This window comes from Mycobacterium sp. NPDC049093 (assembly GCF_040704635.1).
In the GTDB taxonomy this organism is placed as follows: domain Bacteria; phylum Actinomycetota; class Actinomycetes; order Mycobacteriales; family Mycobacteriaceae; genus Mycobacterium.
The window spans coordinates 57672-169845 of record NZ_JBEZJS010000006.1 but is presented as its reverse complement, the minus strand read 5'-3'; the positions used below and the strand labels follow the sequence as shown (position 1 = coordinate 169845).

Below are 112174 nucleotides of genomic sequence, written 5' to 3'. Positions count from 1 at the left end.
GCGGCACCCCTCGTTCCCGGCAGCGGATCAGATCGATCGTGGCCAGGTCGATCAGGGTGCCGTCCACCCGGTGCAGGTGCTGCAGATGCCTGGGGAAGTTGTGCAGCGACAGCGCGCCGGGATGGGCGCGGCCGAAGGAGTAGAAGAGGTCGGACATCGGGGTTTCGGCCAGCCGGGCACGCACATTGAGCACCGACAGCTCGGGTAGCTCGTGCCGGGCGGTGACGTGGTCGTCGGCCAGTGCGCGGAACGTGAACTCGTCGGGGATCAACGGGTGCATCCGGTACACCGCCACGAATTCCTCGGTCAACGAGTACGGCACCCCGTGATGGGTGGTGGGCGAGCCGGGGATGCCGTGCAGCAGGGGACTGCTGCTCACGCGTCCGAAGCTTCGCCTGAACCGGGGGCCGAGCTTCTCGCCCAGCAGCCCGAACCAGTTGACCCGCATGGCTGTCACCGTTGTCGGGTGCGCGATGATGGCCGGGGTCCAGTCCACGGTGTGGATCTTCGCCATCAGGGCGGAATTGACCAGCCGCGCCTTGTCGTAGAGCTGTTGGCCGGTGAGGTACGGGTACTTCTGCGCCAGGTGGTCGCAGATGGCGTTGTGCTCGCGCATGAACAGCGAGTGCAGTAGTGCCAGGCCCACCCAGAAGTTCCCCGCGGTGCCGGTGAGGTCGGCGGTGGCCTCGACCTCGGCGGGCGGCAGGCCGGACTCGTCGATGCGCAGCTTGCCGCCGTCGGGTGCACGCAGGGCGCTGGCGAATGCCGGTGTGGTCCCGTAGATCTGGGACGCGTCCCACCAGTGCGACTCCTGGGTGACGAAAGTGGGCGGGCCGGCCGGCCCGGGCTGAGGGTCCGGCGGTGTGCGCTCGACGCGCATCGGTCGCTGGGGCCACGGATCGTCGTCGAGCAGCGGCACCACCCAGGGTTGGGTGGCGACCGAGCCGTGGGCGAACCAGTCGTGCACCTCGAACTGAATCCACGCGGCGGCCAGCAGGTTCAATGTGGTCGCGGGCTGAAAGCTGTCGCGGGTCAGCAGGCTGCGGCTGATCAACCGTGGATTGGGGTCGAGCAGTCGCTGGTCGGATTCCGGATAAGAGTGTTCCGGCGGGACGTTACGGCCGAACCGGCAACCCACGGACCCCATGCCCGGGACTTTGAGATCGTTGTAGGACCCGTCGCGGGTGCGCGCGCCCAGATAGTTGCCGGCCCCGGCAGGACCGCCCGGCGGTATCGGGCCCGGTTCAGCGGCATACAGATTCGACGTTCGCAGCTGATGGCGCAGTCCGATCAGGACGGCCAGCCCGATCGCCTTGGGCAGTCGGGCCCAACCCACCGTCTGATCGATGTACTGGGCGACGCGGGCCGCGAAGGTGGCCGTCAGCGATCGCGACCGGGACCAGACTGCGGCGACGAACGCCGGCGTCTGTCTCGCCGTGGTCACCATTCGTTGTTTCCCTCCGGCCGAAATATCGAGCCTGTCGGCCTCGATTGTTGTTCACGGAAGCAGAAATGACATGAGTAGTCGGCTACTCGAACCGGCACCGACGCTTCGCCGAGTATCGAGTAGTCGAATACGCGTGTGCGCGTGGCTCGGCTGAGCGACGATCAATCGACGCAGGAAAACCTGGGGTGGTTGATTATGCCGAGGAGTGCGGTGAGTTCAACGGGGGAAGACTGGGCGGATCGGGTGCTCAGTGCGCTGGGGGATCTGGACGACGCCGGCACTACCGCAGACATGGCACTGCTGACCGAGACGGTCGCCGCCAAGTTCGCATCGAGGTTCGACGAGCGCGACCGACAGTACGAGAAGGACAAACCCTACTGGCACAACCGCGTTCACGATGCCGTCACCGGACTGCGCCGACGGAAGCTGATCGCCCCGAAGGCGCCGAAGAGCACGACGGTGCAACTGACCGACACCGGCCGTGCCGCTGTTGCGGACGCCCGCGAACGGGCCGGGTCCGCAACCGGGCCGGCGGTGCGGGCCGTGGCTCCCACGGATCTACCGCCACCCCAGGTCGGAACTCCGGAACCACCCAAACGCGACCCGGTTCTGGCCGGCGTCGTGACCGCGCCACTGCGCACAGCGATGGCCCAGGCGGACGGCACCACGGCCATACCGATCATGGTCGAGCTCAACCTCACCTTCCAGCCGTCGGTGGCCGACGCGATCGAGCGGGTGAGACGGCTGTGGGAGATGGTCGGCGGGGCGGGAACTCCGGTGCCGCTGGCCGATCAGTTCATGGCAGGCGACCTCACGTCGGACCAGATCAAATCGCTCGTGTCCGCCGACGCCGTCCCACAGACCTGGGCCGGGCGGGCGATCTACCGGATCTGGCCGGACTTCGAGGTGCACACCCAGATCGACGCCTCCTCGACCACCATCAAGGCCGTCGCCGCGCAGCGGTCGTTCGACAGCTTCGGGGAGGGGATCGTCTGGGCCGTGGTCGATTCCGGGATCGACGAGACGCACGCGCACTTCGCGGAGTACCAGAACCTGCGTCATCCGTCGGTGGTCGATCTGCACCACGACTTCACCGGCGGCGACGCTCCGCTGACCGACACCGATGGGCACGGCACGCACGTGGCCGGGATCATCGCCGGAGGCCTGGTGGGTCGCAAGCCCGCTGATGTCGTGGTGGTCGAGAAACGGCTCAATGACCCTGAGCATGGCGGCGATCCGATCACCGCACCGCGCACGGTCTCGGATCCGGACCGCTTGGCGGGTATGGCGCCCAAGGCCAAGTTGGTGAGCCTCAAGGTGCTGGGCCCCGGTGACCAGACCTCTCGGGTGAGCCGGGTCATGCAGGCGCTGGCCTATGTCAGGAAGCTCAACGCCGGAAGTGAGCGGGTACCGCGGATACACGGCGTGAACCTCAGCCTCGGATACGAGTTCGACGCCGAGTGGTATGCCTGCGGGCAGAGCCCGATGTGTATCGAGGTCGACAAGACCGTGCGCTCGGGCGTGGTGGTGGTCGTGGCCGCGGGCAATTCCGGCTATGTGTCGCTGAATACGGCATTCAGCAAGGATTCGGTGAAGTTCACCGCGGACATGACGATCAACGATCCCGGCAACACCGAAAGCGCCATCACCGTCGGTTCCACACACCGAAGTTCGCCGCACACCTTCGGTGTCTCGTACTTCTCCTCACGTGGCCCCACCGGGGACGGGCGGCGCAAGCCAGACCTGGTCGCACCGGGTGAGCGCATCACCTCGGCCGCGGCCGGGGAGCGCCGGGAGGCCGTGACCAACCAGATCGACGTCAAGCCCGGCGTGCCGGTGTACGTCGAGGAAAGCGGCACCAGCATGGCCGCACCGCATGTGTCCGGAGCGATCGCGGCGTTCCTGTCGGTGCAGCGCGAGTTCGTCAGTGAACCCGAGGCCGTGAAACGCATCTTCGTCGAATCAGCGACCTCACTGAACCGCGACCCCGCCTTCCAGGGCAGCGGCATGGTCGATCTCATGCGTGCACTGCAATCCGTCTGACCTGAAGGGGACTGAAATGACCAACGATGTGGCAGAACGGATCTGGCGGCTGGTGTTCGACGCCGAGGGTGATCCCGATCCAGCGGTGCTGGCCGATCTCAAGGGCCGGATCGGTGCTGCGGGGCTGACCGATCTGATCATCTTCTCCCACGGCTGGAACAACGACGAAGCGGCTGCCAAGTCGTTGTACGAGCGGTGGTTCGGGCTATTGGCCCCGCAACTCGACCCGGCGCGTGCGGTCGGGTTCGTCGGGTTGCGGTGGCCGTCGCAACTCTGGCGTGACGAACCGATCCCGGATTTCTCCGGGGCGACGGCACACGACGGCGGGGGCGCCGCCGCGCTGGGAGACGAGGTGGCGGTGGTGCCCGCCGGGCCGGCGACCATCGAACCGGCGCAGCTCGACGAGCTCAAGGACCTGTTTCCCGACGGCAAGGAACAATTGGACGCCATCGCAGGCCTGTTGGCGGCGCCGCCGAGCAGCGATCGGCTGCCGGAACTGCTCGATGCGCTGCGCGCGTTCAGCGCCGCCACCCAGACCGGCTTCAACGACGGCGAGGTTGCCGCCCCGGACGCCGGGCCGGGGATGCTCGACGAACACCAGGACCCGGAGCAGCTGTTCACCACCTTTGCCGACGAATTATCCAATGCCGGTATGCAATTCGATGACGATGGGGGTGGGGGAGCGGCCGGCCTCGGTGACATCGCGGGGCGGCTGTGGCACGGCGCCAAGGAGGCGCTACGGCAGTTGAGCTACTGGAAGATGAAGAACCGTGCCGGCGTGGTGGGCCGGCGCGGACTGGGCCCCGTCGTCGATGCGTTGCACGCGGAGTTCCCCGATCTGCGGATTCACCTGGTCGGGCACAGTTTCGGGGCCCGGGTGGTGTCCTACGCCATCGCGGGGATGAGCGAGGTGCAACCCTCACCCGTCAAGGCGGTGACGCTGCTGCAGGGCGCGTACTCCCGGTTCACCTTCACCGAGCGGTTGCCGTTCCGGAAGGGTTCCGGTGAGTTGGTCGGCATGCTCAACCGCATCGACGGCCCGCTGACCGTCTGCTTCTCCAGCCATGACCGGGCGCTCGGCACGTTCTATCCGCTGGCCTCGGCAGCGGCGGGCGAGGACGCGGCCGGGGCCGAGGATCCATTGTTCCGGTGGCGGGCCATGGGATCGCACGGGGCGTACCAGTCGCAGACCCAGAGCCTGGGCACCGTGAATGCGACCTACCCGTTCCAGCCCGGCCAGATTCTGAATCTGAATTCGTCGGAGGTGGTGGCCAAGGACGACGGCCCATCGGGCGCGCACAGCGACATCTTCCACGAGGAATTGACCTGGGTTGCCGTCGCCGCCGGGAAATTGAACCCGGCTTGATTGATTGTGTGTCCGAGGGGGGACTTGAACCCCCACGCCCGTTAATAGGGCACTAGCACCTCAAGCTAGCGCGTCTGCCATTCCGCCACTCGGACTCGACCGACCACTCGGGGTCGGGCGCCTAAGGTTATCGGATCGAGTGCCCTAGACCCAAACCGGCGTCTCGGTGGTACGAATGTGACTGTGACTGTCCCCGCTTCCAGCGCGGACGAGGTAGTCGATCTCGTCAGTGCGCTCATCCGATTCGACACCTCCAACACCGGTGACCCGGCCACCACCAAGCCCGAAGCGGACTGTGCGGAATGGGTGGCCGACCGCCTCCGTGAGGTCGGCTACACGACCGAATACGTCGAGGCCGGGGCCCCCGGCCGCGGCAATGTCTTTGCCCGGCTGCCTGGTGCCGACCGGTCCCGCGGCGCCCTGATGATCCACGGGCACCTCGACGTCGTGCCGGCCGAGCCCGCCGACTGGAGCGTGCACCCGTTCTCGGGTGCCGTGAAGGACGGCTATGTCTGGGGCCGCGGCGCGGTGGACATGAAGGACATGGTTGGGATGACCATTGCGGTGGCCCGGCATTTCAAACGGTCCGGCATCGTCCCGCCCCGCGACCTGGTGTTCGCGTTCGTCTCCGACGAGGAACACGGCGGCACCTACGGCGCCAATTGGCTGGTGGACAACCGGCCCGACCTGTTCGACGGCGTGACCGAGGCCATCGGCGAGGTGGGCGGCTTCTCCCTGACCGTGCCCCGCAAGGACGGCGGGGAGCGCCGGCTCTACCTGATCGAGACCGCCGAAAAGGGACTGGCCTGGATGCGGCTGACCGCCCGCGGCCGCGCCGGTCACGGCTCGATGGTGCACGACGACAATGCCGTGACGGCCATCGCCGGCGCGGTGGACCGGTTGGGTCGCCACCAGTTCCCGCTGGTGCTCAACCCGGCGGTGGAGGAATTCCTCACCGCGGTGGCCGAGGAGACGGGCTACGACTTCGACGTGAACTCGCCGGATCTGGAAGGGACCATCGCAAAGCTCGGCGGGGTGGCCCGGATCGTGTCGGCCACCCTGCGCGACACGGCGAACCCGACCATGCTCAAGGCGGGCTACAAGGCCAACGTCATTCCCGCATCGGCGGAGGCCGTGATCGACTGCCGGGTCCTGCCGGGCCGCAAGGAGGCCTTCGAGCGCGAGGTCGACGAGTTGATCGGCCCCGACGTCACGCGCAGCTGGGAGCGGGATCTGCCGTCGTACGAGACCACGTTCGACGGTGATCTGGTGGACGCGATGAACGCAGCGATCCTGGCGATGGATCCCGAGGCCCGCACCGTGCCCTACATGATGTCGGGTGGGACGGACGCGAAGTCGTTCCAGCGGTTGGGGATTCGCTGCTTCGGCTTCGCCCCGCTGCGGCTGCCGCCGGACCTGGACTTCGCGGCGCTGTTCCACGGCGTCGACGAGCGGGTGCCGGTGGACGCGCTGCAGTTCGGCGCGGGCGTTCTGGAACACTTTTTGCGGAACTGCTGACCGCACTACGACACGAGCTACGACGAGAGGGAACCATGACCGCATCTCCGTACGACAACCTGCCGAAGCTGCCGACGTTCACCCTGACCTCCGAATCGGTCACCGACGGTCAGCCGCTGGCCAACGACCAGGTCAGCGGGATCATGGGAGCCGGCGGTGAAGACGTTTCGCCGCAGCTGAGCTGGTCGGGCTTCCCGGCGGAGACCAAGAGCTTCGCCGTCACGGTGTACGACCCCGACGCGCCGACCGCCTCGGGCTTCTGGCATTGGGCGGTGGCCGATCTGCCCGCCACGGTGACCGAGCTGCCGGCAGGCGCCGGCGACGGGGGCGACCTGCCCGGAGGCGCCGTCACGCTCACCAACGACGCGAGCCTCAAGCGCTACCTCGGTGCGGCACCGCCCGCCGGTCACGGCCCGCACCGCTACTACATCGCGGTCCATGCGCTGCCGGTGGAATCGTTGGAGCTGCCCGAGGGCGCCACCCCGGCCTATCTGGGCTTCAACCTCTTCGGTCAGGCGATCGCCCGCGCCGTCATCCACGGCACCTATGAACAGCACTGAGCAGAAGTAGCAATTCTGCGGGCGCGGTGGGGTCAGCGTGCAGCTGATCCCACCGCGTCGCTCAGCGACGCGAACCCGCCGGCGTGCAACCGGTCGGCGACGCCGTCGTGAATCTGCTTGGCCCACAATCCGCCGCCGTAGATGAACCCCGTATAGCCCTGGAGAAGCGTCGCCCCGGACGTGATCCGCTCCCAGGCGTCGTCGGCGGTTTCGATGCCGCCGACGCTGATCAGCACGAGCTTGTCACCCACCCGACGGTACAACTGGCGCAGCACCTGCAGGGACCGGTGCGCCACGGGGCGTCCCGAGATCCCGCCGGTGCCGAGATCCGCGACGCCGGGCGTGGCGAGCCCGTCCCGCGAGATGGTGGTGTTGGTGGCAACAATGCCTGCCAAGCCGAGTTCGACTGCCAGGTCGGCGATTTCGTCGATGTCGGCATCGGAGAGGTCCGGGGCGATCTTGACCAGTACGGGCTTGTGCGTCTCGGCCTTGACCGCGGCCAGGATCGGCCGTAGCGATTCCACGGCCTGCAGATCCCGCAGTCCGGGGGTGTTGGGGGAGCTGACGTTGACGACGATGTAGGCGGCGAGTGCGCTCACCAGTCGGGTGCTCTCGGCGTAGTCGGCCACCGCGTCCTCGGGGGGCGTCACCTTGGTCTTGCCGATGTTCACCCCGATCGGCACATCGGGGGTGTGCTGGGCCAGCCGGATGGCCAGGGCGCCGGCGCCCTCGTTGTTGAAGCCCATCCGGTTGAGCAGCGCATGGTCGTCGGGCAGCCGGAACAGCCGCGGCTCGGGATTACCCGGCTGCGGTTGCGCCGTGACGGTGCCGACCTCCGCGTAGCCGAAGCCGAGCGCGCCCCAGGTCTCCAACCCGCGGCCGTCCTTGTCGAACCCGGCGGCCAGCCCCATCGGACCCGGGAACCGCACTCCGAACACCGTGCTGGCCAGTGCTGGATCGGTGGGCGCCAGCCGTCGCTCCAGCGCCCGACGCAGGAAGGCGGGACCGGTGACGGTGCGCAGCAGGGTGAACACCCACAGGTGGATCCGTTCCGGGGGCACCAGGAACAGCGCCCGCCGCAGGGCCGCGTAGATCACAGCGACGGCGCCTGGGGTGTGCCCGGCATGGATGACGCGGATTTCTTGCGGCGCAACAGCACCCGTCGGCTCCCATCTGTGTAGGCCCGCACCCGGGTCAGTTCCCAGCCGCGGTACTCCGCCTCGATCGACAAGCGGATCGAGGCGCTGATCCTCGTGACATCCGGCGGTAGCCGCAGCGGAATCCAGTCGTACTCCTCGGAATGGTCCTCGGCGACGACCTTGTCCCATCCCGGGGGCATGCGGCCCTGCTGGATGGTGGTCATCGGCGACCCGACGCGCTACCGATCACCTGAACCCCCGCTCCCGACCCCGACACCACGTAGAGGGTGTCGGTCTTGTCGTCGTAGGCCAGGGAGTTCGGTTGCTGCACGGTTCGATAACGCACCTTTTCCACCGGTATGCCGGTGGAAAGATCGTAACCAATCACGTTATTGGTCGCGGTTTGCGACACCCAGGCCAGCTTGTCGGACCCGACCAGGCCGTAGGGCGCGGCGGGCACCGGGTAACGCTGCCGCATGATCAGGGGATCTGCGCCGAACACCAGTAGCTCGTCGCCGCGGGTGTCGGCGACGAGGACCCGCCCGCGCGCGTCGGCGGCCAAGGTGGTGGCGCCTTCGCCGGCCCGCAGCGCCTGTGCGGCCTTGGTCCCGCCGGGATTGACGGCCGTCACCGAGGTCTGGCCGCGGTCGAGAACCACGGCCGTGTTTCCTTGTGTGACAAGCGAATCGACCCGCGCGAAGATCTTGAGCTGGGCAGCCACGGTGTGGTCGCTGCCCAATGTGTAGACCGCTCCGTCGGCGCTGCCCAGCACCGGATTGCCGTCGGCGCGCAGCGCGATCGCCGTGAAGTCGACGCCCTGCGCGCCGTCCACGTCGATTTTGCTGGGCTTGGCGTCGGCCAGGCCGACCCGGAAGTATCCACCGCGGGTGGATGCCAGGACATCACCCTTGCCGTCGACGCTGAGCGCGGTGGCCGCGGGCATCAGCGTCACCTCGCGCGTTGGGCGGCCGGCGGCCAGCAGGCTCAGCGTCGACTGACCTTCGGACGCCGGGGCCAGAACGGCCAGGGTGCCGGTTGCTGGGTCGAATACCGCACTCACAGCATGCCCGCGTAATTGTCGGATCTGACCGTCCGGCGTGGCGGTGACAGGAGGCGAAACCGCAGCCTGAGCGGGCTCGATGGTGGGCGGCGGGGTGTCGGCGGGGTTGGACGTGCAGCCCGCGGTGAGCAGCAGGGCCAGCGCAACGAGGCCGGCGCGAACTGGCTGACCTGCAAGGATTGGGCGCAACGGAGGGCTCTCGGTCGGAATCGGATGGTCGGTGACGTGCAGGAATCCAGTCTAGGCATGGCGCTGGATCTGAAATGGTCGCGTCTGCAACCATCGCGGCATAAGTAGAGGTATGGTTCGACCATGACCCTCGCGGCAGACCGGGAACTGGGCACTCGAGAGTTTGCTATGGAGGATATTTCCACTGGTGTACACGCCAGTGGGTTTGGCCAAGTTGGCGATGGCCGGAGTTTTTCTTTCCACATCGAACGTCAGCAACTCGTGATCGAGGTCTACCGTCCGCGGCTGTCCGGACCGGTTCCGGTCGAGGACGATGTGGTGGCCATGGCCACCCGCAAACTGACCGACATCGACCTGTCTGATGAACGCAGCCTCTCGGCAACGGTCCGGGACGCGGTAGCCGACGCGCAACGGGTTTCGCGCGCCACTCGCTGACGCATCGCACTGCCCGCGTCACGGTACGGTCGTCGTCGTGACTGACGTCGGTGCCATGTCCTGGCTGCAAGTGGTTGTGTTGTCGATTGTCCAGGGGCTCACCGAGTTTCTGCCGGTCTCGTCCTCGGGACACCTCGCGATCACCTCCCGGGTGTTCTTCGACGACGACGCGGGCGCGTCGTTCACGGCGGTCACCCAGCTGGGCACCGAGCTGGCGGTGCTGGTGTACTTCGCCAGGGATATCGGCCGGATCATCAAGGCCTGGTTCGCGGGGCTGTTCAATGCGGCACACCGGTCCTCCGACTACTGGCTGGGCTGGTGGGTGATCATCGGCAGCATTCCGATCGGAGTGTTCGGCCTGCTGTTCAAGGACGAAATCCGTACCGGCGCACGGAATCTGTGGTTGGTGGCCTCGGCGCTGATCGTGTTCTCGGCAGTGATCGCCGCGGCCGAGTACTACGGCAGGCAGGTTCGCCGCGTCGAGCAGCTGACCTGGCGCGACAGCATCATCGTCGGCCTGGCCCAGTGCCTGGCCCTGGTACCGGGGGTCTCCCGCTCGGGCGCGACCATCAGCGCCGGGCTCTTCCTCGGCATGGAGCGCGAGCTGGCGGCCCGGTTCGGCTTCCTGCTCGCGATCCCCGCGGTGTTCGCCTCCGGCATCTTCTCGCTGCCCGACGCCTTCCACCCGGCCGGAGACGGAATGAGCGCCAGCGGCGCCCAACTGCTGGTGGCCACCGTGATCGCCTTCGTCGTCGGCTTTGCGGCCATCGCCTGGTTCCTGAAATTCCTGGTGTCGCACAGCATGTACTGGTTCGTCGGCTACCGGGTGGTGCTGGGCGCGGTGGTGCTGGCCCTGCTGGGTACCGGGGTGGTCGCAGCGCAGTGATCCCGACCGTGCAAGCTGAACTGTGACCGACGAGCGCTGGCGCAAGGAGCCGATATGACCGTGATCCTGCTGAGGCACGGCCGCTCGACCTCGAACACCGCACACACGCTGGCGGGCCGGAGCGAGGGCGTCGACCTCGACGAGCGCGGTACCGACCAGGCCGCCGGCCTCGTCGCGCGCATCGGGGAGCTGCCGGTGACCGCGATCGTGCACTCTCCGCTGCTGCGTTGTGTGCGCACCGTGGCGCCGCTGGCCGAGGCGCTGTCCTTGCAGCCGATCGTCGACGAACGGCTGACCGAGGTGGACTACGGCAGCTGGACCGGGCGCGCCATCGGTGAACTGGTGAAGGATCCCCTGTGGTCGGTGGTCCAGCAGCAGCCCAGCGCGGCGGTGTTCCCCGAGGGCGAGGGGCTGGCTCAGGTTCAGGCCCGGGCGGTCGCCGCGGTGCGCGAACGCGACCGCGCGCTGGCCGAGGAGCACGGCGCCGACGTGCTGTGGCTGGCCTGTACGCACGGCGACGTGATCAAGGCGGTGCTAGCCGACGCGTTGGGGGTGCACCTGGACGGATTCCAGCGCATCACTGCCGATCCGGCATCGATGAGCGTGATCCGCTACACCGAACTGCGCCCGTTCGTCATGCACATCAACCACACCGGGACCCAATTGAGCGCCGGGCTGGCCGCCAAACCCGCCACCGACGCCGTGGTGGGTGGGTCCACCAACTGACCAGCGGTACCGATACCGGTATTTTGGAAGGTGCCATGTCCCGCGCAATTCACGTCTTCCGCACACCCGACCGTTTCGTGGCCGGGACCGTCGGCCAACCCGGTAACCGAACTTTCTACCTGCAGGCTGTCCATGACAAGCGGGTGATCTCGGTGATCTTGGAGAAGCAGCAGGTCGCGGTGCTGGCCGAGCGTATCGCGGCATTGTTGACCGAGATCAACCGCCGCTTCGGCACACCGATCCCGCCCGACACCGGTGAAGTCAGTGATCTACTGCCGCTGGTCACTCCGGTCGACGCCGAGTTCCGGGTCGGGACGATGGGGCTGGGTTGGGACTCGGAAGCGCAGACCGTGGTGGTCGAGCTGCTGGCGGTCTCTGAAGGCGAGTTCGATGCCTCGGTGGTCCTCGACGATGCCGAGGACGGTCCCGACGCGGTGCGGGTGTTCCTCAGCCCGGAGTCGGCCCGGGAGTTCGCCACCCGATCCAATCGGGTGATCTCGGCCGGACGCCCGCCCTGCCCGCTGTGCGATGAGCCACTGGATCCCGACGGCCACATCTGCGTGCGTACCAACGGCTATCGGCGCGGTGAGGTGGCCGGGTCCGAAGATGACGCAGATTCCTAGCCCCGATCCCGACCCCGACGATGACGCGGTCCTGGCCGACGGTGAGTTGACGGTGATCGGCCGCATCCGGTCGGCCAGCAACGCCACCTTCCTGTGCGAGGCCAACCTGGGTGCGCGGCAGGTGCACTGCGTGTACAAGCCGATCCGCGGTGAGGCGCCGCTGTGGGATTTCCCCGATGGCACCTTGGCGGGCCGTGAGCTGGGCGCCTACCTGGTATCGGCCGCATTAGGTTGGGATGTCGTGCCCCGCACCATTATTCGTGACGGACCGGCCGGTCCGGGCATGCTGCAGCTGTGGGTGGACCAGCCGGGAGATCAGGTGGGCGACGAGCCCGATTCCGGCCCGGACCTGGTGGACCTGTTGCCGGCCGGGCACCTGCCGCCGGGCTTCCTGCCCATCCTGCAGGCCTACGACTACGCCGGCGACGAGGTGACGCTGGTGCACGCCGACGATCCGCGACTGTTCCGGATGGCCGTGTTCGACGTGCTGATCAACAACGCCGACCGTAAGGGCGGGCATATCCTGGCCGGTCTCGACGGCGCGGTCTACGGCGTGGACCACGGGGTGAGCCTGCACGTCGAGGACAAGCTGCGGACCGTGCTGTGGGGCTGGGCCGGCAAGCCCGTCGACGACGAAACTCTGGCCGACGTCACCGCGCTGCGTGACGGGTTCGGTGACCTGGCAGAGCAGCTGTGCGCACACATCACGGACGCCGAGATCGCCGCGTTGCGGTCCAGAATCGTTGGGCTACTGGGCAATCCGTTGATGCCGACGCCGGACCGGCATCGGCCGATCCCGTGGCCCGCGTTCTGACCAGGTCACTGCGGTAGCGGTTTACGCCACTGCGGCAGGCTCAGTTCGATCCGTTCCGCCGGCGACTCCGACCAGCTGGCCGCCAGCCCGTGACTGGCAGCCAACTCCACGATGCGCTTGCCGACGATGACATCGGTCTGGGCCAGCGCCTCGTCCTGTGCCGCCTCGTCTCCGTTCGCTGCGGCGCTGCGGATCGCGTCGGGCAGCGTCGGGTGCGGGTTGAACGAGCCGAATCCCAGGTACAGCGTCGCGTCGGGGTAGCCGAGATCGAATGCGTCCTGCTGGTGGAAGTAGACGTAGCCGACCTCGCGGACGCCATCGGGCGGAAGCGGTGTGGCTTCGGCGGCGATGTCGTTGGACGCGCAGGTTGCGCAGCAGGTGAAGCACATGCGGGCCACGATCGATTCGGATTCCAGCTGGTCGAAGATGCGTTGCAGCCGCCCATAGTCGCCGGTATCGGGCCAGCGGGCCTGCTCGGTGAGCCGGTCCGCCCACATTGTGCGCACCAGGGTGGTCACCTCGTCGCGATGCTCGTCGAGACCCTCGCTGCGCTCGAACGCCCACTCGGTGATGTCGGCGAGTGTCCAGAAGCCCGCCACCAGATATGGCGTGACGTAGGCGATCAGGTCGCGTCGGAGGGTTTCGGGCAAGCTCATGATTCCGAATCTAAGGCCACCCGGGCCGCGTCTTGCGCACCAAATCCTCGCGCGGTTGCCCGCGTTCTAGCGGGCGCGCCCGAACCCTTCGAACGGATTCCAGGACTGACTGCCGCGCACGACGTGCAGGTAGTAGGCGTAGTTCGCGGTGGACATCGCCAATGCCCCGACACCGATGCTGATGGCCCGGCCGATCGAGTCGCTGACGTCGAGCACAATCAGCACCGCCGCCACTGCGATGGTCAACCCCAGCAGCGCCAATCCCTTGCGCCACATGCCTTTGACGAAGAAGTAGATCGGCCCGAACAGGAACGCCAGGATGTTCGACGTGAGCCGCAGCTTGGCCATGAAGCTGAGGTTGCGGTACGCGGCCTTGGATTCGGGGCTTGAACTCGGCAGGCCGTAGGTGTTGAAGAAGTCGAACTTCCAACGCCACGAGTCGGACAAGTTGTCGACGGGGGTCTGCTCGGTCATGGCCTGACCCTAATGGCACAACAGGCCCCGCCAGCACATCAACTGGGCGTGCCACCGATACTGGTCGGATGCACTCGACCGATGCCGACCTGGCTGCCGCAGTGGCCAAGGAGGCCGGTGAGTTGTTGCTGGCCGTGCGTGAAGAGATCGGTTTCTACGACCCGTACTACCTCGGCGACGAGGGGGACCGGCGCTCCAATGCCCTGATCCTGGACCGGCTGGCCCGGGCCCGTCCCGGCGATTCCGTGCTCAGCGAGGAGGCGGTCGACGACCTGTCCCGCGTCGACGCCGACCGGGTCTGGATCGTCGACCCCGTCGACGGCACGCACGAGTTCTCCCTGCCCGGCCGCGAGGACTGGGCGGTGCACATCGCGCTGTGGCAGCGCTCCGTCGGCGTCGACGGAGGCCTGTCGGACGCTGTGGTGGCCCTGCCCGCCCGCGGTGAGGTGTACCGCAGTGACACCATCAGCCCGCCCCGCCCGCGCCGTGACGGTCCGCTGTTGATCACCGCGAGCTCGAACCGGCCCCCGGCGGTGCTGTGGCGGATGCGCGAACAACTCGACTTCCGGATGGTGCGCATCGGCTCGGCGGGAGCGAAGGCCATGGCGGTCGTACGCGGTGACGTCGACGCCTACATTCACGCCGGCGGCCAGTGGGAGTGGGATTCGGCCGCTCCCGCGGGCGTGGTGCTGGCCGCGGGCCTGCATGCCTCGCGCCTCGACGGCTCGGAGCTGCGCTACAACCGCGCCGACCCGTACCTGCCGGATTTCGTGATGTGCCGCAAAGAGCTGGCACCGATCCTGTTGGAGGCGATCGGGATGGCCCGATGAGAAATGCGCACGGCGATTCGGGAATGGAATGGGCCGCGGCGTTGTCTGACTTGCTGAACTGTGCGGGACCGACCGGCGGGAGGCCGTCCTGAGCGAGCACCTTAGAGTCGAGGCCATGCGATCGTGGTCGGCACCGTCAATTCCGGTGCTGGAGGGGCGTGGTCCGCAGCTGCGGCTGTACGACAGCGCCGACCGTCAGGTACGTCCGGTGACCCCCGGGCCGACGGCCACCATGTACGTCTGCGGCATCACTCCCTATGACGCCACCCACCTGGGCCATGCCGCGACCTACCTGACGTTCGATCTGGTGCACCGGCTGTGGCTGGATGCCGGGCACACCGTGCACTACGTGCAGAACGTCACCGATGTCGACGATCCGCTGTTCGAGCGGGCCGAACGCGACGGCATCGACTGGCGCGACCTCGGCGACCGCGAGACCCAGTTGTTCCGCGAGGACATGGCGGCCCTGCGGGTGCTGCCCCCGCACGACTATGTGGCCGCCACCGAGACGATCACCGAGGTGGTCGAATTGGTGGAGAAGATGCTGGCCTCCGGTGCGGCGTACGTCGTCGACGACGCTGAGTACCCCGACGTGTACTACCGAGCGGACGCCACCGCGCAGTTCGGCTACGAGTCGGGCTACGACCGCGAGACCATGCTGCGGCTGTTCGGCGAGCGGGGCGGCGATCCCGACCGCTCGGGCAAGAGCGACGAACTCGACGCCCTGTTGTGGCGCGCCGAACGGCCCGGTGAGCCCAGCTGGCCGTCACCGTTCGGGGCAGGCCGGCCGGGCTGGCACGTGGAGTGCTCGGCGATCGCGCTTACCCGCATCGGCTCCGGGCTGGACATCCAGGGTGGCGGCAGCGACCTGATCTTCCCGCACCACGAGTTCTCCGCCGCCCACGCCGAATCCGTGACGGGGGAGCGGAGATTCGCCCGCCACTACGTGCACGCCGGCATGATCGGCTGGGACGGGCACAAGATGAGCAAGAGTCGCGGCAACCTGGTGCTGGTGTCCCGGCTGCGCGCGCAGGGAGTGGACCCGTCGGCCATCCGGCTCGGGCTGTTCGCCGGGCACTACCGTAGTGACCGGTTCTGGAGCGACGCCGTGCTCGACGAGGCCAACGCCCGCCTGAAGCAGTGGCGCACGGCCACGGCCCTGCCCGCCGGTCCGGATGCCACCGACGTGGTGGCCCGGTTACGCCGGTATCTCGCCGACGATCTGGATACCCCGAAAGCGCTTGCCGCACTGGATGGTTGGTGTACCGATGCGCTGGCCTACGGCGGACACGACACCGCTGCGCCACGACAGGTCGCCGCCACCGTGGATGCGCTGCTCGGCGTCGAACTCTAGGCCTCGTCGGGCGCGCCCCGGTGGGGTACGTTGCGGCAATGGGTTCTGTGAACGGGAAAGTCGTCTTCATCACCGGCGGAGCACGCGGTATCGGCGCCGAGGTGGCCCGCCGACTGCGGCGCCGGGGCGCCAAGTTGGTGCTCACCGACCTCGATGAGGCGCCATTGAGCGCACTGGCCGCCGAACTCGGCGAGGAGCACGTGCTGACCGCGCTGGCCGATGTGCGTGACCTGGCCGCCATGCAGAAGGCCGCCGACGCTGCCGTCGAGCGGTTCGGCGGCATCGACATCGTGATGGCCAACGCCGGTATCGCCAGCTTCGGCTCGGTGATGCAGGTCGATCCCGAGGCGTTCAAGCGGGTCATCGACATCAACGTCGTCGGCGTGTTCAACACCGTGCGGGCCACGCTGCCGTCCGTGGTCAAGCGCCGCGGGTATGTGCTGGTGGTGTCCTCGCTCGCGGCCTTCACCTCGGCTCCCGGTCTGGCCGCTTACCACGCTTCCAAGGCCGGCGCCGAGTACTTCGCCAACACGTTGCGCCTCGAGGTGGCCCACCTCGGTGTCGACGTCGGCTCGGCGCACATGAGCTGGATCGACACCCCGCTGGTGCAGGACGCCAAGTCGGACCTGTCGGCGTTCCGGGAGATGCTCTCCAAGCTGCCGCCGCCCCTGAACCGGACGACGACCGTCGACGCCTGCGGCGCCGCCTTCGTCAAAGGCATCGAGGGCCGCAAGAAGCGGATCTACAGTCCGGAATGGGTCGGGGCGTTCCGATGGATCCGGCCGTTCGTCACCACGCCACTGGCCGAGCGCGACATCCGCAAGTTCACCCCGACGCTGCTGCCGAAACTCGATGCCGAGGCCGCCGCACTCGGCCGCTCGACCAGCGCCCGTATCGAGGCCCTGGAAGACAAGTAACACCGGCCGCTCGGCGGGTCAGCGCCCCCGGCGCCGCAGGTAGCGCTCGAACTCGGCCGCCAGCGCGTCGCCGTCGATCTTGCCGAGCGCCTCGTTCATGTCGACCTCGGCGTCGCCGCGCTGCTCCAGGGAGGCGACGTATTCGGCGATCTCCTCGTCCTCGGCGGTCATCTCGGTGACAGCCTGCTCCCACTCTTCGGCGGCAGCGGGCAGATCGGCCAACGGCACCTCGACGTCCAGCACGTCCTCGACCCGGCGCAGCAGCGCCACCGTGGCCTTGGGGCTGGGCGGCTGCGACACGTAGTGCGGAACCGCGGCCCAGAAGGTCACGGCCGGGATGCCGGCCTGCACGCAGGCGTCCTGGAACACCCCGGCGATCCCGGTCGGACCTTCGTAACGGGTCTCTTCCAGGCCGAAGAATTTCGCCGACTCGGCCGAATACGCCGAGCCTGACACCGGCACCGGCCTGGTGTGCGGGGTGTCGGCCAGCAGCGCACCCAAGATCACCACGGTCTGCACATTGAGTTTGTCGGCGATGGCCAGCAACTCGGCGCAGAAGGTGCGCCAGCGCATGTTGGGCTCGACGCCGTGCATCAACACCACGTCGCGGTTGCTGCCGGGCGGACGGCAGTGCGAGATTCGCATCGACGGCCAGACCAGTTCCCGGGTGACGCCGTCGACCTGGCGGATCACCGGACGGTTCACCTGATAGTCGTAGTACGACTCGTCGTCGATCTCGACGATCGGTTGGGCTTCCCAGATCGCATCCAGGTGGTCCAGCGCGTCACTGGCCGCGTCGCCGGCGTCATTCCAGCCCTCGAAAGCCGCCACGACGGTGGCGTCCTTCAATTCGGGCAAGTTCATACGCCGGCCGGCGTTCGGATACGACGGTGTCACACCTTCAGCCTAAGCCTTGGATGGTGCCGATGAGCCCGTTGTCCGCGCGGGTCGCGGCGGCACCGAACCGCCGTATTCGATAGACCGACTATCCTGTTTGTGTGGCTGTCGCTGACAAGTCTGCCCACGACGCGAGTCTGCTCGACACCTTGTCGCAGCGCGTGGTGGTGGGCGTCGGCGCAGTCGAGACCAAATACGTTCGGCTGCAATCTGGTCAAGGCGCGCGTCGCCAAGCGGGTCGGGTCGATCGCAGCGACGAGTTGGGCGTCCAGACGTCGATCAGGTGACGACGTAGACTCTTCTGGTCGAGAGGCGTTGCAACGGCTATCTGGGGGGATCAGGTCTCCCTCGGTATCCGCCACGCTCGGCAGAGTCAAGGACGCCTTCCGTTATGGAAGGAGTGCACTGTGAACGCCCCCGAGCCGAACAAGCTTGAGCCCAATATCCGCCCTGACTGCACCGAGGCACTGACGGACACCCTGCGTCGGCGGATCATGGTGATCGACGGCGCGATGGGCACGGCGATCCAGCGCGACCGGCCGGACGAAGCCGGCTACCGGGGCGAGCGGTTCAAGGACTGGCCCAGCGATCTCCAGGGCAACAACGACCTGCTCAACCTGACGCAGCCGCAGATCATCGAGGCGATCCACCGGGAGTACCTGGAGGCGGGCGCCGACATCCTGGAGACCAACACGTTCAACGCGAACGCGGTCTCGCTCTCCGACTACGACATGGCGGACCTGAGCTACGAGCTGAACTACGCCGGCGCTGCCCTGGCCCGGGCGGCCTGCGACGAGTTCAGCACCCCGGACAAGCCGCGCTACGTGGCCGGGGCGCTGGGCCCGACGACGCGGACCGCGTCGATCTCGCCGGACGTCAACGATCCCGGAGCCCGCAACGTCTCCTACGACCAGCTGGCTGCCGCGTATCTCGAAGCCGCCAACGGGCTGATCGACGGCGGCGCGGACCTCATCATCATCGAGACGATCTTCGACACGCTGAACGCCAAGGCCGCGGTGTTCGCCCTCGAGACGCTGTTCGAGGACCGCGGACGCCGCTGGCCCGTGATCATCTCGGGCACCATCACCGATGCGTCCGGGCGCACACTGTCCGGCCAGGTGACCGAGGCGTTCTGGAACTCGATCCGGCACGCCAACCCGATCGCGGTGGGGCTGAACTGCGCCCTCGGCGCGCCGGAGATGAGGCCCTACATCGCCGAGATGTCGCGGATCGCGGACACCTTCGTCTCCTGCTACCCCAACGCCGGCCTTCCCAACGCGTTCGCCGAGTACGACGAGTCGCCGGAGAGTCAGGCCTCCTACATCGCCGAGTTCGCCGAGGCCGGCCTGATCAACCTGGCCGGTGGTTGCTGCGGAACGACGCCGGCACATATCGCCAAGATCGCCAAGGTCGTCGACGGCAAGCCGCCGCGTGAGGTGCCGGAGATCGAGGTCGCTACCCGGCTCTCGGGCCTGGAGCCGCTCAACATCACCAAGGACTCCCTGTTCGTCAACATCGGTGAGCGCACCAACATCACGGGCTCCGCCCGGTTCCGCAACCTGATCAAGGCCGAGGACTACGACACCGCGTTGTCGGTCGCTTTGCAGCAGGTCGAGGTCGGCGCGCAGGTCATCGACATCAACATGGACGAGGGCATGATCGACGGCGTCGCCGCGATGGACCGGTTCACCAAGCTGATCGCGGCCGAGCCCGACATCAGCCGCGTTCCGGTGATGATCGACTCCTCCAAGTGGGAGGTCATCGAAACCGGCCTGAAGAACGTGCAGGGCAAGCCGATCGTCAACTCGATCTCCATGAAGGAGGGCGAGGAGAAGTTCATCCGCGAGGCGCGGTTGTGCCGCAAGTACGGCGCCGCCGTCGTGGTGATGGCCTTCGACGAGCAGGGGCAGGCCGACAATTTGGAGCGCCGCAAGGAGATCTGCGGGCGCGCCTACCGGATCCTGACCGAAGAGGTCGGCTTCCCGGCCGAGGACATCATCTTCGACCCGAACTGCTTCGCGCTGGCGACCGGTATCGAGGAGCACGCGACCTACGGGATCGACTTCATCCAGGCCTGCGCCTGGATCAAGGAGAACCTTCCCGGGGTGCACATCTCCGGCGGTATCTCGAACGTGTCGTTCTCGTTCCGGGGCAACAACCCCGTCCGCGAGGCGATCCACGCGGTGTTCCTGTTCCACGCCATCAGGGCAGGCCTGGACATGGGCATCGTCAACGCCGGTGCGCTGGTGCCGTACGACTCGATCGATCCCGAGCTACGCGACCGGATCGAGGACGTCGTCCTGAACCGTCGCGAGGATGCGGCCGAGCGGCTCCTGGAGATCGCCGAACGGTTCAACAAGTCGGAGAAATCCGAGGATCCGGCCGCAGCCGAGTGGCGCGGCCTCCCGGTCCGGGAGCGGATCACCCACGCCCTCGTCAAGGGCATCGACGCCCACGTCGACGCCGACACCGAGGAATTGCGGGCCGAGATCGCCGCCGCCGGCGGCCGCCCGATCGAGGTGATCGAGGGCCCGCTGATGGACGGCATGAACGTCGTCGGCGACCTCTTCGGTGCGGGCAAGATGTTCCTGCCCCAGGTGGTGAAGTCGGCCCGGGTGATGAAGAAGGCGGTCGCGTACCTGCTGCCCTACATCGAGGCGGAGAAGGCGCAGAACGGGACGGCCGACTCCAAGGACACCAACGGCACCATCGTGATGGCGACGGTGAAGGGCGACGTCCACGACATCGGCAAGAACATCGTCGGGGTCGTGCTGCAGTGCAACAACTTCGAGGTGATCGATCTCGGTGTGATGGTGCCTGCCCAGAAGATCCTGGACGCGGCGAACGAACACAACGCCGACATCATCGGGCTGTCCGGCCTGATCACCCCGTCCCTGGACGAGATGGTCAACTTCGCCGTCGAGATGGAACGCCAGGGCCTGGAGATCCCGCTGCTGATCGGTGGGGCGACGACCTCGCGCGCCCACACGGCCGTGAAGATATCGCCCCGTCGCAAGGGGCCGGTGGTCTGGGTCAAGGACGCCTCCCGCTCGGTGCCGGTCGCCGCCGCGTTGCTCGACGACAAGCAGCGCCCGGCACTGCTGGAGTCCACCGAGGCCGACTATGCGTCTCTGCGTGAACGGCACGCCCAGAAGAACGAGCGGCCGATGCTGACGCTGGAGAAGGCCCGCGCGAACCGCACGCCGATCGAGTGGGACGGGTACACCCCGCCGGTGCCGGCTCAGGGTGTGGGAGTCCGCGATTTTCACGATTACGACCTGGCCGAGCTGCGGGAGTACATCGACTGGCAGCCGTTCTTCAACGCCTGGGAGATGAAGGGCCGCTTCCCCGACATCCTCAACAACCCGGCGTCGGGCGAGGCCGCCCGCAAGCTGTACGACGACGCCCAGGAGATGCTCGACACCCTGATCAAGGAGAAGTGGCTGCGCGCCAACGGGGTGATCGGGTTCTTCCCGGCGAACGCGGTCGGCGACGACATCGAGGTCTACACCGATGAGACCCGTACCGACGTGCTGACCACGTTGCACAACCTGCGCCAGCAGGGCGAGCACCGCGACGGCATCCCGAACCGGTCGCTGGGTGACTTCATCGCACCGAAGTCCACGGGTCTGGCCGACTACGTCGGGGCCTTCGCGGTCACCGCGGGGCTCGGCAGCCAGGAAAAGATCATGGAGTTCAAGGCCGCCCTCGACGACTACAGCGCGATCCTGCTGGAGTCGCTGGCCGATCGGTTGGCCGAGGCGTTCGCCGAGCGGATGCACCAGCGGGTCCGTGAGGAGTTCTGGGGGTACCAGCCCGACGAGCACCTGGACAACGAGGCGCTCATCGGCGAGAAGTACGTGGGGATCCGCCCGGCCCCCGGCTACCCGGCCTGCCCGGAGCACACCGAGAAGGTCACGCTCTGGAAGTTGATGAACGTCAAGGAGCGCACCGGTATCGAGCTGACGGAGTCGATGGCGATGTGGCCCGGTGCTGCCGTCAGCGGCTGGTACTACTCACACCCGCAGTCGCAGTACTTCGTGGTCGGCCGGATGGCTCAGGATCAGGTCGCCGACTACGCGAAGCGCAAAGGTTGGACCCTCCAGGAAGCCGAGCGTTGGCTCAGCTCCAACCTCGCCTACAACCCGGAGGACTGAGCGAGCCGAAGCTGCTTGAGCCGGAACGGTTCTCGTTCCGGCTCAAGCGCGAGGCGGCTAGGTGAACAGGCTCCGGTTGCGGGCCGCCCACTGCGCGATCGATTCGGCCGGTGTGCCGGTCAACAGCTCGACGTTGTCGTTGGCGGACTGAGGCTCCAGTTCGCCGTCGAAGAGGTCGAGGTACCAATGCGCACCGTCGCCCATGACGGGGCGCAGCAGCGCTTCGGCCTCGGCGCGGTTACATTGCTGCGCGTCGACCGGCAAGCCGATGCCCGCACCTATCTGGCGGGCAATGTCGGCGCGTGACAACGCGACCGGGCCGGTGAGTTCGTACATCGCGCTCAGATGCGCGTCCTGCAGCCCGACCAGCAGGTGCGCCGCCACCCGGGCGATGTCGTCCATCGACACCGGCGATTCGACGTGATCGGGGGCAATGTCGCGGACAGTGCCGGTCTTGATCTGCGGAGCCCACATCGCGAAGTTCTCGCAGAACTCGCCGGGCCCCAGCTGGGTGTGCGCCAGCCCTGAGCCGGTGATGGCCTCGGCGTGCTCCGTCCAATGTGCACCGCCGGACAGCGCCACGATGTACTGCACACCCGCTTGCACCAGCATCTCGAGCGTGGGTCCGACGGTGGCGGGGAACGGCGCCAGATACACCCGCTCGACGCCCTCCAACGCGGCCGGCAGCGTCTCCGGCTTTCCCAGGTATCCGGTGATTGCTGTCACAGATTCCGGCAGTGCCGCCTTCGCCGGGTTTGTGGTCAAAGCGCGGATGCCCCCGGCGCCCAACGTGATCAGCTGATCCACGACGCGCCTGCCGATGTTTCCTGTGGCTCCCGTCACCAATACCGTCATGCTCCCACGCTATCGACGCTGTCCGACAATGCGAGAATGGCTGCCATGCGTGCGGTGCTCTGGGATATGGACGGCACGCTCGTCGACTCCGAAAAGCTGTGGGACATCGCCATGCACGCGCTGTACGCGCGCAACGGCGGCGTTCTGACCGACGAGGTCCGGGAATCCACCGTCGGCGGCTCGGCCGAGACTGTCATGCGCATCGTCTACGACGATCTCGGCCTTGACCCCGATCCTGCCGCGATGGCCGAATCGGCGGACTGGCTGCATGACTACACCGGTGAGCTGTTCGAACAGGGATTGCCGTGGCGGCCCGGGGCCAAGGAGATGCTCGACGGTCTGACCGCCGCCGGGGTCCCGATGGCGCTGGTGACCAACACGCGTCGCGGGCTCACCGAGCGGGCCCTGAAAAGTATTGGCAGCCACTACTTCACGGTGAGCGTCTGCGGTGACGAAGTGGACCGGGCCAAGCCGGCGCCGGATCCCTACCTGCGGGCGGCGCACCTGCTCGGGGTGCCTGTGGAGCACTGTCTGGCCGTGGAGGACTCGGTCACCGGAACGGCGTCGGCCGAAGCCGCCGGTTGCCCGGTGTTGGTGATACCAAACGATGTCGCGGTGCCGGCGGGAACGCGGCGCAGGCACGCCGAGACGCTCGGCGCGCTCGATGTCTCGGACCTGCGGACGATCCATGCCGAGCTGGCGGCGGACACGGACGCACGCAGCGCCTGACCCGCGTCCAATTCAGCTGCCGGATATGGCCCTAGCTGCCGGTCCGCTGTGCCAAGGTGATTGTGATCGGTCACGCAATGGTGCGGAGGGGACACGGTATGGCACACGGTCCGGCAGGTGACGGCACTCCCGCGGTCCACGACGACGACTATTACTCATCCGGACGCAGCGCGGTGCGCATCGCCTCGGTCGCTGCCCTGGGTGGGTTGTTGTTCGGCTACGACAGCGCGGTCATCAACGGTGCGGTCGACGCCATCCAGAAGCACTTCGACATCGACAACAAGATCCTGGGATTCGCAGTCGCCTCTGCGCTGCTCGGTGCGGCTGTAGGTGCGCTCACCGCGGGCCGGATAGCCGACCGGATCGGCCGGATCGCGGTGATGAAGATCGCCGCGGTGCTCTTCTTCATCAGCGCGATCGGCACCGGGCTGGCGCCCAGCGTGTGGGTGGTGGTGTTGTTCCGTGTCGTCGGCGGTATCGGAGTCGGGATCGCCTCGGTGATTGCCCCGGCCTACATCGCCGAGACCTCGCCACCGCGGATCCGCGGCCGGTTGGGATCGCTGCAGCAGCTCGCGATCGTGTGCGGCATCTTCCTGGCCCTGAGTATCGACGCGCTGCTGGCCCACATCGCCGGGGAAGCCGGCAAGGAACTCTGGCTCAACCTGGAGGCCTGGCGGTGGATGTTCCTGTTGATGACGGTTCCCGCTGTCGTGTACGGCCTGCTGACCTTCACCATTCCCGAATCACCGCGGTATCTGGTTGCCACACACCGGATTCCCGAGGCGCGCAAGGTGCTGTCGCGGCTGCTGGGGGAGAAGAACCTGGAGATCACCCTGGGCCGGATCCAGGACACCCTTCAGCAGGAGAAGCCGGCGGCATGGCGCGACCTGCGTAAGCCGGCAGGCGGTGTCTACGGCATCGTGTGGGTGGGCCTGGGGCTGTCGGTGTTCCAGCAGTTCGTCGGCATCAACGTGATCTTCTACTACTCGAATGTGTTGTGGCAGGCCGTCGGATTCGACGAGAGCTCGTCGTTCATCATCACGGTGATCACCTCGGTGACCAACATCGTCACCACGCTGATCGCGATCGCATTGATCGACAAGATCGGCCGCAAGCCGCTGCTGTTGATCGGTTCGGTGGGGATGGCGGTGACACTGGGCACGATGGCGGTCATCTTCGGGACTGCCCAGACACATGAGGTGCTCAACAAGTCGACCGGTCTGATGGAGCTGCAACCGTATCTCGGCGGCATCACCGGGCCGATCGCCCTGGTCGCGGCGAACCTGTTCGTGGTGGCCTTCGGCATGTCCTGGGGCCCGGTGGTGTGGGTGCTGCTCGGCGAGATGTTCCCCAACCGTATCCGGGCGGCCGCGCTCGGCCTGGCCGCCGCCGGGCAGTGGGCAGCGAACTGGCTGATCACTGTGTCGTTCCCGGAACTGCGCAACGTCCTTGGCGTGGCGTACGGCTTCTATGCCATCTGTGCGGTGTTGTCGTTCGTGTTCGTGTGGCGCTGGGTCGAGGAGACCAAGGGCAAGAACCTCGAAGACATGCACGCCAATGCGTTGAGCGCCTAGCGGTCAACCGGCGGGTCCCGGTCCGGCGGCAGCAGAGGTGGCTCGAAATCGTCGGCATACGGCGACCAGCCCACGCTGCGGGCGATCTCGACAGCTGCCTCGACCAGCTTCTCGGGCGAGCAACCCTGGTGGGCCAGATGGACCTCGCAGTGCCCGACGACCACCCAGACGCTGGACAAGTGTGGTTGCACCAGAGCGAACTCGGCGGGATCGGCGCGGTGTGCCGCGTAGGCTCCCTGGGCGGGATCCGCGCCGTAGCGCAGTTCCTCGACCTCGGCGGCGAAGTCCGGCACGGGATGCATCGACAGCGTCAGGGTTGCGGGCGAGGTCGGGTCAGAGCCCCAGGAAGCCGACAGGCAATCGAGCGGCGGGATGGGGTTGGCGCGGCGATTGTTCTGGACCAGGTCCGCAACGGGCAGGTGTTTGGCCAGGATCGTGCGGATTGCCGAGACCCGGGCGGTGTAGGTCGGCAGCGCGTCGCCGACAGATTCGCTCACCCTTCTATGGAACCCCACAAATGGACCCCCTCCGAGCATGAAACAATTCATGCCTGTGAAGACCTTCGAGGCCCTGTTTGCCGAACTCAGCGACAAAGCGCGCACCAGACCTGCCGGTAGCGGCACGGTCGCTGCCCTTGACGCCGGCATCCATGGGCTCGGCAAGAAGATCCTGGAAGAGGCCGGCGAGGTGTGGCTGGCCGCCGAGCACGAGAGCGACGAGTCGCTCGCCGAAGAGGTCAGCCAGTTGCTGTACTGGACCCAGGTGCTGTTGCTCTCCCGGGGCCTGACCCTCGACGACGTCTACCGGAAGTTGTGAGCCGTGGCCGATCAGATGTTGCGCGTCGCGGTGCCCAACAAGGGCTCACTCAGCGAGGCAGCCGGCGAGATCCTCGCCGAGGCCGGATACCGTCGCCGGCGCGACCCCAAGGACCTGACCGTCGTCGACCCGGTCAACAACGTCGAGTTCTTCTTTCTTCGTCCCAAGGACATCGCGATCTACGTGGGTTCGGGTCAGCTCGATCTGGGCATCACCGGACGTGACCTGGCTGCCGACTCCGATGCCCCGGTGCGTGAGCGACTGTCGCTCGGCTTCGGCAACTCCACCTTCCGTTACGCCGGACCCGCCGGCCGGGAGTGGAGCTCGAAGGACCTGGCGGGCAAGCGGATCGCCACCTCATTTCCGAATCTGGTTCGCAAGGACCTTGCCGCGCAGGGCATCGAGGCCTCGGTCATCCGGTTGGACGGTGCCGTGGAGATCTCGATCCAGCTGGGGGTCGCCGACGTGATCGCCGACGTGGTGGGTTCGGGCCGCACCCTGGGCCTGCACGATCTGGTGGCCTTCGGTGCGCCGCTGTGCGAGTCGGAGGCCGTCCTGATCGAACGTGACGGGGCCGACGGTGACGACAATGCCTCGGCGCGCGATCAGCTGACGGCACGCGTGCAGGGCGTGGTGTTCGGCCAGCAGTACCTGATGTTGGATTACGACTGCCCGCGTGCGGTTTTGGAACAGGCCACCGCGGTGACGCCGGGGCTGGAGTCACCGACCATCGCGCCGCTGGCGGATCCGGATTGGGTGGCCGTGCGGGCTCTGGTGCCGCGCCGCGACGTCAACGCGATCATGGATGAGATCGCCGCGATCGGTGCCAAAGCGATACTCGCATCGGATATTCGGTTCTGCCGCTTCTGATCGGCACGCACCGCCGTCTCTGATCGGCGGGTGCCGCGACGTCTTGCGTGTTAGCGTCCGGGGGACAATTCCAGGCCTCGGAGGTTGCCGTGACGCATTTTCTGGTTCTGTTGTTGGCTCTGCTCATCGGCGTGGTGGCCGGATTGCGGGCGTTCACCGCACCGGCCGCGGTGGCCTGGGCCGCTGCACTGAGCTGGATCAACCTCGACGGCACCTGGGCCCAGTGGTTGGCGCACCCGGTCACGGTCACCGTGTTGACCGTTCTCGCTGTGGTGGAGTTGGTTACCGACCAGCTTCCGCGCACGCCGAGTCGTAAGACGCCGGTGCAGTTCGTCGCTCGCCTGCTCACCGGCGCCTTCGCCGGTGCGGTGATCGGTACGGCGTGGGGGTACACCTTCGGTGGTCTGGGCGCGGGTCTCGTCGGCGCGGTGCTGGGAACCTTGGGCGGATACGAGGCACGCAGCCGCCTGGTCGCCCGCAACGATGGGCATGATCTGCCGGTCGCTCTCGTCGAGGATGCGGTCGCCGTGCTCGGCGGTTTCGCGATCGCCGCCCTGACCGCGATCGTCTAGCGCGTGGCGCCCGCGCGGAGTTTCGACGCGATCGTCATCGGCGCGGGTCAGGCCGGGCCGCCGCTGGCGGGCCGGCTGACCGCCGCGGGCCAGACCGTCGCGGTGATCGAACGCAAGCTGGTCGGCGGTACGTGTGTCAACTACGGCTGCATCCCCACCAAGACCCTCGTGGCCAGCGCGCACGCCGCCCACCTGGCACGTCGCGGAGCTGATTTCGGCATCGGCACAGGCGAAGTCGCCGTCGACATGGGCAAGGTCAAGGCCCGCAAGGATGCGATCATGCTGTCCGACCGGCACGGGGTCGAGGACTGGCTGCAGGGCATGGACGGTGCGGAGCTGATCCGCGGACATGCCCGTTTCGTGGACCCGCACACCGTCGACGTCGACGGTGAACTGCTGCGGGCCGAGCGGATCTTCCTCAATGTCGGTGGCCGCGCGGTGGTCCCGGATTTTCCCGGCTTGGACGGCATCGACTACCTGACCAATGTCGGCATCCTGGACCTGGACGTTCTGCCCGAGCACCTCGTGATCGTGGGCGGCAGTTACATCGCTCTGGAATTCGCGCAGATGTACCGGCGGTTCGGTGCGCGGGTGACGGTGATCGAGAAGGGGCCGCGGCTCACCTCCCGTGAGGACGAGGACGTGTCGGCCACGATCGCCGAGGTCCTGCGGGCCGAGGGCATCGGTGTGGTGCTGAACGCCACCGACATCCGGTTCAGCAAGCAGGACGGTGGTTTTGCGGTGATCCCGCGCGACGGCGCCGATCCGATCGTCGGGACACACCTGCTGCTCGCGGTGGGGCGCACACCCAACACCGACGACCTCGGGTTGGAGCACGCCGGCGTGGAGCTCGACGGTCGCGGCTACGTCGTGGTCGATGATCAGCTGCGCACTACGGCCGGGCACATCTGGGCAATGGGGGACTGCAACGGCAAGGGCGCGTTCACCCACACGTCCTACAACGACTTCGAGATCGTCGCCGCCAATCTGCTCGATGACGACCCGCGGCGGGTGAGCGATCGCATCACCACCTACGCGCTCTACATCGATCCACCGCTGGGCCGGGCCGGCATGACCGTCGACCAGGTGCGGCAATCGGGCCGAAAAGCGTTGGTGGGCAAGCGCCCGATGACCCGGGTCGGCCGCGCAGTGGAGAAGGGTGAAACCCAGGGCTTCATGAAGGTGGTGGTGGATGCCGACACCGAAGAGATTCTGGGGGCAGCCATCTTCGGGGTCGGCGGTGACGAGGTGGTGCATTCCATTCTCGACGTCATGACCGCGAAACTGCCCTACACCGCGATATCGCGGACCATGCACATCCATCCCACCGTCAGCGAATTGGTTCCTACGATGCTGCAGGAGCTGAAGCCGCTGGACTGAACGTGCGGCCGATGTTGAGCTGGCGCGTCACCAGCGCGACCCGCTGCCCGAGGTGGTGGCAGGTGCGCACATCGGAGGGATGCACCTGGTCGGGGTTGGCGTCCACGTTGGTCTGAGCGCCGGCGCCCAGGAAGAAGCCGAGCCGGTTGAGATCGTCCTCGCTGCTGAACGAGTGGTTCCAGCCGGTGCTCAAACCCAGGTTGACCCAATGCATGTGGTGTTGGGCGGCGAAGACCACCAATGAACTGAGTGTGTTGAGCTTGTCGCCGCTCTTGCCTCCGGAGTTCGTGAAGCCGGCGGCCACCTTGTCTCGCCAAGTGCCGTCCATGCACCGCCGGCCGGTTTTCTCGGCGAATGTCTGAAATCCTGCCGAGACGTTGCCCATGTAGGTGGGGCAGCCGAAGATCATGGCGTCGATGTTGTCCAGCAGGTCCCAATGCTCGTCGGACATGGTGTCGACGTGGATGACGGTGACGTCGGCGCCGCCGTCACGAGCGCCCGCCGCGACAGCATCGGCCAGGGTTGACGTGTGGCCGAATCCGGAGTGGTAGACCACGGCGATCGTGGGTGCGGCAATGTCAGTTCCATTGTGTGGCATGTTGTTTCCTTCTATCGGGTCCACTAGGTGCCGAGCTTCTTGGCGACGTCCTGATAGCGCCGGGCCCAGTCGGGCAATGGCTGTCCGCCGAGATGCGCCTCGAGCCGGTCCAGATAGGCGTGAGTGCCCGGGTGGAAGCCCTGGCCGTCCGAGACCGTCAGGCCGCGGTGGCTGAACCGCAGCAGGGTGCCGTCGCCGTCGGGGGTCAGTTCGTAGCGCACGACACCGGGCTCGGGAGCAGACAACACGGACTGGCTCCATTCGTGCTCGAAAATCCTTGGCGGGTCCCACACCCGGATCCGTCCGGTCATCTTCTTCTGCTGCGGCGGGATCGGAGGCGAATGGGGGATCATCTCGATCGTGCCGCCTTCACGGGCGTCGATCGTCGTTTCGCCCATCCATTGATTGCGCTGTTCGGGATCGGTGATGGCGGCCCACACCGCGTCGACGGGATAGGGGAGGCGCCGCTCGAAACTCAGTGCGGCCTGATCGCCGTCGACGGTGAGCTTTCCTTCACGGCTGGTCATTTCGTCTCCTTGTGGGTCGCTTTGAGATGACGCTCCAGGGCATCGAGATGATCGGACCAGTAGCGGCGATACCGCTCGATCCACTCGTCGATCTGCACCAGCCCGTCGGGACGCAGCGCGTAGATGCGGCGCTGCGCGTCGGGCCGTACCTCGACCAGGCCGACCTCCCGCAGCACTCGAAGGTGCCGTGACACGGTGGGTTGGGTCAGCTCCGGGAGGGTGGCCACCAGCTCGCCCGCGGTGCGTTCACCCTCGACGAGAGCGTCGAGCAATGCGCGTCGGCTGGGTTCGGCCACTGCCTCGAACACGTCCATGCGCCGAGTATTGCACTACATCTATATAGATACAAGAGAATACAAGCCCCGCAATCTCAGCGACGCCTCCTCGAGTCGGCCCACCGAGACCTGCGCGCAACCCGCTACAGCAGGGTCGCGTAGATTCTTTGAGGATCAATCCGAGCATCTAACGCAGCATTCAACGAAGGCCATCATGTCCGAGGATCAGAACGCAGACGTTCCACCGAATCACCTCTCGATCGACCCGCGGAGCGCCTTCTACGACGAACAGGTGCTCCTCCGCGACGTGGGTATTCGGTTCAACGGCGTCGAGAGAACCAATGTTCACGAATACGACGTGGCCGAGGGTTGGGTGCGTGTTGAAGTGCCTACCGCGAAGGATCGCCGCGGAAATCCTATGGTCGTCAAGCTCAGTGGCACGGTTGAACCTTACTTCCGCTGAGCCCAAATAGCGGACGCCCTTGGGCTTCGGGCACCTGAAGCAAGCCTTGCGGCCATGCCTCGCCGGACTAGAGTGGGCAGGGTCGGGGTGCTCTCTTGAGGCGATGGCCGGAGGTGCGACATGAACCGATTGAAGAAACTCGGAATTATTGCCGCCGGACTAGGTGCGGTGGCGGTGCCGATCGGCACCGTCGCCGGGGCCGGGTCGGCTTCGGCCGATCCGGGGCTGTGCGTGAACGGTCCCTACGGCTACGCGCAGGCCTGCGTCGACGTCCCCGGCTGGTACAACGGCTGGTATGACGGTCCGCGGTGGCGCGGCGGCTGGCACGGCGACGACCAGGGCGAGGACGATTAGCCGCAGGATCGGGCAGCGGCCCGTAGCATCCGCAGTTGCCCGATCTCGGCGGCGTTCTTCGTCAGCTCGACGTTCAACCACAGCACCATGTCGGCCAGTGACCGGCCGGAGTCCGGCCCCCACGGAAACGTCGCGGGGACAAGGAGATCCGTGTCGGTCAGCGAATCCAGCAGGCCGCTCCAGCGGGCACTGAGCACCCTGATCCGCTGCACCGCGGCCTCAGGGCCGGGCCAGTTGATCTCGGTACGCGGCGTTGGGGACCTGCCGTCGACGTGGTCCAGGGCGGTCGACCACCAGAAGATCATGTGCCAGGTGAGCCAGCCGATGGTCGGAACCGGAATCGGATCGGGCTCGGTATCCGCCCAGTCCGGCCACCATCGACCCGCTGAGTCCTGGTGCACTGTCCACACCAGCGGACCGGGCTCCCACAGGTGATCCTCGTCGGACAGGCCGGAGAGGTGCAGGTCGGCCAGCGCCCAGGCCAGGTCGAACTGACGGCGCAGCTCGGTGATCACGGTGCCCGCATCACCAGCAGTGTCTGCGCCGAGGTTCCGATGAACCCTTTGCGGTCAAAGATTTCCGCCGTCGTCGCACCGACACCGTCCGGTCCGATGGAACCGCGGGCCCGCACCGCGAAGTCCGAGCCTTCTGGGAGCCGGTGCAGATGCACCGCGGTGTCGGTGTTCATGAAGATGAACTTCTCCGGATCCAACGCTGCGCCAATACCGTTGGCGGAATCCACCACGAGCGCCAGGCGCTGCAAGGCCGTCGTCTCCTCGTCGTCGACCACGGGTGTCAACGGACTCATCCATGCCACGGCGGCCTCGCCCTCGGCGGTGCGCTGCCGCCGCCAGGACACACTTTCCAGATAGCCCGGTGCCCCTTCCCAGTTGTGCGCGACGTCGGCGGCCTCGCCTTCCACCAACGGGGCAAAGCGGTCGGTGGCCACGTCACTGGTGTCGCTGGGAGCCAGCAGCCACGCCGTCACCCGCGCCACCGCGCGCCACGTGCCGTCGGGACGGGCCGCCTCCATCTCCGAGGCGACCATCGAGATCCGTGACCCGGGCCGGTCCACCCAGGCCCGGACCCGCACCGGCGCAACGGGAATGGCGCCGAGGATGTCCAGGGTCAACCGTCCCACCCGCAGGCCCGAGCCCGCGGTCAGCTCCTCGATCACCTTGGTCAGCAGTGCCAGCGGCGGTGAGCCGTGCTGAATGGCCGGATCCCAGTTGCTCCGCGTGTCAGCGGTGGATTCGAACAGCTGGTACTCACCATCGGTACCGAGCCGATGGTAGTGACACCCGATCATGCAGCTCCTGATTCTGGCCACCCGGGATACGGCGGCGGGGTGCCGCCGAACGCCGGACACAAACTCTGATGCGCACACCACGAGCACAACCGCGACGGGTTGGGCCGGAAGTCACCCGTGGCCCCGGCCACCTGGATGGCCTTCCAGATCGCCATCAGCGTGCGCTCGAACCGCAACAGCTCGTCGTGCGCGGGGGAGTAGTCGAGCACCTGGCCGTCGGCCAGATACAGCAGCCGCAGCCGCGACGGCATCACTCCACGCGAACGCAGCAGCGCCACGGCATAGAACTTCATCTGGAACATCGCCTTGAACTCGGCCTGCGCCCGCGCCTCCGGCGGGGCCTTGCCGGTCTTGTAGTCGACGACGCGCAACTCGCCGGAGGGGGCGACATCGATCCGGTCGACGAATCCGCGCAACAGGGTGCCGTCGGCCAGTTCGACCTCGAGCCGGTGCTCGCAGCACTGCGGATCGAACCGCGTCGGATCTTCCAGGCGGTAGTACCCCGACAACAGAGCCCTGGCCTCTGCGAGCAACGTGTCCGGATACTCGGTGTCGGCCAGCTCGGGCTCGGCAGCGACGACCTGCTCCCACGCCGGCTCGACCAGCGTCAGCGCGGTGTCATGCACCCGCTCGGCCGCGGGCAGCCCATAGAGCTGCTCCAACGCGGCGTGCACCAGCGACCCGCGCAGCTGCGCCGTGGACCGCGGCTCGGGGAGCCGGTCGATGGCGCGGAACCGGTAGAGCAGCGGGCACTGCTTGAAATCGCCGGCGCGCGACGGTGACAGCGCCGGGCGGCGCGGCGTCGGGGCCGGTTCTTCACTCACACCGGTAAGCCTAGGACCGGGCTCCGACAAATTTGCACAACCCCGGGCACCCGGCCCGGTGCGGGTACTGGCAGGCTGGACGTCCGTGGCAGGGAAGAGACCGACCGGACCGTTTGCCGTTGGCGACCGGGTGCAACTCACCGACGCCAAGGGCCGGCGCTACACGATGGTGCTCAATCCCGGCGGTGAGTTCCACACCCATCGCGGCATCATCGCCTTCGACAACGTGATCGGGCTGCCGGAAGGCAGCGTGGTCAAATCCACCAACGGCGACCAGTTCCTGGTGCTGCGACCGCTGCTGGTCGACTACGTGATGTCGATGCCGCGCGGTGCGCAGGTGATCTATCCGAAGGACGCCGCGCAGATCGTCCACGAGGGTGACATCTTCCCGGGCGCCCGGGTGTTGGAGGCCGGTGCCGGATCCGGCGCGCTGACCTGCTCGCTGCTGCGGGCCGTCGGCCCCGAGGGCCGGGTGACGTCGTACGAGATCCGTGACGATCACGCGCCGACCGCCGAGAAGAATGTCATCACGTTCTTCGGTGAGCGCCCGGAGAACTGGGACCTGGTGATCGCCGACCTCGCCGACTACGACGGCCCGGAGCAAGACCGCGTGGTGCTGGACATGCTGGCGCCCTGGGAGGTGCTGCCCGCCGTCTCCAAGGCGCTGGTCGCCGGTGGCGTGCTGATGATCTACGTCGCCACCGTCACCCAGCTGTCGCGGGTCGTGGAGGCGCTGCGTGAACAGCAGTGCTGGACCGAACCGCGGGCCTGGGAGAGCATGCAGCGCGGCTGGCACGTGGTGGGTCTGGCGGTGCGCCCGGAACACAACATGCGCGGCCACACCGCGTTTCTGGTCAGTGCGCGCAAATTGGCGCCGGGCGCGGTGGCGCCGGTCCCGCTGCGCAAGAAGCGTCAACTCGCTGTCCAGGCCGCCGTCGACGCCGCCCTCGAATCTGAGTCGGGCGCCTGACGGCGTATCGGTCGTCGTCGTTTTTTGCATAGCGGTTGCTTCGTGGCCGCAATCACTGCCCTCAGGTCGAAAACGGCGCGCCTGGCGATCCGCGCGCTGACGGTCGATCCCAGCGCTGACGGGTCAGTCTTCGCTGTGGTGCAGGCCCCGCCGGGTGGAGAGCAGCTCGAGTTCGGGGCGGCCGGCCACCATCCGCTCGGCGGCATCGAGCACGTCGACCACGTGGTGACGGTCGGCGGCGACGAGAGCGACGCCGATGCCGGCGCGGCGGTGCAGATCCTGGGTTCCGGTTTCGGCCGCCGACACCGCGAGCTTGCGCTGAAGCTCGGCGATCACCGGTCGGATGACCGAGCGCTTCTGTTTGAGCGAATGCACGTCACCGAGCAACAGGTCGAACTCCAGCCAACCGATCCACATGAGTCAGCGGGGCGGTGTCGGGGCGGGCGGTGTGGATGCCTCGGCACCCGCACCCATGACCAGCAACATGTCGGCGGTGTGTCTGGTCAATTGCCAGCCGTCGCCGTGCGGGGTGAATTCCATCGGGAAGCTGAAGGTGCGGTCCGAATGCTCGCCGCCCGCGGTGGCCTTGACGGTTGCCACCACGTTCTTCGGCTCGGTCGGCGAGAAGGCCAGGTCGGTGGCCTCGAAGGTCAGCGGCATGAAGCCGTTGTCGGCCAATGCACGGCCGAACTTGTCCAGCGCCGCGGCGTCCTCGGCGGTGCCCTGTTCCACCAGGACCACCTTGTCGGCTCCGGGGACGTTGACGTCGGCCAACCGGTCCAGCACCCCGGTCAGCGCCTCGGGGGCAGGCAGCGGTGCCGAGGGCGGTGCCGCCGGCATGGTCGTCGACACCGCGCTGGTGGTCGGGTGTGATCTCTTGGCCGGGTGCTCGCCACTACTACACCCGCAGAGCCCAAGTGCCGCCACGATCGTGGCGGCACTCAGGACTGCGATACGGCTGTGGTTCAACTACCTACTCAGCCGACAGAGGACAGCAGGTTCAGGGCCGACCCCTTGGAGATCTGCCAACCGGTCGGGCTCGGGCCCGCCACGAACTGGATGTTCTGGGTGGCGGTGCCGCCGGTCGCCGAGGTGGCGGTGACGTCGGCGTAGGCCACGCCGCCCTGGTCATCGATGTTGGCGATGTCGAAGGTCAGCGGGAACTTTCCTTCAGCGGCGGCCTTGCTGTACGCGCGGTCGGCGGCGATGCTCTCGATCCGGCCGATGCCGCCCTGGATGTAGGGGGCCTTGCCGCTGAACGAGCCGCCGCTGGCGAGCGCCTGCAGGGTCTGCACCAGTGGCGACGCCAGGTCCGGTGCCGGGGTGGCCGGCAGGGGCGCGTCGAACACCACCGGCTGGATGGCCGGGGCGGCCGACATGCCGCTGGATGCAATAGAAGTCACACCCGCCGCTGCTCCGCCCACCACGGCGGCGGCAGCAGCTGCGGTGATAAAGCCGGTAACGAGGGTTTTCAAGGCCACGATTGTCCTTTCGATCGGACCAACTGAACTAAGAGGCTAACAGTGGTGCTGGTGTGTCTCGTTCCTAGAGCGCACACAATGGCTGAATCGCCGGTAGCGTTGAAGTTGTTACTGCACCAACTTACGGTGCGGGAGGGAGCGCAATATGAGTGAGTCAGAGCGTTCGGACGGCCATGCCGAGAGTTTCTCGGCCGGCCACCCGCAACCCATGTCCAGCGATGATGCCGCCGAGCTCGAATCGCTGCGCCGTGAGGCTGCGGTTCTGCGTGAGCAATTGGAGAATGCGGTAGGGCCCCAGAGTGGGCTGCGAAGTGCCCGTGACGTCCACCAGCTTGAAGCCCGGATCGACTCGCTCGCATCGCGCAACGCCAAGCTGATGGACACCCTCAAGGAAGCCCGCCAGCAGTTGCTCGCCCTCCGCGAGGAGGTGGACCGGCTGGGCCAGCCGCCCAGTGGCTACGGCGTGCTGCTCGGCACCCACGAGGACGACACCGTCGACGTGTTCACCTCCGGCCGCAAGATGCGACTCACCTGCTCTCCGAACATCGAGACCTCCTCGCTCAAGCAGGGCCAGACGGTCCGGCTCAACGAGGCGCTCACCGTGGTCGAGGCGGGCAACTTCGAGTCTGTCGGCGAGATCAGCACGTTGCGCGAGATCCTGGCCGACGGACACCGAGCCCTGGTGGTCGGGCATGCCGACGAGGAACGCATCGTCTGGTTGGCCGAGCCTCTGATCGCCGCCGAGGACCTGCCAGAAGATTCCGACGGCGCTCTCGACGACGGCCGGCCCCGCAAACTGCGTCCCGGCGATTCGCTGCTGGTCGACACCAAGGCCGGGTACGCCTTCGAGCGGATTCCCAAGGCCGAGGTCGAGGACCTGGTGCTCGAAGAGGTGCCCGACGTCAGCTACAACGACATCGGTGGTCTGGGTCGGCAGATCGAGCAGATCCGCGACGCCGTGGAGCTGCCCTTCCTGCACAAGGAGCTCTACCGGGAGTACTCGCTGCGGCCGCCGAAAGGTGTGCTGCTCTACGGTCCGCCCGGGTGCGGCAAGACGCTCATCGCCAAGGCGGTGGCGAACTCGCTGGCCAAGAAGATGGCCGAGGTTCGTGGCGACGACGCCCGCGAGGCGAAGAGCTACTTCCTCAACATCAAGGGCCCCGAGCTGCTGAACAAGTTCGTCGGTGAGACCGAACGTCACATCCGGCTGATCTTCCAGCGTGCCCGTGAGAAGGCGTCCGAAGGCACCCCGGTGATCGTGTTCTTCGACGAGATGGACTCGATCTTCCGTACCCGCGGCACCGGCGTCAGTTCAGATGTCGAGACAACGGTTGTGCCGCAGCTGCTTTCGGAGATCGACGGCGTGGAGGGGCTGGAGAACGTCATCGTCATCGGCGCCTCCAACCGCGAGGACATGATCGATCCGGCGATCCTGCGGCCCGGCCGCCTGGACGTCAAGATCAAGATCGAGCGGCCCGACGCCGAGTCGGCGCAGGACATCTTCTCGAAGTACCTGACCGAGGCGCTTCCGGTGCACGCCGACGATCTCGCCGAGTTCGGTGGCGACCGGTCGCTGACGATCAAGACGATGATCGAGAAGGTCGTGGACCGGATGTACGCCGAGATCGACGACAACCGGTTCCTGGAGGTCACCTACGCCAACGGTGACAAGGAAGTCATGTACTTCAAGGACTTCAACTCCGGCGCCATGATCCAGAACGTCGTCGACCGGGCGAAGAAGAACGCCATCAAGAGTGTGCTGGAGACCGGTCAGCCCGGTCTGCGCATCCAGCACCTGTTGGATTCGATCGTCGACGAGTTCGCCGAGAACGAGGACCTGCCCAACACCACCAATCCCGATGACTGGGCCAGGATCTCGGGCAAGAAGGGCGAGCGGATCGTCTACATCCGCACGCTCGTCACCGGGAAGAGCTCGTCGGCGAGCCGTGCCATTGATACCGAATCGAACCTGGGCCAGTACCTGTAGTAGCGGAGGTCGGGGGCCGTGCACCCGCCACGGTTCCCGGCCGGCCGCCCACACCGCCGGGCAGCGATGCCGCCCCCGGGCGGCACCGACCCCATCCACGGATCGAATCCTGGGTCAATGCATGCCATTTCGCGCTGTTTGCGGTGCCCTCAGACGCGCTTCCTGAACTCTGACTCGCGCTGAACATGTTGATGGCAACCAACCGCCGTGGCCTGACGGGCTAGGGTGGTGGGCTGCCACAACAGGAGGGTGATGTCCCGTGAGCCGGCGGTATCTCGGACTGGCGATGCTGATGTTCTTGCTCTGTCTGATGAACGCGATTGCGCCCCGGGCGTCGGCACAACCTGAACCGGAACCGGACCCTCGATCCATCACTGTCGCCGTCCATGCTCTCGAGCCGTTTGTCATGGAGACCGGCAGTGACACCCTCACCGGGTTCTCGATCGATCTGTGGGAGGAGATCGCCCAGCGTCTCGACTGGGAGAGCGACTATCAGAAGTGGGACGACGTTCGCGGCCAATTGCAGGCCGTGGCAGATGGCAAGGCAGAGGTGGCGATCGGGGCGATCTCCCTGACTTCGGCGCGGGAGAGGATGTTCGACTTCTCCCAACCCACCCTCGACGCGGGGCTGCAGATCATGGTGCCGGTGCACGACACCACCCCGTCCACACCCGGACTGGCCGGGTTTCTGGGCCTGATCTTTTCCAAAACCATGCTGGTCTGGCTGATGGCGGCGGTGGTGGTGAGTGTGTTGCCCGCGCACATCTTCTGGCTGGTGGAACGGCGGCACGCGAGTCCGGCCGTGTCCCGCGCGTACTTGCCTGGCATTTTCCAGTCGTTCGGGTGGAGCGTTGGTTCCCTGGTCGGTCGGAGCAGCACCGCACCGCGGCGCTGGGTCACCAAATCGTTGGCGATCCTGTGGGGTTTCGCCGGAATCGTCTTCGTCGCGTTCTACTCGGCCAATCTGACGGCCACACTCACGGTTGCGAAGCTGGAATCGAAGATCAGCGGACCCGCCGACCTGTACGACAAGACTGTCGCCACCGTCGCGGACACCACCTCGGCGTCCTACCTACGCGGCATGGGGGTGAGCGCCACCGAGATGCACTCCATCGAGGAGTGCTACGAGGCCTTGCGTGAAGATGGTTACGACGCAGTGGTTTTCGATGCCCCGGTGCTTCGATACTATGCCGCCCATCGCGGTGACGGCGTCGGGGTGATGGCAGGCCCGGTGTTTCAGGACGAGAACCACGGGTTCGTCTTCGCCGTCGGAAGCAAGCTCCGCAAACCGATCGACCAGGCGCTGTTGCGAATGCGTGAAGACGGTTCCTACGACATGATCAAGGAGAAATGGTTCGGCGACGACGTCGCCACCTCGGCGGCCAATCCGAACTGACCGGGTGGTCAGTCCGGGACGGTGGCCGAGGGGATGTCCGCGCCGATCGCAGCCAGCTCCTCGAGCACGACGGAGACGGCCGGGCGCGCCGCCGCGCCCGTGCGGGTGACCGCCTCCACCCGGCGGGCCACCGAGATATCGGTGATCGGCAGCCGCACCAGCTCGCGGGTCAGCCTCACGTAGCGGGGCATCAGGGCGATCCCGGCGCCCACCTGTACCAGCTCCTCGACCACGCGGAAATCGTTGATTCGCTGCGTGATTCGTGGTTGGACGCCGGACAGGATCGCTATCGAGTTGAGTACGTCGTCGACCATCAGTCCACCCTCGACGCCGATCCAGCGTTCGTCGGCCAGGTCGGCCAGCCTTACCTGATCCCTGCCGGCGAAGCGGTGCCCGGCGGGTACCACGACATCCAACGGCTCGCGTAACAGTTCTTCTGCCTCGAAGCGCGGGCCCCAGGAGGCGGGGTCGCGCTCGTCGCGGTGGACCACCACGACATCGAAGTCGGCCAGTTGTGCCGGTGCCCGGGACGCCGGCACGTCGACGTCGCGCCCGAGCACCTGGACCCCGCGCTCGGCCGCCCGGATGACCAACGGGGCCAGCAGCATTGCCGCACCAGAGGGGAAGAACGACACACTGACCGTGCCCCGGGGAGTGCTGCGGTAGGCGTCCATCTCGCTCCGGGCCCGGTCCAGTGCCGCCAACACGGCGTCGGCGTGGCCCACCAGGACCTGTCCGGCATCGGTCAGACGTACCCGTCTGCCCTCGGGTTCGATCAGCGGTACGCCCGCCTCGCGTTGCAGGATCTTGAGTTGCTGTGAGACCGCCGAGGGCGTCATGGACAGCACCTGGGCCACCGCGGCAACGGTGCCGTGGTCGGCGAGTTCACGCAGCATCCGCAGGCGTCCGGCATCCATAAAGTAATGCTACATATAAACAGTAGAAACATTAGCTTGACTGAACTATTGGGCAGGCGACACGCTGATTCGCATGACCCGTCGCACCGACCTCTGTTTGCTTGCCGTGGCGGTGGTGTGGGGTTCGAGCTACCTGGCCACCAAGGAAATCGTCACGGCGCAAACGGTTTTCGTGATACTGGTGGTGCGGTTCGCGGTCGCGGCCACGGTGCTGGCCGCGGTCGTGTCCCGGCGGTTGCCGGAGCTGACCCGCACCGAGGTGGTTTCGGGCGTCGTCGGTGGGGGTCTGCTGGCTGCCGTCTGTGTCGCCGAAACCTATGGTGTGACAATGACTTCGGCGTCCAACGCCGGGCTGATAATGGCGCTCACCATCGTGGCCACGCCGGCGATGCAGCGCCAGCGGGTAGACCACCGCTTCTATCTCGCGGCGACGCTGGCGGTGATCGGTTGTGCGTTGCTCACTCAATCCGGCGGCCTGACCGTCCCGCGCACCGGGGACATCGTGATGGTGATCGCCGCCCTGTTGCGGGCGGTCCACGTCACCGTCATGGCACGCTTCTCCGACGGCCGCGGGATCGATTCGGCACGAACCACTTTGGTGCAACTGCTGACGGTTGCTGCGGTGGCGTCGGCGCTGTGCGTGGCGTCTGGGCAGTCGGTCGTCGCGACGACGGTCGCCCACGGCCCGGCTGAATGGGCCCTTGTCGGCTACCTGGCGCTGGCGTGCACGGTGTTCGCGTTCCTGGTCCAGCTGCGGGCGCTGAGCACGACCAGCCCGGCCAGGGTCAGCCTGCTGGTGGGTACCGAGCCGCTGTGGGCCGGGATCTTCGGCGTCGCCTTCGCCGGCGATCCCGTCACCGGTGCCGGCAGTGCCGGGGCCGTACTGGTGGTGACCGGTGCCGGCTGGGGGCGGATGGTGCTGGGCTACGGATCACGTGGTGTTGCCCGTAGTGCGATCCGGCGAGCAACGCGGAGCCGTCGATTGCAGGGGAAAGGTCCGAGGCTATTCGATCGGGACATTATCGTGCGCCACACCAGCGATTATTAAATTTCGATTGGAATTTTTCCAATGAAATGTTGTCGGGAAATGGTTGCGGATGCGTTCGGTTGACCTGTTCGGGTCGGCGTGGGGGACTGGGTGGAGACGGCCGCGGGCGACGAGCTGGTACCCCCGCCCAAGTGTAACGATTAGATAACGGTGCTAACGCTTTTCTGAGATTGACGAATGTCGAAGTTAATGCAGGTCAAGAGCTGTCTCTGTAGACGTATCTGCGCGCCAGGAGGAGTGTCGGCGCTTGATCCCGGCAGGGCGGTGTGCTTACGTCGAGGGCACCGATGGCATGAAACTGACGATGATCGTTGAGAAGTTCGGTGGTGACTTTTAACTCGATATGCACGTTTTAGAAAGCGTCCCGGGGCGCCATTCCCGGGAAGAATTCCTGCGCCAACCACGGGGTACCGATGCCATTGGCATCCGTGACCTCGCGGAAGCTACCGGGGTGCTGGATGTGAATTCCACTTACGCCTATCTGTTGCTGGCGACCGATTTTGCTGCCACGTCAATAGTGGCCGAACGTGACGGTGACCTGCACGGATTCATCACGGGTTACCACCCTCCGCCGCGACCCGATGTCCTGTTCGTATGGCAGGTGGCCGTGGCGCCGTCGGCGCAGGGCGGGGGACTGGCAAGCACCATGCTCGACGCGCTCGTCCACCGGGTGCGGTCGCAGCGTGACGGGCGTCCGGTCACCGTGGAGGCCACGGTCGCCCCCGGCAACACCGCGTCACGCGCATTCTTCGGCGCCTTCGCGCGCCGTCACGGCGTCCCCCTCGTCGAAGATCCGCACTTCGGATCCGACCTGCTCGATGCAGGCGGAGCGCACGAGGATGAGCCCATCCTGCGGATGGGGCCGATCACCACACCGCTTTCGCGCTGAAATCAATTATCTGATAACCATTTTGATCCGAATTGGAAGGATTGTCCCTTGCTGCTCGCAACGACAGCTCCCCTGACCGAATCTGACCTGCCCGACGTCTTCAGCTCGGTGGAATCCGAGGTCCGCAGTTATTGCCGTGGCTGGCCCACCGTGATGAACAGCGCCTCGGGCTCCTGGGTGACCGACACCTCGGGACGCACCTACATCGACTTCTTCGCCGGGGCCGGGGCGCTGAACTACGGCCACAACAACGCCGCCCTGAAGGAGCCGTTGCTCGAATACCTTGCCTCCGACGGCATCGTGCACTCGCTGGATATAGCGACGGCGGCCAAGCAGCGCTTCCTGGAGACCTTCGAGCAGCTCATCCTGCGGCCGCGAGGGCTCGACTACAAGGTGCAGTTCCCGGGGCCGACCGGAGCCAACTCCGTCGAGGCGGCGCTCAAGTTGGCCAGGAAGGTGACCGGCCGCGAGTCGGTTATCAGCTTCACCAACGCATTTCACGGCATGACGCTCGGAGCACTGTCGGTCACCGGAAACTCGATGAAGCGCGCCGGTGCCGGTATCCCGCTGGTGCACGCCACCCCGATGCCCTACGACAACTACTTCGGTGGAGTCACCGAGGACTTCCAGTGGTTCGAGCGGGTGCTCGATGATTCGGGCAGCGGGCTCAACCGACCTGCCGCGGTGATCGTCGAAACCGTCCAGGGCGAAGGCGGACTCAACGTCGCACGGATCGAATGGCTGCGTGCCCTGGCCGAACTGTGCCGCAAGCGCGACATCCTGTTGATCGTCGATGACGTCCAGATGGGTTGCGGTCGCACCGGGCCGTTCTTCAGCTTCGAGGCAGCCGGCATCGTGCCGGATATCGTCACGATATCCAAGTCGGTCAGCGGATATGGCCTGCCGATGGCGCTCACGTTGTTCCGCCGCGACCTGGACGTGTGGGCGCCGGGGGAGCACAACGGCACCTTCCGCGGGCACAACCCGGCTTTCATCACCGCGACGGCGGCGATCGAGACATACTGGGCGAACGATGAGTTCAGCGCCGACACGGTTGCCAAGGGCGAGCTGGTCCGAGTGCGGCTGGAGGAGATCGCCGCTGCCCACGACGGAGTGACCGCCCGTGGCCGTGGCATGGCCCAGGGTCTCAAGTTCGTCGAGGCGGACCTGGCCGGTAAGGCGTGCCGGGCCGCCTTCGACCGCGGTGCGCTGATGGAAACCAGCGGTCCGTCCGACGAGGTGGTCAAACTTCTACCGCCGCTGACCACGACGCCTGCCGAACTGTCGGAGGGGCTCGACATCCTCGCCGAGTCCGTCGCCGTCACGCTGGCCTGAGGGGGGCTTGAAACATGATTGTTCGTACCACTGCTGAGATCACCGGGACCGATCGCGATGTGGCCGACGCCAGCTGGCGATCGAAGCGCATCATCCTGGCCGGTGACGGCGTCGGTTTCTCGTTCCACGAGACCACCATCGAGTCGGGTTCGGTCAACGAGTTCCACTATCAGCACCACGTCGAGGCGGTCTGGGTGATCGAGGGCACCGGCACGCTGACGGATTTGGAGACCGGGCAGGAGTATCCGCTCGCCGACGGAACCATGTACCTGCTCAACAACAACGACCGCCACCGGGTCACCTGCGATCAGCAGCTGCGCATGCTGTGCGTGTTCAACCCTCCGGTGACCGGGCGGGAAGTGCACGACGAGAACGGTGTCTACCCGGCGCCGCAGTCGGTGGCATGACGGCAGTTCATCGAGGAGCCGAAAGCGGATCACGCATCGGCTTGCCCAACGAGGAACGGATGGATCACTACCCGACCCGGCTCGACCACGCCATCGAGCCGATACCGCGTCGCGAGCCTGTGGTGTGGGGTGGCGCGGCCGACGGTCCGCTCAGCCAGCCCCACCTGGACGGCTTCTCCGAGTATGGGTACCTGGTGGCGCCGGAGACCGTGTCGGATGACTGGCTCCCGCTGCTCCGCCATGAAATGGACCGGATCGCAGCGGATCTGGACACCGATGACCCGCGGGTGATCCGGGAGCCGGGTGGCACGATCCGGTCGATCTTCGAACCGCATCTGCTCAGCGACCTGGTCGCACAGGTGGTCCGGCTCGACACGGTGTTACCGGTCGCGCAGCAACTGCTGGGCGGCGACGTCTACATCCATCAGGCCAGGATCAACCTCATGCCCGGCTTCACCGGGACCGGGTTCTACTGGCATTCGGACTTCGAGACCTGGCATGCCGAGGACGGCATGCCGGAGATCCGCGCGGTCTCGTGCTCGATCGCCCTGACCGAGAACTACCCGTACAACGGGTCACTGATGGTGATCCCCGGATCGCACCAGACGTTCTACCCGTGCGTCGGCGCCACGCCCGAGGACAACCACGACACGTCACTGGTCGCCCAGAACATCGGCGTGCCCGATCAGACGACGCTGACCAAGGCCGTCGACGAGCACGACATCCACCAGTTCACCGGTCCGCCCGGTACCGCGCTGTGGTTCGACGCGAATCTGCTGCACGGCTCGGGGTCCAACATCACCCCGCTGCCGCGCTCGAACGTGTTCCTGGTGTTCAACTCGGTGGACAACGCGCTGACCGACCCGTTCGCGGCCAAGCGGCCACGGCCCGAATACCTGGCGGCTCGGGGCGCACAAGCCGTCACCTAGGCTGGCCCCATGCAACGGATCATCGGAACAGAGGTCGAATACGGCATCTCCTCGCCGTCCGATCCGACTGCCAATCCGATCCTGACGTCGACTCAGGCGGTGCTGGCGTACGCGGCGGCCGCCGGGATCCAGCGCGGCAAGCGCACCCGGTGGGACTACGAGGTCGAATCCCCATTGCGCGACGCCCGCGGGTTCGACCTGTCCCGGGCCTCGGGGCCGGCCCCGATCGTCGACGCCGACGAGGTCGGCGCGGCGAACATGATCCTCACCAACGGTGCCCGGCTGTATGTGGACCACGCCCACCCGGAGTACTCGGCGCCCGAGTGCACCGACCCGATGGACGCGGTGATCTGGGACAAGGCCGGTGAGCGGGTGATGGAGGCCGCCGCCCGCCACGTCGCCAGCGTGCCTGGGGCGGTCAAGCTTCAGCTGTACAAGAACAACGTCGACGGCAAGGGCGCCTCGTACGGGTCGCACGAGAACTACCTGATGAGCCGTCAGACCCCGTTTTCCGCGGTGATCGCGGGGTTCACCCCGTTCCTGGTGTCGCGGCAGGTGGTGACCGGCTCGGGCCGTGTCGGCATCGGGCCCTCGGGGGACGATCCCGGCTTCCAGTTGTCGCAGCGGGCGGATTACATCGAGGTCGAGGTCGGCCTGGAGACGACGCTCAAGCGCGGCATCATCAACACCCGCGACGAGCCGCACGCCGATGCCGACAAGTACCGCCGGTTGCACGTGATCATCGGTGACGCCAACCTGGCGGAGACGTCGACCTACCTGAAAGTCGGCACCAGCTCCCTGGTGCTCGACCTGATCGAGGAAGGCCCGCAGTTCGGGCTCGACCTGTCCGATCTCGCGCTGGCCCGTCCGGTGCACGCCGTGCACGTGATCAGTCGTGATCCGTCGCTACGGGCCACGGTGGCGCTGGCCGACGGCCGGGAGATGACCGCCCTCGCGCTGCAGCGGGTCTACCTGGACCGGGTGGCCAAACTGGTGGACAGCCGGGACCCGGACCCGCGGGCTGCGCATGTCGTGGAGACCTGGGCCCATGTGCTGGACCTGCTCGAGCGCGACCCGATGGAATGCGCCGAGATCCTGGACTGGCCGGCCAAGCTGCGGTTGCTGGAGGGCTTCCGGAACCGCGAGAACCTGGCCTGGTCGGCGCCGCGGCTGCACCTGGTCGATCTGCAGTACTCCGATGTCCGGCTGGACAAGGGCCTGTACAACCGGTTGGTCGCCCGCGGTTCGATGAAACGCCTGGTCACCGAGCAGCAGGTGCTCGACGCCGTCGACAACCCTCCGACCGACACCCGCGCCTACTTCCGGGGTGAATGCCTGCGTCGATTCGGTGCCGACATCGCCGCGGCGAGCTGGGACTCGGTGATTTTCGATCTCGGCGGCGATTCGCTCGTCCGGATTCCGACCCTGGAGCCGCTGCGGGGAAGCAAGGCCCATGTCGGTGCTCTGCTGGATTCCGTGGACAGCGCGGCCGAACTCGTCGATCAACTCACGAACTGACCATCTGGACCGGTGAGCTATCCCCGGCAATCGGGGTGCCGACCGGTACTGTGGAAGAACCGGTTGGGCGGTTAGCCCAGCCGATGACAATTGCAGGAGGCAGCGATGGCTCAAGAGCAGACCAAGCGTGGCGGTGGCGGCGGCGAGGATGACGACCTCCCGGGTGCATCCGCTGCCGGCCAGGAGCGTCGCGAGAAGCTGGCTGAGGACACCGACGATCTGCTCGACGAGATCGACGACGTGCTGGAAGAGAACGCAGAAGACTTCGTGCGTGCATACGTCCAAAAGGGCGGCCAGTGACCTGGCGCGAAAACCTGTCTCTGCCCCGACCAACCCTCTCCGGTACCCAATCTGTAGCCATGGACCTGTCGTCTTTCTCTGAACTGCTGCGCCGGCAGGCCCCCGAGCTGTTGCCGGTCAATCGTGTCGCCGACGGCACGATCAACCCCACCAACGCGGTGCCGCACGGGACCACCATCGTCGCGATCAAGTACCCCGGAGGGGTGCTGATCGCCGGTGACCGCCGCTCGACTCAGGGCAACATGATCGCCGGGCGCGACGTGCAGAAGGTGTACATCACCGACGACTACACCGCGACGGGCATCGCAGGCACCGCGGCCATCGCCGTGGAATTCGCGCGCCTGTATGCCGTGGAACTGGAGCACTACGAGAAGCTCGAAGGCGTTGCCCTGACCTTCCGCGGGAAGGTCAACCGGCTGGCCATCATGGTGCGCGGCAACCTCGGTGCGGCACTGCAGGGTTTCGTGGCCCTGCCGTTGCTGGTCGGTTTTGATGTTGATGCCAGCGATCCGCAAAGTGCGGGCCAGATCGTGTCCTTCGACGCGGCAGGTGGCTGGAACATCGAAGAAGAGGGCTACCAGTCCGTGGGCTCCGGGTCGATCTTCGCCAAATCGTCGATCAAGAAGCTCTATCCCGGTGTGGTGGATGCGGATTCGGCTCTGCGGGTGGCCATCGAGTCGCTCTACGACGCCGCCGACGACGACTCCGCCACCGGCGGCCCCGATCTGGTGCGCGGCATCTATCCGACTGCGGTGACCATCGGTGCCGAGGGAGCCGCGGAGATCACTGAGGAACGCATCGCCGAGCTGGCCCGCGACGTCATCGCGCGCCGGACCCGGACGGGCGGTGAGGGGTAAATGAGCTTCCCGTACTTCATCTCGCCTGAGCAGGCGATGCGTGAGCGTTCCGAACTGGCGCGCAAGGGCATTGCCCGCGGGCGCAGCGTCGTGGCGTTGGCGTATGACAGCGGTGTGCTGTTCGTGGCAGAGAACCCGTCGCGGTCGCTGCAGAAGGTCAGCGAGCTCTATGACCGGGTCGGTTTTGCCGCGGTCGGCCGGTTCAACGAGTTCGACAACCTGCGGCGCGGCGGAATCCAGTTCGCCGACACCCGCGGGTACGCCTACGACCGCCGCGATGTGACCGGCCGTCAGCTGGCCAACGTCTACGCGCAGACGCTGGGCACCATCTTCACCGAGCAGGCCAAGCCTTACGAGGTTGAGCTGTGCGTGGCCGAGGTGGCGCACTACGGCGAGACGAAAGCCCCTGAGCTGTACCGCATCACCTATGACGGGTCGATCGCCGACGAGCCGCACTTCGTCGTGATGGGCGGCACCACGGAGCCGATCATCGCCGCGCTGAACGAGTCGTACAGCGAGAACCCCGACCTGGGTGCGGCGGTCAAGATCGCCGTGGAGGCGTTGAGCGCGAGCGGCAACGGCTCTGAGCCTCGGACTCTCGGTCCCGCGACACTCGAGGTGGCCGTCCTCGATGCGACCCGGCCGCGTCGGTGCTTCCGTCGGATCACCGGGGCCGCGCTGGAAGCGCTTCTGCCCGAGGCTGTTTCGGACAAGCCGGCCGCTGATGAGCCGTCGGAGAAGCCGAAGAAGTCAGGAAAGTAGGTTGATCACCGCTTCGGCCTCCGTGCCGTCGCGGTAAAGACCCCACGCCAGCTCCGCCAGTTCGTCGGGATTTATCGTCGGCAGGTCGGCGTTACCCGCCATCGCTCGGTGGATGTCACCGCGCTCGATGAGTCCGCCGATGGTGATGGTGCCGGCATAGACACCGACGGGTCGGAGGGCGGCGTGCAGGGTGACCGCATAGTTGCGCAAGGCGGCCGCCGCGAGTGCCAGGCCACCGAGTGGGGGCATCGGCACCACGCTGCTCAGTCCGCCTGCGAACAACAACCCGCCGGTGCCGCGTTCACGCATCTCGGGTAGGAGCCGGCTCGCGAAGTCGACCGCAGGCACCACGCTGTTCAGTGCGGCGCGGGCGCCGGTGGCGTCGAGATCGGCGATGTCTTCGGTGGGTGCCGTTTCGAATGCGGCCGGGCCGTAGTAGCCGACGTCGATGCGTCCGAAGCGTTCGCGCACCGCACCCAATGCCGCCGCGAGTTGTCCGGAATCGTTCGCATCGGCCACGTAGGCCGCGGCCTCCACGCCGTTGCCGGTCAGGGCCGCCAGGTAGTCGGGGTGACGTGCGGGGGACCGGGAGATCAGGGCCACGCGGTGTCCGGCGGCGCCGAAACGCTGAGCAATCGACAGTCCGAGCCCGGGTCCGACGCCGAGCACCACCAGGACCGGAGACGAAGTTGAGGTCATACTCAACTTACTAGCATAAGTTGAGTGCTGTCTCAACTTCGCTATGCTGGGCGACATGTCGGCGATGCGTGCAGATGCGGTCCGCAACCGGGACCGTTTGGTGGCGGCAGCCGCTGAGCTCTTCACCGAACGAGGCGTCGACGTACCGCTCGACGAGATCGCCCGTGCGGCCGGCGTCAGTATCGGCACGCTCTACAACCACTTCGCGAATCGCGGGGCACTCCTGGATGTGGTGCTGTCCGACCGGTTGGCCGTCATCGACCGGTTGGCGAGGCAGGCGCTCGACGACGTCGACCCGTGGCGGGGATTCGTCGGATTCCTCGACGGGCTGTTCACGATGCAGGCGTCCGACCGCAGCATCAACGACGCGGTGGCCAGGAATCCGGTCGGTGCCGTCGACGTCGCGGGCGAATGTGGCCGAGCCGGTGGGCTTCTCGAGGCCGTGGTGGGCCGGGCCAGGGCTGCCGGGGTGTTGCGCCCCGACTTCGGTGCCGATGACCTGGCCACGTTGATGTGGGCCATGTCGAAAGTGATCGCGATGGCCGACGGTGACGACGCCGTGTGGCGGCGCCACCTGGGGTTCGTGCTGGACGGGCTGAGGAGCCCTGCCGGCTCACCTGCTGTCGGTGGTCTCGGGGCGCCAGCCGACGTAGGTGAACCACAACCCCATGGCGGTCAGGAGTAGGAAAAAGCACCGCGCCGCGATCAGCAGCCCGGGGCTGGCCACGGTGGCGTCGGCGCCGGATTCGACGGCCGAGGGGATGGCCATCATGGCGGCCCCTCGCAGTGCGACGAACCAGCCGAACAGGGAGATCAGCACCGCCGTCACGCTGTACCAGTACTGGTGGAACGCGATCACGACCAGTCCCATCAGCAACATGGCGGCGCCCAGGATCCAGGGCAGGATGCCGCTGGTGAACAGGTCGCCGAGCAGGGTCTGCAGGGTGGGCAGCCGGATCGCGATGATCACGGTGGCAACGGCGACGAAGGGGCCGAGGACCCGGGCGAACGCGCGGGTGCGTTGTCGGGCCTGCGGGGTGGGTTGCGGCATGTGCGGCTCCTGATTGATAAACCGACTGACGGTCTATTTTTAGGCTAGGCTCGGACTGCGCCCAACGTCAATGGAGGATTCGTGGCACGCCAGGTGAACCCCGCCGAACACGCCGCCCGGCGTCGGGAGATCCTCGATGCGGCCCTGCGGTTGATGCACGACAAAGGCTACGAGGCGATGACGATCGAGGACCTGCTGGCCGCATTGCAGATCTCGAAAGGCGCGCTGTACCACTATTTCCGCTCAAAGCGCGCCCTGCTCGAGGGGGTCATCGAGCAGATGGGTGAGAGCGCCACCGCCCGGTTGGCCGGCATCGTCGAAGACCCGCACCGCAGTGCGCTCGACAAGATGCACGCCTACTTCGACGGATCGAGGGCCTGGAAATCGGAGAGTGCCACCGAGGTGGCAACCCTGATCCGGTTGTGGCACGACGAGAACAATGCGCTGTTGCGGCAGAAGATGACCCAGGGCTCGATGCGCACCACCGCGCCCATGCTGGAGGCGATCATCCGCCAGGGGTGCGCCGAAGGCGTCTTCGACACCGACTACCCGCACGAGGCGGCAGGCATCCTCATCGGCATGGGGCTCCACCTGGCCGATGCGTTCATCGACGCCATCGAGGCAGACGGCGCCGTGGGTTCCGACATCAGCGGGCCGCATGCCCAGAAGGTGGTGGGTGCCTACCTGCAGGCGTTCGAACGCATCCTCGGTGCACCGGCCGGGTCACTGCACGAACCGGCGTCGTCAGCTCAGGGGGAAACGTAGTTTCGCGACCGCGGTCTGGTTCCAGATGCCGGCGGTGATCTCGTCGGGCCGGACGGCGTAGGCCGCACCGCCGTTGTCGAGTACCGTCACCGCGACTCGGGACAGCACGTCATAGCCGGAATCGTCGTAGTGCAGCGCTCCGGTGGCGGCTTCGATCCGGCCCACCACATCGACGGTGAAGTTGTACACCAGCGTGTCCACCGCCCCGGCCGTCGCGGCCCGGGTGATGTCGCCGAGATCGGTGGCCACTAGTCCCTTGCTGATGTCGTTGCCCAGCTCGTCGACCCAGGCGCTGGCCTGTTCGGCGTTCAGGGCGGGCAGCGACTCACGGATGGCGCCGTCGATCTGATCGGGCCGCAGCTGGTCCGCTGCACCGGGCACCGCCACGATCTGGCGCTTGTGGTCGAGCCCGCGGTACATGTCGAGCAGCGGGTCGGTCGCGAACAGGTACAGCGGCCGCGTCGATGACGGATCGAGTTGCCCCAGTTCGCCGTCCACCGCATCGGCGACCCGCTTGGCGTACTGCTCCAGCAATAGCTTCTTGCCCTCGTCACCGACCAGGCGCCGCACATGCCCCCGGTCGCGCACGGTGGCCCGGTTGGTCGCATCGGCGACGTCGGCCGCGTACTCGCCGGTGAGCTCCAACTCCTCGGCCCGCGTGCTGGCGGTCGCCTGCCACAGGTTCCAACCGTCGGCGGACAGCGTCAGCGCATATGCGTCCTGCGGTGTGGTGACCGCCCGCACCAGCTGGCCGATGTCGAAGTAGCTACCCACCTGCAGCTGGCTCTCCAGGGCGTTGGGTAGGACGTAGACCTCATGGAAGTCGTCGGCGATGAAGATGGCCACCGAACGGGACAGGCTCAGCCACAGTTCCGATTCGGCGATCTCGTTCCACCGTGATCGCAGCTGTTCCTCCACGGCATGGCGCGCCCCGGATTCGCGGATCGTGCGCAGGGCCCGGTCCACCGCGCTCTTCGCGGTGAGCACGCTCTTCTCCCGCTCGTCCGGTCCCGGTGCGGTTTCCGCGTAGACCGTGATGGCGTTCTCGTGAGGCTCGCCAAGGCGGATCAGGTCGGCAACATCGGGCAGTTCGTAGCGGGTCATCACCACTCCTTTGCGCGGACTCCTTTCGGTCCATCTTCCCGTGACTTGGGCTGACCAGGGTCAAAAGTCCCAGATCGGTGGCGCCACGAACACGATGACGGTGCTTGCCCACCGTTACCGTGAACCACCCCGTAAGCTCGTTAGCGTGCAGCGACGAATCATGGGCATCGAGACGGAATTCGGTGTGACCTGCACGTTCCATGGCCATCGCCGGCTCAGTCCCGACGAGGTTGCCCGCTATCTGTTCCGGCGGGTGGTGTCGTGGGGCCGCAGTTCCAACGTCTTCCTCCGAAACGGCGCCCGGTTGTATCTCGACGTGGGTAGCCACCCCGAGTACGCGACCGCCGAGTGTGACAACCTGACGCAGCTGGTCACCCACGACCGCGCCGGTGAGCGCGTCCTGGAAGATCTGCTGATCGACGCCGAGCAGCGCCTGGCCGACGAGGGCATCGGCGGCGACATCTATCTGTTCAAGAACAACACCGACTCGGCGGGCAACTCCTACGGTTGCCACGAGAACTACCTGATCGTGCGGGCCGGCGAGTTCTCCCGGATCTCCGACGTGCTGCTGCCGTTCCTGGTAACCCGACAGCTCATCTGCGGTGCGGGCAAGGTGTTGCAGACGCCCAAGGCCGCCACCTTCTGCCTGAGCCAGCGCGCCGAGCACATCTGGGAGGGCGTCTCCAGCGCGACGACGCGCTCGCGGCCGATCATCAACACCCGTGACGAGCCGCACGCCGACGCCGAGAAGTACCGCCGGCTGCATGTCATCGTCGGCGACTCCAACATGTGCGAGGCCACCACCATGCTCAAGGTGGGCACCGCCTCGCTGGTGCTGGAGATGATCGAGGCCGGCGTCCCGTTCCGGGACTTCTCCCTGGACAACCCGATCCGGGCCATCCGCGAGGTCAGTCACGACCTGACCGGTCGTCGTCCGGTGCGGCTGGCCGGTGGGCGGCAGGCCAGCGCCCTGGACATCCAGCGGGAGTACTACAGCCGGGCCGTGGAGTACCTGCAGACCCGTGAGCCGAGCACCCAGATCGAGCAGGTGGTCGATCTGTGGGGCCGCCAACTCGACGCGGTCGAGAGCCAGGACTTCGCGAAGGTCGACACCGAGATCGACTGGGTGATCAAGCGCAAGCTGTTCCAGCGCTACCAGGATCGCTACAACATGGAGCTGTCCGATCCGAAGATCAGCCAGCTCGACCTCGCCTACCACGACATCAAGCGCGGTCGCGGGGTGTTCGACCTGTTGCAGCGCAAGGGGCTGGCGTCCCGGATCACCACCGACGAGGAGATCGACGCCGCGGTCAACACGCCGCCGCAGACGACGCGGGCCAAGCTGCGTGGCGAGTTCATCAGTGCGGCACAGGAAGCCGGCCGGGACTTCACCGTGGACTGGGTGCACCTCAAGCTCAACGACCAGGCTCAGCGCACCGTGTTGTGCAAGGATCCGTTCCGATCGGTCGACGAGCGGGTCAAGCGCCTGATCGCCAGCATGTGAGCTCTAAGCTTTCATCTCGTGGCGGTATCCAAAGTCGAGCGGTTGATAAATCTTGTCATCGCGTTGTTGTCCAGCGATCGGTTCCTGCCTGCCGACAAGGTCCGCAAGATCGTCCAGGGCTACGAGGACAGTCCCACCGATGAGGCGTTCTCCCGCATGTTCGAGCGCGACAAGAACGAACTGCGCGACCTCGGGATCCCGTTGGAGACGGGCCGGGTTTCCAAGTTCGACTCGACCGAGGGCTACCGCATCAACCGCGAGGAATATGCATTGCCCGCGGTCCAGTTGACGGGCGATGAGGTGGCGGCGGTCGCGGTGGCCACGCAGTTGTGGCAGTCGCCCGAGTTGATCACTGCGACGCAGGGGGCGCTGCTGAAGCTGCGTGCGGCCGGCGTGGACGTCGATGCCGACGGGGTCGGTGTCGCCATTGCGTCGACTGCGACGCTGCCCGGGTTGCGCGGTTCTGAAGAAGTGTTGCGAATCCTGTTGGCGGCGATCGACTCCGGGCATGCGGTGCGGTTCCGGCACCGTGCCTCGCGCAACGCCGAACATACGAGCCGCACCGTCGAGCCCTGGGGCGTCGTCACCCATCGCGGCCGGTGGTACCTGGTGGGGCATGATCGCGACCGCGACGACACCCGTACTTTCCGTCTTTCCCGCATCGATGCCGACGTGAGCACCATCGGACCGGCAGGTGCGGTGGCCAAGCCCGAGGGGGTGAACCTGCGCGACATCGTCGCCCGCGCGGTCGCCGAACAGCCGACCGGGGAGCAGGCCAGGGTGTGGATCGCCGGCGGACGTGCCACCGCGCTGCGCCGCCAGGCCATCGAGACCGTACCGCGCACGCTGGGCGGGCGCGCAGGGGAGGAGATCACCGTCGACATCGGAATGTCGGACCGGCTGGCCCGTGAGATCGCCAGCTACGGCGTCGATGCCGTAGCGCTGGAACCACAGTCGTTGCGTGAGGACGTGGTGAGTAGGTTGCGGGCGCAGGTGGTCCGGGCATGAGGGTCAGCGAGGAGCCGAAGGCGGATCGCGCATGAGTCAGGTCTCGACCCGGCTGGTCCGGATGCTCAACATGGTGCCGTATTTCCAGGCCAACCCGAAGGTGACGCGTGACGAGGCAGCAGCCGCGCTGGGGGTCACCCGCAAGCAGCTTGATTCCGATCTCGAGCAGCTCTGGATGTGCGGGCTCCCCGGCTACAGTCCCGGCGATCTCATCGACTTCGACTTCGAAGGCGACACAGTCGAAGTCACGTTCAGCGCGGGTGTCGACCGCCCGCTGCGACTGACGTCCACAGAAGCCACCGGAATCCTGGTGGCGCTGCGGTCGCTGGTCGACGTTCCCGGCATGGTGGATCCGGAGGCCGCGCGCAGCGCCATCGCCAAGATCGAATCCGCGGCAGGCACCCAGCGCGCGGCCCTCGAGGAGTCCGGTTCCGACGAGAGCATGCCCCAGGAAACCGGGGCGGCCGCGGCGGTCCGCGCTGCCGTGCGGGACGCCCGCGCGCTGACCCTGGAGTACTACTCGGCGTCGCGTGACTCGCTCACCACCCGCACGGTGGACCCGATCCGCGTGGTGCTGATCGGCGACAACAGTTATCTGGAGGCGTGGTGTCGCACCGCCGAGGCGGTCCGGATGTTCCGGTTCGACCGGATCGTCGCGGCCGAGCGTCTCGCCGATCCGTCGGCGCCACCGTCGCCGGCGGTACAGGCCGGCACAGACACCTCGCTGTTCGATCCCGACACCGCGGACCCGTCATTGCCGTCGGCCACCCTGCTGATCGACTGCTCCGCGGCGTGGATGTTCGACTACTACCCGTTGCGGGTGGTCAATGAATTGCCCGACGGGGCGTGTGAGGCAGTGATGACCTACGCCTCGCCCGAGTGGATGGCGCGCTTTCTGCTCGGGTTCGGTTCGGCGGTGCGGGTGTTGGCCCCGCCGGACCTCTCACAGCGGGTACAGGAATCTGCCGGTGAGGCTCTGCGCGTCTACGACGCGGTGGCGCCGCACGCCTACGACGCCGGCGACACACGCGCGTAGACTCAGCACAGACGTCTGGAGGTAACCAAATTGGGTGGTCTACAACCCTGGCACTGGATCATTGTCATCGCGGTGTTCGTGCTGCTTTTCGGCGCCAAGAAGCTGCCGGACGCGGCCCGGTCGCTCGGTAAGTCGATGCGGATCTTCAAGTCGGAGATCAAGGAGATGCAGTCGGATTCTTCCGGGTCTTCGGCCGACGCGCCGCAACCGGCGAAGCCGATCACGTCCGAGCGGGTCGAGACTCCCGCCCCGGAGCAGTCCCCGGACCGCCACACGGCCTGACCGGTCCGGCAACCGATCGCGGTCATCGCCCCGCGATGCCGTGTCGCGTCTACGACCAGGCCTCTTAGAACACGCCCGTGACCTCCGGATTCATCAAGAAGCTCGATCCTCGCCGCCGCCGTTCGCGGGTCAACCCCGACGGCACGATGTCGTTGGTCGACCACCTGCACGAACTGCGCAATCGTCTGCTGATCGCGGTGGCCGCAGTTCTGGTCACCACCATCTTCGGATTCCTGTGGTACACCCACGGTTTCTTCGGCGTGCACAGCCTGGGCGAATGGCTGCGTGGTCCCTACTGCTCGCTGCCGGATTCGGCCCGGGCGACCATCGCCCCCGACGGGGAGTGCCGGCTGTTGGCGACCGGCCCGTTCGACCAGTTCATGCTGCGCCTCAAGGTGGCGTTGGCAGCCGGCCTGGTGATGGCCTGCCCGGTCTGGCTGTACCAGCTGTGGGCGTTCATCACCCCGGGTCTGTACAAGAAGGAACGCCGGTTCGCGATGGCGTTCGTCGGGGTCGGCGCGGTGTTGTTCATCACCGGTGCGGTCCTGGCCTACGTGGTGCTGGCCACGGCCCTCGGCTTCCTGCTGACCGTCGGCAGTGACGTACAGGTCACCGCGCTGTCAGGCGAGCAGTACTTCGGATTCCTGATCAACCTGCTGCTGGTGTTCGGCATCAGTTTCGAATTCCCGCTGCTGATCATCATGCTCAACCTCGTCGGCATGCTCAGCTACGAGCGGCTGAAGGCGTGGCGCCGCGGACTGATCTTCGGGTTGTTCGTGTTCGCGGCGTTCGCCACGCCCGGCTCGGACCCGTTCACCATGCTGGCGCTGGCCTGCGCGCTGAGTCTGTTGCTGGAGTTCGCCATCCAGGTCGCCCGGATCAACGACAGGCGCAAGGCCCGGCGCGAGGCTCTGGAGGTGCCGGAGGACGAGGCCGCGCCGATCCCCACGGTGGAGCCCGTTCCGAGACCCGACCCGGTGACAGCGCCGGACTCGGGGGCACCGAGGATCGGCATCGACGACGATGCCACCTGAGTCGGGTGATCAGAACGGTGGCGAACTGACCAAGTTCACCGCCGAGTACCCGTTCGCACTCGACGATTTCCAGCTCCGTGCCTGCCGCGCGCTGGAAAGCGGCCACGGCGTCCTGGTGTGTGCGCCCACCGGGGCGGGCAAGACCGTGGTCGGCGAGTTCGCCGTGCACCTGGCGCTGGCGGCCGGCGGCAAGTGCTTCTACACCACACCGATCAAGGCGCTGAGCAACCAGAAGCACAACGACCTGGTGGCCCGCTACGGTGCGGACAAGATCGGACTGCTCACCGGCGACCAGTCCATCAACGGTGACGCCGACATCGTGGTGATGACCACCGAAGTGCTTCGCAACATGCTGTATGCGAATTCGCCTGCACTGCACGGACTTTCCTACGTCGTGATGGACGAGGTGCACTTCCTGGCCGACCGGATGCGCGGGGCGGTGTGGGAGGAGGTGATCCTGCACCTGCCGGAGGAGGTGCTGCTGGTCAGCCTGTCGGCCACCGTCAGCAATGCCGAGGAGTTCGGTGGCTGGATCCAGACCGTCCGGGGTGACACCACCGTCGTCGTCGACGAACACCGGCCCGTCCCGCTCTCCCAGCACATGCTCGTCGGCCGGCGACTGTTCGATCTGTTCGAGGGCACGAACAGCACGCTCGTCGACCCGGACCTGTTGCGCCACATCAGCCATCGGCGTGAGGCCGACCGACTGGCGGACTGGGAACCACGGGGCCGTGGACGTGGTCGGGGCGGGGGTCGTCCCCAGCTGTACCGGCCGCCCAGCCGGCCCGACGTCATCGCCACCCTGGACGCCGCGGGGCTACTGCCCGCCATCACCTTCGTGTTCTCGCGGGCCGGCTGCGACGCGGCCGTCCAACAGTGCCTGCGTGCACCACTACGGCTGACCACGGACGAGGAACGCGGCCGGATCTCCGAGATCGTCGACCGGCGCTGCGCCGACCTGGCCGAATCCGACCTGATCGTGCTCGATTACCACCAGTGGCGGGAAGGCCTGCTGCGCGGCCTTGCCGCCCACCACGCCGGCATGCTGCCGGTGTTCCGGCACACCGTGGAGGAACTGTTCACCGCGGGCCTGGTCAAGGCGGTCTTCGCCACCGAAACCCTGGCACTGGGAATCAACATGCCCGCTCGCACCGTGGTGCTGGAGCGGCTGGTGAAGTTCAACGGCGAGCAGCACGTTCCGTTGACACCGGGGGAGTACACCCAGCTGACCGGACGGGCCGGGCGCCGCGGCATCGACGTCGAGGGCCACGCCGTGGTGCTGTGGCGGCCCGACGACAGCAACGCCGAACCTGCCGAGGTCGCCGGCCTGGCTTCGACCCGAACTTTCCCGTTGCGCAGCTCGTTCGCCCCGAGCTACAACATGACGATCAATCTGGTGCAGCAGATGGGCCCCGAGCAGGCCCACAAACTGCTGGAACGGTCCTTCGCCCAGTACCAGGCGGACCGGTCGGTGGTCGGGCTGGTGCGCGGGATCGCGCGAGGTGAACGGATGATGGGCGAGCTGGCGGCCGAACTCGGCGGTAAAGACGCACCGATCCTCGACTACGTCCGGTTGCGGGCCAAGATCGGTGAGCGTGAACGTGCGCAGTCGCGCGCCTCACGCCTGCAGCGACGTAGGGCGGCCACGGACGCGTTGGCAGCGCTGCGCCGTGGCGACATCATCACCATCACCCAGGGCCGCCGCGGCGGACTGGCGGTCGTGCTGGAGCCTGCCCAGCGCGACAGCGACGACCCGAGACCACTGGTGCTGACCGAACATCGCTGGGCCGGCCGGATTTCGTCGGCCGACTATTCGGGCGCCTCGGCGCCGCTGGGTGCGATGACGCTACCCAAGCGGGTGGAGCACCGGCAGCCGCGCGTACGCCGGGACCTCGCGTCGGCATTGCGGTCGGCCGCGGCCGAGCTGTCGTTGCCCTCGAAGCGCTCGAGCCGTGGCGCCGCTGCCCCCGAACGTGACGTCGATCCCGAACTCGCCGGCCTGCGTGCCGAGTTGCGGGATCATCCGGCACATCAACAACCGGGCCGTGAAGCGCAGGCCCGGATCGCCGAACGCTATCTGCGCATCGAACGCGACAACGCCCAGATTCAGCAGAAGGTGAACGCGGCGACGAACTCACTGGCCCGCACCTTCGACCGGATCGTGGCGCTGCTCAGCGAACGTGGCTTCATAAAAGCGGACAACGACGGAGAACTGAAGCCGGATCTCAGGGTCACCGATGCCGGCCGGCTCCTGGCCCGGATCTACAGCGAGAGCGATCTGCTGGTCGCCGAATGCCTCCGCGGCGGTCAGTGGCAGGGCCTGCAGCCGGCGGAACTGGCCGCGGTGCTCTCTGCCGTCCTGTTCGAGTCGCGGGGAGACACGGCGGGCGGTGTGCTCGGTGTCGACATTCCCACCGCGGGCCTGCGCCGCGCGCTGGCCCAGACCCGGCGGATCTCGGCGGACCTGCGGGGCGACGAGCAGCGCCACCGGCTGGCCCCGGGCCGCGAACCCGACGAAGGATTCGTCACCGCCGTCTACCGCTGGGCCACCACCGGTGATCTGGCAGCGGCCCTGGCCGCCTCCGACGTCGGGTCGGGTTCGGCGCTTTCGGCGGGCGATTTCGTGCGGTGGTGCCGCCAGGTGCTCGATCTGCTCGACCAAGTCCGTAACGCCGCGCCGCAATCCGCGCTGCGCAATACCGCGAAACGCGCTGTCAACGATGTTCGGCGCGGCGTTGTTGCTGTTGATGCGGGGTAGGGTGTCGGGGGCGACACCGAACAGGATCAAGGAGAACCATGAGCGGACCGCAGGGACCTGACCAGGGACAACCATCGCCCGGTCAGCAGCCCGAGCCCGGGTCGGACCAGGCGCCGGGCGCCGAGGCGTGGCAGCCGCCGACTCCCGCCTCCGAGGACGCCTCGACCAACGCTCCGGCCTGGCAGCCCCCGGCGTACACGCCACAGCAGTATCCGTCGTACCCGCCGCAGCCAGGTGTGCAGCAGCCGGACTATTCACAGCCGCAACAGCCCCAGCAGCCGCAGTACCCCGGGCCTGAGCAGTACGCCCAGCAGCAGGCGTACCCGCAGCCCGGCCAGCAGCCCCAGTACGGCCAGGTGCCCGGTTATGGACAGCAACCCCCGTACGGTCAGCCCGGACAGCCGGGTCAACCCGGCCAGCCAGGTCAGTTCGGTCAGCCGGGGCAATACGGTCAACCGGGCCAGTACGGTGCTCCCGGTCAGTTCGGTCAGTACGGCATTCCAGGTGCCGAGCAGGGCTCGAAGGCATCCCTCGGAGTGATCGGTGGCGTCGTCGGCGGCGTTCTCGCCGTCATCGTGCTGGTGGTCTGCATCCTCGGTTTCTGGAAGCCGGGCTTTTTCGTCACGACCAAGCTCGACATCGACAAGGCCCAGAGCGGCGTCGAGCAGATCCTCACCGACAAGACCAACGGCTACGGCGCCACCAAGGTCACCGGCGTCAAGTGCAACGACGGCGAAAACCCGAAGGTCGAGAAGGATGCGACCTTCGACTGCGAGGTCACCATCGACGGCACCAAGCGCAAGGTCACGGTGACGTTCAAGGACGACAAGGGCACCTACGAGGTCGGCCGGCCCAAGTAGCCCGTCGGCCGGGTAGTGCCTCCGGCCAGGTAGCCCTCCGGCGTCGTTTTCTACTGCAGGGTCGTTTCTCCGCCGCGCCGGGAACCACCCTGAGGTAGAAAACGACTCGGATCAGTGACCGCGAACCCGCGCGATCAGCCGGGCAGTCGGTCCAGAGCCGCCTGCAACCGGCTGATCGACGAGGTCACGCCGTACGCTTCCGCCAGTTGGGCGACCCGCGCGGGGTCACCGGCAGCCAGTGGCAGCTCATCGGTTGCATTGGATAGCGCGACCGGAGCATCCGTGGCCACCCGCACCACCGGTTCGGCCGCGGCCATATAGTCGGCGGCGGCCAGCAGTTTGGCCCGATGTGCTTTGGACAGTGAAGATTTCGGGTCCTGAGCGGCTTCCTGGATGCCCACCAGCGAGCCATGCCGGGCCAGTAGCGTCGCGGCCGTCTTCTCGCCGATCCCGGGCACCCCGGGGAGACCGTCGGACGGGTCGCCCCGCAGCAGAGCCAGCTCCGCGTAGGCCGGCCCGGCCCGGTCGATCGGAACCCCGTACTGCTCGGCCACTTCCAGCGGGCCGAACTTCGTCGCCTTGGCCAGACCGCGGCCGATGTAGAGCACCCGGACCTCGGGGGCCGGCTCGTCGCGCACGAGTTGCAGCAGGTCACGATCGCCGCTGACCACCACCACGGGATCGTGCTGCTCGCGGGTGGCCAGCGTGCCGAGCACGTCGTCGGCCTCGAACCCGGCCGCCCCGGCCGTCGCGATGCCGAACGCGTCGAGCAGCTCCATGATCATGTCGACCTGCGGGGTGAGCTCGTCGGGAACCTCTTCGACGTACAGGGGGGCCGCCGGAGCCGCTCCGGCGGCGACATCCGGCAGAGCCTGGGGCTCTTCGACCCGGTGGGCCTTGTACGACGGCACCAGGTCCACGCGCCACTGCGGCCGCCAGTCGTCGTCGCGGCACACCACCAGCCGGCGTGGCCGCTCCCGGGTCACCAGCGTGGCAATGGAATCGAAGAACCCGCGCACGGCGTTCACCGGCCGGCCATCGGGCGCCTTGATCGACGACGGCACCCCGAAGTACGACCGGAACCACATGCTGGCGCCGTCGAGCAGCAGGACGGGGTCGCTCATCGGGTTTCCTCCATCCGACCGAAGACATAGGACGCGGCGGTGACGGCTTTGCCGTCGGCACCCTCGTCGTGCAGGGTCGCGCGCACCGCGATGGTGCCATCCGCCCCGGGCAGCACCTGGGTGTCGACCCGGAACGGGCCGGCCTTGCCGCGAGCCAGGAACATCACATGCGACGAAAGACCTTGCAGTGCCTCGGTCTTTGCCGCGCCGGCGGCGGCGTCGGCAGCGGCCGCCTCCAGGATCACGAACTGCGGCCCGATGTGCAGCGCGGCGTCCGGTGAGGCCACCTCGACTGCCAGTTCCGGCAGTGCCCAGTGCCCATCGGTGCGTTTGGTCCCGCCGAACACCTGCCACAGCGGCGGCAGATCCGGACCGTCGACGATGTCGATCGGGTCGACCGGCATCTTCCCCAGCCCCTCCGGTGGCACGCCGATCGAGATTCCCTGCCCCTCGGTGAGCGCGATGACCCGGTCCGGATTGTCGGCGTCGACGATCACCGACCGGCTGTAGGCCAGTTGCCTGCCCTGCTTGAGCACTTCGGTGTCCACCCGGATGCGCTTCACATCGCGCGCCGGGTCCAGCACCTGGCAGGAATGGATGACCGGATTGGGCACGGCCTCCAGATCGCTCACCCCGCCACTGTCCGGGGAGGAGATGCCCAGCACCGCGAGCAGCACTCCGCCGGTTGCGTTGCGCATGTCGCGGCGCAACGTCACCGTGTCGTCGACCGGGCCCAGATCCATCGAGGAGTAGGAGCGGCCGAGGTAGCGGTAACTCAGCAGGCCGCCCCAGCGCCGACGCAGCTCGGCAGCGTAGGCCTCGGGATCGTCGGTGAGATCACGGATATCACGCAACATTCCAGCGACAGTAGCCGGTGCGAGGTGGCGCCCCTGGGCGGACACTCGGACGGACACCGGCGCGACGCAGCGATTAGCCTCGACCCCATGACCGTCAGCCGATTCAGCACCGATGTCTACGCCCACCGTCTTTCGGCGGCCGCGTCAGCCGCCGCGGATGCCGGCCTGGCCGGTCTGGTCATCACCCCGGGATATGACCTGAGGTACCTGGTCGGCTCACGGGCGCAGACCTTCGAGCGGCTGACCGCACTGGTCCTGCCTGTCACCGGTGATCCGACCATCGTGGTGCCGCGCCTGGAGCTGGCTGCCTTGCGGGAATCCGCGGTCACCGATCTCGGTGTGACGGTGCGTGATTGGGTGGATGGCCAGAATCCCTACCAGATGGTGGCCGAGGCACTCGGTGGAACCGGCGTGAAGACAGCGGTCACCGACTCGATGCCCGCGCTGCACCTGCTGCCGCTGGCCGACCTGCTCGGGGTAGTCCCGGTGCTGGCCACCGACGTGCTGCGGCGGCTGCGGATGATCAAGGACCCGGCCGAGATCGACGCGCTGCGGAAGGCTGGTGCGGCGATCGACCGCGTGCACGCCCGGGTTCCCGATTTCCTGGTGCCCGGCCGCACCGAGGCTGACGTGGCCGCTGACATCGCCGAAGCGATTGTGGCCGAAGGGCATTCAGAGGTGGCGTTCATCATCGTCGGCTCCGGCCCCAACGGCGCCGACCCACACCACGAATGCTCGGAACGCGAGCTGAGCGCAGGCGACGTCGTCGTCGTCGACATCGGCGGGCCGTACGAGCCCGGCTACAACTCCGACTCCACCCGCACCTACAGCATCGGCGAGCCGGATCCTGAGGTGGCGCGGCGCTACGCGGTGCTGCAGCGGGCCCAGCAGGCGGCCGTCGCGGCGGTACGGCCCGGCGTGACCGCCGAACAGATCGATGCGGCCGCCCGCGATGTGCTGGCGGCAGAGGGCCTGGCCGAGGCGTTCGTCCACCGCACCGGACACGGCATCGGACTCTCGGTGCACGAAGAGCCCTACATCGTGGAGGGGAACGACCTGACGCTGGAAGCCGGGATGGCGTTCAGTGTGGAGCCCGGCGTGTACTTCCCGGGGCAGTGGGGCGCCCGCATCGAGGACATCGTGGTGGTCACCCAGGACGGCGCGGAGTCGGTCAACAACCAGCCGCACGATCTCGTCGTGGTGCCGGTTCGGTAGGGGGAACTAGCCCTCGCTGCGGTCCAGCAGCTCCGAGGAGCCCAGCACGCGCTCGATCCGTACCTCGATCACCACGCGGCGGGGATTCACCCGCGGGGTGCGGTAGCGCTGGGCATACCGAAGCTCGGCGTCGCGGACGGCGTCGGGCTCGCTGCTCACCGTGGACTTGCCCTCCAGCGACAGCCAGCGCGCACCGTCGACCTGGCTGAGGACTGCGATGCCACGCTCGTGCGCGTTCACCGCCTTCTGCGAACCACCGTTGGTGATGACCCGCGCGATGTGGGTCTTCGGGTCGAAGGTGAAACCGACCGCCACGACGTGCGGGGAGTTGTCCGAGCGCAGCGTGGTGAGCATCGCGAGGTGACGTTCGGTGAGGAACGCCAACGCTTCGCTGGTGAGCTTGGTGGTTGCCTTGCCACGAGATGTAGCCATCGGGGTCCACGCTAGCGCAGGACATAATCGCTGCCATGGAGGACACAGCAGACACGGCCGGGATTGCCGGCACGGATCCCCGTGTCGTGGTGATTTTCGGGGGTCGTAGCGAGATCGGTGCCGAACTCGCGGTGCGGCTCGCCGCCGGAGCGGTCGTCGTGCTGGCCGCCCGCCGTGCCGATCAGCTCGATGAGCAGGTTGCTGCGGTGCGGGCGGCGGGCGCTGCGGCGGTACACACCGTCGAGTTCGATGCCGACGACGTCACCGGTCACACCGGCGTGGTCGAGTCGATCGAGGCCGCGCACGGGCCGATCGGCACCGCGGTGCTGGCCTTCGGGGTGCTGGGGGATCAGGACCGCGCCGAGGCCGACCCGGCCCACGCCGTGGCCGTCGTACACACCGACTATGTGGCCCAGGTCGGCCTGCTGACCGTGCTCGCTCAGCGCATGCGCGCCAGGGACCGTGGCCGACTGGTGGTGTTCTCCTCGATCGCCGGGGCCCGGGCCCGCCGGGCGAACTACGTCTACGGTTCGGCCAAGGCCGGCCTCGACGCATTCGCCTCCGGCCTGACCGACGCCCTGCACGGAACCGGCGTGCACCTGCTGATCGTGCGGCCCGGGTTCGTGATCGGCCGGATGACCGAGGGCATGGATCCGGCGCCGTTCTCCAGCACCCCGGCCCAGGTGGCCGACGCCGCGGCCAAGGCGCTGCGCAAGGGCAAGCGCGCAGTGTGGGTGCCGTGGGTGATCCGCCCGATGATCTTCGTGACGCGGTTCGTGCCGCGGCCGATCTGGCGCAAGATGCCCCGATGAGTCCGACGATCACCGTGGTCGGCATCGGGGCCGACGGGATGGCCGGATTGTCGCGCACGTCGCGCGACGAATTGGCGCGCGCCACCGTGGTGTACGGCTCACCCCGGCAACTGGAACTGCTCGACGACAGCGTGACGTCGGACCGGCGCGAGTGGCCGTCGCCGATGCTGCCCGCGCTGCCGACACTTTTCGGCGACGCCGATGTGCATGTGGTGGCGAGCGGGGATCCGCTGCTGCACGGCATCGGCGCGACGCTGATCCGGTTGTTCGGCGCGCAGCAGGTTCGGGTGCTGCCGCATGTGTCGAGCGTGACGCTGGCCTGCGCCCGGATGGGGTGGCCGATGCCCAACACCGAGGTGATCAGCCTGGTGACCGCCGCGCCGCACACCGCGGTGCGGCGTGGTGGCCGGGCGGTGGTGCTGTCGCGCGACGCGCAGACTCCTGCCGTGCTGGCAGGACTGCTGAGCGAATCCGGCCGGGGCGATTCGGAATTGACCGTGCTGGAGCAACTGGGCGGGTCAGGGGAGCGCCGCCACGACGGCCTCGCCCGGGACTGGGCGAGTACACCGCCGGCCGGAATCGACGACCTCAACGTGATCGCGGTGTCCTACCTTCCCGACGAGCGCCGGGCCCAGGCGCTGCCGGACGAGGCGTTCACTCATGACGGGCAGCTGACCAAGCAGTCCATCCGGGCCGTCACCCTGGCCGCGCTGGGACCCCGACCTGGGGAGCTGCTGTGGGATGTCGGCTCGGGCTCGGGCAGCATCGCGATCGAATGGTCGCGCAGCGCAACCGGTTGCGCGGCGATCGCATTCGAACGGGATGAGCAGCGGCGGGACCGGATCATCGGCAACGTCACGGCGTTCGGGGTCCGGGTGGACGTGCGGGGTGGTGCGCCCGAGTCGCTCGACGGTGCGCCCGATCCTGACGTGATCTTCGTCGGCGGCGGCGTCACGCAGCCCGGGCTGCTGAAGGCGTGCTTCGACCGGCTGCCCTCAGGTGGACGGCTGGTGGTCAATGCCGTCACGCTGGAATCTGAAGTAGTTGTCGCGCAATGGTATTCGAAGGAAGGCGGCGAGTTGCGGCGTTATCAGCACTACCAGGGCGGTGCGATCGGCGGATTCACCGGCTGGCGTCCTGCGCTGCCGGTGACCCAGTGGGCGGTGGTCAAGCGATGACGGTGTACTTCATCGGCGCCGGCCCCGGCGCGGCCGACCTCATCACCGTGCGCGGCGCCAAGCTGCTCGGCAGCTGTCCGGTGTGTCTGTACGCCGGGTCGATCATGCCCGACGATCTGCTGGCGTTGTGTCCGCCCGACGCCAAGGTCGTCGACACCGGTCCGCTGAACCTGGATCAGATCATCGACGAGTTGGTGGCCGCGGAGCGCGCGGGTGTCGACGTGGCCCGGCTGCATTCCGGCGATCCGTCGATCTACAGTGCGTTGGCCGAACAGTGCCGCAGGCTCGACGAACTAAGCATCGGGTACGAGATCGTGCCCGGTGTACCGGCATTCGCGGCGGTGGCCGCGGCCCTGGGGCGCGAACTCACCGTCCCCGGCGTGGCCCAGACCGTCACCTTGTCCCGGGTGGCCACGCTGTCCACGGCGATGCCTGAGGGTGAGGATCTGCGCACGCTGTCGGCCCCGGGCGCGACGTTGGTGCTGCACCTGGCCGCCGCCCAGATCGACAACATCGTCCCGCAGCTCCTCGACGGCGGGTATCGCCCCGAAACCCCGTGTGCGGTCGTGGCATTCGCCAGCTGGCCGCAGGAGATCGTGCTGCGCGGCACGCTCGCCGACATCGCCGAGAAGATGCATGCCGCCGAGGTGACCAAAACCGCGGTCATCGTCGTCGGCGATGTCCTTGCCGCGGAAGGGTTCTCCGACAGCTACCTGTACTCGTCGGATCGGCGTCGCGGGGCCACCCACTGATGAAAGTCCTGCTGCTCGGTGGCACCGGGGAGGCTCGAGCCCTGGCCGCGGCGCTACACCCGGAGGTCGAGGTGATCAGCTCGCTGGCCGGGCGGGTCCCCGACCCGGCGCTGCCGGTCGGTCCGGTACGCATCGGCGGGTTCGGCGGTGTGGACGGTATGCGGCGCTGGCTGGTCGAGGAGCGTGTCGAGGCGGTTGTCGATGCCACCCACCCGTTCGCCGCCACCATCACCGCGCACGCGGCACAGGTGTGCGCCGAACTCGGCGTGCCGCATCTGGTCCTGGCCCGGCCGGCCTGGGCCCCAGGAGCGGCGATCGTGGTGGGATCGGACACCGAAGCCGCCGAAACGGTGGCGGCCAACGGCTATGCGCGGGTGTTCCTCACCACCGGCAGATCCGGCACCCGGGCGTTCAAAGGCATCGACGCCTGGTTCCTGATCCGGGCCGTCACGCCGCCCGACTCCGACACGCTGCCTGCCGATCACGAACTGCTGCTGTCCCGCGGGCCGTATGACTACGACGGGGAACTGGCACTGCTGCGGGAGCACCGCATCGATGCGTTGGTGACCAAGAACAGCGGCGGTGCGATGACCGAGCCCAAACTGCGGGCGGCCGAGTCGGCGGGCGTGGCGGTGGTGATGGTGGACCGGCCGGCACTCCCACCCGGCGTGCAGACGGTCGCCACGGTCGCCGAGGCTGCGGGCTGGGTTAGAGCCAAAACCGCAGGCTGAGGCACCCCGCAGCAGTAGGCTCCGAACGTGGCGGAGACGTCATATGCACCGTGCGGCGGTCTGAGTCTCGCCTACCAGGTATTCGGAGACGGGCCCGTCGACCTTGTCTACGCCGGTTCGTTCGTCAGCCATCTGGAGCTGTTCTGGACGATGCCCGAGTTCGAGGCCTTCATGGAGCGGATCTCGACGTTCTGCCGGGTCCTGCTGTACGACAAGGCCGGCGTCGGGCTTTCGGATCCCGTCCCGCAGGTACGCACGCTCGACGAACGGGCGGCCGAGATCGAGGCCGTGATGGATGCCGCGGGGTTCGGCCGTGCGGTGCTGTTCGGGTTGAGCGAGGGCGGACCCGCGGCGATGCTGTTCGCGGCGACCCGGCCCGAACGCACCCAGGCCCTCATCCTCGCCGGCACCTTCGCGTACTTCGGTATCACCGAGTGGGCTGACTTCGACCGTGACCCGTCCGAGCTGCACGCGCGGATTCTCACCGAGATGGGCGAGGACTACACGCCCTCGACCCGGCAGCTCGCCACCTTTCAGGAATTCGGCCGCGCCAGCACCTCTCTGTGGGGTACCGGTGCGGCACTCAAACTCCTGCTTCCGGACGCCGGTTCGGTGCGCCAGCTCGGGATGGTCGAGCGGATGAGTGCCAGCCCGGGAATGGCCCGGGCCACGCTGGGGGCACTGTTCCGGATCGATGTGCGGTCGGTCCTGTCGACGATCACCGCGCCGACTCTGGTCATCCATGCCACCGGCGATCTGGTCCCGATCCAGGGCGGGCGGTATATCGCCGCCCGCATTCCGGGTGCGCGGCTGTTCGAGGTGGACGGCACCGACCATGCGCCCTGGATTGCCAACCCCGACGAGATCACCAGCAAGATCGAGGAATTCCTCACCGGCAGCCATGCCGCACCGTCGCAGTCGCACCGGGCGCTGCGCACGGTGCTGTTCACCGACATGGTGGCCTCCACCCAACACGCCGCGGCCACCGGTGACGAGCGGTGGCGGGCGGTGCTGCATCGGATGGGGGAGATCACCGGTGACCTGACCGGTCGATTCGGTGGTGTCGTGGTGAAGAGCACCGGTGACGGACACCTCGCCACATTCGACGGCCCGACACAGGCGATCCGCTGCGCCGAGGCGCTGCGCGATCAGACCGAGACCATGGGCATCGAGATCCGCGCCGGCATCCACACCGGCGAATGCGAGCTGCTGGACGGCGATATCGGGGGAATCGCCGTCCACATCGCGGCGCGCATCCTCGGGTTGGCCGGCGCGGGGGAGATCCTGGTGTCGAGCACCGTCCGCGATCTCGTCGTGGGCTCGGGAACCGGCTTCCAGGACCGCGGCGACGTCCAGCTGCGTGGGGTGCCGGGCACCTGGCGGCTCCTGGCGGTCGATCGCCACGGCGCGCGGGCCGGAACGCCCGAAGCGGAGCTGGCCGCGGTGCCCACGCCTGGTCCGAGGCCCACGATGCGTCGATCGGATCAGGCCATGGCGGTGATGGCACGGCGGATGCCTCGGATCGTGCGGGGGATTGCCCGCGTCACCCCTGGCACCCGGGTCACGGGACCGCCGGTCAGACGTTGATCAGATCGAGCGTGCCGAGTTCGCGGATGGCCTGGCAGCCGCGCTGGGCCATCACCACCATCATGTCGTCGCCGCGCTCGGTGGAACTGGCGAACGCGGTGCCCAGCACCGTGATCAGCGGCGCCTGCAGCATGCCCAAACGGTAATCCTGCCAACAGGTTTCGCGGTCATAACCGGTGACACCGTGGGACAGTAGCCGGTCGTGGTAGGCCGTGACGAGGTCGGCTTCGGCGGCAGCCCGGACGGTCGGATCCAGGCTGGTCGCGGTGAAGTACGACAGGTCGCGAGCGGGCAGGCCGGAGCCGAGAGTCTGCCAGTCCACCACGGTGATCCGGGTCCGGTCGGGGTCGAACAGCATGTTGTCCAGGCGGTAGTCGCCGTGCAGGATCGCGAACCGGTCCGGTTCGGCCAACAGCCACGGGGTGACGACCGACATCGCGGCACGCATGGTGTCCTGGTCCTCGGTGCTCAGGCGTGCGCCGATCTTGTCCAGCGTGATGTCGGCGGCCATCTTGGCGACGTCACCGAATCCCTTGGCGGAGTCGGGCTCCGGCTTGGGCATGGCGATACCGGGAAAGTTGGCCCACCGCGGGTCGGCCCACGTCGGCCCGTGCAGGTCGGCGAGTGCCAGGACTGCCAGCGTGGCCTCGGCCGGGGTGCAGCCGGCGATCTGATCACCCTGCTCGGCCGGCGCCATATCGGCGAGGAGCAGGACGAAATCGGTGCCCTCTCCGGCGATCTCGCAATGGTGGCACTGTGGGACCGGGATCTGTACGTGGTCGGCGACATTGGTGTAGAACGCATGCTCTGAGCGGTACCCGATGGTGACGCGGTCGCGCACCGTCTCGTCCTGTGACGGCAGCTTGACCGCGAACGTACCCGGAAGAACATCGTCGTCGCGGTAGGTGACCGACACCCGGTAGGTGGCACCGGTCTGGCCCGTGCCGATCGGTGCGGTCTGTACCGAATCCACTTCGGCACCAAGGACCTTCGACAACCATCCGGCGGTCACCTCGGCAGGTTTGCCCGGGATGGACATGGGGATGGAACCCGCCGCGGTCATCGAATCGTCCCGTAGATCGAGCCCATCCACATTGCCTCAGCACCTTCCGATAGTTGTTGTCGCGACAGCGGTCCACCGAGGACGAATCGTTCGACCAGTCGATCGTTGAACTCGATCAGCAGGCTCGCGAGTACCACCGGATCGGCGCCGTCGGGCGCCCGGCCTGCGGCGCGTTCGGCGGTGATCACGGTGGAGACGGTGGGGACGAAGGACTCGCGCGCCTGGTCCCACAGATCACGAACCGCCCCGCTGGATCCCCGCGCCTCCAACATCGCTTGCACCAGGTAGCGATGATCCTCGGCTGTCCGCAGCACGGCCTCGATGGTGTCGTGGACGCGGTCTCGGGGTGGCCGGGTCGCGTCGGCCAGGATGTTGTTGGCGGCGAACAACGCGTCGTACATGGGCTCGACCAAGGCTGCGACGGCGGCTGCCTTGTTCTCGAAATAGAAATAGAACGCGGATCGACCCACCCCGGCCTGGCGTGCCACCTCGGCGATGTTCAGCGCGTCGAACCCGGTCTTCTGCAGGTGCTCGTTGAGCGCCTCCAGGATCGCGGTGCGGCGCTGATCGCTGCGTTGGGGTTGCCGACGGTCGACCGGTGACCGCGCGGGTGCGTCCTGTGGTGCCGTCGGCATGGTGGCCGGCCCTCCCATTTCGAACGGGTGTGACGCCGGACACTATCGGTCCTACTGACAGCTGTCAATGAATCTCGACGCGCGTCAGTCGATGAGCTCAGCCGGGGTACTGGCGCGGGGTGAACACCCGGTCCTCGGTGGTGTCACCGGCCGCCGAGCCGCTGTACCACTGCGTTTGCGACGAGCCGATGATCAACATCGTGCGCATGTCCACCTGGGCGGGATCCAGATCGGCGAGTCGGACGACGGACACCCGTTCGCCCGGGCCCGGCTCGGCGCCGGAGACGGCCCGTGCGACGACCACCGGGGTACTCGGATCGCGGTACTCCAGCAGCAACTCGCGCATGGCGCCCACCTGCCAGGTCCGCGTCTTGGAGGCCGGGTTGTAGATCGCCAGCGCCAGATCGGCCTTGGCCGCGGCGGTGAGACGCTCGGCGATCACGTCCCACGGCTTGAGCCGGTCGGACAGCGAGATCACCGCGTAGTCGTGGCCGAGCGGGGCGCCCACCCGGCTGGCGACCGCCTGCGCGGCCGTCATCGCGGGGATCACCCGGACCTCGACGCCGGGCCACTGCTTGGCTTCCTCGAGCACCGCGGTGGCCATGGCGAATACGCCGGGATCGCCGGAGGACACGACCGCAACCGTCCGGCCCTCCTGGGCCAGCTTGCAGGCCAGCTGCGCGCGGGCCGGCTCGTCGGTGTTGTCGCTGGGGTGATGGTGCTGCCCGGCGCGGGCCCCGACCCGATCGAGATACGGGCCGTAGCCGATCAGGTCGGTGGCGGCGGACAGTTCGCGGCGGCTCTGCGGGGTCATCCAGTCCGAGTCGCCCGGTCCGAGGCCGACGACCACGACACTGCCCTGAGGTGTGGTGGAACGTGACCGGCCGGGCACCATGGCCAGGGAGAAGTACGGCACCTTGACGTCCGTGGCGCCGTCGCCGCCCACCTCGGCCGCCGGCGACACCCGCTGCCGGTCGGTGCTGGCCCGCTCGACGTAGTACGCCTCGTCGAGTCGTCCGGTCGACTCCAGGGCTTCCCGCACCCGGGTGTACGAACGGCCCAGCTTGAGCACGACGGCGGCGTCGGTGTCGGCCAGGCGGCGTTCCAGCTCTGCGGTGGGCAGTGTGCCGGGCAGGATCGTCAACACGTCGTCGCCCTGCACCAGCGGAGTGCCCGTGGCGGCCGAGGCCGCGCTCACCGAGGTGACACCGGGAACGATGACGGCATGGAATCGCTCGGTCAGCCGGGTGTGCATGTGCATGTAGGAGCTGTAGAACAGCGGATCGCCCTCGGCCAGCAGGGCCACGTCGCGGCCGGCCTCCAGGTGCGCGGCGATGCGCTCGGCCGCGGCGGCATAGAAATCTTCCATCGCGCCGACGTACCCGCCGGGGTGCTCGGTGGTCTCCGTGGTGACGGGGTAGACCAGGTGTTCCTCTAGCTGACCTTCGCGCAGGTAGGGCTCGGCGATGCCCCTGGCGATGCTGTGACCGTGTTTGGCGCTGTGGTAGGCCACCACGTCCGCCGCACCGATCAGGCGGGCCGCCTTGACCGTCACAAGTTCCGGATCGCCCGGGCCTAGCCCGACGCCGTACAGGGTGCCCCGGGTTTCACGTTCTGACGCCGTTGTGCTCACTCGTGCTCACTCGCAATCGAATTGACGGCGGCCGCGGCCATGGCGCTGCCACCGCGCCGGCCGGTCACCACCAGATAGGACATGCCACGCGGGCGCTCGACCAGTTCCTGCTTGGACTGCGCCGACCCGACGAAACCGACAGGCCCGCCCAGCACCGCGGCCGGCACGGGCGCACCCTCGTCGAGCAGTTCCAGCAGCCGGAACAGTGCTGTCGGCGCGTTGCCGATCGCCACGACCGCCCCGCCGAGGCGGTCGGCCCACAGGTCGACGGCGGCCGCCGACCGGGTGAATCCCAACTTTGCTGCCAGCTCCGGGGCGCGCGGATCGGCCACCAGTGAGACGACTTCGTTGTCGGCGGGCAGTCGCGAGCGGGTGATCCCGGCCGCGACCATCGACGAGTCGCACAGCACCGGGGCGCCAGCGGCGAGGGCGGCGTGTGCCCTGGTCACGACATCGTCGGAGTAGGAGACGTGATCGGCGACGTCGACCTGGCCGCAAGTGTGGATCAGCCGGACGACCACCCGCGACACATCGTCGGGGAAGCGCGACAGGTTCGACTCGGCACGGATCGTCGCGAATGACTGCCGGTAGATCTCGGCGGCGTCACGGATGTAGTCGAGCACCCGCATACCCTACGGGGGCGCGATACGCAGCCGGTATCCGTCCTCAGTAGCGATCAGGACCTCGGCGGTGGGTGGGCTGCCGCAGGCCCGCTCGCAGCCCACGAAGTGCCGGTGCGTCTCCGTGGGGTTGTCGACCGCCTCGGCCGCGTCGCCGCGCACATCGGCGATCGACTTGGCGCATCCGGGGCTGCCGGTGCAGGCGCTGACCCGCAGCCACGGCGAGTTCTGGTCGAACACGAGTCCCAGTGGCGCGAGCACACGAAGCGACATGTCCGCTTCACCTTCGCCGACGTCGCACACCAGCACCGAGCGCCACGGGGTGATCACCAGTGGCGACTCGATCGCAGCCAGGAAGTGGGCGGTCCGGGCCGGCAACACACCCAGGGGCAGTCCGGCGCCCAGAGTGATGCGGCCGTCGTTCTGCTGAATCCAGCCGACGGGCGGTTGCACTGTCGGCGGCCAGGTGGCGCCCGCCGGGGCAGTGACGTCCAGACCGTCCAACAGCGCCGAATGGTCGTCGAGTTCGGTTATCCGCCAGGCCTTTCCGCGGATGTCGAGGAACCGTCTGGCCACCTCGATGAGGGTGGTCGTCGCGTCACCGATGTCGAGTCGTACCCCGGTGTCACGGCCGGCCAGCAGGAGTGCGCACGTGCCGTCGTCCAGCGCGTGCACCCCGGCGTCGGCGTCGATCCCGGACATGTCGCCGCGGCCGTCGTCGAGGCTGAACCAGAACCTGCCCGGCAGCGCGGCCAGCGCCGGGTCGGCCTGGATGGCGTTGTCGAGTTCGGTGACCAGTGGGCGGACGTCGATGATGCCGCCCGAACGTCCGGACAGGGGTGAGGCGACGATGTTGCGGGCCCGCTCGTGGGTCGGCGATGGCAGAAGCCCGGCGTCGGCCAGCACGGTGGCCGCCCCGTCGGTGTCGGTCAACGCCCGGATCTGGATGTTGCCGCGCGAGGTGAGTTCCATTGCCGGAGAGCCGAACTGCTCGGCGACGTCGGCCATTGCGGTCAATTGCGTCGAGCTGATCATGCCGCCGGGGAGCCGAACCCGCACCAGGGCGCCGTCGGCGGCCTGGTGCACCGTCAGTGCGCCGGGGCAGGCGTCGTTGTCGCGGGTTCTGGTCATCTCGCAGTCCATCCTACTTTCGGCCGGTGTTGTGACATCCGTCATAGGTGCGGAAACCTGTTCGGTCGCTTACAGATCGGCCATTTTCGACGCCGCCGGACGTACCGTTTAGGGGAATTTCCGGGACCACCGGTACCGGGAAGTTGAACAGCTTGACAGAGGCTCTGACGAAAGGAGTGATCCATGCTCGCCTTCGGTGCATTCGCCGTGCTCGTGCTGGTGCTCGTTGCGACGCCGGGCCGGCCCTACCGGCAGTCGTGGCACGACCGGTTCGGCGAAACCCAACCCTGAACGTTGCTGATTCGTACCGCACCGGCTGCCCCGATCGGGTAGCCGGTGCGGTACGAATGGGGGGTGTCCCACCCTTCTGACGCCGCCGCTTCGACCGCCGCAAACGATGCCGCTACGCCCACCGTCCTGCTGCTGTCGACCTCGGACACCGATCTGATCACTGCCCGCGCCAGTGGGGCGCGGTACCGCTGGGCGAACCCGTCGCGGCTGGTCAGCGGTGAGCTCGCGGAGCTCCTCGAGGGTGCCGACATCGCGGTGATCCGGATCCTCGGTGGGTGCCGAGCCTGGCAGGACGGCATCGACACCGTGGTGTCGAGCGGCCTGCCGACCATCGTGGTGAGCGGCGAGCAGTCGCCCGACGCCGAGCTGATGGGGCATTCGACCGCCCCGCAGGGTGCGGCCCTGCAGACCCACATCTATCTGGCCCAGGGCGGTCTGGAAAACCTCGCGAACCTGCATTCCTTCCTGTCCGACACCTTGCTGATGACCGGATTCGGTTTCGCGGCGCCGGTGAGCACTCCGAATTGGGGTGTCCTCGAGCGCGCCGCCACCGACGCCGCCGGTCCGACCGTGGCCGTGCTGTATTACCGCGCCCAGCAACTCGCCGGAAACACCGGCTACGTCGAGGCATTGTGTGACGCCGTCGAGCAGGCCGGCGGCCGGGCGCTGCCGGTGTTCTGCGCCTCCCTGCGCACCGCCGAACCCGAACTCCTCGAGTTGCTGGGCACCGCCGATGCGCTCGTCACCACAGTGCTCGCTGCCGGCGGCGCCACCCCGGCGACAGTCGGTGCCGGCGGTAACGACGATTCATGGAACGTCGCTCACCTTGCCGCACTGGATATTCCGATCCTGCAGGGCCTGTGTCTGACCAGTTCGCGGGATCAGTGGTCGGATAACGACGACGGCATGTCGCCACTGGACGTGGCAACCCAGGTCGCCGTTCCCGAGTTCGACGGGCGCATCATCACCGTGCCGTTCTCCTTCAAGGAGATCGATTCCGAAGGGTTGATCTCCTACGTCGCCGACCCCGAGCGTTGTGCGCGGGTGGCCGGCCTGGCCGTACGGCACGCTCGGTTGCGAGCCATCCCGGCTGCGGAAAAGAGAGTGGCCGTGATGTTTTCGGCCTATCCCACCAAGCACGCCCGCATCGGCAATGCCGTCGGTCTGGACACCCCGGCCAGCGCGGTCGCACTGCTGCGCACGATGCGCGATGCGGGGTACGACATCGGCGACACCGGAGCGCCCGGCGACCTTGCCACAATCGTCGACTCTGGCGACGGGGATGCCCTGATCCACTCTCTGATCGAGCGCGGCGGTCAGGACCCGGACTGGTTGACCGACGAGGCCCTGGCCGCCAACCCGATCCGGGTCCCGGCAAAGGATTACCGGGCCTGGTTCGCCACGCTGCCTGCCGAGCTATCCGATGCGGTCGCCGAGCACTGGGGCCCGCCACCGGGAGAGCTGTTCGTCGACCGCAGTCGCGATCCCGACGGAGAGATCGTCATCGCGGCCATCCAGGCCGGCAACGTGGTGCTGATCGTTCAGCCGCCGCGCGGCTTCGGGGAGAACCCCGTGGCCATCTACCACGACCCCGACCTGCCGCCCAGCCACCACTATCTGGCCGCCTACCGCTGGCTGGACAAGTCGTTCCCGGGTTCGTTCGGTGCGGACGCCGTGGTGCACCTGGGGAAGCACGGGAACCTGGAATGGCTGCCGGGCAAGACGCTGGGTATGAGCGCGGCCTGCGGCACCGACGCCGCACTCGGGGACCTGCCATTGATCTACCCCTTCCTCGTCAACGATCCGGGGGAGGGCACCCAGGCCAAGCGCCGGGCGCACGCCACCCTGATCGACCACCTCATCCCGCCGATGGCGCGCGCCGAAACCTACGGTGACATCGCCAAACTCGAACAGCTGCTCGACGAGCACTCCACAGTCTCTGCGCTGGACCCCGGCAAGCTGCCGGCGATCCGCCAGCAGATCTGGACGCTGATGCGCGCGGCCAAGATGGACCACGATCTGGGTCTGGAGGATCGTCCCGACGAGGAATCCTTCGACGACATGCTGCTGCACGTGGACGGCTGGCTGTGCGAGATCAAGGATGTCCAGATTCGCGACGGTCTGCATGTGTTGGGTCAGAAGCCCACCGGCCCAGGTGAACTCGATCTCGTGCTGGCCATCCTGCGGGCCCGGCAGCTGTTCGGCGGCGAGCAGACGGTTCCCGGGTTGCGTCAGGCGCTGGGCCTGACCGAGGACGGCAGTGACGACCGCGCGGCCGTCGACGCCGCCGAGGCCGGTGCCCGCGAGCTGGTGGCCGCGCTCCAGGAATCCGGTTGGGACGCTTCCGCAGTGGACCGCATCACCGACAATCCCGAGGTGGCCCGCATCCTGCGCTTCGCCGCGACCGAGGTGGTGCCCCGGCTGGCCGGTACCGAAGCGGAGATCGACCAGGTGCTGCGCGCCCTGGCCGGCGGCTTCATTGCCTCCGGGCCGTCCGGCTCGCCGTTGCGCGGACTGGTCAACGTGCTGCCCACCGGCCGCAACTTCTACTCGGTGGACCCCAAGGCGGTTCCGTCGCGGCTGGCCTGGGAAACCGGTGTGGCGATGGCGGATTCACTTCTGGACCGCTACCGGACCGACTACGGCCGCTGGCCGCAATCGGTCGGGCTGTCGGTGTGGGGTACCTCGGCCATGCGCACGGCCGGTGACGACATCGCCGAAGTGCTCGCCCTGCTGGGAGTGCGGCCGGTGTGGGACGACGCGTCCCGCCGGGTCGTCAACCTGGAGCCGATCGACCTGGCAGAACTCGGCCGACCACGCATCGACGTCACGGTGCGCATCTCGGGGTTCTTCCGCGACGCCTTCCCCCACGTGGTCACCATGCTCGACGACGCCGTGGCATTGGTGGCGGGCCTCGACGAGCCGGTCGAGGACAACTACGTTCGTGCCCACTCGCAGGCCGACCTGGTCGAACACGGCGATCAAAGGCGAGCCACCACAAGGATTTTCGGTTCCAAGCCGGGAACCTACGGGGCCGGTCTGCTGCAGCTGATCGACAGCCGCAACTGGCGCGACGACGCCGACCTGGCTGAGGTGTACACCGCCTGGGGCGGATTCGCCTACGGTCGCGGACTCGACGGAGCCCCCGCCGCCGATGACATGAACCGGGCCTACCGGCGAATCGCGGTGGCGGCCAAGAACACCGACACCCGCGAACACGACATCGCCGATTCCGACGACTACTTCCAGTATCACGGCGGCATGGTCGCCACCGTGCGGGCACTGACCGGACAGGCCCCGGCGGCCTACATCGGTGACAACACCCGCCCAGATGCCGTCCGCACCCGCACGCTGTCAGAGGAGACCAACCGGGTGTTCCGGGCCCGGGTGGTTAACCCGCGCTGGATCACGGCAATGCGCCGGCACGGCTACAAGGGTGCCTTCGAGATGGCGGCCACGGTCGACTATCTGTTCGGCTACGACGCCACCGCGCACGTGATGGCCGACTGGATGTACGAACGGCTCTCGGCCGAATACGTTCTCGACGACGAGAACCGCAAGTTCATGTCGGAGTCCAACCCGTGGGCGCTGCACGGCATGGCCGAGCGACTCCTTGAGGCTGCGGGGCGTGGCATGTGGGCCGAGCCCGAGCAGGCCACCTTGGACGGGCTGCGTCAGGTGCTGCTGGAAACCGAGGGCGAACTCGAGGGCTGACCGCGCTGACTCTGCGCCCAGGGCGCACCGTTCTCGCACATTTGCGCCCTGTTCGCAGAGTCAACGCCCGCCGACCTGTTGGCTTAGATTGGGCAGCATGGCTCTCACCTTCGCCGATGTCGCCAAGGCCAACTACGTTCTGCTGACCACGTTCACCAAGGACGGGCGGCCCAAGCCGACCGCCATCTGGGCCGCGCCGTCACCTGACGGGCTGGTGGTGATCACGCAGGAAACATCCTGGAAGGTCAAACGGATCCGCAACACGCCGCGGGTCACCCTCGCGGCCTGTGACGTGCGTGGCAATCCCAAGAGTGAGGCGGTGGAGGCCGTCGCGGAGATCCTGCCCAAATCGGCCAACGGCGCCACCTACGATGCGATCGGCAAGCGGTACGGCCTGCTGGGCAAGACGTTCAACGTCTTCTCCAAGCTGCGCGGCGGCATGCAGAACAACGTTTCGCTTCTGCTCAAACCGGTGAACTGAGTCTCATGGCACCTACCTTCGAGGACGTTTACCGCGAGAAGTACCTGCTGCTGACCACCTTTACCAAGACCGGCAAGCCCAAGCCGACCGCGGTGTGGGGCGTCCCGGACGGTGACAAGCTGCTGATCATCACCGACGACGGATCGTGGAAGACCAAGCGCATCAACAACACCCCGCGGGTCACGATCCAGAAATGCGGTGTGCTCGGCGCTCCGAAGGGCGATCCGGTGGAGGCGGTGGCGCACAACCTGCCGAAGTCCGAGACCCGGCGGGTGTTCGAGGCGATCATCAAGCGGTACTGGAACCACGTCTGGTACTTCGTGCCGCGGGCCCTGTTGCGCGGCGGCATCGACAAGGTGCACAGCGCGATCGAGGTGCGTGCCGCCGACGCACCGGCACCCGCTCCGGAACCGAACCGCCCGCCCGATCGTTGACCTGGCATGGCAAAGCGGCTGTTTCTGATCTATCTCCTCGTAGAGATGGCGGTGATGGTCGCCCTGGTGGCGACCATCGGGTTCGGCTACACCGTGCTCTTGCTGCTGGCCTCGTTCGTGATCGGGCTGGTGTTGGCGGGTTCGCAGCTCAACCGGCACATCCGCCGGTTGCGTGCGGGCCTGTCAGGTGGCCTGTCCGATCCCCAGGGCACGGTGTCCGACAGCCTGCTGGTGGCGCTGGGCACCGTGTTGGTGGTGATTCCCGGACTGGCCAGCTCGGTCGTCGGCGCACTGTTGCTGTTGCCGCCCACGCGGGCGGCCGCACGGCCGGTGCTCACGGGCCTGGTCGCCCGGCGGGTGCCGCTCATCGTTGCCGCCCCCGCCGGTTTCGGTGCAGCGACCGGTGCCGCCGATTTTCGACGGGGGACAGGCGACTACATTGACGGCGAAGTAATCGACGTCAACGACGTCGATCCGTACCGTCTGCCTCCCCAGGCCTGACCGCCAGCCGAAACAGCTTGACCACTCTCCTGATCAACGGGCGTATCCACAGCCCCAGCTATCCCGACGCGACGGCATTCGCCGTGCGCGGCGGAGTAGTGGCGTGGCTGGGTACCGACGACGTCGGCCGGTCACAGTTTCCCGATGCCGAGGTGATCGACCTCGACGGCGGGTTCGTCGCCCCGGCGTTCGTCGACAGCCACGTCCACCTGACCGCCACCGGGCTGAATCTGCGCGGCCTGGACCTGCGTGGGGCCACCTCGTTGGCGCACTGCCTGCGACTGGTGGACGAATACGCCCGCCGGAATCCGGACGGGCCGGTGTGGGGGCACGGCTGGGACGAGTCGGGCTGGCCGGAACGCACCGGCCCCAGCACCGAGGACCTCGACGGCGTCCTGGGAGACCGTCCCGCCTATCTCGCCCGCGTCGATGTGCATTCCGCCGCCGCCACCACCGCGCTGCGCCGGTTGGTGCCCGCGCTGCCCGAGGCCGCCGGGTTCGATCCGCAGCGCCCGCTGAGCGCCGAGGCGCATCACCTGGTGCGTGCAGCGGCGCGTGAACAGCTGACCGCGCAGCAACGGCACGACGCCCGCGTCGAGGCGCTCGACCACGCCGCCGGGATGGGCATCGCCGCGGTCCACGAATGCGCAGGCCCGCAGATCGGCGGCCTGCTGGACTGGCAGGAGCTGCGTGCGCTGGAGCACGGAGTAGAGGTCGTCGGATATTGGGGCGAGCCGGCCCGCGACGCCGAACATGCCCGCCACCTGATTGCCGAGACGGGCGCGCGGGGGCTGGCCGGAGACCTGTTCGTCGACGGCGCTCTCGGCTCACGCACCGCGTGGCTGCACGAGCCCTACCACGACGCACCCCACACCTGCGGCAATTCCTATCTCGACGTCGGTGCCATCACCACACATCTGCAGGCATGCACGGAGGCCGGAATCCCGGCCGGGTTCCACGTGATCGGCGATGCCGCCGTCGCCGCGGTCGTCGAGGGATTCGAGGCTGTGGCGCAGCGGCTGGGTGGCCCGGCCGTGGCCCGCTGCGGTCACCGCCTGGAGCATCTGGAGATGGTCAACGCCGAGCAGGCCGCCCAGTTGGGCGCCTGGGGTGTGATGGCCAGCATGCAACCCATCTTCGATGCCCTGTGGGGCGGCGAAGACGGCATGTACGCCCAGCGTCTCGGGCTTGACCGAGTTCACCGGCTCAACCCGTTTGCGCTGTTAGCATCCGAAGGCGTGCCCCTTGCCTTCGGCTCAGACACCCCGGTCACCAGCATGAATCCCTGGCAGACCGTGCGTGCGGCGGTGTCACACCGCAGCGCAGGCAGCGCCATTTCGGCTCGGGCAGCGTTCGCTGCGGCCACTCGTGGGGGCTGGCGGGCCGGTGGGGTCCGCGACGGTGTCACCGGAACGCTGACGCCAGGGGCCGCTGCCAGTTATGCGGTGTGGGATGCCGACGATCTGGAGGTCAGCGCACCGGCAAACGCCGTCCAACGTTGGTCCACCGACCCGCGGTCACGCGTTCCCGCACTGCCGCGGCTGGCCGCCGACGCGGACCTGCCGCGCTGCCGTCAGACCGTCCACCGGGGTGTCGTCATTCATGGGCAGTGACCGTCCGCGAGACCGATCCGAGCGCTCCCGGGCGCCGCGGCCGGATGGTTTGGGCCGCCCGCGACCCAACGAGACCACCGACGTGATCCCGGCCATCGAGGAAGACGAACTGGCAGAACTCGACGAGCTCGACGACGAGTCCTTCGGCGAACTGGATGAGGACGTCACCGGCGATCCGGTGGCCGACATCGATCCCGATGACGAACCCGAGGACCGCGGGTATCGCCTGACCGCGGCGGGCACGCCGGACCGCTGGTCCGTGGTGACCGTCCGGGCGTCGCGGTTTGGCCGCGCCGCCGCGGCGCGGTGGGCGCAGTTGAGCGCGTCGGTCGGCGGCGGACTCGGGTTGTGCCTGAGCTACCCACCCACCGGCTGGTGGTGGGCGGCCTTTGTCGGGCTGGCGTTGATCGGCTGGGTGCTGACGCTGCGGTCCACGACCCTCGCCGGCGGCTTCGGCTACGGATTCCTGTTCGGGCTGGCCTTCTACATCCCGCTACTGCCGTGGATCAGCGGTCTAGTCGGTGCGGTGCCCTGGCTGGCCCTGGCCGCCATGGAGGCCGTGTTCTGCGGGTTCTTCGGCCTGTCGGCGGTCGTGGTCAGGCGATTACCCGGATGGCCGTTGTGGTTCGCGGCGCTGTGGAGTACCCAGGAGTGGCTCAAGTCGACCGTGCCGTTCGGCGGATTTCCCTGGGGCGTGGTCGGATTCGGCCAGACCAACGGACCACTGCTCGCCATCGCGCGCTGGGGCGGCGCCCCGGTCCTGTCGTTCGCGGTGGCGCTCGTCGGCTTCAGCGCGACGCTGCTGGCACTGGAGATCGCGCACTGGTGGCGTCACGGGCACAAGCCGGGCTTCCCCGCGCCTGCGGTCATGCTGCCCGGCCTGAGCATCACGGTGGTTCTGCTGTCCACCGCACTGTTGTGGCCGCAGGTTCGTCATTCCGGGACCGGCGCGGGCGATGAGCAGACCGTCACCGTGGCCGCCGTGCAGGGCAATGTGCCCAGGCTCGGACTGGAGTTCAACGCCCAGCGCCGTGCGGTGCTCGACAACCACGTGAAAGAGACGCAGCAGCTGGCCGACGACGTCCGCGCGGGCAGGGCCCCGCAGCCGATGTTCGTGGTGTGGCCCGAGAACGCCTCCGACATCGACCCGTTGGCCAACGCCGACGCCGCGGCTCAGATCACCGCCGCCGCCGACGCCATCGGCGCGCCGATCCTCGTGGGAACCGTCACCAAGGCCGACGGTTACACCGCGGACAACCCGGTCGCCACCAACACCGTGATCGTCTGGGATCCGGAACACGGGCCGGGGGAGCGCCACGACAAGAAGATCGTGCAGCCGTTCGGCGAGTACCTGCCGTGGCGCAGCTTCTTCAAACACCTGTCGTCATATGCGGACCGGGCCGGCTACTTCGTGCCGGGTGAGGGTAACGGCGTCGTCCACGCCGCGGGAGTGCCGATCGGGGTGACCACCTGCTGGGAGGTGATCTTCGACCGGGCCGCGCGGGAGTCGGTGCTCAGCGGCGCGCAGGTGCTGACGGTGCCCACCAACAATGCGACGTTCGACGAGAGCATGAGTGCGCAGCAGTTGGCGTTCGGCAAACTGCGGGCCGTCGAGCACGATCGGTACGTCGTGGTGGCCGGGACCACCGGGATCAGTGCCGTGATCGCGCCGGACGGACGTGAGCTGGCTCGCACCGAGTTCTTCCAGCCCGCCTATCTGGACAGCCAGGTCAGGCTGAAAACCGAGCTGACACCCGCCACCGAGTGGGGGCCGGCTTTGCAGGTGGCGCTGGTCACGATTGGATTTGGGGCGTTGCTCGCCGCAATACTGCACAATGGAGGGTTCGTGCAAAGAATGAGGCGTCGCACCGGCGAAGGCCCGCGACGATGAAGGAGCCACATGACAGTCCCTGGTGACGGAGCGAAGCGGCCGGGGGAATCCAGCCCTCGCCGGGACGGTGAACGCCCGAGTCAGCGCACCCTGGTGATCATTCCCACCTACAACGAGCGGGAGAATCTGCCGCTGATCGTCGGGCGTGTTCATCACGCCAGCCCCGAGGTGCACATCCTGGTGGTCGACGACGGCAGCCCCGACGGCACCGGCAAGCTGGCCGATGAATTGGCACTGGCCGACCCGGATCGTGTGCACGTGATGCACCGGACCAGCAAAGCGGGTCTGGGTGCGGCCTATCTGGCCGGCTTTGCCTGGGGGCTGGGCCGCGGGTACTCGGTCCTGGTCGAGATGGACGCCGACGGCAGTCACGCGCCGGAGGAATTGAGCCGGCTGCTGGACGCGGTCGACGCCGGTGCGGACCTGGCCATCGGTTCGCGCTATGTCTCCGGCGGCACGGTACGCAACTGGCCCGTTCGGCGGCTGGTGCTGTCCAAGACCGCCAATACCTACTCCCGGTTGCTGCTGGGTGTCGGTATCCACGACATCACCGCCGGCTACCGCGCGTACCGGCGGGAGGTGCTGGAGAAGATCGACCTGTCCGCGGTGGACTCCAAGGGTTACTGCTTCCAGATCGACCTGACCTGGCGTGCGATCAACAACGGCTTCAAGGTGGTCGAGGTGCCCATCACGTTCACCGAACGTGAGCTCGGGGTCTCCAAGATGAGCGGCTCGAACATCCGCGAGGCGATGTTCAAGGTCGCGGAGTGGGGTATCCGCGGGCGCCTGGACCGCGCCAGGGGCGTGGTGCGCAGTTAGTCGGCGACGAAAAAACCGCGGCCATGCCCACAAGGGCATGGCCGCGGTTTTTTATCGGGTTCAGCTACCGCGACGCTTGGTCTTGATGAGGTCGAGGCGCTCCTTGAGCAGTTCTTCGAGCTCCTCGACGGAGCGGCGCTCCAGCAGCATGTCCCAGTGGGTACGCGGCGGCTTGACCTTCTTGGGCTCCGGCACGTCGCCGTCGATCAGGGTGCCCTCCATGCCGTTCTTGCAGGGCCAGGTGCCGGGAATCTCGGCGTCGTCGGCGAACGGGACGTCGAATATCTCACCGTTGTCGGTGCGGTAGCGCGCGACCTGACGCGGCGCCAGGTCATGGTTGCGGTCGGTCTCGTAGCTCACGGCTCCGAGGCGACTGCCTCTCAGGACGCGATCAGCCATCGTCAACACTCCTTGTTCGGCGTTTGTCCGGATGTATCAACGCAGCACGGCGTTGCGAAGTTCCCGACTCGACCATCGATGATACGCGGGTCGCGGCGTCGGGCAGTCTACAGTCGGGACCCATGGCGCACCACCACCGAAAGAATCGTCCGCAACCCTGTCGGTGGTGTGGTCGTGAGGTCGCCGATGCGCAGATGGGCCGGCGTCGCCAGTATTGCAGGCAATCCTGCCGGCAGCGAGCCTACGAACAGCGCGCGATGGTGAAAGGCACCTCGCTGGCCCCGGATTCGGTGGTGCTCTCCGCGGACGAGGCCGCCCAGCTGTCCGACCGGGTGTATCAGGTCCGGTGTGCGGCCGAGGATGTCGCGATCGCGGTGGACGAGGGTGCCGCAGCCGACGAGCTGCGACAGTTGTGTGACGCGTTGCTACAGGCCGCGAAGGCCGCCGACGGCTGGCGCTAGTCGGGCGGGCAGCTGAGCTGACGCCCGACGCCCACCGGCGGTGGGACCGGCTTGAGACAGCCCAACGGTTCGACGCCCGACGAGTTCAGCAGCACCGCGGACTGGTGCGCGTAGTTGACGCACACCAGGGTGGTGTCGTCGGCGCGGCACCGGTAGTCGCCGAAGGCCAGTGACTTGCCCGCGGCCAGTTCCGCGCCGTCCCCGTAGTTGAACCGGCCCGGATCTCCGTGCAGCGAGCCGATATCCACGGTCTCCCCGCCGAAATCCACCCAGCCGGGAATCCACTGACCCTCGACGTCCGACGGCTTCGAGGGGAGGCCGCTGGCCTGGATGAGGCACGCCAATTGGCCTTCGGCCATCTTGTCGGTGGCGCAGCGGGCCTTGCCCGAAGGAGCGACGAACGCGACATCGTCACCCAGATTGGTGGATTGACCTTCGCGCGTTGCCGTATGGAAGCCCGACGGGTCGGCCGGGGTGCCCGCCTCGACCCACTTGATCACCCGGTTCATCGGGGTACCCGGATCCGGCGCCGTGGTGGGCAGCGGCGAGGTGGTGGTCGTGGTGGTTGTGGTGATCTTGGTGTGCGGGGCGCCGGCCGGCATCGACATCCGGGGCTGCGAGTTCGGCTGCGTCTCGTGCCCCCCTCCCGGTGAGCAGGCCGCCACGAGCGCCGCCAAAAGCACAGCAGCCCCAACAGTCACAGCGATTCGCATACCCGCAAGGCTAGCGGTCGCATGCCACGCCCACCGCGTGTCCGCCCCCACTGGTGTTGTTCGATACGGTCGGTCTATGCACGAGCGGACTGTCCGGGCAAAGATCAGTACCGGCATCGTCGAGGGGTTCACGCGTGACGGCGTACATCGTTGGCGTTCCATCCCTTACGCCAAACCGCCGGTCGGGCCGCTGCGCCTGCGGGCACCCGAGCCCGCCGAGCCATGGCCGGGTGTGCGCTATTGCCACGGGTTCGGTTACTGCGCGCCCCAGCAACGTCGCTACACGCTCGTCGGTGTGGGCAAGCACCAGCCGATGAGCGAGGACTGCCTGACCCTCAACGTGGTGGCGCCGGAAAAGCCGAACTCCGACGGTCCGCTGCCGGTGATGTTCTTCGTGCACGGCGGTGGCTACATCATGGGCAGTTCGGCCACACCCGTCTACGACGGTGCTGCGCTCGCTCGCCGCGGTTGTGTGTTCGTCTCGGTCAACTACCGGCTCGGCATGCTCGGCTGCGTCGAACTGTCGTCGCTGGCGACTCCCGACCATCCGATCGAGGACAACCTGTTCCTGCGTGATCTGGTGCTGGCCCTGCGTTGGGTCCGCGACAACGTGGCGGTGTTCGGCGGAGACCCCGACAACGTGACGATCTTCGGTGAGAGTGCGGGCGCCCACGCGGTCGCGACACTGCTCGCGGTGCCGGAGGCCGAAGGACTGTTCGCTCAGGTGATCTCGGAGAGCCCGGCCAGCGGGATGGTCAGCTCCATGGATGCCGCGGCCCGGCTCGCGGATCAGCTCGCCGAATTGGTCAGTCCCGATGGGGGATCGGCGGCTGCCGCACTCATGTCCGCCAGGCCCGCGGACCTGGGCCGGGCGCTGGAATCACTGATCATGCGTGGACAGACGGACATGCCGGGGGCGTTTCCGGTCGGCCCGACATTCGGCACGGAGTATCTGCCGGTCGATCCGGTGACGGCGATGGCCGAGGGCAGTGCCCACCGGGTGCCGTTGATCGTCGGCAACAACGCCGACGAGGGCCGGCTGTTCACCCGGTTCCTCCCGCTGCTGCCGACCAATGAGCCGATGATCGAAAAGTTGTTCGCCCGTACCGATCCCGAGGACCGCCGTCGGATCGTCGCGGCCTACCCGGACTATCCGAGCAGCGCGGCCTGTGTGCGCCTCGGTGGTGATTTCGCGTTCGCCTCGGCCACGTGGCAGATCGCCGAGGCACACAGCAAGCATGCACCCACCTACGTGTACCGCTACGACTACGCGCCCCGCACCCTGCACTGGGCGGGGCTCGGTGCGACGCATGCGATGGAACTGCTCGCCGTGTTCGACACGTACCACACGACTTACGGCGCGCTGCTGACCGCCGTGGGGGACCGCACGTCGGCCCGGCGGGTCAGCCGAGACGTGCAGCGTCGGTGGCGCGAGTTCAGCCGGTCCGGGGAGCCGGGCCCGGGGTGGCCGGCCTATGACAGCGATGACCGCGCGGTGTTCGTATTCGACCGTAAGCCCCGCGTCGAATACGACCCGCGGTCGGTGCGACGCCAGGCTTGGGAAGGGTTCACCCTCGCCGAGCGCTGAGTTCGTTTGATCCAACTCTGAGCGATTCGCTGCACGGAATCCTCCGGTGTGGTTGCGTATTTGACGTGGATTACCCCTTGGATCCGCTGTCTGCCGACGAGTTTCGTGCGGTGGCGGCGATACTGCGGCGTGAGCGCGGAGTGGGTGCGGGCTGGCGGGTTGCCTCGGTGGAACTCGTGGAGCCGTCCAAGGCCGAATTGGCCGCGTTCGACGGTGGTGGCGTTGCACCGGCCCGGCGGGCGGCCGTGATCTGCCTGGAGCGGGCGGCCAACGCCACGTACAAGGGCGTGGTGTCGCTGACCGATGACCGGGTCGAGAACTTCGACCATGTTCCGGGCGTCCAGGCCAATTTCACCGTCGACGAGTTCGTCGAATGCGACGAGGTACTGCGCCGGCACCCCGACGTGATCGCCGCGCTGGCCAGACGCGGCATCACCGACCTGGACAACGTCTTCATGGACACCTGGACCTACGGCGATGCCGTGGCGCCACCCGAATATCGTGACCGGCGGATCGGCTGGTCGGACACCTGGTACAAGCAGGCCGCCGGCGCCAATCCATACGCGCACCCGGTCAGCGGTCTGCATTGCGTGATCGACATCAACAGCATGGAAGTGCTGCGGGTCGAAGATGACGGCAGTTCCGAAAAGCCGGACGTGATGGGTGAATACGTGCCGCATCACATCCCGGAACGGATCCGGGCGGCATGGCGCCGGGATCCACTCAAGCCGCTCGACATCACGCAGCCGGAGGGCCCCTCGTTCACCTTGGACGGAAATCTGTTGCGGTGGCAGAACTGGTCGCTGCGGATCGGGTTCAACCATCGCGAGGGCATGACCCTGCACACCGTGCGGTACCGCGATGGAGACGTGGATCGTTCGGTGGCACACCGGATGTCGTTCGCCGAGATGGTGGTGCCGTATCGGGACTCCTCGGTCGATCACTACCGGCGCACGGCGTTCGACATCGGCGAGTGGGGTCTGGGATTCATGACCACCTCGCTGGAGCTCGGCTGCGACTGCCTCGGTGAGATCCGCTATCTGGATGCGGTTCTGCACAACAGCAGCGGTGAGCCGTACACCATCACCAACGCGATCTGCATCCACGAGGAAGACAACGCCGTGCTGTGGAAGCACGTCGACCACGATGCGGGTGCCGAGGTACGCCGGATGCGCAGGCTCACACTGTCTTTCCACGTCACCGTCGCCAACTACGAATACCTGGTGTACTGGCGGCTGTACCAGGACGGCAACATCGAGTGCGAGGTCCGCGCCACCGGGATCATGGTCACCACACCGTTCCCGGCCGGGCCGACGCCGAAGAACGGCACGCTGGTCGACGAGCGCACCTACGCGCCGTTCCATCAGCACTTCCTGATCGCCCGGTTGGATCTGGATGTCGACGGCACCGACAACACGGTCTACATGACCGAGTCGTATGCAGAACCGATCAGCCCGGACAATCCGTATGGCCTGTCGCTAGTGGTCCGCAATCAGGCGCTGCGCACCGAGCAGGAGGGCAAACAGGACGTCAACTTCGCCACCCAGCGGGCCTGGAAGGTGGTCAATACCAACGTCGTCAACGGCCTCGGGACCCATCCGTCGTACAAGCTGGTTCCCACCGGCGCGATCCCGGCGATGTTCGACCCCGCCTCACCGGTGATTCAGCGTGCGAATGTCATCGCCCACACGCTGTGGGTCACCCCGAACCAACCGGACGAGCGCTGGCCGGCGGGGGAGTTCGTCAACCAGTCGGTGACCGATACCGGGTTGGGCGAGTGGACGAAGGCCGACCGGTCGATCGACAACACCGACGTGGTGCTGTGGTACGTGTTCGGCATCCACCACATCACCCGTCCGGAGGACTGGCCGGTGATGCCGGTGGACGTGGTGTCGTTCTGGCTCAAGCCGTTCGGCTTCTTCGACCGCAACCCGGCACTGGACGTGGCGGCCACCCCGCCGGACGCCTGTGCCCACGGTCATGCCAAGGCGGCACACCATTAGTTGACACCTGTCATGTGTGACGCGGAACACTGCTAGGTTGCCTGTGTGCAACCGACTCAGACAGCCGTACTCGACCGCCCCGAAGACCTGACCTGTGACTGGCTGACCGCCGCCCTCGGCGCCGGCGAGGTCAGCGCTTTCACTTTCGAGCGGATCGGCACCGGCCAGATGAGCGAGTGCTACCGCGTCGCGCTGAGCTATGCCGGGGACTCGGCCGGGCCGGCCTCGGTGGTGCTCAAGGTGGCCGCTACCGATCCCAACAGTCGTCAGACCGGGCTGGCACTCGGGCTCTACGAGCGGGAGGTGCGGTTCTACACCGACATCGCGCCCGCCTTGGTGCCCGGGCCCGTGGCGCCGTGTTATCACGCCGCGATCGACACCGAGACCGGTGCCTTCGATCTGCTGCTGGGCGATGCGGTGCCCGCCGTGGTGGGTGACGAGATCCGTGGCGCCACAGCCGAACAGGCCGCCGTGGCGCTCACCGAACTCGGTCACATGCACGGGTCGGTACCCGGCGCCGAGGCGCTGAACCGGGCCGAATGGCTCAACCGTGAGGCGCCGGTCAACCAGGCGCTGATTTCCGGTCTGTATGCGGCCTTCGTCGACCGGTACGCGGGTCTGATCACGCCGGGGCAGCGCCACGTCTGCGAGCGACTCGTTGAGAGTTTTGACGCCTACCTGGCTGACGAAGGCGCGTCCGACCGGCCTCTGGGTCTGGTGCACGGCGACTATCGACTCGACAACATGCTGTTCGGCGATGCGGGTGCGGACCGGGCCCTCACGGTGGTCGACTGGCAGACCGTCACCAAAGGGCCGGCGTTCACCGATGTCGCCTATTTCATCGGCTGCGCACTACCCGTCGAACAGCGCCGCACGCACTACGACGAGCTGCTGGCGGCGTATCACCAGGCACTGGGTTCGGACTCGGCACTGACGCTCGATCAGGTGCGCGACGGCGTGCGGCGGCAGAGCTTCTTCGGCGTGATGATGGCGATCATCTCCTCGATGCTGGTGGAACGTACCGAACGCGGCGACCACATGTTCATGACGATGCTCGACCGGCACTGCAGCCATGTTCTGGACACCGGGGCACTGGATATCCTTGCGCCAGCGTCGGTTCCGGAGCCGTTGGTGCCTGCCGCCGAGGACGACCATCCGCACCTGCCCACCGACGAAGAGCTGTGGAACGAGAGCTGGTACTTCGACTTCACCGATCCCGCCGCGGGTTTCGGCGGTTGGGTCCGCCTGGGCCTGATCCCCAACCAGGACACCGCGTGGGTCAATGTGCTGTTCTGTGGTCCGGGCATGCCGACGGTGGCGCTCAACGACTTTCATGCCGTACCGGCCGTACCGGAGCTGATCAAGGGTGACGGGGTCGAGTTGAGCCTGCAACCGGTCGAACCGCTCAAGACCTACCGCGTCACGGCGTCGGGCACCGGGCAGTCTCACGATGATCCGGCGGCGCTGCTGCGCGGTGAGACCGGGCAGCCGGTTGACGTGACCATGGACCTGACCTGGACCACAGTCGGAACCCCGTACCAGTACCGGATCACGCCCCGCTATGAGATTCCCTGCACGGTCACGGGCACCGTGACGATCGGGGAGCAGACGTTCGACATCAAGGCCGTGCCGGGTCAGCGCGACCATTCGTGGGGTGTGCGGGACTGGTGGTCGATGAACTGGGTGTGGAGCGCGATCCATCTCGACGACGGCACCCACCTGCACGGCGTGGACATCCGGATCGCCGGAATGCCACCGATCGGTATCGGCTATTCGCAGCGCGACGGTGAGCCACTCGTCGAATTACAGTCGGTGACAGCGCAATACATGGTCGGAGCCGACGATCTACCGGTGTCGACGACGCTGACCCTGCAGCCCGGCGACATCGAGGCGACTGTCGACATCCAGGGGCACGCCCCGGTGCTGCTGGTGGCCGCCGACGGTCGCATCAGCCAGTTCCCGCGTGCCTGGGCGAAGGTTCGCACCGCCGACGGGCGTACCGGCATCGGCTGGCTGGAGTGGAACCGCAACCTGGGGTAGTGGCCTGCTCAGGTGATGCGAAAACGCTTGAGCCGCGCAGTCGCTCCGGAGATCAACTCCACGCGGCTGCGCGGCACACCCAGATGCTGGGCAAGCAGTTTGGTGACGGCGTCATTGGCTTTGCCGTCGACCGCTCGTTCCTGAACGTAGATGGTGAGCGCGCCGTCGTCGGCGACCTCGACCAGCGGGCCTTTGCGGCTGCCGGGTTTGACGCGGACGACGACGGCTTCGCTCACACCTTCATGGTTGCGCGAACGTGCGGAAAATGCCGGTGCGCGGCGGCGTGTCGCGGAGCAGACACGCACGCTCGCGGGGCCACGTGACTACCGGGCGACGATCACCGAGGAGCCGTGGCCGAACAGGCCCTGGTTGGCGGTCACGCCCACCTTCGCGCCCTCGACCTGCCGGCCGGTGGCCTGACCCTTGAGCTGCCAGGTCAACTCGCACACCTGCGCGATGGCCTGGGCCGGGATGGCCTCGCCGAAGCAGGCCAGACCGCCCGACGGGTTGACCGGCACACGCCCGCCGATGGTGGTGGCGCCCGAACGCAGCAGCTGCTCGCCTTCACCCTTGGCGCACAGGCCCAGGTGCTCGTACCAGTCCAGCTCGAGCGCGGTGGACAGGTCGTAGACCTCGGCGAGGCTGACGTCCTCGGGGCCGATGCCCGCCTCGGCGTAGGCCGCGTCGAGAATCTGGTCCTTGAACACCCGCTCCGGCGCCGCCACGACTGCGGTGGAATCGGTTGCGATGTCCGGCAATTCGGGCAGGTGCTGCGGGTAGCGCGGCGTCACCGTCGAGATCGCGCGTACCGACGGCACACCCTCGAGCGACCCCAGGTGCTTCTCGGCAAACGACTTCGAAGCCACGATCAGCGCGGCCGCGCCGTCGGAGGTGGCGCAGATGTCGAGCTGGCGCAGCGGGTCGGAGACCACCGGGCTGGCCAGCACGTCCTCGATCGCGGATTCCTTGCGGTAGCGCGCATTCGGGTTCTGCAGGCCGTGGCGGGAGTTCTTCACCTTCACCTGGGCGAAGTCCTCGGCGGTGGCGCCGTAGAGATCCATCCGGCGCCGCGCCAGCAGGGCGAAGTACACCGGGTTCATCGCGCCGAGCAGGTGGAAGCGCTGCCAGTCGGGATCGTTCTTGCGCTCGCCGCCGACGGGCGCGAACGCACCCTTGGGCGTGGTGTCGGCGCCGATCACCAGCGCGACATCGCAGAACCCGGCCAGGATCTGAGCCCGGGCGCTCTGCAGCGCCTGCGAACCCGACGCGCACGCCGCGTACGAAGACGACACCGGCACGCCGTTCCAGCCGAGCTTCTGGGCGAACGTCGACCCGGCGATGAAGCCCGGGTAGCCGTTGCGGATGGTGTCCGCGCCGGCGATGAACTGGATCTGCTGCGCGTCCAGCCCCGCCTCGGCCAGGGCCGCGCGGGCGGCGACGACGCCGTACTCGGTGAAGTCGCGTCCCCACTTGCCCCACGGGTGCATTCCCGCGCCGAGGATGTACAGCGGTTCGGGTGCGCTCATCAGGCGATCCTCCAGGCGTGGGTGGTGCGCTCGACGCCCTCGTCGTCGGTGTAGAGCGTCATGGTGGTCAGCTCCATCTCCATGCCGACCTTGAGGTCGGCGGCGAGGGTGCCCTCGACGACCTTGCCGAGAACGATCAGGCCTTCGTCGGCCAGTTCCACCGCGGCGATCGCAAACGGCTCGAACGGGTCGGTCTTGGGGTACGGCGACGGCGGGAGGTACCGGTTCTCGGTGTAGCTCCACACCTTTCCGCGGCGGGACAGTGGCACCAGGTCAAGGGTGTCGCTGGCGCAGGCCGGGTTGGGGCAGTTGTTCTCGCGCGGCGGGAACACGAAGGTGGCGCACTGAGTGCACTTGCCGCCGATCAGGTGAGTGGCACCGGCGTCGTCGGTGGCGAACCATCCGTCGATCGCGGGTTGCGAAGATGCTGCTGGCACGAGGCCAGCCTAAACGATCAAGACCGCAAAACTGAAACGTGTTGCAGTTTTGTCCCGCGGACCAGGATATTGGTTTGAAGAGTACGAAACGGTTTCGTACGCTTCGGGCATGGTGCGAGGCATGGAACGTGAACAGGCAGTGTTGGCTGCGACGGCCGAACTGCTGGCAGAGCGGGGATATCAGGCACTGACGATGGACGCCGTGGCCGCGCGGGCAGGTGCTAGCAAGGCCACCATCTACCGCCGGTGGCCGAACAAGGCCCAGCTGGTGCGCGCCACTCTGGACGCTGCGGATGCCGCCCGCAACGCCTCCATGCCCGACACCGGGGCGCTGCGCAGCGACCTGTTCGCCGTCATGGATGCGGTCGCCGCGGAGGTGGCCGACCCGTTGACGCGGGTGACCGCAGAGCTCGCGACCCTGATGCGCCACGACCCACAGTTGGCCGAGGCCGTCCGCGAACACCTCGCCCAAGAGGAGCTCTCACCGTTCCACGATGCGCTGCAACGGGCCATCGCCCGTGGTGACATCGCCGCGGATACCGACGTCGAACTGATCCACGATGTGGCAGAGGCGATGATCCTGCGCCAGGTCCACCTCGACCTGCCGGTCGACGCGGCGTTCAGTGCGCGGCTGATCGACGAGGTCCTGCTGGTTCTGTTGGGAGGTGTCTGTCGATGACGGTCGTGATCGCGGGCGCCGGGCCGACGGGACTCACCCTGGCCATCGAACTGGCGCGTCGAGGCGTGCCGACCCGGGTGCTGGACAGGGCGGCGACGCTGTTCCCCGGGTCACGCGGCAAGGGATTGCAGCCGCGCACCTTGGAGGTCTTCGACGACCTCGGGGTCATCGGTGCCGTACTGGCCGCCGGTGAGCCCTTCCCGCCCATGCGGCTCTACCGCGGCGCAGACGTGGTCTGGGAGCAACCCATCTACGACCTCCTCGGGCTACCCGAGCTGGAGCCCGCAGCGGCGGTGCCGTATCCGTACACCTGGCTGATCCCGCAATGGCGCACCGACCAGATCCTGGCGACGCGGTTCGCCGAACTCGGTGGCACGATCGAATTCGACACCGAGGTAACAGGTTTCACGCAGGACGACGAGGGCGTCACGGTGCACACCAACCGCGGGCGGATCCAGGCCGACTACCTGGTCGGCGCCGACGGCGGCCGCAGCACGGTGCGCAAGGTGTCCGGTGTCGAGTTCCTCGGAGGTGCGCTGACCGAGGAACGCATCATTGTCGGCGACGTGCGGGCCGCCGGACTCGACGGCCGTTGTTGTCACCTGCTGACCCGTGACGGCGACCAGTCCCGGCGGTTCTCGCTGTGGAACCTCCCCGGCACCGAGCATTACCAACTGGTGGTCACCATGGCGCCGGGCGAGGACCCGCCCCCGCTGACCCTCGAGGGAATGCAGGCGGTGCTCGAACAACGGTCGGGCCGTCGCGACGTCACACTGTCGGACCTGCGGTGGATCTCGCTGTACCGGGTGAATCTCCTGCTGGCGCAACAATTCCGGATCGGTCGCGTGTTCCTCGCCGGGGATGCCGCTCATGTGCATTCACCGGCCGGAGGACAGGGTGTCAACACCGGGGTGCAGGACGCCTACAACCTCGGTTGGAAACTGGCCGCGGTGATCGCCGGTGCGCCCACCGACCTGCTGGACAGCTATGAGGCCGAACGCCTGCCAGTTGCCGCCGAGGTACTGCAACTCAGCGGTGCGCTACACCGCCAGGGTTTCGGCGGGACGGGGCCGGCGCCGGCCGCGATCCACCAGTTGGACATCAGTTACCGGGGCGGTCCACTGGCGGCCGGCGACCCGCGCATGGGCACGCTGCAACCCGGCGACCGGGCACCGGACGGTCTGTTGCCCGATGGCCGTCGGTTGTTCGACGTATTCCGCGGACCGCACTGGACTGTGCTGGAATTCGACTGCAAACCAGTCGATTTCGGCGTTCCCCAGGTGAGCCTCGGACCCAGTCCGGACTACGACGTACCTGTCGGCACCTACGTGTTGGTGCGTCCCGACGGTTATATCGGCGCAATCAGCACCCAGGCGAACGTCATCCGCGAGCGGCTCAGTCTGGCGGGGGAGCCACTGACCGCTATGTCAGGTGTCGGAGCAACTCCGCTCGGGACCACGGTGTCAGCCGAAACCGACTATCTCGAATGACTGCGACGGCCACGTCCCCCACGTCGAGGCCCGAATGATCGGCGGGCGTGAAGTGGTATTTGCCCTCAGGGGTGAGGCATGTCAGGGATTCCATGGCCTGCCGGACCGCGTCCGGAGTGTCCTCGCCCGCCGCGTCGATGGCTCCGGCGATGAGCTTTACGGCGGTGTACCCGTCCACCGCGAACTGTGACGGTGGCGCACCGTGACGGCACTGAAACGGTTGGGTCAGGCCGGCGATGACGGCGCGGGTCGCCGACGGTGGCAGGTCGGACTCGACGCCCACCAAGGAAGTCGCCACGACGATTCCGTCGGCGCCGGGACCGACCTCGTCCACGAATGCCGGACTGGCGGCACCGATTCCGGCGACCATCGGAATGCTCAGGCCCGCTGAGCGAAATGCCAACGCCAATCCGGTCGCCGGGGGACCGGTGACCCACGCCATCAGAGCCTGTGCGGCACTTGCAGCAATCGCCGCGATAACGGGCCCGAAGTCCCGGGTGTCGACCTTGACGGATTCGACTGCGACAACCTCGATTCCGAACTCGCTCAGCATGGTCTCCTGTGCCGCCCACGCCTCGCGGTTGAAGACACTGTCGGAATCGAACACCACCGCGATTCGGGTCAGACCCTGATCGCGGAAGTACCTCAGCAGCTGTGCGGCGACCAGCCGCCCGGTCGGCGGCGTCATGAACACATACGGACGGACCGGATCGACCTGGGTATGCGCCGCTCCCGTCGATACGTACACGACCTTGCGATCGTCGGTGTGCGGCAGGACCGCCAGGCTCGCGTTGGAGAACGAAGTGCCGACGACGGCACTGACGCCCTGATCGGCCAGCCGGTGGTAGCCGGCCACTGCGCCTGCAGGGAGACTCGCGTCGTCCTCGACGGTCAGCGCTACGCGGCGGCCGAGGACACCGCCGGCGTCGTTCAACTGCCGTACCGCGAGTTCTGCGCCGTCCCGGTTCTCCAGACCCATGTAATTCGAACCGGTCAGCGACGTCACCTGACCGATCGGAATCGAGCGGGGTGACGGCACGAGGGAAGGTTACGCGACCGACGCGTCGTCGGCGGACTACCCGCCGGCGGCGTCCCGCAGGATGCGCACCAGATCAGTGTGGTTGTCCCGCATGAGGTTGTGCGCCCCGTCGAGGGCATACGTCGTCCATGCGGGGTCGCTCCGGAGCCGCTCGTAGGTCGGCGCGAACGGCGACTCCGTCGGCCACCGGCGGGCGCAGACGTAGATCCGGCGAATCCCGGGCGGCTCATCGCCGAGGCGAACCGGCTGCAACAGTGACGCCAGCGGGTGGGCCGTCGCGCGTTCGTCGAAGAACGGCAGCGGGGGCACGCCGTATCCGGTCGCGTCGACTCCGATGTACCACTGGCGCTGCTCGTCGTTGGTCAGCGACCAGCACGACTCGCCGTCGCGCGGGACGAACGCATCCAGATAGACCAGCGTGCGCACACGATCCGGGATGCGGTCCGCGACCGCGGTGATCACCATGCCGCCGTAGCTGTGCCCGACCAGTACCGCGTCGGTGACGCGGTGGGCGTGGAAATCGGCCAGCACATCGGCGATGTGGGTGCCCAGGTTGACCCCGGCGTGAGCCAGGTGCGCGCGTTCGGCGACCCCGGTCAGGGTCGGCGTCAGCACCCGGTGGCCGTCGGCCCGCAGCGCAGCGGCCAGGTCGTCGAAGCACCAGCCGCCGTGGCATGCGCCGGGTATGAGTACATATGTGGTCATCGGGAACTCCGGTCCGCCAGTGTGTTTCGGCGGTAGGTGGCGGTGACGCGGTCCAGGTCGCGCGGGTCGCCGGTGTGCATCTCACGGTTGGCATACACCACTGCCGTCGTCTCCGGGACGCGGCGGGCTTCGTACCCGGCGATACCGCGGCCGGCGGCCAGTTCGTCGGCCAGCGCGGTGGCGTCGAGGATGGCCTGGGATCCGCCGTTGGCTCCGACCGGGTACATCGGGTGGGCGGCATCGCCGAGCAGTGTGATGCGCTGAGTTCCCCAGTGCGGCAATGGCTCCCGATCGACCATCGGGTACTCGAACACCGTGTCGGATCGGGCCACCAGCTCGGCGGTGTCCAGCCAGTCCAGGTGCCACCCGGACATATGGGCGGTCACGTCTGCGGGATCGGTCGGGGTGTTCCAGTTCGCGTCGCCGGGAAGGGTGCCGGGGCCGGCTTCGGGGACCTGCAGTACCCAGTTCACCAGATCACCGCCGATCGGATACGTGACCAGCTCGACACCGCGGGGACCCTTGACGATGGCCATCGTGCGGCCGTCGAGGAACGGGGGAATCCGGCTGGCGCCACGGAACATCCGTACGCCGGACCACAGCAGGGGATCGGGGCCCGGGTGCAGCCTGCGCCGCACCATCGAGCCCACCCCGTCGGCGCCGACGAACACGTCGGCGGTGAAATCGCCGGCACGGGTTTGCACGCGCACTGCGTCTGCCGTTTCGGCGAAATCCACGACGCCGGCACCGGTCCGGACCGCGTCGGATCCGAGTCGGGCCCGGACCGCGTCGAGCAGCACCATCTGCAACCGGCCGCGGTGCACCGAGCACTGCGGGTAACCGTAGCCACCTTCGATTCCGCGCGGCTCGCGGAACAACAGTGTCCCGTCCGAGGAATAGAAATCGATGACGGCCGGGGTGGCTGCGATGGCGCGGACCGCGTCGCCCAGGCCGAGTTCGGTCAGCTCACGGACCGCACGCGGAAGCAGGTTGATACCGACACCGAGTGCGGTGAGCTCGCGCGCCGATTCCACGACGGTGACGCCCATGCCCCGGGCATGCAGGGCGAGTGCGGTGGTGAGGCCGCCGATACCGGCCCCTGCGATCACGATGTCCATGACCCAAGCCTGCGCGGAGCAGTATTTATAAGTCCAATACCATCTCAGTACACAAACTATAATCAAGTGTTATGGAATTGCGGCAGCTCGAGTACTTCGTCGCCGTCACCGAGGAGGCCAACTTCACCCGCGCCGCGCAGCGTGTGCACGTGGCGCAGCCCGCAGTCAGCGCCCAGATCGCCCGGCTGGAGCGGGAATTGGGTCAGCCGCTGCTGGACCGGTCCCGGCGCGCGGTCCGGCTGACCGCTGCCGGGGCGGCGGTGTTGCCCTACGCGCGGGCCGCCCTCGACGCGGTGCGGCACGCCAGGACCGCGGTCGACGAACTCACCCAGCTGGTCCGCGGCTCGGTGACGGTGGGCACCGTGACAGCCCACAACGTCGACCTGCCGCAACTGCTTGCCGATTACCACCGGGCCCACCCTGCGGTGGAGATCACCTTGTCCACCGATACCTCGGATGCGCTGATCGACGGTGTCCGCAGCGGCAGGTTCGATGTCGCGATCACGTCGGTCGGTTCTTCCGAGGTGCCCGACGGCCTGGCGGTCGCGACCACGACCGAGGAGCCGATCGAGGCTGTGGTGAGCCGTTCTGACGCCTGGGCGACGCGTCGCACGGTCACCCTTGCGGCGCTCGCGCAGCGCCCGCTCATCTCGCTGCCTGCCGGTGGCGGCATCCGTCGGCAGTTCGACCGGGCCTGCGCCGCGGCCGGCGTCACGCCGCACGTGGTGTTCGAGGCCGCCACGCCCGACGCGCTCGCCGATCTCGCTGCGCGGGGGCTGGGCGTGGCGATCGTCCCGGGTTCGGTGGCACGTCAACGCACCGATGTCCACGCCGTCTCGATCCGGCCTGAACTGCGTGGTCGGCTCGTGCTGGCCTGGCGCGCGAGCGGGCCGATCAGCCCGGCCGCGCGGGCGCTGATCGAGATGGCCGCCGAACTCGTCGGCGGCGGTGCATAGAGTTAGGGCCGTGACGGACGCGAAGCCCACACTGATGCTGCTCGACGGTAATTCCCTGGCTTTCCGCGCGTTTTACGCGCTGCCTGCGGAGAACTTCAAGACGCAGGGTGGGCTGACAACCAACGCCGTGTATGGCTTCACCGCAATGCTCATCAATCTGCTGCGTGATGAGCAGCCCAGTCACGTCGCCGCAGCCTTCGATGTGTCGCGGCAGACGTTCCGCAAGGAGAAATACCCCGAGTACAAGGAAGGCCGGTCGGCGACGCCCGACGAGTTCCGCGGCCAGATCGACATCACCAAGGAGGTGCTCGGCGCGCTGGGCATCACGGTGTTGGCCGAGCCCGGCTTCGAGGCCGACGACATCATCGCCACCCTGGCCACCCAGGCCGAGGATGCCGGTTACCGCGTGCTGGTGGTCACCGGCGATCGTGACTCGTTGCAGCTGGTCAGCGACGACGTGACCGTGCTCTATCCGCGTAAGGGCGTCAGTGAGCTCACCCGGTTCACGCCGGATGCGGTGGTGGAGAAGTACGGCCTGACACCGACGCAGTACCCGGACTTCGCCGCGCTGCGCGGCGACCCGAGCGACAACCTGCCCGGCATCCCGGGTGTGGGGGAGAAGACCGCCACCAAGTGGATAGTCGAATACGGCTCGCTGCAGTCCCTGGTCGACAACGTCGACAAAGTGAAAGGCAAGGTCGGCGAGTCGCTGCGGTCCAATTTGTCCGGCGTCGTGCTCAACCGCGAGCTGACCGAACTGGTCAAGGATGTGCCGCTGGCCCAGACCCCGGACACGTTGCGCCTGCTGCCGTGGGACCGCGACCAGATCCACCGGCTCTTCGACGATCTCGAGTTCCGGGTTTTGCGGGATCGGCTGTTCGACACGCTGGTGGCCGCCGAGCCGGAGGTCGAGCACGGGTTCGACGTGCGGGGGCGTGCACTGGAGCCGGGCGAGCTGGCCGCGTGGCTTTCCGAACACAGCCTGGGTAACCGGTTCGGGATGGCGGTGGTCGGCACGCATCTGGCCTACGACGCCGACGCCACGGCCCTGGCCATCGTGTCCGCGGACGGCGACGGCCGCTACATCGACACCGCCAAGCTGACGGCTGAGGACGAGCAAGCGCTGTCGTCCTGGCTGGCCGACCCGGGCCCACCCAAGGCCCTGCACGAGGCCAAGCTGGCCATGCACGACCTGGCCGGCCGGGGCTGGACGCTGCGCGGGGTCACCTCCGACACTGCGCTGGCGGCCTACCTGGTTCGGCCGGGGCAGCGCAGCTTCGCCCTCGACGATTTGTCGGTGCGGTACCTGAAGCGGGAACTTCGCGCCGAAAGCCCGGAACAGCAACAGCTTTCACTGCTCGATGATTCGGAGGGCGTTGACGAGCAGGCGGTGCAGACCGTGATCCTGCGGGCGTGCGCAGTGCTGGACCTCGCCGATGCGCTCGACGAGGAGCTGGCCAAGATCGACTCGTCGTCTCTCCTGGGGCGCATGGAGCTGCCGGTGCAGCGGGTGCTCGCCCAGATGGAGCACACCGGCATCGCCGTGGACAGCGAGTACCTCACGGAGCTGCAGAGCGAGTTCGCCGATCAGATCCGCGACGCTGCCGAGGCCGCGTATGCGGTCATCGGCAAGCAGATCAATCTCGGCTCGCCCAAGCAGCTGCAGGTCGTTTTGTTCGACGAGCTGGAGATGCCCAAGACCAAGCGCACCAAGACGGGTTACACCACCGACGCGGATGCGCTGCAATCGCTGTTCGACAAGACCGGGCACCCGTTCCTGCAGCATCTGCTCGCCCACCGGGACGCCACCCGGCTGAAGGTGACCGTCGATGGGCTGCTGGCGGCGGTCGCCGCCGACGGCCGGATTCACACCACGTTCAACCAGACCATCGCCGCCACCGGTCGGCTCTCGTCCACCGAGCCCAATCTGCAGAACATCCCGATCCGCACCGAGGCGGGCCGGCGCATCCGGGACGCCTTCGTGGTCGGTGACGGGTATTCCGAGCTGATGACGGCGGACTACAGCCAGATCGAGATGCGGATCATGGCGCATCTGTCTCGCGACGAAGGCCTGATCGAGGCGTTCAACACCGGCGAGGACCTGCACTCGTTCGTCGCGTCACGGGCGTTCGACGTGCCGATCGACGAGGTCACCCCGGAGCTGCGTCGCCGGGTCAAGGCGATGTCCTACGGCCTGGCCTACGGCTTGAGCGCATACGGGCTGGCCAGTCAGCTCAAGATCTCTACCGAAGAAGCGAAGATCCAGATGGAGCAGTACTTCGCGCGCTTCGGCGGCATCCGCGACTACCTGCGCGACGTCGTCGACCAGGCCCGCAAGGACGGCTACACCTCGACGGTGTTCGGGCGCAGGCGCTACCTGCCCGAGCTCGACAGCAGCAACCGCAACGTTCGCGAGGCCGCCGAGCGGGCCGCGCTCAACGCGCCCATCCAGGGCAGCGCCGCCGACATCATCAAGGTCGCGATGATCAACGTCGACGAGGCCATCAAGGACGCCGGGCTCAAGTCACGCATGCTGCTGCAGGTGCACGACGAACTGCTCTTCGAGGTGGTCGAGGGGGAGCGGGACGCGCTGGAGGCGTTGGTGCGTGAGCACATGGGCAACGCGTATCCGTTGGATGTGCCGCTGGAGGTGTCGGTGGGCTACGGCCGCAGCTGGGACGCCGCGGCGCACTAGCCGCGCATCGGCTGGAGCCGGCGCATTAGCGTGCGTCGGCGCCCAGCCCGATGCCCAGCGCCACCAGCGCGGCCCCCATCACGCGTTCGATCCGGCGCCGGATATGGGTGCGGTTCAGAACGTTGCGTGCGCGGTGGGCGGCCATCACGACGCCGACGCACCACGTGGTGTCCACCACGAGCTGGATGAGCGCGAGTACGAGCAACGTCGGCAGGACAGGTCCGCTGGTGGGCAGAAACTGAGGCAGCACCACGATGCCGAAGGCCGCCGCCTTCGGGTTGGCGGCGATGGACAGCAGTGCCGCGCGAAACGCGGCGGCCGGGGTCCGGCCGCGCGGCGGGAGTGCCAGGTCCATGTCGGCGGGGTGCTTGGCGCTGCGCCACGCGCTGACACCGAGCCAGACGAGGACGGCGGCTCCGACGATGTGCAGCGCCAGTGACAGCATGTGGTTGGCGGTCAGCAGCATCGACAGTCCGCCGCCGCCGGCCAGTGTCCAACCGCAGATGCCGATCTCGTTGCCCACGACCGCCGCCAGGCCCGCGGCACGGCCGTCCCGCACCGAGCGGTGCAGGAACAGCACCGTGGCCGGACCGGGCAACGCGGCGAGGATCACCGACGCGACCAGGAACGCCGGCAGGACGTCGAGAATGTGGGCGAGCATCCACGAAGTATGGCTGACCTGTGCAAATCAAGCCGTGCTGCCGGTGCGTCCGACTAGCTCTGCGGCAGCGATGTCGAGGCGGTGTGGTCGTGTGTCGGGACGATCCGGACCTGGTCTCTGACCGCGTGCAGCCGGTGCAGAGTGCGGAAGCTCGCGTCGCGATCCTCATCGGCGAATACGCCTGGGTAACTGGGCTTTTGCCGGATGTGTTCCACCCCGAGACTGTGCCATGCGGCGTCGCCGGCCAGCAGTACCCATCCGCCGGCCGTGTTGAGCAGGAGGCCGATGCTGCCGGGAGTGTGGCCGGCGAGGTCGACGAGTTGCACCGCGCCGTCGCCGAATAGATCGTGGCTTCGCTCGAACGTCAGGACGGGCGGGCCGTCGAGCGTGAATGTCGTGATCGTCCTGTGCTGCAGGGAATCCCGCACGCCGCCCGCCGGTGCGACCGGACCGCTGGTGGCCCAGTCGAGTTCTGCGTGGTGGACGTGCACGGGCATGGCGGGCAGGTCGAGAAGCCCGCAGATGTGGTCCCAATGCAGATGGGTCGGCAGCGCGAAGTCGACGTGATTCTCGCCGAGCTCCTCGGCCAGTGCCGCCGCGGTGGTGATCGCCTCGGCCGGCGGCCCGACAGCCGGACGCAGCACGGCAGGCAGCTGGCTGAGCACCCGGACGCCGACATCGGTGCACATGCCCGGATCCACCACGAAGCGGGCCTGCGGATGCTCGATGACGAACGCTGTCAGGGCGATGGGAATACGCCGTGGAGTGTGGGTTCCCTCGACGGTGCCTGCGGTGGGCACCCATTTGGGCATCTGGCGTAGTGCGCGGACTCTGACGGTCTGTGTGGCGGGCGGCAGGCCGGCGTCGGACAGCTGTTGCAGGAAGCTCCGGTCGGCGCGTCGCGGCCGGACGAGCCCGACCGGTGCCTGGGCGAATGCCGAGCAGCAGGCCCACAGGCTCGGTTGTCGAACCGGACTTTGGACGGCAGTGGTAGTCATGTGTGCGAAGCTAGAACTTCAGGTCGACCTGAAGTCAAGGGGAGAACCCACATGGGCGATATGTACGCGGTCGGGGCTGCCGCCGCGGCGGTCGGTGTCGAGTCGCACGTGCTGCGGCACTGGGAAGACGTCGGAGTCCTGGTCCCGCTGCGGAGCGCGTCAGGGCACCGGCGCTACGACGACGAGCTGCTCGCCAGGGCCCGGCTGGTGCGGCTCTGCCAACACGCCGGCCTGGCTTTGGCGGAGATCCGCGAATTGCGCGCCGCAGACCGGGATGACCGAATCGACATGATCACCGCCACGCTGCAGCGGATCAGAACTGACATTGCTCGGCTGGAGCGCGCAGAGCAGTTCCTCTCCCACGTCGTCGCGTGCGTGCATCCGATCGTTTCGGAGTGCCCCGACTGTGCAGAATTCGCACAATCGGCGCGTTAGCGGGCGGGCGCGCGGTATCCCGCCAACCACTGCAGGATCGGTGCGGCCGAGCGGGCGGCCGCCACCGAATACACCTCTTCCTGCTGCAGCGCGTACACCTGGGCATCGCCGAAACCGCGGTCGATGCGGTCGCGGACGAAGGCCAGTTCGACGACGGCGGCCGCGAACGCAGCGACAGCCTTGCCCGCGGGGCGCCCGGCGGCCAGCGTCGCCTGCTGCACGGCGCCGTGGCGGGTCTTCAACGATCCGAGCCAGGTGGCCTCGTTGGGGGTGATGAGCCCGGCGGCGACCATGCCGGGCAGCTTGGCTGCCACCACGCGCTGTTCGCGGCGACGGCTGGTGACGGCGACCACGATCATGATGATGAAGATCGGCACCATCCACACGATGTAGACGATGAAGTAGGTTCCGGCGCCGAGCAGTGACGAGCCATTCCACAGCCCGTGCATGAGCACCGCGCCGAGGTAGCCGGCCAGGATGCACAGCGCTTTGGCGACGCCGCTGCGCCGCTGCAGTGCGAAGTACACCCCGATCGCGGTCATTGTGGTGAACAGCGAGTGGGCGAACGGCGCCATGATCAGTCGCAGCGCCGCGGTGAGCAGGGATCCCCCCAACGAATCCGCGCTGGAGATGTACATGATGTCTTCCAGCCAGGCGAACCCGAGACCGACCAGGCCGGCGTAGACCAGGCAGTCGGTCAGCGAATTGAGCTCATTGCGGCGCTTGCCGGTCATCATGACCAGCAGGAACAGGCCCTTGGCGGCCTCTTCGATGAACGGCGCCCGGATCGCCACGGAGGCGAAACTGTGGGACGAGTCGACCCCGGGAGTCGCCAGCAGCGCATCGGCGAACAGTCCGAGTATCAGGGAGAGCACGACGGCGACCGCGGCACCCCAGCCGAACGCCAGCAGCAACAACCGGGGCGGCTCCGGCTCCCATCGGTCCAGCCACAGGTAGGCGAACACCGCCCCGGTCATCACGATGCTGGACAGCGTGAACCCGATGATCGCGCCGGCCGGGTTGAGTGCGGTGAACAGCAGCACCAGCGCACCGATGACGACACCACAGGCGATGATCGCGGCCAGCGGGGCCCCGACCTTGCGTACCGGTCTCGGCATTGGTGCGGTGATCGGGAACCACGGCCGATGAGGGGGGCCGGGGGTCGGGGAGTACGCCACGTGCGAAGCGTAGCGGTGGGTAGCTGCCATCCCTGGCACAAATTGGGCTGCCATCCCCGGCGCTGTTTCGCGGACGCTCCGGCGGGCCGTCGGAACGACCCTCAGGGGAGCCGGTTTGTCCTGCGTGTGCCTGGTCGAGTACCCTCGTTACGTATCTGTGCGTACAGCTGGACAACTTCTAGTCGCCGTCACGGATCCGCACGAACGCAATACATGCAACACAATTGTCCCTACTAGTAAACCTGTCCGGAGCAACCCACCACATGCCCTCTCCCTCCGTCACCTCGCCGCAAGTAGCCGTCAACGACATCGGCTCGGCTGAGGACTTTCTCGCCGCCATCGACAAAACCATCAAATACTTCAACGATGGCGACATCGTCGAGGGAACCATCGTCAAGGTTGACCGTGACGAGGTCCTGCTCGACATCGGTTACAAGACCGAAGGTGTCATTCCTTCCCGCGAACTCTCCATCAAGCACGATGTCGACCCCAACGAGGTCGTTTCCGTGGGCGATGAGGTCGAGGCCCTCGTTCTCACCAAGGAGGACAAGGAAGGCCGCCTGATCCTGTCCAAGAAGCGCGCTCAGTACGAGCGTGCCTGGGGCACCATCGAGGAGCTCAAGGAGAAGGACGAGGCCGTCAAGGGCACCGTCATCGAGGTCGTCAAGGGCGGCCTGATCCTCGACATCGGTCTGCGTGGCTTCCTGCCCGCATCGCTCGTCGAGATGCGTCGTGTCCGCGATCTGCAGCCGTACATCGGCAAGGAGATCGAGGCCAAGATCATCGAGCTGGACAAGAACCGCAACAACGTGGTGCTGAGCCGCCGCGCCTGGCTGGAGCAGACCCAGTCCGAGGTGCGCAGCGAGTTCCTCAACCAGCTGCAGAAGGGCGCCATCCGCAAGGGTGTCGTCTCCTCGATCGTCAACTTCGGCGCCTTCGTCGATCTCGGCGGCGTCGACGGCCTGGTGCACGTCTCCGAGCTGTCCTGGAAGCACATCGATCACCCGTCCGAGGTGGTTCAGGTGGGCGACGAGGTCACCGTCGAGGTGCTCGACGTCGACATGGACCGCGAGCGGGTTTCGCTGTCGCTCAAGGCGACTCAGGAAGACCCGTGGCGCCACTTCGCCCGCACCCACGCGATCGGTCAGATCGTGCCGGGCAAGGTCACCAAGCTGGTGCCGTTCGGTGCGTTCGTCCGCGTCGAAGAGGGCATCGAGGGTCTGGTGCACATCTCGGAGCTGTCCGAGCGCCACGTCGAGGTCCCGGACCAGGTGGTCCAGGTCGGCGACGACGCGATGGTCAAGGTCATCGACATCGACCTGGAGCGTCGCCGGATCTCGCTGAGCCTCAAGCAGGCCAACGAGGACTACACCGAGGAGTTCGACCCGTCGAAGTACGGCATGGCCGACAGCTACGACGAGCAGGGCAACTACATCTTCCCCGAGGGCTTCGACGCCGAGACCAACGAATGGCTCGAAGGCTTCGACAAGCAGCGTGAGGAGTGGGAGGCCCGCTACGCCGAGGCCGAGCGTCGCCACAAGATGCACACCACGCAGATGGAGAAGTTCGCCGCGGCCGAGGCCGAGGAAGCTGCCCGTCCGACCTCGTCGTCGTCCAACGGCGCTGGTCGCGAGGAGTCCACCGGTGGCACGCTGGCCAGCGACGCACAGCTGGCCGCTCTGCGCGAGAAGCTCGCAGGCAACGCCTAGACAAGTACGACAACGAACGCCCCGGCCCTTTGGGTCGGGGCGTTCGTCGTTGTGGGGGCCTGACACACTGTGGGGCGTGCTTCGTATCGGGTTAACCGGCGGTATCGGCGCCGGGAAGTCAACAGTGTCGGCCACATTCAGCGATCTCGGCGGCATCATCGTCGACGGTGACGTCATCGCCCGTGAGGTGGTCGAGCCCGGAACCGAGGGCCTGGCCAAGTTGGTCGAGGCGTTCGGCGACGGAATTCTGCTGCCCGAGGGGGCGTTGAACCGTCCTGCGCTGGCGGCGGTCGCTTTCAGCGACGACGAGAAGCGCGCCACCCTCAACGGCATCGTGCATCCGCTGGTGGCGCACCGTCGTTCAGAGCTCATCGCCGCAGCCCACGAAGACGCCGTGATCGTCGAGGACATCCCGCTGTTGGTGGAATCGCAGATGGCGCCGATGTTCCCGTTGGTGATCATCGTCAACGCCGACGCGGAACTGCGCGTCAAGCGGCTCATCGAATACCGCGGATTCACCGAGGAGGACGCCCGCGCCCGGATCGCCGCTCAGGCCACCGAGGAACAGCGCCGTGCGGTCGCCGATGTGTGGCTGGACAACTCGGGCAGCCCGGGCGCCGTCGTCGAGCAGGCTCGCGCCCTCTGGCACGAGCGGATCCTGCCCTTCGCGCACAACCTGCAGATCCGTCGGCCTGCCCGTCGCGACCCTGCCGTGGTGCCCTATGGCCCGACGTGGCCGGATCAGGCTCGCCGGATCCTGGCCCGGCTCAACACGGCCTGCGGCCACCGCGCGGTGCGCATCGACCACATCGGTTCGACCGCCGTGCCGGGGATGGACGCCAAGGATGTCATCGATGTGCAGGTGACGGTCGGCTCGCTGGAGATCGCCGACGAACTCGCCGAGGCACTGTTGACCGCCGGCTATCCCGTGGTGCCGGACATCACCACCGACACACCGCACGATGGCGATCCGGCGTTGTGGCAGAAGCGTTTCCATGCCTCGGCGGATCCGGGCCGGCCGACCAACGTGCACATCCGGGTAGACGGCAGGCCCAATCAGCGGTTCGCCCTGATGTTCGTCGACTGGCTGCGGGCCAACCCCGGCGTGCAGGCCGACTATCTGGCGGTCAAGCGTGCCGCGCTCGCGACGGCCGATTACGCCGTGGCCAAAGAGCCGTGGTTCCTGGATGCCTACCGACGCGCCTGGAAATGGGCAGATACGACGGGCTGGCGGCCCTAGGCCGCTGGGCGGCACCAGGTTTCGCACGTCGCTATCCAGGTCGGCTGCGTGGGCCGCTGTTCTGCTGTGCGGTAGCGTTCGAAGCGTCCAAAGGGGGGACGAACGTGCCAACATTGAAACCGGCCTTGGTTCCGGTCCGCCAGATTGCCGCACACGAGCTGGTCGTCGACCAGATGCGGCGGGCGCTGGAACGCGGTCAGTTCCGGCCCGGGGATCGGCTGCCCACCGAGCGCGAACTCTCGGACGTGCTCGACGTCTCTCGCACCACCGTGCGCGCTGCCGTGGCCGTCCTCGAGAAGGAGGGCCTGATCACCGTGCGGCGTGGCCGTGGTGGCGGGTTCACCGTCCAGGCGCCGCACTACGACGCGGCCGTGATGCGCCGGGAGATGCGCCGTAACAAGCGTGCGATCCGCGATGCCTTCGACTACCGCGTGATCGTCGAGACCGGCGCCACCCGGATGGCCGCCGAGCGGCGCCGCGCCACGGACGTGACCGAGCTGCGCAGGCTGCTCAAAGACATGGATTCCGCGCTCCAGACGGGGATGAACGACCAGTCTGCCCAGCACACCGCGGATTTTCAGACCCTGGACTCGGCGTTTCATCTCGGTATCGCCCAGGCTTCGCAGAATGATCGGCTGGCCGAGGCGGTCGCGGACGCCCGCCGGAGGATGTGGCTACCGGTCGGTGCGATCTTCGGACGCCTGGAGCCCAACGCGAACGACTACCACGAGTCGATCCTCGAAGCTATCGCGAACCGTGATCCGGAACTGGCCGCCACCCAGATGGAAGCCCATATCAACGACACCCGGCACACGGTCGAGTCCTGGCTGAAGCGCTGAGGCTACGCCGCCGGCGGCTCAGCTTCTGCCGGCGGCGGGACTGCGGGGTCGGCCTGCGGGAGTGCGGCATCGGTGTTCGGCGGCACGGTGTCGGCGATGGTGCCCGGTACCGGCGCGCTCAACGGGGCGCCGCAGGGCAGGCTGCCGTAGCTCGGATCGTCCTTGGGCCGGGTCAGACGCGGGCCGACGAAGGTGTCGGCCTGCGCGATGAGCTGGTCGTCCACCAGGATCTCGCAGTGCAGGTTCGCCGAGTACGGCCAGTCGATGCGGACCGCCATCCCGGCCGTCTCCGGATCGGACACCACACCGGTGGCTTCGAAGATCCGGCCCGGCAGCATGGACGGGTCGGCGGTGTTGATGTTGTCGTCGTCGATCTTGTAGGCGATGGTCGCGTTGCGCGAGACGCCGTCGATCCTGGCGCGGTAAGTGACGTTGTGTAGCTGCTGGTCGGGCAGCGGTTCCACCTGGGGCGGGGCCTCCGGGTCGGCCTGTGCCGCGGCGGGGATCAACAGTGCGCCGGTGAGCAGTCCTGCCAGCGCGGGGAGGGCTCCCCAGACGTACTTAGCTGAGCTCATGAATCCTGACCTTACGCTCCCCGCCACGTCAGGGCCATTCCGTTGCCGGACAGCCACCGATCCAGGTCATAGCCGCAGCTCGCCAGGCCCTCGATCGCGGTCGCCGCGGTTTGCACCGCCTGTTCTCCCACCTCCGGACTCAGCAATCCATGGCGGACGGCGGTGAGCAGCTCGTCGACGTCGCACAGCTCGACGCCGCGCCCGGTGCGGATCACCAGGTCCAGGTAGTGGTCCTCGGAGTCCCACACCGACGGACCCGCGGTGTAGCTACCGATGTCGAGGTAGAAGTCCTGGTCACGCTCGTGGCCGGGGCTGAAATGGAACACGCTGGCCCGCAGCCCGAGCGAGGGCAGCAACCACGATTCCAGGTAGTGGAACTGGGCTCGGCCGGGCGTCGGCCGGGCCATGTAGAGGCCCCAGGGCTCGACCGTGTAGACGTCGACGGCCCGCACGATGCCCTTGGGGTCGGTGTTCGTGCGGGCCACCAGGTCGAATGTCTCGTGCTTGGGCGGGTGGATGAGCCAAGCCTACGCGGGGAGCGAACGCAGGCGGAAGTTGTCGGTGCACAGTTCTACGCTGGTGAGCATGGCCTTTGCGACCGAACATCCTGTGCTCGCGCATTCGGAGTACCGACCGGCGGCCGATGCCGTGGCTGGTCTCGTCCGCACCGGTGCCCGGTTCGAGGTGGTCAGTGAGTACGACCCGGCCGGTGACCAGCCGGCGGCGATCGACGAACTCGAGCGCCGGATCAAGGCCGGCGAACATGATGTCGTGCTGCTCGGCGCCACCGGTACCGGAAAGTCGGCCACCACGGCCTGGCTGATCGAGCGGTTGCAGCGGCCCACCCTGGTGATGGCGCCGAACAAGACGCTGGCCGCCCAGCTCGCCAATGAATTGCGGGAGATGTTGCCGCACAACGCTGTTGAGTACTTCGTCTCGTACTACGACTATTACCAACCCGAGGCGTACATCGCCCAGACCGATACGTACATCGAGAAGGACAGCTCGATCAACGACGATGTCGAGCGGTTGCGCCACTCGGCGACGTCGAGCCTACTGTCGCGGCGCGACGTGGTCGTGGTGGCTTCGGTGTCGTGCATCTACGGCCTGGGCACGCCGCAGTCCTACCTCGACCGCTCGGTCGAGCTGGAGGTCGGTCAGGAGGTGCCACGCGACGGGCTGCTGCGGTTGCTGGTCGACGTCCAGTACAACCGCAACGACGTGGCGTTCACCCGGGGCACGTTCCGGGTGCGCGGTGACACGGTGGAGATCATCCCCTCCTACGAGGAGCTCGCCGTGCGGATCGAGTTCTTCGGCGACGAGATCGAGGCGCTGTACTACCTGCATCCGCTGACCGGGGACATCGTCCGCCAGGTTGATTCGTTGCGGATCTTCCCGGCCACGCACTATGTGGCCGGGCCGGAGCGGATGGAGCATGCGATCTCCACCATCGAGGCCGAGCTCGAGGCGCGGCTGGCCGAGTTGGAGGGGCAGGGCAAGCTGCTGGAGGCCCAGCGGCTGCGGATGCGCACCAATTACGACGTCGAGATGATGAAGCAGGTCGGGTTCTGCTCGGGCATCGAGAACTATTCGCGCCACATCGACGGCCGGCCGGCCGGCTCGGCGCCCGCGACACTGCTGGACTATTTCCCCGAGGACTTCCTGCTCGTCATCGACGAGTCTCATGTCACCGTGCCCCAGATCGGTGGCATGTACGAGGGCGACATGTCGCGCAAGCGCAACCTGGTCGATTTCGGCTTCCGGCTGCCCTCGGCCGTCGACAACCGGCCCCTGACCTGGGAAGAATTCGCCGACCGGATCGGGCAGACGGTGTACCTGTCGGCCACGCCGGGTGCTTACGAGATCAGCCAGGCCGGCGGTGAGTTCGTCGAACAGGTGATCCGCCCGACGGGTCTGGTCGACCCTCAGGTGGTGGTGAAGCCGACGAAAGGCCAGATCGACGACTTGATCGGCGAGATCCGTGCCCGCACCGAGCGCGACGAGCGCGTGCTGGTCACCACGCTGACGAAGAAGATGGCCGAGGACCTCACCGACTATCTGCTGGAGCTCGGCATCAAGGTCCGGTATCTGCACTCGGAGGTCGACACCCTGCGGCGGGTCGAGTTGTTGCGGCAGCTGCGCCTCGGCGAGTACGACGTACTGGTCGGCATCAACCTGCTGCGTGAGGGTCTGGACCTTCCCGAGGTGTCGCTGGTGGCGATCCTCGACGCCGACAAGGAGGGGTTCCTGCGCTCCACGCGCAGCCTGATCCAGACCATCGGCCGCGCGGCGCGCAACGTGTCGGGCGAAGTGCACATGTACGCCGACAAGATCACCGACTCGATGCGTGAGGCGATCGATGAGACCGAACGCCGCCGCGCCAAGCAGGTCGCCTACAACGAGGCCAACGGGATCGACCCGCAGCCGCTGCGCAAGAAGATCGCCGACATTCTCGACCAGGTGTACCGCGAGGCGGACGACACCGAGTCCGTCGAGGTCGGCGGTTCGGGGCGCAACGCCTCGCGTGGCCGGCGCGCTCAGGGTGAACCCGGGCGGTCGGTCAGTGCCGGCATCGTGGAGGGGCGCGATACCACGAACATGCCACGGGCCGAATTGGCCGATCTGATCAAGGATCTGACCGAGCAGATGATGACGGCCGCTCGCGATCTGCAGTTCGAACTGGCGGCGCGCATCCGCGACGAGATCCAGGACCTGAAGAAGGAGCTGCGAGGGATGGACGCCGCCGGCCTGAAGTAACCAGAGTTGACCTCAACGGCGGTTCAGCTTCTAGCGTCATCGGTGTGACCGATACCGTGACGCCCGATACCGGGACCTGGCGCCAGTTGTTGGGTGCCCGCTATCTGGGCGCGTCCACCGTGTTGGCCGGCGGCGTGCTGCTGTACGCGACCAACGAGTTCCTGACGATCAGCCTGCTGCCCAGTGCGGTGGGCGACATCGGCGGGCAGCGGTTCTACGCCTGGGTGACGACGGTGTACCTGGTCGCGTCGGTGGTCGCGGCCACCACGGTCCACTCGCTGCTGA

At 67.4% G+C, this 112174-nt stretch carries 112 protein-coding genes, 1 tRNA gene and 1 pseudogene (2 of these 114 only partly in view); 70 read left to right on the top strand and 44 right to left on the bottom strand.

Annotated features, from left to right (window positions below; all coding sequences use genetic code 11):
• Nucleotides 1-1447 carry the 5' portion of a peroxidase family protein gene (locus tag AB0876_RS24035; RefSeq protein ID WP_491840623.1) on the bottom strand. Its footprint begins 416 nt before the window's first position, so 1447 of the gene's 1863 nt are visible here — the first part of the coding sequence; the start codon lies at nucleotides 1445-1447; its stop codon lies off the left edge, out of view.
• A gap of 210 nt (nucleotides 1448-1657) precedes the next feature.
• Between AB0876_RS24035 and AB0876_RS24030 the strand changes: the two genes are divergently transcribed.
• Both AB0876_RS24030 and AB0876_RS24025 read left to right on the top strand, forming a co-directional pair.
• A complete protein-coding gene (locus tag AB0876_RS24030) occupies nucleotides 1658-3490 on the top strand; it encodes a S8 family peptidase (protein WP_526043106.1) in 1833 nt (610 codons plus the stop codon).
• Nucleotides 3491-3506: 16 nt separating this feature from the next.
• Nucleotides 3507-4856: an alpha/beta fold hydrolase gene (locus AB0876_RS24025; protein ID WP_491840625.1), complete on the top strand. Its 1350-nt coding sequence runs from the start codon at nucleotides 3507-3509 to the stop codon at nucleotides 4854-4856.
• Nucleotides 4857-4865: 9 nt separating this feature from the next.
• Here AB0876_RS24025 and AB0876_RS24020 read toward each other — a convergent pair.
• Nucleotides 4866-4951: transfer RNA gene (locus AB0876_RS24020), tRNA-Leu, on the bottom strand.
• An 88-nt stretch (nucleotides 4952-5039) separates the two neighbouring features.
• On the opposite strand from AB0876_RS24020, the gene AB0876_RS24015 reads away from it, so the two are divergent.
• Together AB0876_RS24015 and AB0876_RS24010 are read left to right on the top strand one after the other, a co-directional pair.
• Nucleotides 5040-6374 carry a M20/M25/M40 family metallo-hydrolase gene (locus AB0876_RS24015; protein WP_491840626.1) on the top strand — a complete coding sequence of 445 codons (1335 nt, stop codon included), beginning with the start codon at nucleotides 5040-5042 and terminating at the stop codon, nucleotides 6372-6374.
• 35 nt (nucleotides 6375-6409) lie between these two features.
• Entirely contained in the window at nucleotides 6410-6934 is a 525-nt protein-coding gene (locus AB0876_RS24010; RefSeq protein WP_491840627.1) for a YbhB/YbcL family Raf kinase inhibitor-like protein, read from the top strand.
• Between the two features lie 32 nt (nucleotides 6935-6966).
• Here the strand turns inward: AB0876_RS24010 and AB0876_RS24005 are convergent, their stop codons facing one another.
• Genes AB0876_RS24005 through AB0876_RS23995 form a run of 3 tightly spaced genes read right to left on the bottom strand, consistent with a single transcriptional unit; the run spans nucleotide 6967 to nucleotide 9322 of the window.
• On the bottom strand, nucleotides 6967-8028 hold the full coding sequence (locus tag AB0876_RS24005) for a quinone-dependent dihydroorotate dehydrogenase (protein WP_491840764.1): 1062 nt from the start codon (nucleotides 8026-8028) through the stop codon (nucleotides 6967-6969).
• Complete coding sequence (locus tag AB0876_RS24000) at nucleotides 8028-8297, bottom strand: DUF5703 family protein (RefSeq protein ID WP_055114955.1); 270 nt, start codon at nucleotides 8295-8297, stop codon at nucleotides 8028-8030. Before AB0876_RS24000 ends, AB0876_RS24005 begins: the two co-directional genes overlap by 1 nt.
• On the bottom strand, nucleotides 8294-9322 hold the full coding sequence (locus AB0876_RS23995) for a YncE family protein (protein ID WP_491840628.1): 1029 nt from the start codon (nucleotides 9320-9322) through the stop codon (nucleotides 8294-8296). The genes AB0876_RS24000 and AB0876_RS23995 overlap by 4 nt, the downstream gene beginning before the upstream one ends.
• A gap of 123 nt (nucleotides 9323-9445) precedes the next feature.
• Here AB0876_RS23995 and AB0876_RS23990 point away from each other — a divergent pair, with 123 nt between their 5' ends.
• The 5 genes from AB0876_RS23990 to AB0876_RS23970 are packed head-to-tail and all read left to right on the top strand — an operon-like array spanning nucleotide 9446 to nucleotide 12806.
• Nucleotides 9446-9757 carry a hypothetical protein gene (locus AB0876_RS23990; RefSeq protein ID WP_064934495.1) on the top strand — a complete coding sequence of 104 codons (312 nt, stop codon included), beginning with the start codon at nucleotides 9446-9448 and terminating at the stop codon, nucleotides 9755-9757.
• A 55-nt stretch (nucleotides 9758-9812) separates the two neighbouring features.
• Nucleotides 9813-10643, top strand: coding sequence for an undecaprenyl-diphosphate phosphatase (locus AB0876_RS23985; RefSeq protein WP_491840765.1), 831 nt, complete (start codon nucleotides 9813-9815; stop codon nucleotides 10641-10643).
• 54 nt (nucleotides 10644-10697) lie between these two features.
• Entirely contained in the window at nucleotides 10698-11369 is a 672-nt protein-coding gene (locus AB0876_RS23980; RefSeq protein WP_526043105.1) for a histidine phosphatase family protein, read from the top strand.
• Between the two features lie 35 nt (nucleotides 11370-11404).
• Nucleotides 11405-11992 carry an Rv2134c family protein gene (locus AB0876_RS23975; RefSeq protein WP_491840630.1) on the top strand — a complete coding sequence of 196 codons (588 nt, stop codon included), beginning with the start codon at nucleotides 11405-11407 and terminating at the stop codon, nucleotides 11990-11992.
• Complete coding sequence (locus AB0876_RS23970; protein ID WP_526043104.1) at nucleotides 11976-12806, top strand: Rv2133c family protein; 831 nt, start codon at nucleotides 11976-11978, stop codon at nucleotides 12804-12806. Before AB0876_RS23975 ends, AB0876_RS23970 begins: the two co-directional genes overlap by 17 nt.
• Before the next feature lie 5 nt (nucleotides 12807-12811).
• On the opposite strand, the gene AB0876_RS23965 is transcribed toward AB0876_RS23970, so the two are convergent.
• Nucleotides 12812-13462, bottom strand: coding sequence for a DUF6891 domain-containing protein (locus AB0876_RS23965; protein WP_526043103.1), 651 nt, complete (start codon nucleotides 13460-13462; stop codon nucleotides 12812-12814).
• A 66-nt stretch (nucleotides 13463-13528) separates the two neighbouring features.
• Nucleotides 13529-13936, bottom strand: coding sequence for a DUF2628 domain-containing protein (locus tag AB0876_RS23960; RefSeq protein ID WP_491840633.1), 408 nt, complete (start codon nucleotides 13934-13936; stop codon nucleotides 13529-13531).
• Between the two features lie 68 nt (nucleotides 13937-14004).
• On the opposite strand from AB0876_RS23960, the gene AB0876_RS23955 reads away from it, so the two are divergent.
• The 3 genes from AB0876_RS23955 (at nucleotide 14005) to AB0876_RS23945 (ending at nucleotide 17037) form a co-directional block, all read left to right on the top strand.
• Entirely contained in the window at nucleotides 14005-14766 is a 762-nt protein-coding gene (locus AB0876_RS23955) for a 3'(2'),5'-bisphosphate nucleotidase CysQ (RefSeq protein ID WP_526043102.1), read from the top strand.
• Nucleotides 14767-14881: 115 nt separating this feature from the next.
• The gene (gene mshC, locus AB0876_RS23950; protein WP_526043101.1) at nucleotides 14882-16120 is read left to right on the top strand and encodes a cysteine--1-D-myo-inosityl 2-amino-2-deoxy-alpha-D-glucopyranoside ligase; all 1239 of its coding nucleotides are present in this window, start codon (nucleotides 14882-14884) and stop codon (nucleotides 16118-16120) included.
• A gap of 38 nt (nucleotides 16121-16158) precedes the next feature.
• Entirely contained in the window at nucleotides 16159-17037 is an 879-nt protein-coding gene (locus AB0876_RS23945) for an SDR family NAD(P)-dependent oxidoreductase (RefSeq protein ID WP_526043100.1), read from the top strand.
• An 18-nt stretch (nucleotides 17038-17055) separates the two neighbouring features.
• Here the strand turns inward: AB0876_RS23945 and AB0876_RS23940 are convergent, their stop codons facing one another.
• Nucleotides 17056-17934 (bottom strand): PAC2 family protein, encoded by an 879-nt coding sequence (locus AB0876_RS23940; RefSeq protein ID WP_055114934.1) that lies wholly within the window; start codon nucleotides 17932-17934, stop codon nucleotides 17056-17058.
• A 101-nt stretch (nucleotides 17935-18035) separates the two neighbouring features.
• On the opposite strand from AB0876_RS23940, the gene AB0876_RS23935 reads away from it, so the two are divergent.
• The gene (locus AB0876_RS23935) at nucleotides 18036-18221 is read left to right on the top strand and encodes a hypothetical protein (RefSeq protein WP_526043099.1); all 186 of its coding nucleotides are present in this window, start codon (nucleotides 18036-18038) and stop codon (nucleotides 18219-18221) included.
• A gap of 120 nt (nucleotides 18222-18341) precedes the next feature.
• Nucleotides 18342-22091: a methionine synthase gene (gene metH, locus AB0876_RS23930; RefSeq protein ID WP_491840637.1), complete on the top strand. Its 3750-nt coding sequence runs from the start codon at nucleotides 18342-18344 to the stop codon at nucleotides 22089-22091.
• Between the two features lie 57 nt (nucleotides 22092-22148).
• Here metH and AB0876_RS23925 read toward each other — a convergent pair whose 3' ends face one another.
• On the bottom strand, nucleotides 22149-22946 hold the full coding sequence (locus AB0876_RS23925; RefSeq protein ID WP_491840638.1) for an SDR family oxidoreductase: 798 nt from the start codon (nucleotides 22944-22946) through the stop codon (nucleotides 22149-22151).
• Between the two features lie 45 nt (nucleotides 22947-22991).
• Here AB0876_RS23925 and AB0876_RS23920 point away from each other — a divergent pair, with 45 nt between their 5' ends.
• Nucleotides 22992-23675 (top strand): HAD family hydrolase, encoded by a 684-nt coding sequence (locus AB0876_RS23920; RefSeq protein ID WP_491840766.1) that lies wholly within the window; start codon nucleotides 22992-22994, stop codon nucleotides 23673-23675.
• 98 nt (nucleotides 23676-23773) lie between these two features.
• Nucleotides 23774-25249: a sugar porter family MFS transporter gene (locus AB0876_RS23915; RefSeq protein ID WP_491840639.1), complete on the top strand. Its 1476-nt coding sequence runs from the start codon at nucleotides 23774-23776 to the stop codon at nucleotides 25247-25249.
• On the opposite strand, the gene AB0876_RS23910 is transcribed toward AB0876_RS23915, so the two are convergent.
• A complete protein-coding gene (locus AB0876_RS23910; RefSeq protein WP_491840640.1) occupies nucleotides 25246-25746 on the bottom strand; it encodes a DUF7956 family protein in 501 nt (166 codons plus the stop codon). The genes AB0876_RS23915 and AB0876_RS23910 overlap by 4 nt on opposite strands.
• A gap of 37 nt (nucleotides 25747-25783) precedes the next feature.
• Between AB0876_RS23910 and AB0876_RS23905 the strand changes: the two genes are divergently transcribed.
• The 4 genes from AB0876_RS23905 (at nucleotide 25784) to AB0876_RS23890 (ending at nucleotide 28887) form a co-directional block, all read left to right on the top strand.
• Complete coding sequence (locus AB0876_RS23905) at nucleotides 25784-26065, top strand: phosphoribosyl-ATP diphosphatase (protein WP_491840641.1); 282 nt, start codon at nucleotides 25784-25786, stop codon at nucleotides 26063-26065.
• Between the two features lie 15 nt (nucleotides 26066-26080).
• Entirely contained in the window at nucleotides 26081-26935 is an 855-nt protein-coding gene (gene hisG, locus AB0876_RS23900; protein ID WP_491840767.1) for an ATP phosphoribosyltransferase, read from the top strand.
• An 89-nt stretch (nucleotides 26936-27024) separates the two neighbouring features.
• Complete coding sequence (locus tag AB0876_RS23895) at nucleotides 27025-27507, top strand: DUF4126 family protein (RefSeq protein WP_135360690.1); 483 nt, start codon at nucleotides 27025-27027, stop codon at nucleotides 27505-27507.
• 3 nt (nucleotides 27508-27510) lie between these two features.
• Nucleotides 27511-28887, top strand: a complete 1377-nt coding sequence (locus tag AB0876_RS23890) for an FAD-containing oxidoreductase (RefSeq protein WP_491840642.1) — start codon at nucleotides 27511-27513, stop codon at nucleotides 28885-28887.
• Here the strand turns inward: AB0876_RS23890 and AB0876_RS23885 are convergent.
• Genes AB0876_RS23885 through AB0876_RS23875 form a run of 3 tightly spaced genes read right to left on the bottom strand, consistent with a single transcriptional unit; the run spans nucleotide 28853 to nucleotide 30326 of the window.
• A complete protein-coding gene (locus tag AB0876_RS23885) occupies nucleotides 28853-29485 on the bottom strand; it encodes a flavodoxin family protein (RefSeq protein WP_491840643.1) in 633 nt (210 codons plus the stop codon). The two genes, AB0876_RS23890 and AB0876_RS23885, sit on opposite strands and share 35 nt — an antisense overlap.
• A 23-nt stretch (nucleotides 29486-29508) precedes the next feature.
• On the bottom strand, nucleotides 29509-30012 hold the full coding sequence (locus AB0876_RS23880) for an SRPBCC family protein (protein WP_499050195.1): 504 nt from the start codon (nucleotides 30010-30012) through the stop codon (nucleotides 29509-29511).
• Nucleotides 30009-30326, bottom strand: a complete 318-nt coding sequence (locus tag AB0876_RS23875) for an ArsR/SmtB family transcription factor (RefSeq protein ID WP_526043098.1) — start codon at nucleotides 30324-30326, stop codon at nucleotides 30009-30011. The genes AB0876_RS23880 and AB0876_RS23875 overlap by 4 nt, the downstream gene beginning before the upstream one ends.
• A gap of 175 nt (nucleotides 30327-30501) precedes the next feature.
• Here AB0876_RS23875 and AB0876_RS23870 point away from each other — a divergent pair, with 175 nt between their 5' ends.
• Nucleotides 30502-30750 (top strand): DUF3297 family protein, encoded by a 249-nt coding sequence (locus AB0876_RS23870; RefSeq protein WP_491840646.1) that lies wholly within the window; start codon nucleotides 30502-30504, stop codon nucleotides 30748-30750.
• A 120-nt stretch (nucleotides 30751-30870) separates the two neighbouring features.
• On the top strand, nucleotides 30871-31104 hold the full coding sequence (locus AB0876_RS23865) for a hypothetical protein (RefSeq protein ID WP_526043097.1): 234 nt from the start codon (nucleotides 30871-30873) through the stop codon (nucleotides 31102-31104).
• On the opposite strand, the gene AB0876_RS23860 is transcribed toward AB0876_RS23865, so the two are convergent.
• Genes AB0876_RS23860 through AB0876_RS23850 form a run of 3 tightly spaced genes read right to left on the bottom strand, consistent with a single transcriptional unit; the run spans nucleotide 31101 to nucleotide 33237 of the window.
• Nucleotides 31101-31619: a DinB family protein gene (locus AB0876_RS23860; RefSeq protein ID WP_526043096.1), complete on the bottom strand. Its 519-nt coding sequence runs from the start codon at nucleotides 31617-31619 to the stop codon at nucleotides 31101-31103. The two genes, AB0876_RS23865 and AB0876_RS23860, sit on opposite strands and share 4 nt — an antisense overlap.
• Nucleotides 31616-32413: an acyl-CoA thioesterase domain-containing protein gene (locus AB0876_RS23855; RefSeq protein WP_526043095.1), complete on the bottom strand. Its 798-nt coding sequence runs from the start codon at nucleotides 32411-32413 to the stop codon at nucleotides 31616-31618. Before AB0876_RS23855 ends, AB0876_RS23860 begins: the two co-directional genes overlap by 4 nt.
• Nucleotides 32410-33237 carry a RecB family exonuclease gene (locus tag AB0876_RS23850; RefSeq protein WP_064934458.1) on the bottom strand — a complete coding sequence of 276 codons (828 nt, stop codon included), beginning with the start codon at nucleotides 33235-33237 and terminating at the stop codon, nucleotides 32410-32412. The genes AB0876_RS23855 and AB0876_RS23850 overlap by 4 nt, the downstream gene beginning before the upstream one ends.
• 85 nt (nucleotides 33238-33322) lie before the next feature.
• Between AB0876_RS23850 and AB0876_RS23845 the strand changes: the two genes are divergently transcribed.
• Nucleotides 33323-34207 (top strand): tRNA (adenine-N1)-methyltransferase, encoded by an 885-nt coding sequence (locus AB0876_RS23845; protein ID WP_491840651.1) that lies wholly within the window; start codon nucleotides 33323-33325, stop codon nucleotides 34205-34207.
• 123 nt (nucleotides 34208-34330) lie between these two features.
• On the opposite strand, the gene AB0876_RS23840 is transcribed toward AB0876_RS23845, so the two are convergent.
• The 3 genes from AB0876_RS23840 to AB0876_RS23830 are packed head-to-tail and all read right to left on the bottom strand — an operon-like array spanning nucleotide 34331 to nucleotide 35688.
• Nucleotides 34331-34624 (bottom strand): DUF503 domain-containing protein, encoded by a 294-nt coding sequence (locus tag AB0876_RS23840; RefSeq protein ID WP_491840652.1) that lies wholly within the window; start codon nucleotides 34622-34624, stop codon nucleotides 34331-34333.
• A gap of 3 nt (nucleotides 34625-34627) precedes the next feature.
• Complete coding sequence (gene lppK / locus AB0876_RS23835; RefSeq protein WP_491840653.1) at nucleotides 34628-35176, bottom strand: lipoprotein LppK; 549 nt, start codon at nucleotides 35174-35176, stop codon at nucleotides 34628-34630.
• Nucleotides 35177-35184: 8 nt separating this feature from the next.
• On the bottom strand, nucleotides 35185-35688 hold the full coding sequence (locus AB0876_RS23830; protein WP_491840654.1) for an MTB12 family secreted protein: 504 nt from the start codon (nucleotides 35686-35688) through the stop codon (nucleotides 35185-35187).
• 145 nt (nucleotides 35689-35833) lie between these two features.
• Here AB0876_RS23830 and arc point away from each other — a divergent pair, with 145 nt between their 5' ends.
• Both arc and AB0876_RS23820 read left to right on the top strand, forming a co-directional pair.
• Nucleotides 35834-37675, top strand: a complete 1842-nt coding sequence (gene arc, locus AB0876_RS23825) for a proteasome ATPase (RefSeq protein ID WP_491840655.1) — start codon at nucleotides 35834-35836, stop codon at nucleotides 37673-37675.
• 259 nt (nucleotides 37676-37934) lie between these two features.
• Nucleotides 37935-39071, top strand: a complete 1137-nt coding sequence (locus tag AB0876_RS23820; protein ID WP_491840656.1) for a transporter substrate-binding domain-containing protein — start codon at nucleotides 37935-37937, stop codon at nucleotides 39069-39071.
• A gap of 8 nt (nucleotides 39072-39079) precedes the next feature.
• Here AB0876_RS23820 and AB0876_RS23815 read toward each other — a convergent pair whose 3' ends face one another.
• The gene (locus AB0876_RS23815) at nucleotides 39080-39988 is read right to left on the bottom strand and encodes a LysR family transcriptional regulator (protein WP_491840657.1); all 909 of its coding nucleotides are present in this window, start codon (nucleotides 39986-39988) and stop codon (nucleotides 39080-39082) included.
• Between the two features lie 73 nt (nucleotides 39989-40061).
• On the opposite strand from AB0876_RS23815, the gene AB0876_RS23810 reads away from it, so the two are divergent.
• From AB0876_RS23810 to prcA, 9 genes are all read left to right on the top strand, one after another.
• The gene (locus AB0876_RS23810) at nucleotides 40062-41036 is read left to right on the top strand and encodes a DMT family transporter (protein ID WP_491840658.1); all 975 of its coding nucleotides are present in this window, start codon (nucleotides 40062-40064) and stop codon (nucleotides 41034-41036) included.
• A gap of 343 nt (nucleotides 41037-41379) precedes the next feature.
• Complete coding sequence (gene ectA, locus AB0876_RS23805) at nucleotides 41380-41925, top strand: diaminobutyrate acetyltransferase (RefSeq protein ID WP_491840659.1); 546 nt, start codon at nucleotides 41380-41382, stop codon at nucleotides 41923-41925.
• 48 nt (nucleotides 41926-41973) lie between these two features.
• Nucleotides 41974-43260, top strand: a complete 1287-nt coding sequence (gene ectB, locus AB0876_RS23800) for a diaminobutyrate--2-oxoglutarate transaminase (protein ID WP_526043094.1) — start codon at nucleotides 41974-41976, stop codon at nucleotides 43258-43260.
• 14 nt (nucleotides 43261-43274) lie between these two features.
• Nucleotides 43275-43667 carry an ectoine synthase gene (locus AB0876_RS23795; protein WP_491840661.1) on the top strand — a complete coding sequence of 131 codons (393 nt, stop codon included), beginning with the start codon at nucleotides 43275-43277 and terminating at the stop codon, nucleotides 43665-43667.
• Between the two features lie 59 nt (nucleotides 43668-43726).
• On the top strand, nucleotides 43727-44596 hold the full coding sequence (gene thpD, locus AB0876_RS23790) for an ectoine hydroxylase (RefSeq protein ID WP_491840768.1): 870 nt from the start codon (nucleotides 43727-43729) through the stop codon (nucleotides 44594-44596).
• A 9-nt stretch (nucleotides 44597-44605) separates the two neighbouring features.
• Nucleotides 44606-46114: a depupylase/deamidase Dop gene (gene dop / locus AB0876_RS23785; RefSeq protein WP_064887177.1), complete on the top strand. Its 1509-nt coding sequence runs from the start codon at nucleotides 44606-44608 to the stop codon at nucleotides 46112-46114.
• Nucleotides 46115-46219: 105 nt separating this feature from the next.
• Nucleotides 46220-46414: a ubiquitin-like protein Pup gene (locus tag AB0876_RS23780; RefSeq protein ID WP_055114885.1), complete on the top strand. Its 195-nt coding sequence runs from the start codon at nucleotides 46220-46222 to the stop codon at nucleotides 46412-46414.
• Nucleotides 46415-46473: 59 nt separating this feature from the next.
• On the top strand, nucleotides 46474-47271 hold the full coding sequence (gene prcB / locus AB0876_RS23775; protein ID WP_491840662.1) for a proteasome subunit beta: 798 nt from the start codon (nucleotides 46474-46476) through the stop codon (nucleotides 47269-47271).
• A complete protein-coding gene (gene prcA / locus AB0876_RS23770; RefSeq protein WP_491840663.1) occupies nucleotides 47272-48033 on the top strand; it encodes a proteasome subunit alpha in 762 nt (253 codons plus the stop codon).
• Here prcA and AB0876_RS23765 read toward each other — a convergent pair.
• Nucleotides 48022-48732, bottom strand: coding sequence for an SDR family NAD(P)-dependent oxidoreductase (locus tag AB0876_RS23765; protein WP_491840664.1), 711 nt, complete (start codon nucleotides 48730-48732; stop codon nucleotides 48022-48024). The two genes, prcA and AB0876_RS23765, sit on opposite strands and share 12 nt — an antisense overlap.
• A 55-nt stretch (nucleotides 48733-48787) precedes the next feature.
• On the opposite strand from AB0876_RS23765, the gene AB0876_RS23760 reads away from it, so the two are divergent.
• Complete coding sequence (locus tag AB0876_RS23760; protein ID WP_491840665.1) at nucleotides 48788-49417, top strand: TetR/AcrR family transcriptional regulator; 630 nt, start codon at nucleotides 48788-48790, stop codon at nucleotides 49415-49417.
• Here AB0876_RS23760 and AB0876_RS23755 read toward each other — a convergent pair.
• Nucleotides 49346-49783, bottom strand: a complete 438-nt coding sequence (locus AB0876_RS23755; protein WP_491840666.1) for a hypothetical protein — start codon at nucleotides 49781-49783, stop codon at nucleotides 49346-49348. The two genes, AB0876_RS23760 and AB0876_RS23755, sit on opposite strands and share 72 nt — an antisense overlap.
• 81 nt (nucleotides 49784-49864) lie before the next feature.
• Between AB0876_RS23755 and AB0876_RS23750 the strand changes: the two genes are divergently transcribed.
• Nucleotides 49865-50548 (top strand): TetR/AcrR family transcriptional regulator, encoded by a 684-nt coding sequence (locus AB0876_RS23750; RefSeq protein ID WP_491840667.1) that lies wholly within the window; start codon nucleotides 49865-49867, stop codon nucleotides 50546-50548.
• Here the strand turns inward: AB0876_RS23750 and AB0876_RS23745 are convergent.
• On the bottom strand, nucleotides 50528-51652 hold the full coding sequence (locus AB0876_RS23745; RefSeq protein ID WP_491840668.1) for a baeRF11 domain-containing protein: 1125 nt from the start codon (nucleotides 51650-51652) through the stop codon (nucleotides 50528-50530). The two genes, AB0876_RS23750 and AB0876_RS23745, sit on opposite strands and share 21 nt — an antisense overlap.
• A gap of 145 nt (nucleotides 51653-51797) precedes the next feature.
• Here AB0876_RS23745 and pafA point away from each other — a divergent pair, with 145 nt between their 5' ends.
• From pafA to AB0876_RS23710, 7 genes are all read left to right on the top strand, one after another.
• Nucleotides 51798-53156 carry a Pup--protein ligase gene (gene pafA / locus AB0876_RS23740; protein WP_088304178.1) on the top strand — a complete coding sequence of 453 codons (1359 nt, stop codon included), beginning with the start codon at nucleotides 51798-51800 and terminating at the stop codon, nucleotides 53154-53156.
• Nucleotides 53157-53174: 18 nt separating this feature from the next.
• A complete protein-coding gene (locus AB0876_RS23735; protein ID WP_526043093.1) occupies nucleotides 53175-54164 on the top strand; it encodes a helix-turn-helix transcriptional regulator in 990 nt (329 codons plus the stop codon).
• A 31-nt stretch (nucleotides 54165-54195) separates the two neighbouring features.
• Nucleotides 54196-55200, top strand: coding sequence for a helix-turn-helix transcriptional regulator (locus AB0876_RS23730; protein WP_491840670.1), 1005 nt, complete (start codon nucleotides 54196-54198; stop codon nucleotides 55198-55200).
• Nucleotides 55201-55230: 30 nt separating this feature from the next.
• Nucleotides 55231-55482, top strand: a complete 252-nt coding sequence (gene tatA / locus AB0876_RS23725) for a Sec-independent protein translocase subunit TatA (RefSeq protein ID WP_491840671.1) — start codon at nucleotides 55231-55233, stop codon at nucleotides 55480-55482.
• Between the two features lie 77 nt (nucleotides 55483-55559).
• Nucleotides 55560-56516 carry a twin-arginine translocase subunit TatC gene (tatC, locus tag AB0876_RS23720; RefSeq protein WP_491840672.1) on the top strand — a complete coding sequence of 319 codons (957 nt, stop codon included), beginning with the start codon at nucleotides 55560-55562 and terminating at the stop codon, nucleotides 56514-56516.
• Nucleotides 56506-59274 (top strand): DEAD/DEAH box helicase, encoded by a 2769-nt coding sequence (locus AB0876_RS23715; RefSeq protein ID WP_526043092.1) that lies wholly within the window; start codon nucleotides 56506-56508, stop codon nucleotides 59272-59274. Before tatC ends, AB0876_RS23715 begins: the two co-directional genes overlap by 11 nt.
• Nucleotides 59275-59312: 38 nt before the next feature.
• Nucleotides 59313-60134 (top strand): DUF4333 domain-containing protein, encoded by an 822-nt coding sequence (locus AB0876_RS23710; RefSeq protein WP_491840674.1) that lies wholly within the window; start codon nucleotides 59313-59315, stop codon nucleotides 60132-60134.
• A 134-nt stretch (nucleotides 60135-60268) separates the two neighbouring features.
• Here AB0876_RS23710 and AB0876_RS23705 read toward each other — a convergent pair whose 3' ends face one another.
• Complete coding sequence (locus AB0876_RS23705; RefSeq protein ID WP_491840675.1) at nucleotides 60269-61258, bottom strand: 5'-3' exonuclease; 990 nt, start codon at nucleotides 61256-61258, stop codon at nucleotides 60269-60271.
• Nucleotides 61255-62115 carry a hypothetical protein gene (locus AB0876_RS23700; protein ID WP_491840676.1) on the bottom strand — a complete coding sequence of 287 codons (861 nt, stop codon included), beginning with the start codon at nucleotides 62113-62115 and terminating at the stop codon, nucleotides 61255-61257. Before AB0876_RS23700 ends, AB0876_RS23705 begins: the two co-directional genes overlap by 4 nt.
• Nucleotides 62116-62202: 87 nt before the next feature.
• Here AB0876_RS23700 and AB0876_RS23695 point away from each other — a divergent pair, with 87 nt between their 5' ends.
• Nucleotides 62203-63330, top strand: a complete 1128-nt coding sequence (locus tag AB0876_RS23695; RefSeq protein WP_491840677.1) for a M24 family metallopeptidase — start codon at nucleotides 62203-62205, stop codon at nucleotides 63328-63330.
• A 6-nt stretch (nucleotides 63331-63336) separates the two neighbouring features.
• Here the strand turns inward: AB0876_RS23695 and AB0876_RS23690 are convergent, their stop codons facing one another.
• The gene (locus tag AB0876_RS23690) at nucleotides 63337-63762 is read right to left on the bottom strand and encodes a F420-dependent biliverdin reductase (protein ID WP_019343992.1); all 426 of its coding nucleotides are present in this window, start codon (nucleotides 63760-63762) and stop codon (nucleotides 63337-63339) included.
• A 35-nt stretch (nucleotides 63763-63797) separates the two neighbouring features.
• Between AB0876_RS23690 and dprE2 the strand changes: the two genes are divergently transcribed.
• The 5 genes from dprE2 to AB0876_RS23665 are packed head-to-tail and all read left to right on the top strand — an operon-like array spanning nucleotide 63798 to nucleotide 68822.
• A complete protein-coding gene (gene dprE2, locus AB0876_RS23685; protein WP_491840678.1) occupies nucleotides 63798-64574 on the top strand; it encodes a decaprenylphospho-beta-D-erythro-pentofuranosid-2-ulose 2-reductase in 777 nt (258 codons plus the stop codon).
• Nucleotides 64571-65752 carry a precorrin-6y C5,15-methyltransferase (decarboxylating) subunit CbiE gene (cbiE, locus tag AB0876_RS23680; RefSeq protein ID WP_491840679.1) on the top strand — a complete coding sequence of 394 codons (1182 nt, stop codon included), beginning with the start codon at nucleotides 64571-64573 and terminating at the stop codon, nucleotides 65750-65752. The genes dprE2 and cbiE overlap by 4 nt, the downstream gene beginning before the upstream one ends.
• Entirely contained in the window at nucleotides 65749-66504 is a 756-nt protein-coding gene (gene cobM / locus AB0876_RS23675; protein WP_491840680.1) for a precorrin-4 C(11)-methyltransferase, read from the top strand. The genes cbiE and cobM overlap by 4 nt, the downstream gene beginning before the upstream one ends.
• Nucleotides 66504-67235 (top strand): cobalt-precorrin-6A reductase, encoded by a 732-nt coding sequence (locus AB0876_RS23670; RefSeq protein ID WP_526043091.1) that lies wholly within the window; start codon nucleotides 66504-66506, stop codon nucleotides 67233-67235. The genes cobM and AB0876_RS23670 overlap by 1 nt, the downstream gene beginning before the upstream one ends.
• Before the next feature lie 27 nt (nucleotides 67236-67262).
• Nucleotides 67263-68822, top strand: a complete 1560-nt coding sequence (locus tag AB0876_RS23665; protein WP_491840682.1) for an adenylate/guanylate cyclase domain-containing protein — start codon at nucleotides 67263-67265, stop codon at nucleotides 68820-68822.
• Here AB0876_RS23665 and AB0876_RS23660 read toward each other — a convergent pair.
• The 5 genes from AB0876_RS23660 to cobG form a co-directional block, all read right to left on the bottom strand.
• Nucleotides 68812-69885, bottom strand: a complete 1074-nt coding sequence (locus AB0876_RS23660; RefSeq protein WP_526043274.1) for a phosphotransferase family protein — start codon at nucleotides 69883-69885, stop codon at nucleotides 68812-68814. The genes AB0876_RS23665 and AB0876_RS23660 overlap by 11 nt on opposite strands.
• The gene (locus AB0876_RS23655) at nucleotides 69882-70520 is read right to left on the bottom strand and encodes a TetR/AcrR family transcriptional regulator (RefSeq protein WP_491840683.1); all 639 of its coding nucleotides are present in this window, start codon (nucleotides 70518-70520) and stop codon (nucleotides 69882-69884) included. The genes AB0876_RS23660 and AB0876_RS23655 overlap by 4 nt, the downstream gene beginning before the upstream one ends.
• A 97-nt stretch (nucleotides 70521-70617) precedes the next feature.
• Entirely contained in the window at nucleotides 70618-72153 is a 1536-nt protein-coding gene (locus tag AB0876_RS23650; RefSeq protein ID WP_491840684.1) for a precorrin-2 C(20)-methyltransferase, read from the bottom strand.
• Nucleotides 72150-72776 carry a precorrin-8X methylmutase gene (locus AB0876_RS23645; RefSeq protein WP_491840685.1) on the bottom strand — a complete coding sequence of 209 codons (627 nt, stop codon included), beginning with the start codon at nucleotides 72774-72776 and terminating at the stop codon, nucleotides 72150-72152. Before AB0876_RS23645 ends, AB0876_RS23650 begins: the two co-directional genes overlap by 4 nt.
• Nucleotides 72777-72785: 9 nt before the next feature.
• Nucleotides 72786-73904, bottom strand: coding sequence for a precorrin-3B synthase (gene cobG, locus AB0876_RS23640; RefSeq protein WP_491840686.1), 1119 nt, complete (start codon nucleotides 73902-73904; stop codon nucleotides 72786-72788).
• 354 nt (nucleotides 73905-74258) lie between these two features.
• On the opposite strand from cobG, the gene cobN reads away from it, so the two are divergent.
• From cobN to AB0876_RS23605, 7 genes and pseudogenes are all read left to right on the top strand, one after another.
• Complete coding sequence (cobN, locus tag AB0876_RS23635) at nucleotides 74259-77909, top strand: cobaltochelatase subunit CobN (protein ID WP_526043090.1); 3651 nt, start codon at nucleotides 74259-74261, stop codon at nucleotides 77907-77909.
• A gap of 97 nt (nucleotides 77910-78006) precedes the next feature.
• The gene (locus tag AB0876_RS23630; RefSeq protein WP_491840688.1) at nucleotides 78007-78390 is read left to right on the top strand and encodes a PPOX class F420-dependent oxidoreductase; all 384 of its coding nucleotides are present in this window, start codon (nucleotides 78007-78009) and stop codon (nucleotides 78388-78390) included.
• Between the two features lie 5 nt (nucleotides 78391-78395).
• Nucleotides 78396-78824: a PPOX class F420-dependent oxidoreductase gene (locus AB0876_RS23625; protein ID WP_491840689.1), complete on the top strand. Its 429-nt coding sequence runs from the start codon at nucleotides 78396-78398 to the stop codon at nucleotides 78822-78824.
• A 6-nt stretch (nucleotides 78825-78830) separates the two neighbouring features.
• A complete protein-coding gene (locus tag AB0876_RS23620; protein WP_526043089.1) occupies nucleotides 78831-79325 on the top strand; it encodes an FxsA family protein in 495 nt (164 codons plus the stop codon).
• Between the two features lie 17 nt (nucleotides 79326-79342).
• On the top strand, nucleotides 79343-80938 hold the full coding sequence (locus tag AB0876_RS23615) for an amidohydrolase (protein ID WP_526043088.1): 1596 nt from the start codon (nucleotides 79343-79345) through the stop codon (nucleotides 80936-80938).
• The gene (lnt, locus tag AB0876_RS23610; RefSeq protein WP_526043087.1) at nucleotides 80928-82829 is read left to right on the top strand and encodes an apolipoprotein N-acyltransferase; all 1902 of its coding nucleotides are present in this window, start codon (nucleotides 80928-80930) and stop codon (nucleotides 82827-82829) included. The genes AB0876_RS23615 and lnt overlap by 11 nt, the downstream gene beginning before the upstream one ends.
• 63 nt (nucleotides 82830-82892) lie before the next feature.
• Nucleotides 82893-83627: pseudogene (locus AB0876_RS23605) on the top strand (polyprenol monophosphomannose synthase); the annotation flags it as partial.
• Nucleotides 83628-83708: 81 nt separating this feature from the next.
• Here AB0876_RS23605 and AB0876_RS23600 read toward each other — a convergent pair.
• Entirely contained in the window at nucleotides 83709-84047 is a 339-nt protein-coding gene (locus AB0876_RS23600; RefSeq protein ID WP_064881086.1) for an RNA polymerase-binding protein RbpA, read from the bottom strand.
• A 122-nt stretch (nucleotides 84048-84169) separates the two neighbouring features.
• Here AB0876_RS23600 and AB0876_RS23595 point away from each other — a divergent pair, with 122 nt between their 5' ends.
• Complete coding sequence (locus AB0876_RS23595) at nucleotides 84170-84508, top strand: hypothetical protein (RefSeq protein ID WP_064880956.1); 339 nt, start codon at nucleotides 84170-84172, stop codon at nucleotides 84506-84508.
• Here AB0876_RS23595 and AB0876_RS23590 read toward each other — a convergent pair.
• Nucleotides 84505-85221: a hypothetical protein gene (locus tag AB0876_RS23590; RefSeq protein WP_064960625.1), complete on the bottom strand. Its 717-nt coding sequence runs from the start codon at nucleotides 85219-85221 to the stop codon at nucleotides 84505-84507. The two genes, AB0876_RS23595 and AB0876_RS23590, sit on opposite strands and share 4 nt — an antisense overlap.
• 76 nt (nucleotides 85222-85297) lie before the next feature.
• Between AB0876_RS23590 and AB0876_RS23585 the strand changes: the two genes are divergently transcribed.
• The 3 genes from AB0876_RS23585 (at nucleotide 85298) to AB0876_RS23575 (ending at nucleotide 90852) form a co-directional block, all read left to right on the top strand.
• Complete coding sequence (locus AB0876_RS23585) at nucleotides 85298-86809, top strand: carboxylesterase/lipase family protein (protein WP_526043086.1); 1512 nt, start codon at nucleotides 85298-85300, stop codon at nucleotides 86807-86809.
• A 65-nt stretch (nucleotides 86810-86874) separates the two neighbouring features.
• Complete coding sequence (locus tag AB0876_RS23580) at nucleotides 86875-88812, top strand: primary-amine oxidase (RefSeq protein WP_526043085.1); 1938 nt, start codon at nucleotides 86875-86877, stop codon at nucleotides 88810-88812.
• A gap of 45 nt (nucleotides 88813-88857) precedes the next feature.
• Entirely contained in the window at nucleotides 88858-90852 is a 1995-nt protein-coding gene (locus tag AB0876_RS23575; protein WP_526043084.1) for a DUF7064 domain-containing protein, read from the top strand.
• Between the two features lie 8 nt (nucleotides 90853-90860).
• On the opposite strand, the gene AB0876_RS23570 is transcribed toward AB0876_RS23575, so the two are convergent.
• From AB0876_RS23570 to AB0876_RS23560, 3 genes are all read right to left on the bottom strand, one after another.
• The gene (locus AB0876_RS23570; protein ID WP_418047350.1) at nucleotides 90861-91088 is read right to left on the bottom strand and encodes a DUF167 domain-containing protein; all 228 of its coding nucleotides are present in this window, start codon (nucleotides 91086-91088) and stop codon (nucleotides 90861-90863) included.
• Nucleotides 91089-91175: 87 nt separating this feature from the next.
• On the bottom strand, nucleotides 91176-92378 hold the full coding sequence (locus tag AB0876_RS23565) for a lipid-transfer protein (protein ID WP_064880966.1): 1203 nt from the start codon (nucleotides 92376-92378) through the stop codon (nucleotides 91176-91178).
• A complete protein-coding gene (locus AB0876_RS23560; RefSeq protein WP_055114812.1) occupies nucleotides 92378-92815 on the bottom strand; it encodes a Zn-ribbon domain-containing OB-fold protein in 438 nt (145 codons plus the stop codon). Before AB0876_RS23560 ends, AB0876_RS23565 begins: the two co-directional genes overlap by 1 nt.
• Before the next feature lie 121 nt (nucleotides 92816-92936).
• On the opposite strand from AB0876_RS23560, the gene AB0876_RS23555 reads away from it, so the two are divergent.
• On the top strand, nucleotides 92937-93494 hold the full coding sequence (locus AB0876_RS23555; RefSeq protein WP_526043083.1) for a TetR/AcrR family transcriptional regulator: 558 nt from the start codon (nucleotides 92937-92939) through the stop codon (nucleotides 93492-93494).
• The gene (locus tag AB0876_RS23550; protein WP_526043082.1) at nucleotides 93491-94984 is read left to right on the top strand and encodes an FAD-dependent oxidoreductase; all 1494 of its coding nucleotides are present in this window, start codon (nucleotides 93491-93493) and stop codon (nucleotides 94982-94984) included. Before AB0876_RS23555 ends, AB0876_RS23550 begins: the two co-directional genes overlap by 4 nt.
• Here the strand turns inward: AB0876_RS23550 and AB0876_RS23545 are convergent.
• From AB0876_RS23545 to AB0876_RS23535, 3 genes are read right to left on the bottom strand one after another with little or no spacing between them, the layout of a single operon-like run.
• Nucleotides 94917-96023, bottom strand: a complete 1107-nt coding sequence (locus tag AB0876_RS23545) for an ABC transporter substrate-binding protein (RefSeq protein ID WP_526043081.1) — start codon at nucleotides 96021-96023, stop codon at nucleotides 94917-94919. The two genes, AB0876_RS23550 and AB0876_RS23545, sit on opposite strands and share 68 nt — an antisense overlap.
• Nucleotides 96024-96059: 36 nt before the next feature.
• Complete coding sequence (locus AB0876_RS23540; RefSeq protein WP_491840703.1) at nucleotides 96060-96728, bottom strand: alpha/beta fold hydrolase; 669 nt, start codon at nucleotides 96726-96728, stop codon at nucleotides 96060-96062.
• Entirely contained in the window at nucleotides 96725-97846 is a 1122-nt protein-coding gene (locus tag AB0876_RS23535; protein ID WP_491840704.1) for an FAD-dependent monooxygenase, read from the bottom strand. Before AB0876_RS23535 ends, AB0876_RS23540 begins: the two co-directional genes overlap by 4 nt.
• 71 nt (nucleotides 97847-97917) lie before the next feature.
• Here AB0876_RS23535 and AB0876_RS23530 point away from each other — a divergent pair, with 71 nt between their 5' ends.
• Both AB0876_RS23530 and polA read left to right on the top strand, forming a co-directional pair.
• Nucleotides 97918-98802: a LysR substrate-binding domain-containing protein gene (locus AB0876_RS23530; RefSeq protein ID WP_526043080.1), complete on the top strand. Its 885-nt coding sequence runs from the start codon at nucleotides 97918-97920 to the stop codon at nucleotides 98800-98802.
• 34 nt (nucleotides 98803-98836) lie between these two features.
• Nucleotides 98837-101497, top strand: a complete 2661-nt coding sequence (gene polA, locus AB0876_RS23525; RefSeq protein WP_526043273.1) for a DNA polymerase I — start codon at nucleotides 98837-98839, stop codon at nucleotides 101495-101497.
• Between the two features lie 25 nt (nucleotides 101498-101522).
• Here the strand turns inward: polA and AB0876_RS23520 are convergent, their stop codons facing one another.
• Nucleotides 101523-102158 (bottom strand): LysE family translocator, encoded by a 636-nt coding sequence (locus tag AB0876_RS23520; RefSeq protein ID WP_491840706.1) that lies wholly within the window; start codon nucleotides 102156-102158, stop codon nucleotides 101523-101525.
• A 53-nt stretch (nucleotides 102159-102211) separates the two neighbouring features.
• Entirely contained in the window at nucleotides 102212-103156 is a 945-nt protein-coding gene (locus AB0876_RS23515; RefSeq protein WP_491840707.1) for an MBL fold metallo-hydrolase, read from the bottom strand.
• A 51-nt stretch (nucleotides 103157-103207) separates the two neighbouring features.
• Here AB0876_RS23515 and AB0876_RS23510 point away from each other — a divergent pair, with 51 nt between their 5' ends.
• The gene (locus AB0876_RS23510; protein ID WP_526043079.1) at nucleotides 103208-103591 is read left to right on the top strand and encodes a helix-turn-helix domain-containing protein; all 384 of its coding nucleotides are present in this window, start codon (nucleotides 103208-103210) and stop codon (nucleotides 103589-103591) included.
• On the opposite strand, the gene AB0876_RS23505 is transcribed toward AB0876_RS23510, so the two are convergent.
• On the bottom strand, nucleotides 103588-104799 hold the full coding sequence (locus AB0876_RS23505; protein WP_491840709.1) for a PrsW family intramembrane metalloprotease: 1212 nt from the start codon (nucleotides 104797-104799) through the stop codon (nucleotides 103588-103590). The two genes, AB0876_RS23510 and AB0876_RS23505, sit on opposite strands and share 4 nt — an antisense overlap.
• A 233-nt stretch (nucleotides 104800-105032) precedes the next feature.
• Here AB0876_RS23505 and rpsA point away from each other — a divergent pair, with 233 nt between their 5' ends.
• The 3 genes from rpsA (at nucleotide 105033) to AB0876_RS23490 (ending at nucleotide 108557) form a co-directional block, all read left to right on the top strand.
• Nucleotides 105033-106478 (top strand): 30S ribosomal protein S1, encoded by a 1446-nt coding sequence (gene rpsA, locus AB0876_RS23500; protein ID WP_055114791.1) that lies wholly within the window; start codon nucleotides 105033-105035, stop codon nucleotides 106476-106478.
• 76 nt (nucleotides 106479-106554) lie between these two features.
• The gene (gene coaE, locus AB0876_RS23495; protein ID WP_526043078.1) at nucleotides 106555-107718 is read left to right on the top strand and encodes a dephospho-CoA kinase; all 1164 of its coding nucleotides are present in this window, start codon (nucleotides 106555-106557) and stop codon (nucleotides 107716-107718) included.
• A gap of 104 nt (nucleotides 107719-107822) precedes the next feature.
• Nucleotides 107823-108557: a FadR/GntR family transcriptional regulator gene (locus AB0876_RS23490; RefSeq protein ID WP_491840711.1), complete on the top strand. Its 735-nt coding sequence runs from the start codon at nucleotides 107823-107825 to the stop codon at nucleotides 108555-108557.
• 2 nt (nucleotides 108558-108559) lie between these two features.
• Here AB0876_RS23490 and AB0876_RS23485 read toward each other — a convergent pair whose 3' ends face one another.
• Nucleotides 108560-109132, bottom strand: a complete 573-nt coding sequence (locus AB0876_RS23485; RefSeq protein ID WP_526043077.1) for a hypothetical protein — start codon at nucleotides 109130-109132, stop codon at nucleotides 108560-108562.
• A gap of 11 nt (nucleotides 109133-109143) precedes the next feature.
• The gene (locus AB0876_RS23480) at nucleotides 109144-109584 is read right to left on the bottom strand and encodes a ribonuclease FAU-1 family protein (protein ID WP_526043272.1); all 441 of its coding nucleotides are present in this window, start codon (nucleotides 109582-109584) and stop codon (nucleotides 109144-109146) included.
• A 133-nt stretch (nucleotides 109585-109717) separates the two neighbouring features.
• Between AB0876_RS23480 and uvrB the strand changes: the two genes are divergently transcribed.
• A complete protein-coding gene (gene uvrB / locus AB0876_RS23475; protein ID WP_526043076.1) occupies nucleotides 109718-111889 on the top strand; it encodes an excinuclease ABC subunit UvrB in 2172 nt (723 codons plus the stop codon).
• A 44-nt stretch (nucleotides 111890-111933) separates the two neighbouring features.
• Nucleotides 111934-112174, top strand: the 5' end (the start) of a protein-coding gene (locus AB0876_RS23470) for an MFS transporter (RefSeq protein ID WP_526043075.1). 1163 nt of this gene lie beyond the right edge of the window; the window shows 241 of its 1404 coding nt (coding positions 1-241); its start codon is at nucleotides 111934-111936; its stop codon lies off the right edge, out of view.

Excerpts from the sequence above, each read along its gene's own strand:
- AB0876_RS23905 (WP_491840641.1), top strand. The coding sequence starts at position 25,784 with ATGAAACAATTCATGCCTGTGAAGACCTTCGAGGCCCTGTTTGCCGAA.
- thpD (WP_491840768.1), top strand. The coding sequence starts at position 43,727 with ATGGATCACTACCCGACCCGGCTCGACCACGCCATCGAGCCGATACCG.
- AB0876_RS23965 (WP_526043103.1), bottom strand. The coding sequence starts at position 13,462 with ATGAGCTTGCCCGAAACCCTCCGACGCGACCTGATCGCCTACGTCACG.
- AB0876_RS23855 (WP_526043095.1), bottom strand. The coding sequence starts at position 32,413 with ATGATCGGGTGTCACTACCATCGGCTCGGTACCGATGGTGAGTACCAG.
- AB0876_RS23565 (WP_064880966.1), bottom strand. The coding sequence starts at position 92,378 with ATGAGCGCACCCGAACCGCTGTACATCCTCGGCGCGGGAATGCACCCG.
- AB0876_RS23920 (WP_491840766.1), top strand. The coding sequence starts at position 22,992 with ATGCGTGCGGTGCTCTGGGATATGGACGGCACGCTCGTCGACTCCGAA.
- AB0876_RS23705 (WP_491840675.1), bottom strand. The coding sequence starts at position 61,258 with ATGAGCGACCCCGTCCTGCTGCTCGACGGCGCCAGCATGTGGTTCCGG.
- AB0876_RS23960 (WP_491840633.1), bottom strand. The coding sequence starts at position 13,936 with ATGACCGAGCAGACCCCCGTCGACAACTTGTCCGACTCGTGGCGTTGG.
- lnt (WP_526043087.1), top strand. The coding sequence starts at position 80,928 with ATGGGCAGTGACCGTCCGCGAGACCGATCCGAGCGCTCCCGGGCGCCG.
- cobM (WP_491840680.1), top strand. The coding sequence starts at position 65,749 with ATGACGGTGTACTTCATCGGCGCCGGCCCCGGCGCGGCCGACCTCATC.
- AB0876_RS23945 (WP_526043100.1), top strand. The coding sequence starts at position 16,159 with ATGGGTTCTGTGAACGGGAAAGTCGTCTTCATCACCGGCGGAGCACGC.
- AB0876_RS23600 (WP_064881086.1), bottom strand. The coding sequence starts at position 84,047 with ATGGCTGATCGCGTCCTGAGAGGCAGTCGCCTCGGAGCCGTGAGCTAC.
- dprE2 (WP_491840678.1), top strand. The coding sequence starts at position 63,798 with ATGGAGGACACAGCAGACACGGCCGGGATTGCCGGCACGGATCCCCGT.
- AB0876_RS23875 (WP_526043098.1), bottom strand. The coding sequence starts at position 30,326 with ATGGACGTGTTCGAGGCAGTGGCCGAACCCAGCCGACGCGCATTGCTC.
- AB0876_RS23630 (WP_491840688.1), top strand. The coding sequence starts at position 78,007 with ATGGCTCTCACCTTCGCCGATGTCGCCAAGGCCAACTACGTTCTGCTG.
- AB0876_RS23795 (WP_491840661.1), top strand. The coding sequence starts at position 43,275 with ATGATTGTTCGTACCACTGCTGAGATCACCGGGACCGATCGCGATGTG.
- AB0876_RS23970 (WP_526043104.1), top strand. The coding sequence starts at position 11,976 with ATGACGCAGATTCCTAGCCCCGATCCCGACCCCGACGATGACGCGGTC.
- AB0876_RS23505 (WP_491840709.1), bottom strand. The coding sequence starts at position 104,799 with ATGGCAGCTACCCACCGCTACGCTTCGCACGTGGCGTACTCCCCGACC.
- cobG (WP_491840686.1), bottom strand. The coding sequence starts at position 73,904 with ATGACCAGAACCCGCGACAACGACGCCTGCCCCGGCGCACTGACGGTG.
- AB0876_RS23815 (WP_491840657.1), bottom strand. The coding sequence starts at position 39,988 with ATGGATGCCGGACGCCTGCGGATGCTGCGTGAACTCGCCGACCACGGC.
- AB0876_RS23620 (WP_526043089.1), top strand. The coding sequence starts at position 78,831 with ATGGCAAAGCGGCTGTTTCTGATCTATCTCCTCGTAGAGATGGCGGTG.
- AB0876_RS23515 (WP_491840707.1), bottom strand. The coding sequence starts at position 103,156 with ATGACTACCACTGCCGTCCAAAGTCCGGTTCGACAACCGAGCCTGTGG.
- AB0876_RS24010 (WP_491840627.1), top strand. The coding sequence starts at position 6,410 with ATGACCGCATCTCCGTACGACAACCTGCCGAAGCTGCCGACGTTCACC.
- prcA (WP_491840663.1), top strand. The coding sequence starts at position 47,272 with ATGAGCTTCCCGTACTTCATCTCGCCTGAGCAGGCGATGCGTGAGCGT.
- AB0876_RS23670 (WP_526043091.1), top strand. The coding sequence starts at position 66,504 with ATGAAAGTCCTGCTGCTCGGTGGCACCGGGGAGGCTCGAGCCCTGGCC.
- AB0876_RS23865 (WP_526043097.1), top strand. The coding sequence starts at position 30,871 with ATGAACCGATTGAAGAAACTCGGAATTATTGCCGCCGGACTAGGTGCG.
- AB0876_RS23555 (WP_526043083.1), top strand. The coding sequence starts at position 92,937 with ATGGAACGTGAACAGGCAGTGTTGGCTGCGACGGCCGAACTGCTGGCA.
- AB0876_RS23585 (WP_526043086.1), top strand. The coding sequence starts at position 85,298 with ATGCACGAGCGGACTGTCCGGGCAAAGATCAGTACCGGCATCGTCGAG.
- AB0876_RS23655 (WP_491840683.1), bottom strand. The coding sequence starts at position 70,520 with ATGCCGACGGCACCACAGGACGCACCCGCGCGGTCACCGGTCGACCGT.
- AB0876_RS23625 (WP_491840689.1), top strand. The coding sequence starts at position 78,396 with ATGGCACCTACCTTCGAGGACGTTTACCGCGAGAAGTACCTGCTGCTG.
- AB0876_RS23990 (WP_064934495.1), top strand. The coding sequence starts at position 9,446 with ATGACCCTCGCGGCAGACCGGGAACTGGGCACTCGAGAGTTTGCTATG.
- AB0876_RS23730 (WP_491840670.1), top strand. The coding sequence starts at position 54,196 with ATGAGTCAGGTCTCGACCCGGCTGGTCCGGATGCTCAACATGGTGCCG.
- cbiE (WP_491840679.1), top strand. The coding sequence starts at position 64,571 with ATGAGTCCGACGATCACCGTGGTCGGCATCGGGGCCGACGGGATGGCC.
- AB0876_RS23780 (WP_055114885.1), top strand. The coding sequence starts at position 46,220 with ATGGCTCAAGAGCAGACCAAGCGTGGCGGTGGCGGCGGCGAGGATGAC.
- prcB (WP_491840662.1), top strand. The coding sequence starts at position 46,474 with ATGGACCTGTCGTCTTTCTCTGAACTGCTGCGCCGGCAGGCCCCCGAG.
- AB0876_RS23700 (WP_491840676.1), bottom strand. The coding sequence starts at position 62,115 with ATGTTGCGTGATATCCGTGATCTCACCGACGATCCCGAGGCCTACGCT.
- AB0876_RS23485 (WP_526043077.1), bottom strand. The coding sequence starts at position 109,132 with ATGAGCTCAGCTAAGTACGTCTGGGGAGCCCTCCCCGCGCTGGCAGGA.
- mshC (WP_526043101.1), top strand. The coding sequence starts at position 14,882 with ATGCGATCGTGGTCGGCACCGTCAATTCCGGTGCTGGAGGGGCGTGGT.
- AB0876_RS23765 (WP_491840664.1), bottom strand. The coding sequence starts at position 48,732 with ATGACCTCAACTTCGTCTCCGGTCCTGGTGGTGCTCGGCGTCGGACCC.
- AB0876_RS23660 (WP_526043274.1), bottom strand. The coding sequence starts at position 69,885 with ATGACCGCGGCGGGTTCCATCCCCATGTCCATCCCGGGCAAACCTGCC.
- AB0876_RS24025 (WP_491840625.1), top strand. The coding sequence starts at position 3,507 with ATGACCAACGATGTGGCAGAACGGATCTGGCGGCTGGTGTTCGACGCC.
- AB0876_RS23915 (WP_491840639.1), top strand. The coding sequence starts at position 23,774 with ATGGCACACGGTCCGGCAGGTGACGGCACTCCCGCGGTCCACGACGAC.
- dop (WP_064887177.1), top strand. The coding sequence starts at position 44,606 with ATGCAACGGATCATCGGAACAGAGGTCGAATACGGCATCTCCTCGCCG.
- AB0876_RS23535 (WP_491840704.1), bottom strand. The coding sequence starts at position 97,846 with ATGGACATCGTGATCGCAGGGGCCGGTATCGGCGGCCTCACCACCGCA.
- AB0876_RS23690 (WP_019343992.1), bottom strand. The coding sequence starts at position 63,762 with ATGGCTACATCTCGTGGCAAGGCAACCACCAAGCTCACCAGCGAAGCG.
- AB0876_RS23595 (WP_064880956.1), top strand. The coding sequence starts at position 84,170 with ATGGCGCACCACCACCGAAAGAATCGTCCGCAACCCTGTCGGTGGTGT.
- AB0876_RS23590 (WP_064960625.1), bottom strand. The coding sequence starts at position 85,221 with ATGCGAATCGCTGTGACTGTTGGGGCTGCTGTGCTTTTGGCGGCGCTC.
- AB0876_RS23550 (WP_526043082.1), top strand. The coding sequence starts at position 93,491 with ATGACGGTCGTGATCGCGGGCGCCGGGCCGACGGGACTCACCCTGGCC.
- AB0876_RS24000 (WP_055114955.1), bottom strand. The coding sequence starts at position 8,297 with ATGACCACCATCCAGCAGGGCCGCATGCCCCCGGGATGGGACAAGGTC.
- ectA (WP_491840659.1), top strand. The coding sequence starts at position 41,380 with ATGCACGTTTTAGAAAGCGTCCCGGGGCGCCATTCCCGGGAAGAATTC.
- AB0876_RS23520 (WP_491840706.1), bottom strand. The coding sequence starts at position 102,158 with ATGCTCGCCCACATTCTCGACGTCCTGCCGGCGTTCCTGGTCGCGTCG.
- AB0876_RS23810 (WP_491840658.1), top strand. The coding sequence starts at position 40,062 with ATGACCCGTCGCACCGACCTCTGTTTGCTTGCCGTGGCGGTGGTGTGG.
- AB0876_RS23755 (WP_491840666.1), bottom strand. The coding sequence starts at position 49,783 with ATGCCGCAACCCACCCCGCAGGCCCGACAACGCACCCGCGCGTTCGCC.
- uvrB (WP_526043076.1), top strand. The coding sequence starts at position 109,718 with ATGGCCTTTGCGACCGAACATCCTGTGCTCGCGCATTCGGAGTACCGA.
- hisG (WP_491840767.1), top strand. The coding sequence starts at position 26,081 with ATGTTGCGCGTCGCGGTGCCCAACAAGGGCTCACTCAGCGAGGCAGCC.
- AB0876_RS23975 (WP_491840630.1), top strand. The coding sequence starts at position 11,405 with ATGTCCCGCGCAATTCACGTCTTCCGCACACCCGACCGTTTCGTGGCC.
- AB0876_RS23985 (WP_491840765.1), top strand. The coding sequence starts at position 9,813 with ATGTCCTGGCTGCAAGTGGTTGTGTTGTCGATTGTCCAGGGGCTCACC.
- AB0876_RS23510 (WP_526043079.1), top strand. The coding sequence starts at position 103,208 with ATGGGCGATATGTACGCGGTCGGGGCTGCCGCCGCGGCGGTCGGTGTC.
- AB0876_RS23870 (WP_491840646.1), top strand. The coding sequence starts at position 30,502 with ATGTCCGAGGATCAGAACGCAGACGTTCCACCGAATCACCTCTCGATC.
- AB0876_RS23710 (WP_491840674.1), top strand. The coding sequence starts at position 59,313 with ATGAGCGGACCGCAGGGACCTGACCAGGGACAACCATCGCCCGGTCAG.
- AB0876_RS23715 (WP_526043092.1), top strand. The coding sequence starts at position 56,506 with ATGCCACCTGAGTCGGGTGATCAGAACGGTGGCGAACTGACCAAGTTC.
- AB0876_RS23540 (WP_491840703.1), bottom strand. The coding sequence starts at position 96,728 with ATGACCACATATGTACTCATACCCGGCGCATGCCACGGCGGCTGGTGC.
- rpsA (WP_055114791.1), top strand. The coding sequence starts at position 105,033 with ATGCCCTCTCCCTCCGTCACCTCGCCGCAAGTAGCCGTCAACGACATC.
- AB0876_RS23530 (WP_526043080.1), top strand. The coding sequence starts at position 97,918 with ATGGAATTGCGGCAGCTCGAGTACTTCGTCGCCGTCACCGAGGAGGCC.
- AB0876_RS23925 (WP_491840638.1), bottom strand. The coding sequence starts at position 22,946 with ATGACGGTATTGGTGACGGGAGCCACAGGAAACATCGGCAGGCGCGTC.
- AB0876_RS23955 (WP_526043102.1), top strand. The coding sequence starts at position 14,005 with ATGCACTCGACCGATGCCGACCTGGCTGCCGCAGTGGCCAAGGAGGCC.
- AB0876_RS23880 (WP_499050195.1), bottom strand. The coding sequence starts at position 30,012 with ATGACCAGCCGTGAAGGAAAGCTCACCGTCGACGGCGATCAGGCCGCA.
- AB0876_RS23885 (WP_491840643.1), bottom strand. The coding sequence starts at position 29,485 with ATGCCACACAATGGAACTGACATTGCCGCACCCACGATCGCCGTGGTC.
- AB0876_RS23745 (WP_491840668.1), bottom strand. The coding sequence starts at position 51,652 with ATGACCCGCTACGAACTGCCCGATGTTGCCGACCTGATCCGCCTTGGC.
- AB0876_RS23695 (WP_491840677.1), top strand. The coding sequence starts at position 62,203 with ATGACCGTCAGCCGATTCAGCACCGATGTCTACGCCCACCGTCTTTCG.
- AB0876_RS23840 (WP_491840652.1), bottom strand. The coding sequence starts at position 34,624 with ATGTGGATCGGTTGGCTGGAGTTCGACCTGTTGCTCGGTGACGTGCAT.
- polA (WP_526043273.1), top strand. The coding sequence starts at position 98,837 with ATGCTGCTCGACGGTAATTCCCTGGCTTTCCGCGCGTTTTACGCGCTG.
- AB0876_RS23760 (WP_491840665.1), top strand. The coding sequence starts at position 48,788 with ATGTCGGCGATGCGTGCAGATGCGGTCCGCAACCGGGACCGTTTGGTG.
- AB0876_RS23980 (WP_526043105.1), top strand. The coding sequence starts at position 10,698 with ATGACCGTGATCCTGCTGAGGCACGGCCGCTCGACCTCGAACACCGCA.
- arc (WP_491840655.1), top strand. The coding sequence starts at position 35,834 with ATGAGTGAGTCAGAGCGTTCGGACGGCCATGCCGAGAGTTTCTCGGCC.